The sequence below is a fragment of the Methanoculleus sp. UBA374 genome, from assembly GCA_002508705.1.
In the GTDB taxonomy this organism is placed as follows: Archaea; Halobacteriota; Methanomicrobia; order Methanomicrobiales; family Methanoculleaceae; genus Methanoculleus; species Methanoculleus palmolei.
On sequence record DAYL01000032.1, the window covers coordinates 99,746 to 199,739 of the forward strand.

Consider the following 99,994-nt stretch of genomic DNA (forward strand, 5'->3'; position numbering starts at 1 on the left):
GCCGGCGACAAACTCTTCCAGAAACTTGGCATCCTCGACGCCGTCGAAGCAAACGTCGTCCTCCGGGCGCCGACGATCAACGAAGTGGTGGTGGCGATGAACATGGGCACCGCCGATGCCGCGCTCCTCACGCTGGACCAGATAAACCCCGGGACGATGGACACCATCGACATCCCGCAGGAGAACGGTCTCACCCTCATCGTCCCGATAGGGGCGACTACCTTCACAGAACATCCCGACGCCGCCCAAAAATTCGTCGAGTTCGTCACCTCCGACGAAGGAAAGGCGATCTTTGCAAAGCACGGGTTCCCGACCTACCCCGACCCGGCGTATATGGGCATTGAGCCATGATCGGTACGGACTACACCTGTCGGGCTATCGGCGTCGTCCGGACGCCGTTCTCCGACCCGGCCGCCGCCCCTATCCAGGCGGCCTTCTCCACCGCCCGCGGGACAGTGGAGGTCTTCCCCGAGTTCCGGGACGGGCTCTCGGCACTTGCGGGGTTCTCCCACCTTATCCTCATCTACCGGTTCCACCGGGCCGCCGGTGAAGAACTCAGCGAACGTCCGCTCATCGACGGCGCGGAGCCGCACGGCATCTTCGCCACCCGGCACTTCAACCGCCCGAACCGGCTCGGACTCTCGGTCGTCAGGCTCGCCGGGATCGACGGCGCCGTGCTCGCCGTCGAGGGCGTCGACCTCCTGGACGGGACGCCGGTCCTCGACATCAAGCCCTATATCCCGGCGTTCGACAGCGTCCCCACTGCCGCCTCCGGGTGGGTGACCCCGCAGCACGTAGAGCAGATCCGGAGACGGAGCGCTTCCTTCAAGGTTGATTAGCCGTGCTTGCCGACCGGGGCGCCCGTCCCCGCCGAACCCCGTTTAAAATCCTCTTTCTCACCGTCCTCTTCGTCCTGATCGGCTACATGGCCGTCGTCCTCGCCGGCCTCGTGGCCTACCCGCCGCTGCCGGCCCTCATCGAGAGCCTGGCATCCCCGGAGATCATCGCTGCGGTCGAACTCTCCCTCGCCACCTCGGTGGTCTCCACCGCCCTCTGCACTCTCGTGGCCGTCCCGGCCGCTTACTCCCTCGCCCGGTTCTCGTTCCCCGGCAGGTGGATCGTAAACACCCTGGTGAACCTCCCGCTCGCCCTCCCGCCGCTCGTCGCCGGCGTGGCGCTGCTCATCTTCTACGGCCCGTCGACGTTCGGGAGGGTGCTCTCGTCCCTGGGGCTCGATATCGTCTACACCCCGCTCGGGATCATCGCCGCTCAGTTCTTCGTCAACGTGCCCTACATGATCCGGGTCGTGCGCTCAGCCTTCGAGACGATCAACCCGCGCTACGAGTACGTCGCCAGAACGCTCGGCTGTACCGAATGGGGCGCGTTCCGGGAGGTCGCCCTCCCCCTGGCCCGGAACGGCCTCGTCGCCGGTCTGGTCATCACCTGGTCCAAGTCCATCGGCGAGTTCGGTGCCGTTCTCATGCTCGCAGGGGCAACCCGGATGAAGACCGAGACCCTGCCCATCGCGCTCTTTCTGAACATGTCGACCGGAGACCTCGACCTCGCCATCGCTGCATCGGTCATCCTGATCGTGATCGCTGTGGCGTCGCTCCTCGTCTTCGAGCGCTACTCCGTCGGCAGCAGGGGGGCCTTCTGATGCTCGAGATCAGGGACCTCTCCCTCTCGCTCGGGGAATTTTCGCTCGACGGTGTGGACCTGACCGTCGCCGACGCCGAGTATTTCATCATCCTCGGCCCGACCGGCGCCGGAAAGACGATACTCCTTGAGACACTCGCGGGGATATACACCCCGAAGACAGGGACGATCACTCTCGACGGCCGCAACATCACCCGCACCGATCCCCGGGACCGGGAGATCGGCATGGTCTACCAGGACTACATGCTCTTCCCCCACCTCACCGTCGGGGAGAACGTCGGGTTCGGCCTCCGGCAGCGGGGGGACGACCCTGCCCGGATACGAGAGACGGTGCGGAAGACCGCAGACCTGCTCGGGATCGGCCGCCTTCTGGAGCGCACACCGGGGACGCTCTCCGGCGGAGAGCAGCAGCGGGCGGCAATCGCCCGGGCGCTCGTTCTCCGGCCCCGCGTCCTGCTCCTGGACGAGCCGCTCTCGGCGCTCGACGCCGTCACCCGGGACCGGCTCCGGAAGGAACTGAAAGCCGTCCACCGTACGACCAAAACAACGGTCGTCCACATCACCCACCACTTCGAAGACATATTTGCCCTCGCCGACCGGGTGGCGGTGATGCAGGGCGGCAGGATCGTGCAGACCGGCACGCCCGACGAGGTCTTTCGGAAACCGGCCACCGAGTTCGTCGCCGCTTTCACCGGCATGGAGAACGTCTACCGCGGTGTCTCACGGGTCCGGGACGGGGAGGCGGCCATCGACCTCGGGGCGATCACCGTCCGGACCGTCACGGCCGTCGAGGGCGACGTCTGCGTCGGCGTCCGGCCAGAAGAGGTGATCGTATCCCGGGAACCGTTCGAGTCGAGCGCCACAAACGTCTTCTCCGGGACGGTGACGGAGGTCCAGCAGAACGGCATGTTCTCGAAGGTCGTCGTGGATGCGGGCCGGCCCTTCGTCGCCGTCCTGACCCGGCAGAGCATCGCACGCCTGGGCCTCGCCGAAGGGGAGCCGGCCTACGTCACCTTCAAGGCTTCCGCAGTCCACGTCTTTGCCAGGTAGCAGGCACAGCATTTCCCCGGGTTCCGATCCACTGGGACACCTGACGGGGATCGGCGAGATCCGGGAGGAGATCGCCTTTGCCACCCGGTTCGGCATATCCACCGATGCGTTCGTCCCCCCTCTTCTCGTCCGGTACTGGGGCGACAGGAGTTGCGCTCCGGAAGAGACCACTGTGATATCGGCCGTGACGAGAACTTCGGCGCTGCCGCCCACGGAGTCTATGCAGTTTGTGTGAAACGGGATACCCGGTATTTTGCCGGTTGTCGCGTTAAAATTGCGGAACGCCCTTCCCTCTGAGCGCCTGCAGTCCCTCCGTCGGGTTGAGCAGGTGCAGCCCGTACCCATCTTGAAGGGCCTGTTTCGCCGAGCGGATGAGAGGGGTATCCAGAGTGACGAAACTATCCGCCCGATTCAGGATTGCAGTCGTCAGCAACGTTGCGTCCTGGGTCTTTGACTCCCGGATTAGAAAGAGAATCGAGGAGCATATGGACCAGTAGGTGCCGTCTTCCCAGGGTGAGGCCTCCGGGATAATAGTGATCCCATGGTTCTCGAAGAGTGTATCGAAGGAAGCAAGCGTCAATCCGTAGATATGCTCGTAGCACTCTTCTGGGATCTGCGGGTTATTTCGGGAGTCCCTCCACCGTGAAATCGGGATGCCGCCTTTGAACAGGAGGATACTGCGCACTTCATCTCGGATTGACGAAAAGAGTTCATTTGTCGCCAGTGCGGAGACATAGAATTCGTCCGGCAATCCGTTCCTTCGTTGCCGCACAATTTCGTCGATAAACATCAACGAAGTTTGATATCGTCCAAGGTAGACATTGAGAAAATCGCAAGGAAGTTTCAGCTGCTCACAAAAAAACTTCAGGACACCGCCCTCACCGAGCACCCAGTGCGCAAGAACGTTCGTATCGATGAACCAGATGTTCCCAGAAATGCTTGTGGCCTCCAAAATAGGTTACTTCGAAGATTTTTTCTTTTTTGAACTCCATAAACCCTGAATCTGTCCGGCAGTCCCGTATTTGCTTGAGTGTTGCCGGACCTCATAATATTTGCCGGTCACAGGGTTGTAGATCCTCTTTTTCCGGGCAGACGGCATCGTTGTATTACCTCCTCTCATACAACCGAGACATACACTACTTCAGAGCAGAAAATATATGAGTTTTCTTATATGGCTCACGTCATACCCGGAAGGCCCCTCATCTTCCGGAAAGTAAAAATAGATACAATTGAGGCCCGGGACCGAACCGTTGCTCTCTAAAGCTTCTTAAACCGGCTCTTCGCCGCGCCGCACCGGGGGCATCGCCAGGTGTCGGGCAGGTCTTCGAAGGCGGTTCCGGGCTTGATGCCGTGAGCGGAGTCCCCGATTGCGGGATTATAGACGTAGCCGCAGAGGGCGCATCGGTATGAATCCATCGCTTTTCACCTTCCGCCCCGACCGGCCGCACGGGGCCGATAGGGACACAGTGTCCCATTTATTTTCGGGCATCGATAAGCGCTTCGGTCAGGAGATCGGGAACGACACCTCCTTACCGGTGCAGCCGTCGAGGAGAATCGAGCGCTCCCCGCGCTCCGATGCAAACCGGACCAGATAGACCGGGTAGTAGATCGTATCGAACCCGACGATCTCCGCCGTCGGCTCAATTCCCTTCAGGATGGTCCGGAGAGAGGACTCCGTGACCTTCGCTTCGGGGGGCGGCCCCCGGAGCGGCTCCATCGGGAGGTCTGTACCCCGCCGGAGGGTGTGCAGGCCCGGAATCTCAGCGGCGAGCAGGGGCACGTAGACCACCGTATCGCCCACCGTCTTCACCTCCGTGATGAGTTTCGCCTCCACGAGGCTTTTTATCGCCTTCTTCACCACACCGGATGCGAGATGGGTGTCCGCCTCGATCTCGGTCATCGTCGAGCCGCCGTTCGCGAGTCCCGAGACGATCTTCACCGCGGCCTCATCGAGCCCCAGGAGGTCCGAAAACCCCGGCCTGACCTTCAGCCCCCGGTCGATCTCGACGACGCAGCCGGTGCAGCCATCGAGGACAAACGACGCCGTCTTCGTCGCTTTCCGGATGAGCCCGCCGATGTAGCGGACCTCCACCCGGTGGAGCGGCCGGTAGACACGTTCCCCCGAGACGATCCGTTCATCGGGCTCCAGGAAGAGGAACCGACGCTTTCGCTTCGTTTTTGCAAGATCGAGCGCCTCCTCACGGAGCAGAACCGGGACCACCGCATCCCCGGCGGCGCGGGGCGCCTCCGGTTCCCCACGTTCCTCCCGGGGCCCGGCGCACGGTTCGGCCGGAGGTGCGGGCACGAGGCGGGGGGTCAGCCCCCGGTGCGCCGTCACCCGCGCACCGAAACGCATCCGCACCTTCTCCCGGGAGAGACCGCCCATCACAAAGAACTCGCCGGGTTCGAGTTCCGCGAGTTCGCCGACCTCCTGCCGGGACGAGAAGAAGAGGCCGACCGCTTTCAGGTCGTTCTCAATCGAGAGTTTCCCGATGATCTGGCTGTTGCACTGCGAGAGGACGTTCTTTGCCACGAGCGACGGCCGCTGGGTCGCGACCAGCAGTCCGAGCCCGCGCTTGCGCCCCCGGCGGGAGATCTCCTCGATCTTCTTGATGGACTCGCCGGACTGGGGGATGAACTTGTCCGCCTCCTCCACAATCAGGAGGTACGGCTGCCTTAACCGGCTTTCGAGGTCGTAGAGGATGTCGGCGAGCGTCGCTACCTTCTCGCGCATATCGATCTCCGAGACGTCGAAGATCACCGCCGTCCGGGAGCAGATCGCGTCCTGCATCAGTTCCCGGATGTTCGTCCGCCCGATATCCGCATCGCAGCCGTCGCCGGAACCGACCCGGACGAGGGAGAACCGGTCTTTGAGCGAGGAGTACTCTCCTTCCGTATCGATGAGGCAGAACCCCACCCGCGCCTGCAGGAGCCGCTCGCAGAGAACCGCGATGCCCCAGCTCTTCCCGGCGCCCGACTGCGCGATGATACAGGTCCTTCCCGTGACCAGTTCCTGAGCATCGACGGCAATCTCCCGGTCGCCGGCCTTCCCGATTACGAGGTCCATGCGTTCAAGAGATCACACGACGGCAGGGATGTTAACGCTTCGCTTAGGTTTCAAGCGTGTCCGATTTTAAAAATCAACAATAATTATCGACCTTTATTCCTCCCGAGCGATAAGAAGACGCCTAAAACCGAGAGGACCGCAAAAGCGAGGAAGAGCAACTGCATGCTCAGGAGGAACTCCGGGAATATCACCGGCGTAACGGTGGTCGACCCCATAACGACCGCAAAGACCACGAGGACCGCTCCCATGCTCAGCATCATCCCGAACGACCGCATCATCGCCGTCATCGCGGATGCGCACCCGTACTCCCGCTTCGTGACAGAGCCCATGATGGCGGTGGTGTTCGGGGACGAGAAGAGCCCGACTCCCACACCCAGCAGGACCAGGAGGGCGAGGATCAGGGAGATCGGCGCCGACTCACCGAGCAGAGCGAAGCCGAAGAGAGCCACAGCCGAGATCCCCATCCCCACCGAGGCGACGAGCCCGGGCTGTATCCGGTCGGCGAGACGGCCGGAGACCGGGGCGACGAAGACCTGGATGATCGGCTGGACCAGGAGCAGTGTTCCTGCAGCGACGGGTTCGTAGCCCCGGATATACTGGAGGTAGAGGGAGAGGAGGAACCCGACCGCATACGTGGCGCTGTAGTTGATCAGGGCGGCACCGTTCGAGGCGGCGAAGACCCGGTTCTTCGCGATGAGGGAAACCGGGAGGAGAGGGCAGGGCTGCCGCCGCTCCACCCGGAATGCGGCAATTCCAAGCAGGAGGGCCGCGACAAGGAGCGCCGCGCCGGTCGGGGTGGTCGCCGAGGCCAGGCCCAGGAAGAGGCAGAGGATCAGAGCGGAAGAGAGGACCATGCCGGGGAAGTCGAAGTCTCCGTGCTGCCGCTCGTTCAGGAACGCCGGGAACTTTCCGGCGTAGAAGAGGGCCGGGACGGCGAGGAGCGCGGTCGCGATGAAGATGCTCCGCCAGCCGAAGTACTGGGTCAGGGCGCCCCCGAGGAACGGCCCGAGCGAGAGCCCGGCATAGACGGCGGTGACGTTGAGCCCGATCGCGGAACCGCGTTCGCCGGGCGGGTAGAGGTGTGTGATCAGGGCCACGCTGTTTGCGTAGATCAGGGCGCCGCCGGCCCCCTGCAGGAAGCGGAAGACGAGGAGCAGGTCGAGCGAAGGCGTGAAGATGGTGAGGACGGACCCGGCGGTGTAGACGACGACCCCGACCAGAAAGACGGTGACCCTGCCCCGGGTGTCGCCGAGCCTGCCTGCCGGGAGGAGGAAGATGACCGACGAGAGGAGGTAGGCGCTGGAGATCCAGGCGAGCATTGCGGCGTCGGCGGAGAACTCGGCCCCGATGGCAGGCAGGGCGAGGTTGATTGCGGAACCCGTGAACGGATTCAGGAACGTGACGACGGTGACCAGTAACAGGATAAATCTTCGTGAATACGCGTGCCCGTCCTCCTGCTTCACCGCAACTCCTCGTGCCCCGAATATAGGAATATTTGCGCTCGCCGCAAATAAGGGCACTGCCGGCCGTCCACGCCGGATCGATACCCTCCACTGAACGGCACCGGCACAAAACGCCCTTACCGGGGCCGAGAAGAGCCGGGGAAGGTCCCCCTCCCCGGTGTTTGCCGTCCGTTACCGCCGGATCGCCCCGGCAATGGCACCGCCGATCAGGGAGAGTATCCCCTGGTAGATGAACGCCACGACGATGAGGACTATCGACGTCCCGAGGCCTGCAATGAACCCGAATGCCCCGAGAATAACCGTGCCGCCGACGAGAAGCAGCACCGCGATGATGATGGCGCCGAGGATGCCGGCAAACAGCCCGGCCTTTGCACCGTTTCCAATCCCGCGCCCGGAGATCCAGCCGGCGACGAACCCGCCGACCAGCGGTCCGATGACCGGCAACAGGAAACCGAGAATGAGTCCCACGAGCCACCCGATGATGACACCAGTCCAGAAGTTATTAGCCATACCTTCCTTCACCGCCGGGACTTTGAAGATGTAGTATATAAGAGTAGTGGCCCGGCTTCAGTCAACGGCGGATCCGGGTCCCCGCCCGCCCGGCAAGGGCGGCAGCGGCAGAATCGAGCGAACCGATGGTCACCCGCTCCCCACCGGCCTCGAGGAACCCGATAGCCGCCTCGATCTTCGGCCCCATCGTCCCGGCCGGAAACTGCCCGGCCGCGAGGTGCCGCCTTGCCTCCGCAACCGTCATCTCGCGGAGGTCCCGCTGACCCGGCCGCCCGTAGTTTACGGCAACGCGTTCGACGTCGGTCAGGATAAGCAGGTCGCCGGCGCCGACAAGCCGGGCGAGGAGCGCCGCAGTGTAGTCCTTGTCCACCACCGCTTCGACTCCCCTGAGGGTGCCTCCGGGACCCGCGACTACCGGGACGCCACCGCCGCCCGCGGCGATCACGACCGCTCCGGCCGAACAGAGCCGGGCAATCGCCTCCCCCTCCACGAGGGCTATCGGACGCGGCGAGGGGACCACCCGACGGTAGCCCTGCCCCGGGATCTGCGTCATCCGCCAGCCCTTCTCGTTCTCGAGCCGTCTCGCCTGCATCGCGGTATAAAACGGGCCGATAGGTTTCTCGGGGGTTTGAAACGCCGGGTCGACAGCCGCGACGAGGGTCTGGGTGAGCACCGTCGCAACCGGGCAGTCCACTCCGGCCGCGAAAAGAGCCTCCTGCAGCGACTGCTGGAGCAAGTAACCGATCATCCCCTGGCTCTCCGCCCCGCAGACGTCGAGCGGCATCGGCGGGAGAGTATCCTTCGCGAGTTCGTTCTTGAGGAGGATGTCCCCCACCTGGGGGCCGTTCCCGTGGGTGACGGCGACGGCGTAGCCGTCTCCCGCAATCCCCGCGATGTGCCGCACGGTCCTCCGGACGTTCGCGAATTGCTCTTCGGCCGTCCCCGTCTCCCGGTGGCGGAGGATGGCGTTGCCGCCGAGCGCGATCACCACGGCCTTCCCGGGCATCACCCTACCCCCGCTCCAGGGTGCAGGTCATGCAGTGGGGGCCGCCGTAGCCTCCCGTCAGGTTTTCAAGACGGAGCGGGCAGACCTCGATATCGTGCCGGTAGAACTCCGCCTTGTGCGGGAAGACCTGCCCCTCGTTCCGGACCCGGCGGTGATCCTCCTTTGCCTGCAAAAAGAGCCGTCCGTAGCGCCGCGGATCGCGGGCGGCCTTCCGCTCCAGGTTCCGGAGCACCGTCCGCATCACGCGTTCCCCCTCCACTGCAAGGATGCTCCCGTCCCGGACGCAGAGGACGTTTGCGGCGTAGGCGAGCTGCTCCAGGATCGAGAGGTCGATCACGGAAAACCCCTTTGACCGGACGTAGTCGTAGAGGTTCGCGACCTCGCCCGACGGTTCGTAGCCGCCGCCCGCCCTCTGGTAGACATCGACCCGCGCCCGCCGGAGGAGGACCGCAGAGCCGATCACCACGCCGCTCCCCGCGACGTTGAAGTAGGTATCGAGGTGCATATCGACCATCGGGTCGGGCCGGTCGCCCGGGATGAGCGGGTGACCGGGCTGGCGGACGACGCCGATCTCGTCGAACCCCGGGGCGCAGCCGAGGAACTGACGTATCCCGTCCTGGTTTGTCCGGTCGCCGGTGCCGACGAGAGCGAACTCCCCCATCGGCATGAAGTCGCCGCCCTCAAACGTTCCCGGCTCCTGCACCGCCCCGACGACCGGGACGCCGAGGACCTCCCAGAGGAGCCGGGTGAACCCGGGTTCCCGGGTCCGCTGCCGTTTTGCCGGCCGGGCGACAACAAGACCGCAGTCGGTCACCGCCTGCTGGTCGCGCATGAAGTAGAGGTTTGCAAGCGGCTCCTGCCCCAGTACCCGGACATCCACCCCTCCCCGCCCCACCTCGATGACCGGGTTCAAGAGAAGGAGCGTGAAGAAGTGCTGAGAATCCAGGGCATCGGCGTTCTCCGCCATGCTCCGGCGGGCCTCCTCCACCTCCCGCTTCCCGCCCCGGAGGGTGACGGTCTCGTATGCCAGATCAACGAGTCGCCGGCGCACCGCCGGGTCGTGGTCGGCGGCATCGAGGATCGTCTCCTTGAACCGGAGCACCCGGACCCCGAACTCCTCCCGGAGGGTGCGTTCGAGGTGATCGTGCTCCCGGCGCGCTTCGTAGCGGCTGAACGCCCTCTCGTAAAGTGCCGCATACGGCTCCAGCAGCCCGAAAAACATCTCGATCCCCGGACGGTGGATGACAACCTTCCGGAGGGTGTCCCACTCCGCCCGCACTCCCGCTGCCATCCCGCTCACCGCCCGCGCCGGGGAGCGGCAAAGAAATACGCGATCATCACGCCGACGGCCGTCGCGACCGCGAGTTCCCAGTTCACCCTCCCGCCGACGGCGAAACTGATTCCGGCAAAGACGGCAAACGCAAGCACGCCATAGAGGAGGAGTTTAACGTATCGATGCATCCGGGGGACACCCTCACCCGAGGAGGGGATAAACCTGTCGCGGCCCGGGCACCGGGGTCGAGGGCGGCTCGCCTCCGGCTCCGCAGAGATAAAACCGTAAGAATTATTATTCGAGGGAACAACCGGGACGCAGGAAATATTATCCATCACGGAGGTGTTCACATGAGGATCCGACGCTACAAACCCCCGATCTCAACGACCGTAAAACCGTTCAGAATAGTGCGACGACTGCAGCGCAACCCGACCTACATCCCGCTCAGGATCGGCCCGGCGGTGAACGCCGCCGTTCTCGCGGCCCTTTCGGCGACATCGGCAATGTCGGGGATGATCCTCGGGTTCTGCATGCGCCTCGCGGGGCTTTGACGCCCCGGCCGGGAGCCTCTCTTTTCCGTCCGTCACAGACCGATAAGATCCATTACCCAGAACCCGAACCGGACCAGCCCCAGCCGCAACGTCCCGATGAAGGTCTCTCCCTTGATCGTGACGGTGCCGTTTTGCATCGCCGCCCGGAAGGCATCGAACGGCCGGTCGGACACCATGACCTCCTCCACCGTCTCCGGATCGGTGGTCACCGTGACGATCGGGTCCGGGCAGCCCTTTGCATCGAACTGGACGATCTTGCCGTCCTTGAAGGTGATCCCGATGACCAGCACGCCATCGGGGGACTCGACGTGGAGGTCGACTCTCTCGTTCTCGAACGGCCCGGTCACCCATCCCGGGAGACGGTCGGCATATTCGTTGTAAGTCAGGGTATACTCCCGCATCGCAAAGAGGAGGTTCACCTCTTCCGGGGTCAGATCGGCGTTGTCGACCACGAGTCCGCCTCCCGCCGTCACAAGCGCCAGCACCGCAAGGAAGGCAACAGCCGCCCGAAGGGACGAAGTCATCGCCGCTCACTCCCCCGTTCTTTCTCCGGGAGCATCCGCTCTTCCCGTTTCAGCACGCTGGCGCCGAGAGCGGCGCTATAGACCGGAGGGGCTCCCGGACCGCCGTTGTCGTGGAGAAGATCGCAGTCGCGCATACCATCTCTGAGAGGGGATGGGGAGGTTCTGGTATTTTTGAATTGCTGTTGGGACCGGCCGCAGGAGGGATGCCGAAACGGTAAAACCGTCCCGGACCCGCACCCTGAGGCGAGACGGAGCGAAGGCCCCGGAGACCGCGCAAACATCCCGGCGGTCCGGTGCATAGCGACAGGGAAAAGGAGATATGACGGCGCTGTGTATGTAGGAATACGGGAGCGGATGGTGGCCGATGGGAGAGGACAATATCATCGAAGTGCAGGACCTCGAACATACGTTCAACGGCTTTGCCGCGGTGCGCGGAATCAGTTTTGCCGTCAAAAAAGGCGAGATATTCTCCTTCCTCGGCCCCAACGGCGCGGGCAAGAGCACCACCATCAACATCCTGACGACGCTCCTTCCCCTCCAGAAAGGCACGGTGCGGGTGGCCGGCCATGACGTCGCACGAGCGCCCGAACAGGTCCGGAAATCCATCGGCATCGTCTTCCAGGAGAACGTGCTCGACCGCGACCTCACCGTCCGGGAGACGATGGAGTTTCACGGGCGGCTCTACGCCATCCCCCGCGACGAGCGGCGGCGGCGGATCGACGACCTGCTCCGGGTCGTGGAGCTCGAAACTAAACGGGACGAACTGACGAAGAATCTCTCCGGCGGGATGAAACGCCGGCTCCAGATCGCGCGCGGCCTCTTAACCCGGCCGACGGTCCTCTTCCTGGACGAACCGACGCAGGGGCTCGATCCCCAGACGCGGATGCGGATATGGGAGTACATCCGGCAGGTGAACGGGGCCGGGACGACGATCTTCCTGACGACACACTACATGGAGGAGGCCGATATGCTCTCCGACCGGATCAGCATCATCGACCACGGAGAGATCATCGTCTCCGGCACACCGGAGGAGCTTAAAAACACCCTCGGCGAGGATGTCGTCTACCTGGAGACCGGGGACGACCGAAAAGCGCGGGAAGCCCTCGGGGGGATCGGGGAGATCCGGTCGGTCACGAAGTCGCCCCGGGGCCTCTCAATCACAATCTCGACCGACGGGAGCCGCTGTCTCCCGCAGATCGTCGATGCGGTGCACGGCGCCGGGATCGCTATCAGGAGCATAAACCTCAAGAAACCGACGATGGACGACGTTTTCGTGTATTATACCGGCAGGGAACTGCGGGACACCGGGGTGTGAGCACCACGGCGTGGGAGTTCCTTACCATCTACCGGCGGGAGATGATCCGGTTCGTCCGGTTCAGGACGCAGCTCTTTACATCACTCCTGCAGCCGGCGCTCTGGATGGCGTTCTTCGGCGTCGCGATGTCCTCGAATTTCAACCAGTTCACTTCGGCCATCCCGGTCCCGGCGGGCGTCGTTCCGGTCGACTATCTCACCTTCATGGCCGCCGGAGTGATCGCGATGACGACCCTCTTTACGAGCCTCTTCGGCGGAATCAGCCTCCTTTTCGATAAAAATTGGGGGTTGATGCGGGAGATGCTCGCGAGCCCCATGCCCCGGACCCATATCATGATGGGGGTCAGCCTCTCGGGGATCACGAAATCGTTCATCCAGGTGGGCGTCATCATGGTGTTCGGGGCCCTCCTCGGGGTGCGGTTCTTCTCCGGGTTTTCGGCCGCCCGGCTCGCCCTCGCGGTCCTCGGGATATTCGCGTTCGTCGGCGTCTTTTCGCTCGGATTCCTGCTCTTCTCCTCCGCTCTCTCGATGCGCCTTGAAAGCCCCGAAGGGCTGCAGGGGGTAATAACGCTCCTCACCCTGCCGATCTTCTTCGTCTCGAACGCTCTCTACCCGGTCCAGGCGTTTCCGCCTCTCCTGGAGACCCTCTCGCTCTACAACCCGCTCACGCACCTGGTCAACGGGATCCGCTACTTCGCCCTCGGAGACGACTTCTTCGCCGTCGGCGCCCACTACGCCTACACCACGGCCGACGTCTTCGTATCGTTCGCTTACCTTGCGGTCTTTGCAGCGGTGATGTACCTCCTCGCCCGCTGGACGTTTCAACGGGCGGTGGTTACCTGACCGATGACGGAGAGAGGCTGTCACCGTCTCGAACAATCGGCCGTATCTTTCTTATCCCCTGCAGAAGAAAAATACACAAGAGAGGGGAGCAATGGCAGACGTCTACTTCGCGAATCTCAGGGCAAGGAGCCACCACGAGAGCAAGATTCAGAAGATCCGCCGCCTTTTCGATGCGGCCGGGCTCGGCGAGGTCGTCCGGCCGGGAGACCTTACGGCCGTCAAACTGCACGTCGGGGAGCGGGGGTGCGACACCTACCTGCACCCGGTCTTTGCCCGGCAGGTGGTCGATAAGGTGAAGGAACGGGGGGCGCGCCCGTTCATCACCGATACCGCCACCCTCTACGCGGGGAGCCGGGCCGATGCCGTCGGGCATACCGTCACCGCCATCGAGCACGGCTTCGCCTACGCGGTTGCCGGAGCCCCGGTGATCGTTGCCGACGGCCTTTCGGGCGGCTACTGGAGGGAGGTCGCGGTCGACGGGAAGCACTTCCGGAGCGTCCGGATCGCGGGCAGCATCCTCGACGCCGACAGCATGATCATCCTCTCGCACGTCAAGGGTCACGACACCGCCGGAGTCGGGGGCGCGATCAAGAACCTGGGAATGGGTTGCGCCCCGCCCTCGGGGAAGGCGGAGCAGCACGCCGCCCGGCCGTGCCTGGAGGGGGAGAACTGCATCGGATGCGGTCGGTGCACCCTGGTCTGTCCGCAGGCGGCTATGACGGTCGTTGAAGGAAAGGCGCTCTTCAACCCGGAGCACTGTGTCGGGTGCGGGGATTGCGTGCGCGCCTGTCCCGAGGGAGCGATCGATTTCGACTGGACGACGGAGATCCGGCCGTTCCTGGAGCGGCTCTGCGAGTACGCCCTCGGCGCCGTCCGCGGGAAACCCGGGAGGGTGGGCTACATCAACTTCCTCCTCAACATCACCCCGGACTGCGACTGCCTGCCCTGGAGCGACGCGGCAATCGTCCCGGACATCGGCATCCTTGCATCGACCGACCCGGTTGCGATCGACCGCGCGAGCATCGACCTCATCAACGGCCAGCAGGGGTTCGCCGGGACGCACCTTGCAGCGAACCTTGCGCCGGGAGAAGACAAGTTTAAGGGGGTCTGGGACTACACGGACGACGACTACCAGATCGCTTACGCGGCCGCTATCGGCCTCGGGGAAGCGGTCTACCGTCTGATTGAGGTGTGAGATGACGACCGGAACCGTGGTGCTGCTCTGCGGGAGCCCCCGGCGCGAGGGGAACACCGAACGGGTGCTTGGGGCGTGCGCAAAGGTCCTCGAACGCGAGGGGCTCAGAACCGAGACGGTGCTGCTTGCAGGGCGGCGCATCCTTTCCTGCACCGCCTGCGGGCTCTGCAGCGAGGGGGAGTGCGCCCTCGACGACGACGTAAACGAGATCATCACTATGATCCGGGAGGCGGACGGGTTTATCGTGGGGGCTCCGGTCTACTTCGGGACCGCACGGGGTGACGTTACGGCGGCGCTGCAGCGGATAGGGATGGTCTCGACGGCGTCGGACTCGTTCCTCTCGCGGAAGGTCGGCGGCCCGATCGTTGTGGCGCGACGCGGGGGGCATACCGCAACGCTCCAAGAACTACTGATGTTCTACCTCATGAACGACATGATCGTGCCGGGCTCGACCTACTGGAACATGGTCTTCGGGCTGGAGCCGGGGGAGGCCTTAAACGACGAAGAAGGGATGCGGACGATCCGGCGGTTCGCCGAGAACGTGGCGTTCCTGATCGAAAAACTGCGTTAGAGGTCGGCGCCGGAGAAGAACCTTTTTCATTCTTCCGGGAGAGGGATCACCATGGATCTTTCGTCCGAATCGATCAGCCCGGGTGTCGCGGATACGGCACCCCTGACCCGGCGGGAGATCGCCGACCTCCTGCCGGAAGTCCCGGCCTGGTCGCTCGAAGAGGGGCATCTCTGTGTCCGGTTCGCCTGCAAGGGGTTCAACGACGCCGTAACGCTCCTCCAGGAGATCGCTATGTTTGCCGCGCGGGAGAACCACGTCCCGGATATCGGCATCTGTCGGGGCCGGATCGTGGAGGTCGCCTGGTACACCTACGCCATCGGCGGGCTCTCCCGGAACGACTTTATCATGGCCGCACGGCTCTCCGAACGGCTCCGGGCCCGGCAGGGCGGGACCCTCTAACCGGTGCCGAAGGCCCGCATGACCCGTGCCTTGATGGCTTCTTTCGGGAGCGCACCGACCACCCGGTCGACGAGCATGCCGTTTGAGAAGAACAGGAGCGTCGGTATCGCCGTGACACTGAAACTCATCGCCATCCGTGGGTTTTCATCGACGTTGCACTTGGAAAAGGTCACCCTGCCAGCAAAGTCATGCGCAAGACCCTCGATCACCGGGGCCACCATCCGGCAGGGGCCGCACCATTCCGCCCAGACATCGACGACCAGGGAAGGGTGCTTTCGGAGGGTCTCCTGGAACGTATCGTCGGCGACCTCGATGACACCGCCCCTGTCGCCCCCGAGCCGCGCCTCCATCTCCCGGAGGCGCTCTTCCCGGAGCCGTTGCAGTTCGTCGTCCACCGGTCTTTTTTCATCCATACAGCGGAGGTATGGTCTACGCTCGTATTAAAGATTGGCTGCGAACCGGGGGTCCGTCCGGCACAAAGGGTTATATCCGAATACGTACAATATAGTATACCCGACAGATCGGAAGCGAGGTGGGGTAGTCAGGAAATCCCGGCGGGCTCATAACCCGTAGACCGATGGTTCAAATCCATCCCTCGCTATACTCACTTCTTCAATAATTTTCTGCAATCTTCGATTGATTTCATGTCCGGCGCGAATTCGCACGAGATCGCGCGCTGCTTTGCTGAAAAATCGGGCGGGAGCCAGGCGCGCGGGGCAACCGGGATGCCCGGTTCATCTCCGGGAAACGAAAATGGCGCTTCTTTATCCGGGAAAACAGGAAAAGAACCGTCTATGACTGTTCCTTTCCGGCCCTGAAGGTCGAGAGGTCGGACTGACGGGTTCCGGCCACGTAGTCCACGACGCAGTGGCAGCTCTTCTCTCCCGGGATATCCACCGGGTAGCACCCGGTCAGGCACCCGGTGCAGAGGTTCTGCTCGCCGCACCCGATCGCTTCCACCAGGTCTTCAAGCGGGATGTAGGTGAGCGACGTCGCACCGATGCTCTCCCGCACCGCCTCGGTATCCCTGCCGCTCGCGACGAGCTCCGCGCGGGTCGGCATATCCACCCCGAGGTAGCAGGGGGCGACGATCGGCGGGGAACCGACCCGAAGGTGGATCTCCGCTGCCCCCGCATCCCGGATCATGGTCACGATCCGGCGGGAGGTCGTCCCCCGGACGATGCTGTCGTCGACGAGGACCACCCGCTTGTCCTTCAGGTTCCCCCTGACGGTGTTGAGTTTGATCCGCACGGCCCGCTCCCGCTGCTGCTGCGTCGGCATGATGAACGTCCGGCCCATGTAGCGGTTCTTCATCAGCCCTTCGACAAACGGGACCCCGGACCGTTCGGCGTAGCCGGCGGCGTAGGCGATGCCGGAGTCGGGGACCGGACAGGCCGTATCGGCCTCTATGGGGTTCGCATCGTAGAGTTTCTGCCCGATCCGACGCCGCACGTCGTAGACCAGCGTCCCGTCGATGACCGAGTCGGCCCGGGCGAAGTAGATGTACTCGAAGATGCAGCGGGCCGTCCGGTTTGCGGTCGCGATCTGGATTGAAGAGAGCCCGGATTCATCGATACGGACAAGTTCTCCCGGCCGCACGTCCCGAATGAACGTGCCGTCCAGCGCGTCGACGGCCACGCTCTCCGAGGCGACGATGTAGCCCTGGTCGATGCCACCGATACAGAGCGGCTTGATGCCGAGCGGGTCGCGGAAGGCGTAGACGGTGTCGTTTAAGAGTGCGACGACGGAGTAGGAGCCCCGCAGGCGCCGCATGCAGAACCGGACGGCGTCCTCCATGCTCTTTGAAGTCCGGAGCGCATCGGCGATGATGTTTCCGATGATCTCGGTATCGGTCGTGGTACAGAAGATCTGGCCCCGGCGCTCGTACTCCTCCCGGAGTTCGGCCGTATTGACCAGGTTGCCGTTATGGGCGATCGAGAGGTTGAGTCCCTGATACCGGAAGTTGAACGGCTGAACGTTCTCCGGGACCTTCGACCCGGTCGTCGGGTAGCGGACGTGGCCGATTCCGACGGTTCCCCGCAGCTCCTGCAGGGTATGGCTGTTGAAGACCTCGGCAACGAGCCCCTGGGCCTTATGCGTGTACAGGGTCGCGCCTTCAAAAGTAGAAATCCCCGCGCTCTCCTGCCCCCGGTGCTGGAGAGCGTACAGGGCATAATACAGCGGAAACGAGACACCGCCAGCATCGACGATGCCAACGATACCACACATGGTCCAGCTCTAGTGCGTCGGTACCTTGGCCTTCTTCTCCGTCCAGCGGTAACTCCGGATCCTCCGGCTTCTGCCGAAGCCGCAGGCCGAACAGACCTTGTGCTGCGCGTGGAACGAGATCTTGCCGCACCGCCTGCAGGCGATGTGGGTACGCTTCTGCCGCTTGCCCATTGAAGGTGTGCCTTTTGACATAAACTCTCACCTGAAGTTATTCAACTGAAGGGGTAATGTAGATCACATTATCGCCGCGGACGATCAGCGTGCCCAGTCTCTGAACCGTGCCGTCCACTTCTTCTTCTGCCTTATCCAGTACCAGATTCATGTGAACGTCGTATCCCTGGAGGATTCCCCGGATCTCCCTTCCCCCTTTGAGGCTGATGATAACGGGCTGACGATTCAGTACCTGATCTAAAATATCCAACGGTCTTGGCGTCATATGATTACCCTTTGCCGTCCTTTTCTGGAGTAATATATTTGAGCGAGGAAGCTACTTAAATATAACCGCACGGTTACGCGAGAACCAATACTTTCGCGAGGTCACGAACACAATGTCGAAGATCACCGTAAAAAAACGTCACGTCATCCGGAAATCACAGATAGCCGATCTCATGGACCGGCTCGCCGACGAGATCGGTCCGTCGGCCGACCTTTTCCGATCCGACCGGATCGAGCGGATGGAGACGGACGCTCCGTTCGAACTGTATCTCGTCGACAAAAAGCCGCTCCTGATGTCCTCCGATGCCTGGGCCTTCCCCACCCTCCGCGGCCTCATCGAACACCCGATCCCCGAGCGGCGGGTGACGGTCGATGCCGGCGCGGTCAGGTTCGTCGCAAACGGCGCGGATGCCATGCGCCCCGGGATTGTCTCGATCTCGCCCGACGTCCGCGAGGGGCGTCCGGTGCAGGTCGTCGAGGAACGCTACGGCAAACCGCTCGCCGTCGGAATTGCCCTCTTTAATGCCGCCGATATGGAACGGCAGGAGAAGGGTAAATCGGTCAAAAGCATCCACTGCGTTGGGGACGATCTCTGGAATCTTGAGATCTGACGGCAAAAATAAAGATACTATTAAATAAAATTCTTCCCACAATTTGGTTATGGTTAAAAAGCTCTTTGACAGTATCCTCGGTAAGAACCCCGTAAAAAGCGAAGATGAATACATGGAACTCGATCTCGCTTCCTATGAGGGATCGACCAGCGAGGAGCCGGCGTCCATGTACGTCAAGATCGCCACCATCGCCGACCTCAAGGATACCCCCCGCGTCAAAGACGAGGTCTACAACGGCAACATCGTCATTATCGATATCGGGCGGCTGAAGATGGATAAGGTGACGTTCGAACGGGTCTTAAAGGACCTCCGCGACGTGGCGAAAGACGTGAACGGCGACATCGTCGGCCTCGGGGACCAGAAATACGTCGTCGTCACGCCGATGTCCGTTAAGGTCTCCCGTGAGAAGATCGGCGGTGGCGTGTAGTGCGGGAGTGCCACCCCGGGACCTGCCCGGCGTGCGGCGGCGTGATCCAGATCGTCCATCACCGCCTTGACATCCCCCATTTCCCGGACCTCCTGCTTGTCGCAATCGCCTGCGACGCCTGCGGCTACCGGCACACCGACACCATCATCCTTGGAGAGGGCGACCCGGTCCGGTGGACGATGCGGGTGGAAGAGCCCGACGACCTCTCAATCCGGGTGGCCCGGAGCACGACGGGAACGATCACGATCCCGGAGCTCGGTCTCGCAGTCGAGCCCGGGACCGCCTGCGAAGGGTTCGTCACCAACGTCGAGGGGGTCCTCGCCCGCTTCGAGCAGGCGGTGGAGACGGTGCTTGCGAATCCGGAGAGCGACGAGGAGCGGGCGGCCGCCCTCCGGATGCTCGCGAAGATCGGTTCCGCGCGGGAGGTGGCCTTCCCGTTCACGGTCATCCTCGAGGACCCTATGGGAAACAGCGCGCTTGTCGGGGAGAAAGCTGAGAAGATGCTTCTTGATCGGGACGAATCCTGAATATTTCTTTTTTGTACACTGGAGGGAACCTAAAAATAGGACCTCCTCCCATACGCGACGCCGTGAGGTGAAGAGATATGGCACAAACGATCTCGGTGCTGAAGTGGGAGAACGAAGCGGATGTCGAGAACGCCGTTCATGATATCCGGGCGGAGATGGACCGGCAGGGCGCGCTATCGAGGGAGACGGAGCAGGCTATGCAGCACTCGCTTCGGGTGGCCGACGCCCGCCTCACAAACCGCTTCCTGACACGGGTCAGGGAGCAGGCCCCCGACGCACTGCACTACTTCGAGGAGCAGGGCGGCGGGGGATGAGCGGTAAGGGAGGCAACGATCTGCAGGACCGCGAACCTGCAAAAGCACCGTACGGACACCCGGAACTAAGGCATCCCGATAGGCATCATGGGAGGAAAACATTCTTGTCACACTTGAACAATAGGGCCTATCCGGACCCACGGATCGGATGGCGCTTCCGACCGGCCGGACCCGTGGGGACGCTACGGGGATGAACGTCATGGCAGATATCGAAGAACTCGTGAGGGAACTCTCTCCCGAACACCGAAAAGAGGCGCTCGACTTTATCGCCTATCTCCTCCAGAAGCAGAAGCGCAAGCAGGGCGAACCGCTCCGGCAGACCTGGGCCGGGGCGCTTTCGCGGCACCGGGACACCTATACCGCTCTTGAACTGCAGAAAAAGTCGTTGTCGTGGCGCACCGGGTAAAACGATGTATCTTCTTGACACGAACGTCTGGCTGGAGCGTCTTCTCGATCGGGACCGGTCGGGAGAGGTCGAGGAATTCCTCTCCTCAGTTCCTTCAGAACGGCTGTTCATCACGGACTTCTCGCTCCATTCCATCGGCGTGATCCTCGGCCGTCTCGGGGGCACGCCGGCCTTCTGCGATTTTGTCGAGGACCTCTTCATCGACGGCGCGGTGACGGTGATCGCTCTCGATCCCGCCCGGCTGAGGCTCCTCGCCCGGACGATGGAGTTGTATCTTCTCGATTTCGATAACGCATACCAATACCTCGCAGCGGTTGAGCACAACCTCGTGCTCGTATCGTTCGACGGCGATTTTGAGAGAACGCCCGGCGGGAGGATCTCGCCCGCCGAGGTTCTCGGGCGCTGAGTTCAAAAAAACGAAGAGAGAGCGAGCCCTTCACCGGATCTCCACACCCTTGAACCGCACGCCTGGCTCCTCCGTCACCTCGCCGACCACCCGGGCATCGGGGACGACCGACCGGATCGCGGCGACGCTCTCCTCCGGGGCGACGAAGGCATAGCCCATGCCCATGTTGAAGGTGCGGTACATCTCGACGGTCCCGACGCCGCCGGTCTCCTGCAGCCAGCGGAAGACGGGAGGAGCCGTCAGGGGATGGGTGACGGAGAACCCGTATTTCGTGAGTCTCGTGAAGTTCAGGAGGCCGCCGCCGGTGATGTGGCACATCCCGTGGACGGGGCAGGCCGCCGTCACCCGGAGCGCCTCGTGGTAGATCCGGGTCGGGGTCAGGAGTTCCTCTCCGAGGGTCTTCCCGTTCGAAAGCCGGGTATTGTAGGAAGCACACTCTTCGACGATCCGGCGGGCGAGCGTCAGACCGTTGCTGTGGATGCCGCTTGAGGGGACGCCGATGATCCGGTCGCCCGGGACAATCGCCTCGCCGGTGACGATCTTCTCTTTCTTCTGGACCCCGAGGCAGGTCCCCGCAAGGTCGAGGCCGTTCACGAGGCCCCTGAGGGTCGCGGTCTCGCCGCCGACGACGTTCATGTTCGCAAGCCTCGCCCCTGCGTTTAAGCCCTCACCGATCTGGGCCATCTTCTCGGGCGAGAGGGCGTCGGTCGCTATGTAGTCGACGAACGCCACCGGTTCAAGGTTCATCACGTAGAGGTCGTTGACGTTCATCGCGATGCAGTCGATCCCGACGGTATGCCAGTCGCGGAGGGCGTCGGCGACGAGCATCTTGGTCCCTACGCCGTCGACCGCGAGCGCGAGAACATAGGGTCCGCAGTCGATCAGACCGGCAAAGTGCCCGACCTTCCCGAGCATCGAGAACGCGCCGGCCCTCCGATAAGTGAGGCGGTCGATCAGCGCCCGCACCGCCCGGCCCTCAAGGTCGATATCGACCCCGGCTTCACGATAGGTGTGTTCGGCACGGCACAACCCGGAGGGTTTCGCCCGGCAGGAAGATTCCTTTGTATCTTCCGCGTCGTCACAGTTCTCCGAGAGACGGAACTCGTCGTGCAGTACCTGCAGGGCCCGTTTCCCGTCGGCGGCCTTCACGACGAACGAGACGTTCACCTCGCTTGAGCCCTGCGAGATCATCATAGTGTTGATGGAGGCCCGGCCGAGGGCGGAGAAGATCCGGCCGCCCGTTCCCGGGGTGCCGGCCATTCCCGCACCCACGACGGCGACCGCAGCGACGTCCCGGTCGTAGGTGGCCTCGCGCACGATACCCTGCTTCACGATCGGAGTAAGGGCGGCGACCGCGGCCTCAAGGTGGGACTCGTCGATGATGAGCGAGATGTTTGCTTCGGAGGAGCCCTGCGAGATCATCATGACGTTCACCTCCCGCTCCGCAAGCGCGGAGAAGATCGTCTTCGCGACACCGGGGCGGCCGATCATCTGGGCACCGTTGACGTTGACCAGGGCCACTCTCTCGATCAGGGCGACGGCCTTGACAACCCGCTTCTCCTGGTGCTTATCGCGGAGGATGAGGGTCCCGGGGGCGTCGGGCCGAAAAGAGTTCTTGACCCGGATCGGGATATCCTTCTGCATCGCGGGTTCGACCGACCGCGGGTGAAGGACCTTCGCGCCGAAGAAGGAGAGTTCCATCACCTCAAGGTAGGAGATGTCGTCGAGGACCCGGGCGTCCTTGATGATCCGGGGGTCGGAGGTCATCACTCCGTCGACGTCGGTCCAGATCCAGATCTCGTCGGCATCGATCCCGGCACCGACGACGGCGGCCGAGTAGTCGGAGCCGCTCCGCCCGAGGGTGGTGACGACGCCCCGCTCGGTCGCTCCCATGAAGCCCATGATCACCGGGACGGAATCGGCGAGCAGCGGGGCGACCCGGTTCCGGATCTTCTCCTCGCTCGCCGGGAGGGCACGGGCGTCCCCGTAGTTGGCGGTCGTGACGATCCCGGCCTCGGCACCGTCGAGAGAGACCGAGGGGATGCCGCGCTGCCGGAGAGCGGCCGCGACGATCGGGGCGGAGAGCCGCTCGCCGAAGGAGATGATGTAATCGCGGGACCGGGGCGTCAGCTCCTTCAAGGTGTAGACTGCGGTGAGGAAGTTCTGCAGCCGGGTAAGCCGTTCGTCGATGACCGTCGTCACCTCATCGGTGTAATCGGGGGCCGTCTCCGCGAGGAGCCGGACGTGCCTGGCCCGCATCTCCAGGAGAAGCGCCCCGATCTCGGGCTGCTCTCTGCTCGATACGACCTCGTCGGCCACCGCGATGATCTGGTCGGTGACCTTCGAGCATGCCGATACGACTACCGCGACCTCGTCTCCTGCCCGCCGGTGCGATTCCACAATGTCTACGACCCGCCGGATACAGTCCGCTTCTCCGACGGAGGTGCCACCGAATTTCATTAAAAGCCTCATTCTGGCTCACACGTTCCCTGCAATTCTTTATGGTATTATACAACGCACCGGCTAATAAGATGCTTGTAGACGAGATTGTGGACGCGCATGTGCTGGTTATCGGGAGCGGCGGCGCCGGGGTGCGGGCAGCCATCGAGGCCTCCCGGAACGGCGACGTAGCCCTGGTCTCCAAGACCATCGCCGGGAAGGGCGGGTGTACGACGATGGCGGAAGGCGGGTTCAACGCCGTGATGCGGGACGGGGACTCCATCGAGGCCCACCGCGAGGACACGATGAAGGGCGGGGCGTACTTAAACGACCCCGCGCTCGTGGACGCACTGGTCCGTGAGGCCCCGGCGCGGATGGCGGACCTCATCCGGTGGGGTGCGGTCTTCGACGTCACGGACGACCGGCAGGTGGCGCAGCGGCCGTTCGGGGGGCAGCGGTTCCCCCGGACCTGTTACGCCGGGGACCGGACGGGCCACGAGATCATCATGACCCTCCTCGACCGCCTCGACGCGACGGACACACAACTCTACCAGGAAGTCTCGGTCGTCGACCTCGCAAAAGACGAGAGCGGTGCGGTCGCCGGGGCTATCGCTCTCGACCGGGACGGGAACCCCGTGCTCTTCCGGGCCGACGCGACGGTGCTGGCGACCGGCGGGGGGACGAAGGTCTACGATATCTCCACGAACTCCGCCGCCGGGACCGGGGACGGCTACGCTATGGGCTACCGGGCGGGGGCGGAACTGATCGATATGGAGATGGTCCAGTTCCACCCGACCGGTGCGGTCTACCCCTACGACGCCCGCGGCCGTCTGGTGACGGAGGCGGTCAGGGGGGAAGGGGGTATCCTCCTCAATGCGCGGCGTGAGCGGTTCATGGAGCGCTACGACCCCGAACGGATGGAACTCTCCACGCGGGACGTGGTGGCCCGGGCGATCGCGACCGAGGTGCTGGAGGGCCGGGGAACGAACCGCGGCGGGGTCTACCTGGACGTGACCCATCTCCCTGCGGAGAAGATCGAAACCCGGCTCCCGGTGATGCTCGAGCAGTTCCTCACCTACGGCGTGGATATCCGGCGGGAGCCGATGGAGGTGGCGCCCACCGCCCACCACATCATGGGGGGGCTCCGGATCACCCCGGAGTGCCGGACGACCATTCCCGGCCTTTTCGCCTGCGGAGAGGTTGCCGGCGGGGTGCAGGGCGCAAACCGCCTCGGCGGGAACGCGCTTGCGGAGACGCAGGTCTTCGGGAAGCGTGCCGGGGAGTTTTCCGGGAAGGCGCCGGCACGGAGCGGCCGAATCGACCGGACAGGGATCGACGGGGTGCTCGGGGTGCTTGACGCCTATTTCGAGGGCTCGGTCAGTCCCGCAACGGTCAGGAGAGACCTGAAACTCACGATGTGGAGCAAGGCCGGGATCTTCCGGAACGCCGCCGATCTTACCGCGGCGCTTGCGCAGATCCGCAGGCTCGCCGACCAGCCGCTCCGCGCCGCATCGACCGCAAACCTTCTCGAGTGCTGTACGGTCCGGAACATGTGCACCACGGCGTCCCTGATCGTCCGGTGCGCCCTCCTCCGACCCGAGAACCGGGGGGCCCACGTCCGGCGGGATGCAACGGTCATAACGGAGCCGGCAAAGTCGCCGTTCGGCCATACCTACATATCGCTTGCCCGGGAAGGGATCGAGCGGCGGGAGGTCGCGGCATGAAGACGATCACCCTCCGGGTCTCCCGCTACGACCCGGCCGCGGACGAGGGGCCGCACATCGAGGAGTACACGGTTCGGGTCAACGACGGGGCCCGGGTGCTCCACGCCCTCCACGCGGTCCACGACGAACACGACCCGACGCTCACCTACCGCTACTGCTGCGGGTCGGGGCAGTGCGGGAGCTGTGCCGTCCGGGTGGACGGGACGCCCGGTCTCGCCTGCATGGAAGAGGCCCGCGACGGAATGACGGTCGAGCCGCTGGACCTCCCGGTCGTGAAGGACCTCGCGGTGGATATGAGCCCGGTCATCGCAAAGATCGCCCGGATCTGCCCGGCGCCGGATGCAGGGCTCCCGGCACGGGAGGAGATCGAGGCGATCAAGCCGCTCCGGGACTGCATCGAGTGCCTCTCCTGCGTCTCGGCCTGTCCGGCCCTCCAGGTGACGGAGTTCGCCGGGCCGACGGTGCTCCGGCAGGAGATGCGCCTCGCCCTCGACCCCCGGGACTCCGGGGACAGGATCACCGACGCCATCGAGAAGGGGCTCTTCTACTGCACGACGTGCAAGCGCTGCCTGGAGGTCTGCCCGAAGGAGATCGATATACCGGGCAAGGCAATCGAGAAACTCAGGGAACTTGCAAACCGGCGCGGGCTGACCCTCCCCCACCACCGGGAGATAGCACGGCTGATAGAGGAAACGGGACGGAGCGTCGAGCGGACGAAGACGACGTTCCTCGAGCAGGTGCCGGAGGTGATCGAGCCCGACGGCCCGGTCCGCGGCGAGGTCGGGTTCTTCGTCGGGTGCATGTTCAACGGCCGGGTGCCGCAGACGGCCCTCGACGCGATGGAGGTCATGAAGCGCAACGGCATCCGGGTGATCGTCCCCCACGACCAGGTCTGCTGCGGCTCGCCGCTGATCCGGACGGGGCAGACGTCGTTTATAGAGGATCTGAAGCGCAAAAACATCGAGGCCTTCACCCGCCGGGGGGTTACGACCGTGATGACGATCTGCGCCGGGTGCGGGGCGACGCTGAAGAACGATTACGAGACGCCGTTCGAGGTCAAGGACGTCACGGAGGTCCTCACGGAGTACGGGATCGAGCCCCCGGCGAAACTCGACGTCCGGGCGACCTATCACGACCCCTGCCACCTTCTCCGGGGCCAGGGGATCCGGGAGCAGCCGCGGGCGCTTCTCCGCGAGGCCGTCAGGGAGTTCGTGGAGATGCCCGCACAGTGCTGCGGCGCCGGCGGCGGCGTCCGGTCCGGGGTGCCTGAGGAGGCGAAGGCGCTCGGCTCAATGCGCGGCGAGGCCGTGAAGGAGACCGGCGCCGACGTGATGGTGACGGTCTGCCCGTTCTGCGAGTTCCACATAGCCGACTGTACGGATGTCCCGGTGAAGAACCTGGTGACGGTTCTCCTCGACGGCTACAGAAAGAAGGATGCGGAGCGGCAGAAGCCTGCATAACCCCGGAAACCTTTTTTACCTGCCCGGAGAACGACGTCGCGGAAACGTTCTTTTCCGGCAGTAACGTGTGGGGTGTGACGTAGTCCGTGCGTGGAGCAACGAGCAAGGCGGAGGATTTTTGCGGGATGCTATTACCGGTCGAAATCTTCGATCCCTGAAGTCCGTACGCTCGAAACCGCCGCGGACACCGGTATTGTCCGCGAAGATGCCGGCTTCCGGACGGCGGTGAAGGGAACAGCGGCTTTAGTACCCGGAGGCAGAGCACCCAGCCCCGGAAGATGTCAGCCCTGCTCATCGCCGTGCTTTAAGAGCACCATGCTCGTGAAGATCCCGGAGAAGACTACCTGCATCCCGGCAAGAAAGAGGGCCAGCGCCCAGACGGCGTTTGCGACCTGGAAGAGCGATCCGAACCCGGACGCCGCCCATTCCCGGACGATCCCGAACCCGACGAGGCCGCCGGCAGCCATCAGCAGGATGCCGGCGAGGAGTTCCCACTCGAGGCTGTGGTAGTTCATGAGCCGGGAGATGAACGGCCCCACCTCACCGTAACCCTGGACGGCGGAGTAGACGGCGATGTTGACCCCTGCAAAGAGCGCCTGGAACCCACCGAGGAAGAAGAGGGCGGCGAGGATGAAGGAGTGGATGAACGAGGTCTCGACGTCGCCCCGGAAGAGGAAGAGCACCATCAGGACGAAGCCGAAGATCGCAAAGATCAGCCCCGGGACGATGACGAAGGGGATCGGCCGGTAGAGGAGCATAAACCGGACGTGCCGCCAGCCGTCGGAGAAACTCTCCAGTTTCGAGGGCGTGACCCGGGCGGAGTAGGTGATCGGGACCTCCTCGATCCGGAGATTGGCCTTCGCCGCCTCAATGATCATCTCGCTTGCAAACTCCATCCCCCCGGTCTTGAGGTTCAGCCGGTCGAATGCTTCGCGCCGGAACGCCCGAAAACCCGTGTGCGCATCGGAGATCCGGGTGGAAAAGACCCGGTTGAGGAGCCGGGTGAGGAGGGGGTTGCCGATGTATCGGTGGAGGGCGGGCATAGCCCCGGGTCGGATCTCGCCCCGGATCCGGGAACCGAGGACCATGTCGGCGCCGGCATCGAGCGGAGCGAGGAGGCGCGGGATCTCGAGGAAGTCGTAGGTGTTGTCCGCGTCCCCGATGACGATGTAGCGCCCCCGGGCGCAGGCGAGCCCGGCAAGGTAGGCGTTACCGTAGCCCTTCTCCTTCGGCCGGACGACCGTGGCCCCGAGGTCCCGGGCGATCGCCGCCGTCCGGTCGTCGGAAGAGTCGGCGATGATGATCTCGCCGTCGACGCCGAGGTCGGCAAAGACCCGCCGGATCTTTCTAATGCACTCGCCGATAGTGGCTTCCTCGTTGAGCGCGGGAAGGACGACGGAGAGGGCGGGGGTATCCATGAGAGTAGACTCTGGAATAGTATCGGGCTTTCGGTGTATAGAGTGTATCGATTGGAGTGCGGAGTTCCAGAGACCCGCATCCTTTGTCTCCGGGACCAGTTTCCGGGCACTTTCGACCGATGCTGGCGGCGTCAGATGTTGATGTGGGATTCTCTGGATGTAACGATCTGCGAAGAGCATTTGAGAGGACCGTGAGCGGGAGGTGGGTCACGTCCGTTCAGATAAAGGTTGTCGCTCGATACCTTTATCGCGCCCAACGGCGCGATCAGTAGTATGGCTGCCCCCGGCACCGCATGTGAGCACAAACTGCGACTCAAAAACGAGCTGGAGACGTTCGTCGACCGCTGGAGCCGGGACCCTTCGATCAGGAAGATCATTCTCTTCGGTTCGGCTGCCCGGGGCGATCTTCGTTGCGACAGCGACCTCGATCTCGTTGTTGTTCAGGAGACGGATAAGACGTTTCTATCACGTCTTGAGCCGTTTTATCGCGATGCCCATATCGCCATGGATATCCTGGTGTATACCCCGGATGAGTTCGCTGCCATGCAGAATGGAACCTTTCTTAAGAACGCGCTACAGGACGGTGTTGTATTATATGAGGCAGGATCCCGGAAGAGAGGGGACCAGAGGCTGAAACAGGCAGAACGTGACCTTGACGATGCACAGTACGCTTTTTCCGGCGAGAGGTACAACCTGACCTGCTTCCTCGCCCAGCAGGCTGCGGAGAAGGCCATCAAGGCATTTCTCTATCTCTCCGGAGAGGAGAGAGTACTCGGCCATTCCGTCGCGGATCTCCTTAGCCGGGCCTCCTCACTCAATAGTGCCTTCGACGCCGTCTCGCGGGCAAGGACCCTTGACCTCTACTATATCCCGACCCGCTATCCGAACGGTATCCCGGGAGGCCTGCCGTACGAGGCGTTTGACCGGGAGGAAGGTGAGAAAGCCCTGGCTCTCGCCGCCTCCGTCATCAACCTCGTCAAGGAGATGTTCATGGGCTAGTGCGGTGCAGGCGAGAACGTCTCAGTTCCAGGACGGGGATCGACCGCAGCCGGGAGCGTCACCCTGCAACGTAACGTCATGCCCCGGGCGAGGACAGCGACCTTCAACGACATCCAGTTTGTCATATCGCCCATCGAGCTGCAGATACCCTACAAACTCTATCCCGGGAGCGACAAGGACATCGAGGATGCGGTCTACCTCCGGGTGCTGTTCCGGGAGATGCTGGATACCGATCAGTTGCGATCATTCATGGAGAGCCCGTATGTCCGGGGGAAGCCGTATGGAATTGAGGTTTGATCGTGAGAGAAACCGGCAGGAGGGGCTGGCCTTCGTCCGGCGACATGCTCTATGGGCGAGGAAGGTTCCAAACGAGGTCTGGAGCCGCGAACAGGCCGATTTGATGACGCGTTCCTCGCGAACGCCGAAAATTACGCCCTCTCCCGTGCCCAATACCTCGATATGCATCGGGTCCTCGCGAACCGGCGACGCCCCGGAGCGGTGCGCGCGGGGAAGGGTAAGTCCCCAAACCTTTGAGGAGCGGTCCTTGAGCCGCCGGAGATCGCGAAATTTCGACGAATGCCTGAAACGATGAATGTTCCTCGGCATAACCCGGGAAAAGCGTTATCCCGATCGGCGGGTAGTAGAAGTATGGTGCGGGATGCCTACGATGGACAGCACCCTCGGAGCGCCGGCAGAACACCGAGAGCGGGTCAGGGATCCAGAGAGAGGACACTCCTTCGACGCAAATTGGGGCGAGGTCCCAAAACGCACATGAGGTCGCGCCGGCCACAGGCTCGACTGGTAAAAAACAGAATCTATTTCCTGAAGAAGATCCGCTTCGAAAGCAGACAACTTGAGGAGAGATGGTATCAGTGGTAGATTCTTGTCTTCCTTACCCACTACCGATCTGCGATTTTCACCCAGAAATTGCCGCAGCAGTTAATACCCGTCCTCACGGGTAACCTGCTTGATTTCGGTACTGGACGGCTTTGCCAAGAAAAGAGATGCAATAGACCCTGGGATCATCATTCTAGAAGAGAAACTCGCCAGATATTGAGATCTCGGCCAGCGATACATCAGATCGAGATCGGAAAACATATTAATATTGGATCTCCATCCATGCACGGGGAAAGAACATCACCGGAGGCACAAAGGGGGCCGGAGAACGGGGGGCACCTGGAGTAAGAAAGGAGTATGGTATCAAAAAATAATCACGAAATCCGGGATCCTATCTATGCGTTTATTCATATGGACTCGGATGAAAGGGAGATTCTGAACTCCATACCGGTCCAGCGTCTCCGTCATATTCATCAACTTGCATTGACGAATTTGGTCTACCCGGGCGCCACCCACAGGCGGTTCGAGCACTCTCTTGGCGTCATGGAACTGGCAACACGGATCTACAACACTCTGCTGGAGAACGATGACACAAATATTCTGGGTATCCGCGGGGAATATGAGAAGACATACTACCGGCGTGTCCTGAGAATGGCCGCCCTCGTCCATGACATCGGCCATGCACCCTTCTCTCATGCTTCAGAAGATCTCTTTCCTCCGGGCATAAATCACGAGATGATGACGCTTAGACTCATCGAGAGTGAAGAGATGGAAAGACTCTGGGAGAGATTGAAGATCCAGGCGGAGGATGTAGCGAAGCTCGCAGTAGGTCCGGAATACGATAAAAAGGAGATCTTCTCCAATACAGAAACAATACTCTCGGAAATCATTAAAGGTGATACTTTCGGCGCTGACCGGATGGACTATCTTCTACGGGATTCGCATCACACCGGAGTCGCATACGGCAGATTCGATCACTACCGCCTGATAGAGACCCTCCGGGTCCTTCCTAAAACATACGAAGGATCAGAGGAGCCTGCCCTCGGTGTAGAGGGGGGAGGACTTCAATCGGCAGAAGCGCTCCTGCTAGCACGATACTTTATGTTCAGTCAGTTATACTTTCACCCTGTCCGGCGGATCTATGATATACATTTGAAAGAGTACTTACAGGCATGGCTTGAGGGGGGCCGTTTTCCTGTTGACATCGAAGAACATCTTAACCTCACGGATAACGAGGTGATGTCTGCCATATGGAAAGCCAGCAGGGACCCGGATCTCCCCGGCCATGACGCTGCCCAGAGGATCGTGACGCGAACCCACTATCGGGTGCTGTATACGCGAAATCCAAACGACATCTCAAAGAACAGGGAGGCAGGATCGGCGATCTACATGGCCGCATGTGACAGGTTCGGCAAAGAGAATGTGCGCCACGACAAGCCGAAGACATCTGCAGGACAGACAGGGTTCCCCGTCTTCGAGCCGGATGAGCGGATTGTCTCCTCCCTCCTGAAATCCGATACGCTCCGGTACATCCCCGAAGTGGCGGCGGAGGCGGTGTACCTCCACCCTGGATTGCTGGATGATGGAAGGAGATGGCTGCATGAGAATCGCGAAAGTATTATTGAATCCGCATTGGAATCGGAGGATGAACAATGAAACCGACACAGAGAGATGGGTTGCTGTTCGAACTTATAGATGAACTCACGAGGTACGGGAGCTGGTGCGGCGAGACGCATATCCAGAAAGCTGCTTACTTTCTTGAAGAGATGATGGAGATACCCCTCGGATTCTCATACGTCCTGTACAAGCACGGCCCTTTCTCCTTCGATCTATCGGACGAACTGGCATTGATGCGGGCCGATGCCCTTCTGGAGTGGAAGATCCAGCCCGCACCGTATGGGAATTCCCTCAAAACGACGGAAGAGGGCGAGAAACTCAAAGCAAGAGTACCGAAGACGCTGGAGAAATACCACCCTGCAATCTCCTTTGTTTCCCGGAAGTTCGGGAACCAGGGGGTAAAAGACCTCGAGAAGATCTCCACGGCTCTCTACGTGACAAGAGAGTTGCAGAACCAGAACTGCGAGGCCAGGGCACGTCGGATCACCGAACTCAAGCCGCATGTTCCCTATAGTGAAGCAAAAGAAGCGGTCCGCTTCGTTGATGAGATGTTTCGGGAAGCAGGGCCGATAATCCGGAGGGGTGGGGGAGAGGACGCCTGATTCTCTTTTCCGCAGGCGTTATCGCAGGTAGAGGGGTTATCATGTACGGCCTGACGATAACGCCGCCGATTCTGTGCACCCCGTGAAAGAGATATCCGGGCGACGCCTCTCCTCGAATCATATGCCTTTTAACCGCAGAGGACCCAAACTCTCGCGAGAACCCGGAGGAAGATGAAAAGATGCGGATAGCTGTCGTCGGCGGGGGCTACGTCGGTCTGGTCACGGGGGCCTGCTTTGCCGAACTCGGGCATACCGTCGATATCGTCGAGATCGATGCAGGAAAAGCGGCGGCGATCAACGCCGGGCGCGCCCCGATCCACGAGCGGGGCCTTGACGCGCTCCTCGCGAAACACGCGGGCGTGCGGCTCCGTGCGGGGACGGATTACGGCCCGGTTGCACTCTCCGACCTCGCGTTCATCTGCGTCGGGACCCCGCCGGCGGCTGATGGAAGCGCCGACCTCTCGATGGTCGCGGCCGCGAGCCGGTCGATCGGGGAGGCGCTCCGCGAAGGGAAGGGCGCACACACCGTCGTCGTGAAGAGCACGGTGCCGCCGGGGACGACGGAGAACCTGGTCGCCCCCACCGTCGGCAACCACTCCCACAGGGCCGATACCGGGTTCGCGATGAATCCGGAGTTCCTCCGGGAGGGGCGTGCGGTTGAGGACTTCCTGCACCCGGACAGGATCGTGATCGGGAGCCGGGACGGCCGCTCCGGGGATACGGTCGCCGCCGCCTACACGGGGGTTTCGGCCCCGGTGGTGCGGTGCGGGCTCACCGCCGCGGAGATGATCAAGTACGCCTCGAACGCCCTCCTCGCGACGAAGATATCGTTTGCAAACGAGGTCGGGAACGTCTGCAAACGCCTCGGGATCGACGTATACGAGGTGATGCGGGGCGTCGGGATGGACCACCGGGTCTCGGCGCACTTCCTCTCCGCCGGCGCAGGGTTCGGTGGGAGCTGCTTCCCGAAGGACGTCGCCGCCCTCGTCCGCCTCGCGGAGGGGCTCGGCGAAGAACCCGCACTCCTCCGGTCGGTGCTGGACGTCAACGACCGCCAGCCCCTCCGCATGGTCCGGATGCTCGAAGAGAGGCTCGGCAATCTTTCAGGGAAGCGGATCGCCGTCCTCGGCCTCGCCTTCAAGGACAACACCGACGATATCCGGGAGGCAAGGGCGGTCCCGGTGATCGCAGGGCTCCTCCAGCGGGGGGCGGCGGTCGCCGCCTACGATCCCCTTGCGGCGGCTTCGATGCGGCGGGTCTTTCCCGGGATCGACTACGCCGCCTCGGCCGCGGACGCCCTCCGGGGTGCCGACGCCTGCCTGGTGATGACGGAGTGGCCGGAGTTCTCCACCCTCAACGGGGAGTTCGACCTGATGAACTCCCGGATCGTCATCGAGGGGCGCCGGATCCTCTCCTGCGACGGGAAAGAGGGGATCTGCTGGTGAGCGAGGGTGCGGGAAGATCACCGCAAATCATCCCAAAAATGCCTCGCAATTAAAGATCTACGTTGATTAGAACATACTTTCGACAAATGAGCGATATCCTGCGCCATATCAGGATGCGGTTTCCTACCAGAACCATCATGCATACTTTTTCTGCCACCCCTTCCGGGTGCTGACCGGGACGCGGACGGGAACTTCATCGGGTGAGGTGCCTGTCCGGCGAAACTATTTCTGTTCATCATACAGAGTGAAATTGAATGAAACGATTTGTGGCCGTCGCGCAAGGGCGTGTCCAGCGAGTCGGGTATCGAGAGCATGTATACAACGAGACGTTCGAACGGAATATCTCGGGATACGTGAAGAATCTCGATACCGGAGAGGTCGAGATCGTTGCAGAGGGGAGCGAAAGCGATCTCCGGGGTCTTATCAACGAGATCAATATCATACGTAGACCCATTGCAGTCAGATCGTTCACCGTCAGATGGGAAGAAGCAACGGGAGAGTATGCCGATTTTGAGATCATCCGGGGAGACATCCAGGAGGAAATATTTGAGAGGGCTGACTCTATTCTCCTGCGGTTCGCCGAAACTATGTACCGGAGCTGACAACCCGGAGTTGAGTCTGGACAAGCAGGACCAGATCGCGAGAGAGACGAAGGAAGAGATTGTCGGGCTCCGGAACGACACCAGAAAACATCTTGATGATGAGTTTGGGGATATCAGAAAGGAACTCGTCTCCATCAAGGATGCGCTTGCCCGGGCAGGCATCCAGGTCTAAGGCACCCTCTCCATCCCGCACCGCTTGCCCCCGGGCCATGAGCGCCGTCGCGCCCAACCCCTCCGCCGAGAAAAGAAGTTTGTTACAAACCGTGCCCGAGGACAGGGGCAGTTGACCCACCATAACCTACAACATCGATCCTGACGGCGATCACCCGCATCATGCAAGCAGATCGAAGGCATGGGCGCATCTGAACTGCCCGAACCAGACCCCAGAGTATACGACCACGAATACGGCGGGCGATGCTCCGGGGACCTGACGAAGCAGCCGGGACCGGAGCGCTACCGGTCCATCACCCTCGAAGACCTGAGGACCGACCGGGACAAGAGAAATTTATGGTAGATTCCATGTGTTTAATAGAATGGGGGATCAGAACAACCCATATTTGCTGTGCGCCTGATTAATTCCCATCACATCATCTATGAGGACGCGCTTGTTTTCGTCATCGATGCGATAGAATGCGGTGTGTGTCATCGATATGTGAAGGCGATACGTATGCTTCTTAGATCCCTTGAGGAGTTTCTTGTTGCATCGCTTAGTTGTCTTTTTCAGAAATTCTCCAAGGCATAAAGAGATGACCTCTTTTACATGTACCAGGTCTTTTTTCGGTATTTGTGATAGGTATTTGAGCGCTTCCTCGCTGAATATCAGTTCATACACCTTTGAAGACCTCTTCGAAGGAGTAAAACTTAGATTTCTTCTCGATTTTATCTAGATCGGCATCCAGTTTTTCAACATCCCAAGTTTCATCGTCGACCATCTGAGAGATTACATCATCGTATGTCATGTTCTCCTTCTTCAGCTTCTTCAGTTTCTTCTGGGTCGCGCGGCTGACACGGATACTCACCATATCAGAATCGTTTGGACTTGCGCTCTGAGTCATAGATAGTGATAATCGCTGCAATGGCATTATGTTTTTCCCGGTGACGATGTAGTCTGCATGATGCACGGCATATACGATCCGGTAGTCCCCTATGCGGGTCCGGTAGAGGTGCTCTTGCCGCCGTTTAACTTGCGGACACCAAACGGCAGGGGCGTTTCGGAGAGGTCTTCTATGTCTGGAGAATGCGTGGAGTGAGATCCCGCGATAGTGCTGCGATACCCTTCTCGACGCCTGCCTTGACACGGATCGCGTAACCGGCCATTACCGCTCGTACCGTTTTCTGAACTCGCCAAACTCCATGGTCGGCTCTTTCTGCCGTTCCGCTACCATGGCAAGGTCGTGAAGGTCTTCCCGGAGTTGTTCGTACTCCCGCAGGGGGAGGAACACCGCGATTCGGTCTCCGTGTTCATCAACGACGTATTGTTCTCCTGTTGCACCCATATGCCCGCAACCCCCCTCATCTCTCTACGGTTGCAGGAACTATCAATCTTCGTCTGCTCCGCCTAGGTGGAGGGGTCTTCATTCGCAGCCGGGAGATGGGCCTTGAGAGGAGAATCATGCGGCCTCGATCTGTTCAGCCGGACGACCAACCCGATGCGTCTCTTCGCCCCGGATCAGATCCCGAACTGGGCGGCGATGTTTGCATTGACTTCTGCCCGGGGATATGAATTACCGTTTTGAGGCCGATGTGAAGATTTTCATCTCGCTCCAGCATGAGGCCGTCAAGAGCGGTAGACCTGTATTCTTCCGCGACCGGGAGAGGAGAGTCCGGTACGGGGCAGGCGTGCTCTCCCTGTACCTCGGCTACAAAGATACGCTCGACTGGTTCGACCGGGTCCTGCTTACCTAGGGCATGATATGGCCCGGGATTCTCTTTTTGAACGACGATATTTTCTGTGACGGGTGTTACCCTCTACCGACCGCTACGTAGATGGCTGAAGACCGCGAGCGGGGAACCGGGAGCCCGTCCTCCCGGAGCCCCTCGATATGGAATTCGATTGCCTCGTGCATCCGCTCTTCCGCTTCCTCACGGGTCGCCCCGGTGGCCACGCACCCCGGGAGGTCCGGGGAGTATGCCGAGTAGTTGCCGTCGGTCTCGCTCACGATGACAAGAAATCGATACATTATTCGTTCCTCCCTTTAAGCCCTGCCTGTTTGAGCACACTGTTCAGCGTTCCCGGCGCAAGTTCGTCCGCCGGATGCCCGGCAATGGTGATCCGATCCGCTTTTGACGGATGCCGATGACCTCCAGGAGCCCCGGCGGCATGTCACGCTACTCCACCCTATCTATGCAGCGAAGCCATATCCTTTATGCCCCCAGTCCACCCCGCTCCAACGCACAAAAGGCGTTTCCATCTGGCTCCCAAAGAGTTCAACGGCAGAAGGCCATTTCGTCATCTGGTACGCCCTGCGTTCGCATTCATCCCACACACCTCTCATTTAGCAAGCCCTTCTCCTCCAGAGCGACATATGGCACACTCTTCCCTTCTCCACCACGACCAACCTCTCTTCCGCGACCCCGAAGTCCTTTGCGTTCACGGATCGTCTCCCGGAACAGCTCTACGACCGAGATCAGGCCTTGCTCTTCCAGCCGACACCGGGAGAACCACCATGGGACCAGATCCGCGAACCGGCATGCCCCGGGGATAGTTATACTAGAGAGGAGGGCACATACCCGATCAGGAATGGATGGAGTCACCTGCGAGGTCGGCGGAGAATGCGCGCGGATCATCGGCGTTCTCCGCGAGAAAAAAGAAGTACCTGGCAGAGACCTATCACGTTGAATCCATCGGCATCTTCGGCTCGTGCCGGCGTGGCGAGGAGCACGAAGGAAGCGACGTGGACATCCTGGTCGAGTTCTCCGAAGTACCGGGGATCTTCGGGTTCCTCAGGCTTGAGCAATATCTCTCCGAACTTCTCGGGCGAAAGGTGGACCTGGTCGAAAAGAGTGCGCTTAAACCCCGTATCGGCCGCCACATTCAGAATGAGGTTGTATACGTGTGAAGACCCCGCGAAGTACCCTTGACTACCTTGACAATATTCTTGACGCCGTCGACAAGATCGAGATCTTCACCCGGGGCATGTCCTATGAGGAATTTTCCGGGGACGACAAGACAGTCTATGCGGTCACACGAACACTGGAAGTGATCGGTGAGGCGACGAAGTGCATTCCGCGACAGGTCAGGAAAAGGTATCCCTCGCTTCCCTGGAGCGAAATGGCCGGGTATGCGTGACAAGTTGATCCATGCCTATTTCGGGATCAACAGGGCGATTCATCTGGAGAACGATCCGGGATGATATCCTTCCGCTCAGATCTGCGGTGCAGTGCCTTCTCGGCGATCTTGCCGTGGAGGAGACCGGGAATTGAACCGCCCAGGGCTAACCCCACGCTGTATCGCCCGTGGACAGCCGATCCGGGCGATGCCCCGGGACCGCCGCCTCCCGGAGTGACGGCCGGGACACCTTCCAACTGCGCGTTATCCGTCAGTCTCCTTCTTCCCCGGAATATCGCCTGAATTGCTGGATCCCCGGACAGCCAAAAGAGAACCGTTAATATCGCCAGATGTCAAGATTCATAGTGAGTAACCATGATCACGTCCCTGCCCGGCAGTCCGATCTCCTCTCTCTTCGGGGGCGGTCTATGCCGGTAAAGCAGGGGCTGATCCCCGCTGCGGGCTCGGGGCCGACATCATCGTCAACACGGACGCCGACTTCCAGTACAACGGAACGGAGATCCCGAAGCTCCTCCAGCCCATCTTCGATGGAAAGGCGGATATCGTCATCGGCGATCGCCAGATCGACACCCTCGACCACATGCCCCGCGGGAAGGTCTGGGGCAACAAACTCGCCACCAGGGTGACCAGGAGGGTGACCGGCTGGCCGGTCCGCGACGCTCAGGCGGGTTTTCGTGCCTTCACCCGCGACGCCGCCTGCAGGATGAACCTCACCGGCGACTACATCTACGTGCAGGAGACCCTCATCCAGGCGGCGAACAAGAACCTGACGCTCGTCCAGGTGCCGGTGGAGTTCCGGAGGCGGGACGGGTATTCACGGCTGATCGCGAGCCTGTTCGGGTATGCCACCTCGGCCGGGAAGACGAGCGCGCGAAGTTTCCGGGACTATCACCCGATCCAGGTCTTCACCGGGATCGGGATCATCCTGATATTAGCCGGTCTGGCCGTAGGTTTCAGAGTCCTGACGCATTAATGTCGGGGCATCCCTGACGATAACAATCTCGTCCCCGACCCGTGCAATGAATTCGGTCTTCCCTTCCTGCAGGGTCCCTCTACAGAACGTGCACCTCTCTGGAATCATTTATTTCCTCCTCGTTCGCGTATCGATCCAGTATTGGTCAGCCGGTATGTAGGCGGCGATTACGTCCCGATTCGTCTCGTAGACGAGTTCCCGGAGGGTCTTTTCTCCGATCATCCTGGAAACTCTCCTGGAGAATATGAGGGGGTCGAAGGGGGAAAAAGGCCGACCGTAAGGGGTGTATCGGGAAAAATTGTCATCTGCTCGTTTCAGAGCCAGCCGGGCGGGGTGTTTATCCGGGATCTTCAGTGCCAGAGAGGAGCGCCACGATCTCCCCCTTGAGCGCGGGGATATCGCGATCCACGACTGCCCAGATTTCATCGGAATCCACGCGGAAGTATGCGTGGACCAGAACGTTCCGAAGGCCGATTACCTGTTTCCAGGGAACGCCGGGAGAAGCGCTTCGCAGGTCCGGGGGAAGGCGTGCGGCTGCTTCCCCGATGACCTGGAGGTGGTGGAGCATCCAGACCTGCACCAGTTCATCCTGCAAAAAAGCATCCCTGCCCCTGACCGCATACCGCTCAATCTCATCGATTGCTTCCAGGATATCGAGGAGCCGCTCGTTTCCGTCCCTCATAACGGCACTGCCTCTTCGAGGACCCTCTTTTTGTATCGCTCCTTGAGCGCTGTCTCCGTCACCACGTCCACCCGGCACCCAAGGGCATCCTCCAGGTCCTGGATAAGTGCGATGTGGTCGAGGAGGCTCCTGCCCGGCTCCATCTCCACGAGGAGGTCGAGGTCACTCTCCGGACCCGTCTCGCCGCGGGCGACCGAGCCGAAGACCCGCAGGTTCCTGGCACCGTGTCGCCCGGCTATTGCGAGGATCCTGGACCGCTTCTTCCGGATTAGATCCTGTGTGACGGGCATGGCTGTTCACCAAGTTCTATCGGAAGTTGGAGATATAAATTTGCCCCCTGACGATCATACCGCAAAAAAGCGCCGATAAGACAGTCTTCGCTACGGAAACAGCAGGCCGATGCTTCCCGAAAAAGTCAGGCCGATCCCCTCCCAGGGCTACCTATAATCGTCGGTCATATTCCCGGGAGCCGGCGCACCGGTCATCCGCAACTGCGAACACTCCACCGCGAAGGTGAACTTAGTCGACGGGAACGGGAAAAGGGTCGGGATCGTCTCGCTCCAGTCCCCGCCGATCGCCGCGTTCGAGGCGAACGCCGTTGCGCTCATGAACAACACGGCCCTCGCGGCCGCGTTGCTCCCGGTAGGAACGAAGTTCCGTGGGAGCGGGAAAAGGGCTTCGACTCGCGACGGTTCATCAGAACCGGAGCGTGAGCACCGAAGGTGCGATTCGCGATGGGCGACGGAGCCATCCGGAACGGCCCCGCTGAGACCTACTACTGTCAGCCTCGGTGCCGCGACCCTTCGGGCGACGACTACGTCACCTTCACTGGAAAGACCGTCCTGATCCGGCCAGCGAGGGCGGCGCCTTCGCGTGCTTGGCTGAAGCAGTATCAGGACCAGATCCGGCTGTCGCTCCGGGGCCGCCTCCTCCCGGAGCAACGGGCGCGCGCAGTCCACCCGCCCCTTTTTCCGCTGAATATCACCCGAATCGCTCGATACCCGGACGGCCAAAAGAGAACCGTTAATATTGCCTGATGTCAAGATTCATAGTGAGTAACCATGATCACGTCCCCGTCCTGCGGTCCGATCCCCTCTCTCTTCGGGGGCGATCCATGCCGGTGAGGCAGGGGCTGATCCCCGCTGCGGGCGCAGGATCGCGCCTTGGGCCGTTCACGAACGCGATCCCCAAAGAGCTTCTCCCCGTTGGCGAGAAGGCGGTGATCGAGCACGTCGTCGAGGCGATGCACCTCGCCGGCATCACCGATATCGTCATCGTCGTCGCCCCGCACAAGCACGGCCTCTCCGACTACCTGGGTTCGGGCAAGCGCTTCGGCGTCGACTTCACCTACGTGGTCCAGGACGAGCGGCTGGGCCTCGCGAACGCCGTCGCCGCCGGGGAGCACGTCATCGACGGCACCTTTGCCGTCGTCCTCGGCGACAACTTCTTCTCCCCGAAGACGTTTCTTGCCGACCTCATCGACTACCACGTCGCCCACCGCCCCGAGACCACCGTCGGCGTCGCCCGGGTGGAGGACGTCACCCGCCACGGAATCATCCTCCCCGACGGCGACCGGGTCGTCGAGATGGTCGAAAAGCCCCAGCCGACGGCCGCCCCGAGCAGCCTCGGCGCCCTCGGCGCCTACGTCTTCGAGACGGGCGTCTTCGACGCCATCGCCCGGACCAAACCCGGCCACAAGGGCGAATACCAGCTCACCGACGCGATCCGGCTCGAGATCGCCGAGGGCCGGGATGTGCGTTACCGGGTCATCGACGGCATCCACATCGACGTCGGGACGCCCCGGGACCTGATGAGGGCGAACGAGTGGTACTTGAGGGAGAACGGGCACACGGGCGATATACCCTCAATCCCCGGCCGGAAAGTGGAAAGCAATCGGCGAGACGAGACGATCGGAGACAACCTCTAAAGAGCGTGCAACATGAAACTTATCGTAACGATCCCCGCATATAATGAAGAACGCTCCATTGGCGACGTTATCCGGGAGATCCCCCGCACAATAGATGAAATTGACCGGGTTGAGGTGCTCGTCATCGACGACGGCTCGACCGACAACACGGTGGAAGTCGCACGGAACGCCGGCGCCGACCACATCATCTTCCACAAGAGGAATCTCGGGCTCGCGAAGGCCTTCCGGGACGGCCTGAATGCCGCCATAGAACTCGGGGCCGACATCATCGTCAACACCGATGCCGACTTCCAGTACAACGGAACGGAGATACCGAAACTTCTTCAGCCCATCTTTGACGGAAAGGCGGATATCGTCATCGGCGACCGCCAGGTCGATACCCTCGACCACATGCCCCGCGGGAAGGTCTGGGGCAACAAACTCGCTACCTGGGTGACCCGGTGGGTGACCGGCTGGCCGGTCCGCGACGCTCAGACGGGTTTTCGTGCCTTCACCCGCGATGCCGCCTGCAGGATGAACCTCACCGGCGACTACACCTACGTGCAGGAGACCCTCATCCAGGCGGCGAACAAGAACCTGACCCTCGTCCAGGTGCCGGTGGAGTTCCGGAAGCGGGACGGGAATTCACGGTTGATCTCGAGCCTGTTCGGGTACGCCACCTCGGCCGGGAAGACAATAGCACGAAGTTTCCGGGACTACCACCCGATCCAGGTCTTCACCTGGATCGGGATCATCCTGATATTGGCCGGTCTGGCCGTAGGTTTCAGAGTCCTGACACATTATTTTGAGACCGGGATGGTAACGCCGTATCTCCCCTCAGCGGTCCTCACCACCGTGCTCGTCATCGTCGGGCTGCAGGCGATCGTCTTCGGTCTGCTCGCCGATATGATGAAGACGCAGAGGATGCTCACCGAGGAGATCCTGTACAGACTGAAGCGATGAAGAAAAATACGCTTATTAAACTTATATTAACAATAGGGCTATTTATAGCAATATTTTACAAAATAAATCCAGAGGAGATCATTGAAGTATTTTCGGAAATTGACCCTGGGTACGTCATAATAGCTATATCTTTTGTGCCGATACTCTATATCTTGAGAACATACCGATGGAAACTCTATCTGCGACACCTAGGAGTTGATACCCATTTTCCAAAATTATTAAAAACTCTAATGATCGGCCAATTTTATGGATTAATTACACCAGGGAAACTGGGCGAACTCGGCAGAGTGTATCACTTGCATGCGAGTAAAGCGGTGACGATTCCAACTGTTATTGCAGAAAAAATTGTTGACCTCTTTGTCCTTTCGGCCCTTGGCCTGACAACAGTCTTCATATTTTTTCCGAGTCAGGGGGTTATGATAAGCCTGCTCTTAGCGTTTCTGTGTATGCTCATTATTGGAGCGGGCATTTTGACAAACCGCAAATCTATTGGTTATGTTGTCAAACGTTTTGGGGTTACGGAGGAAGAGGTGGAGACCTATATTGCAAGCATCCTCTCTCTGTTTAAACATAAGCCTCTGGTGGGAGGGGTGTTGTTAACAACGGTCAGTTACTATGCAATAAATTATATTATTGGATATTTCGTATTACTCGCACTTGATGTGGATGTAATCGCAGTGATAACTATCCCGATCATCGTCCTTATTGGAAATATACCAATTACCATCTCCGGTTTAGGTCTAAGAGAGTCGGTTGGGACATTCTGTTTTGTCCTCCTAGGTATCGAGGGGATATACGGATTCTCGTTCTCACTCATCTTATTCGGAATAATCACTCTGATCCCCGGACTGATGGGGTACGTTTTATTCATGAGATCAGGCAGTTCAGATGCATGATATGTATGGACATTTAGATAAAATGCAGGCACATTATTGAGTTACAGATCCGAACGTGAGAACAATTACAGAGGAATAAGGTGATCAGAATGCCCAAGGAGTTTGATGGTGGGGGAAATTACTACAATAAGTATGAAAGTAATAATCCAGCCGTGCAGATGTTAATGCGGAAGTATTTCCAAGATTTGGATGGGCTCATCGTCCCAATAAAAGATAGAATTAACCTCGCACTCGAGATCGGATGTGGAGAGGGGTATGTTACTCAGCATATCCAGAACCTCGGTATCGCCATAGAAGGCACCGATATCTCAGAGAGAGTTATTAAAATCGCTCAACAAAGTCATCCTTCATTACGGTTCTCAGAATGCTCGGTTTACGACTTACAGTCGCTGGGTGGGACTTATGATCTCGTTCTGGCGAACGAAGTCTTAGAGCATCTGACCGATTACAACAGGGCCATTGAGGAAATGAAGAATGTTGCGAGAAAATATCTATTCTTTAGCGTACCAAATGAGCCATATTTCAGGTTTGGGAATATCCTGCGACTTAAATACCTGGAGAATTTCGGCAACACTCCAGGACATATCAACCATTGGTCATTACAGGACTTCGAAAAGCTCCTAATTAGTGCTGACCTAGATATAGTCGAGATTAAACCGTCGACTCTCTGGGTGATGGCGTTATGCGAGGTGGAGTGATCGACCGGAGGTTCGAATTTGAACATTATTATGAATGAAATCATAACCGAGTGCCGATACAGAGATGGTCTCCCAAACAGAAGAAAAGAATGGACATCTAAGCGGCAATGCGGGAGTATGATGCATATGGTAAAATCCGGAAGGATGGATATTCTACATCCACGGTCCTGAGGAGTTATGGTATGAAAAAATGTAAAGGTCAAATTACCGGCCTGCTCTCTCCGCTTCTTGAAAAACGGAGAATGAACGAGATCATGAAACATGTAGCAGGCAACATCATCCTTGATTATGGATGTGGTTACGGAAAACTTGCAGCGGCGTTCCCGGGAAAAACATACATTGGAATAGATATAGATAATTCAACCATAAAGTATGCTAGGAAACTGTACTCGGACAAGGAGAAGGTACAATTCCATGCTCTTGGTGATTTTAAATTCCAAGATCATAGATATGATTCCATAATTATGGCGGCCGTGATCGAACATCTAGATGAGCCTGCCCATACGTTGCAAAAACTGAAGAAGAATCTAACGGAGGGGGGGAGGATTATCATCACGACACCCACACCGCTAGCCAATGAGATCCTTAAATTGGGTTCAAAGTTCGGACTCTTCAGTAAGGAAGGGGTTGAGCAGCACCAAAGCCTGTTGAAGAAGCAGGATTTTGTCAATATCTCTCAGAAGACGGGTTTGACATTGAAATATTATGGTCAGTTTGAGATTGGCTTAAATCAAATTGTAGTGTATGAGAATATTACTGAAAACATCAAATTCTAAGAAAAGTCTCGAGCCCCGCTCGACTCACGGCGGGCTTCTGATTCTGGTAAAAGAGGGGAGGAGCGCTACCGAATTGTTCCGGAAGACGCGAGGGCGCTCATTTCGCCGACCGTCTGGTCCCGGTGACGTGCGAGCGAGTGTAGCGTGAAAGACGAATAGATTCTCACTACTCATCATCCATCACTTTGATTTTAACTTGCCGGGATGAAAGGATAGAGCGTTTTTTATTTAGCCAGAGGATCGTTTTCATTACGGAGATTTTACTGATGTTCCAGACTCGCAGTCATAATGGTCGTCGCCGTGAACGTGCTTCTGCCAGAGGAGCAGAGGTTAACGAAAGGAAGAAAATAGACGGCCGCGGGGTGACGAGAGGGAAGCTAAAGGTATTTTATGACTGAAAAAGAATGATCAAGCAGGAAGGTAGCGCTCAAACAATTGGGAGTGAACAGGAGATATCACCGTGAGATTCCAGCCGGAATACCTGAATTTAAGAACCAACAACGAGATCTACTACCTGATCGGGACCTTCTTCGCCCTTGTAGTGATCAAATCGATCCTCACAATGCCCATGCAAACGCCATGGATTTTTGCTGATGAGGCCGTGTATGACAATATTGCTCAGAATATCGTGCATGGCGAACTGTTCAGCGATCTCCTGTACTGTCAGACGTATCCGCCGGGATATTCGATACTTCTATCGACCGCCTACCTCTTCTCCGGTGATAAAACCGTAATATACCATATCATGCTGATCGTGAACAGCGTCCTCACCTCTTCGGTAATCTTCCCATCATATTACATCCTCAAAAAATACATCACGCAACAACAGGCCCTGCTTGGATCGCTGCTCATAGCGGTACTCCCTGCAGTAACGCTTTACACCTTCGTACTTATGAGTGAGAACCTCTTCATCCCGTTGACACTCTTCTCTATCTGGTTCCTGCATGAAGCCTTCGAACATAATTCGATAGGGTGGGGTTTTCTTGCAGGAATATCTATTTTCTATCTATATTTTACCAGGGAGACCGGCCTGGTCTTCTGCATTGCCTTGTTCGCGGCACTGGCGTTCTTCATCATCGGTATGGAGCGTGGAGAGAGACTCAAGGCGGTGAAGGATAAGACGGTGCTGCTCGGTTCTTTTGTGGTGCCGTTCCTCCTCTGGGGCATCTATAAGAGGGCTGTCGCAACCGGGCCATCCCTTTATAGCACGGGAGCTTATGTCAGCACACTTGTCGAAGCCATCTCGGATATCGAACTGTTCGTGACCATCTCCACCCTCGTGCTGCACGAGATCGAGTACCTGGCATTGTCCGGGTATATCTTCGTGTTTGTGATCGCGCTGGCCTTCATCGCTGGAGCCCTTAAACGTAGCATCCCGGGCCCCGGTGTCCATCTCCGGCAGTTCTGTCCGGAGAAGGCTCCGGCCTTGCGGGCGGTCATCGTGTATTGCCTGACCTTCAGTGCCGGGCTGCTGGTGATCACGGTTACGCATATGCAGATGATCTATACCACAGGCGACCAGTATTACGCCATCTTCGGGCGCTACCTGGACCCGGTCGTTCCGGTCCTATTTTTGTTCGGGATACTTGCCACCGGATATCTGCGTGCAAGCGGCTCTTCATTGTCGCACGAGAACCGGAAGGCAGGGAAGCTCTTTCTGGTTCCCGGTCTCGTGCTGGTATCGATCATGGCGGTTTCGCTGCCGCACACCTACTACAAGTTCCCGAATATGTTCGGGATCAACTACCTTCCCTATCTTCAGGAGTATGTGCCTTTTGCCGGCATCATGCTCCTCCTTGCGGTTGTCTGCGTCGTCGTACCATCCGCACTGCTGAACCACCCTCACGGTTTCCTCACCGTTATCGGGCTGTTCATCATCGGATCGGTCCTGTTGACCGTTCCCACGTACAGCGCAGAGGTAGCATTCTCCGACCACATAGAGAACGTGAACCAGATCGGACGCTACCTGCAGGAGCACGCGTCCCCGGGGAGTACCGTGATGGTGGACCCCGTGGCGTTCGACCGGGGGTGGTACCCCGTCGGGTGGTTCTCCACGACCTTCTGGTCTCCGGGAGAGTTAACCGTACTGCCGATCGAGGAGAGCTTTTTAGCGGAATCCGATTACCTTGTCTCAAACAGTTCCCTGGACTACCCTGTTGCGAGCCGGTCCCGCGACGGGTATACTCTCTACGCCACCGGCCGAGTGACCGGAACCTGAAGGAGAGAGCAGAAACCGTCGGGCAATTTTCCTGCCGGGCCGGACTTTTTCGTGAAGACAGAGGCCTCGCTGTCATCGCTTACGTTCGGATGCCGTTCGCCATCGCAACAACAGAGTCGCCGCAAAAAAACTCCTGTAAGGCCCGGGGGTTCCCCGGCGAACCATCGACAATCCGTTTCACATCCTGGTTCGCCCCGTAAACCGAACTCAAGGCAGGGCGCAATCCGGTGGAAACCCGTTCCAGGGGATGGACCGACCAGGACCCTGTCTCCCCTATAACGTTCACCGGCAACGAGGAAGATTTAGGCACATGAGACTTTCCCGGGAGGGACGATGCCGCCGCTACCGGGTTTCATCGCGAAGGACGAAACCGCATATTCTCGCCCGCGAACAGGAATAGGACAACGAATCCAGGGGTGTCGTCGTTAAAAAGAAGATCCCCGGGAGAGATGCTCCCCGGGGGATTTGGGGTTCTTCCTTCCCGTGGGAAGGGGGTGATTACTTCTCTCCTCTACACCCCTGAGGTGTTCACGGTTCCTCCGTCGGTTCCACTGTCGGTTCCACTGTCGGTTCTGCCGTGGGTTCCGTCACGGTGACGTTCGCCTCAACTTCCGGATCGTAGTCGCCCTCAGCGCCGGTCAACCCAACCAGTACAGTGGACAACACCGTGGACCCCGTAACCGTCACCGGTACCCCACACACCTTATCCGAGCCCTCGAATAGACGCAATTCGGTTCCTGTGACTTCTGTGGCGGAGAAATTGAGTGCGTCTCCCGTCGAATCGAAGACAAGGATCTTGCTGCTATCCTTATAAGTCAGGGAACCATCGTTTGCAGGTACAAACGTGAGCCGGCCGTACTGGTCTGTCGCCCAGATGTAGACAGACTCATTCTCCGTAATGTCAAGAGAGATGCTGTCGAGCCGGGTCTTACCTGCCCAATCTTCAGCAACGTAATAATCGGAGGTGGCAGTCGGATCTTCCGCGCTTATGCTGATGCTAAGCGTGTCGCTCACAACCGCGTCACCACCAGTCGGTGCGGTTACCTCGACGGTAAAGGGACCGAGATTCCCTGCGGAACTCGAAGCGTCAATGGTGACGATACCAGGGTTACCGTTTTTCTCAACCGTAACAATGCACTCAGACTGATTACCAGTGATTTCCCATATCAAATCGCTCCAGTCATACCCAACCTCGTTACCATCGGCACCATATGCTATTACATCAAGCGCGATCGTATTGTCGCTCGCGCCGAGGATAACCCATGCCGGCTTGTCGCCTGTCAGGTCTGCTCTGTAAGACTCGTTACCGCTCGGTGTTACATTTGCTGCCTGGCCCTGGATCTTGATACGGTCGATTACATTGCCAACAGTCAACGCAAAGTCGGTATTCGCAGTCGCAGTACCGGAGTTGACGGAGATCGTGGCCGTGCACGAGGCATTAGCCTGTAATGTGAAGGTCAGGTTTGAGCCGTCGGCGGCTATATCACCCATAGTGACATTGACGGTGGACGGGTCGGAGTTCACACTCACAGTCATACTGGAAATGTTGACAAGCGCATCGTACTGGTCGTATCCGCATACGGTGATGTCAGAAGTCTGTGCTCCCCTGGTAACGCTGGCGCTGGCCGGGGAGAGCGTGATGCTCGTCAGTTCTCTCGCCGGGTTGAGAACAAACGCCTTTTCGGCTAATGTCTCACCGCCCTTGACGATCTTGAGCGTGTAGTCTCCCGGGTCCGCAACGGTGCTGTTCAGCTGGATCGCCGCTATAACGTCGGTGCCTGAAGCACTGGTGTACTGCCCATACCCTTCCTTAGTCGCATCGGCTTTTGCCCAATCGACCGCGAAGTTGCCTGTCACATCGCCTGTGGTGTTGTAGACTTTAACCATGTCCGTTCCCGTAGTGGCTTCCAGGGACATCGTGTTGCCGTACTGGTCGATGAACTCTACCGGCATGTAAGCCACGGCATCTTCTTTAGCCCACTCATTGTGTTCGCTGACTAGGTCTCCCAGGGTGGCGTAGGTAATCGTTCCCGCAGGCTTCACCGTGAACGACACCGGGAGATTGGCACCCTCGCTCTCAACAATGCGGATTTCGGCCTTACCTTCGGCAACACCCGCGATATTGAGTGCGATAACATTGTTGACACCATCGGTGACGTTTCCAACGTTAATCCGCGCGTTGGACGTAGATACCTCTACCTTGCCCTCCGGGACCAGGAGCTCTTCCCCATGCATATTCCGGAAGGTAAGGTTCTTCGTGATCGTAGATCCGACAGTTACCTCGTTCTCCCCGATCTCTTCAAGTTCAATCGAGGTGACGGTGGTGTTAAGAGTGGTGTTCACGGTCACTGCAAGCGCTGAGACGGCATTCGCATAGTTTTCGCCGACATAGGCAATAAATGTGTAATTGCCTGCGACATACGTCTTGACGGTGACATAGATGCCGTCGTCAAGTGTAGCACCTTCAGGTCCGGCTTTGAGCCAGATGTCGTCCGATGTAGCCCCTTCAGGCCAGGCGGTCACATTGAACTTCAGATCGCCCTCGTTAAATGCTGCGCCCTTGTTCGCGGTAACCCTATCGGAGACGAACGGTTCCAAATTGGTGCCTGTAACGTTCGTTGAACCATTAAATGTAACATTGATGCTGGTCAACTCAGCAGCGCCGACAATCAGGGGCAGAGACTGCTGCAGATTCAGATTATCGCCGTATGCTGCCGTTATCTCGTAGGTGCCGGGCTCGTCAAGCGTAAGATTCAGGGTGTCGCTACCATCTATGGGGTAACCGCTGATGGAAGCCTTGTTTCTATCGACCATCCACCTGATATCATCAGCGCCGACCTTCATCGTGGTGTTGAACTGGTCCGTCACCCGGACGGTGAAGTTTGCGGTATCCTGTGCCGGCATCGAAGTCTTATCGGCGGTCAGTTCGAGTGCGGCAGCAACCCGCGTCTCTTTCGCCCCGACGGTATACTCAAGGTCGGTGTCAAGGACTGTTCCGTCCTTCTTGATCGTGACGTTCAGATTATAACCCTCGTTGAGGGGCAGATCTGGCCTGAGGGTAACGTTGTTGTAACCGACAGTATACGTGTATTCGCTATCCATCAGCGGACGGAGTTCCACGGTCCCGACCGCGACCGTTGCAGTTGTCTTCGCCATGGTGGTTGCATTGACTGCAATCGGGTCGCCATACTGGTCAAGCGCCTTGAACTCAATGACGGTTCGCTGCCCCGCCGGGACCGCTGGGACCCCCGTGGTCACCTTCACGATTTTTGTGAGGGTCGGGTCGGCAATCCTTGCCATGAAGGAAACTTCAGCAAAGGCCGCCCAGTCGGCAGATAAGTCGTAGGTCCGTGCATCCTCAAGAGTAAGACCTTCGTCAAGGGCAAACGCCGTCGTCAGTCCATCGAGACTTCCCGCGACATAGGTCGCATTCAGGGTGGCCGCAGCCGCGCTGAGATTGATGACCTTCTCTTCGAGGTCGGCTTCTTTGATCCCGGTGCCTTCCGCGAACGTCACGTTGATGTGCGTAGCATTGACCGCCGTAACATTGGCGACGATAAACGGCGCTTCTCCTACGGTGACGTTCACCCTGGCCGTCAGATTACCGGGGTTGGTGATGCCGATCGGGATGGTGAGGTTGCCTTCAAGTGTCTGGGTGCCCACCTCTGTTGCGCTGTAGACGCCTTCGGCCGCGGTCCAGTCGATTCCGACCTCCTCGACCTCACTGTTGCTCAGAGTAACGTTAACCCGGGCGGGGAGACCGATCTTGTCGAACGTCGTGTTAAAGGCAACAGATATGTCGGCGATCTCGTCAACTGCCGTAACGCTGGGCACTACGGGCGCGCCTGTAACCGGCACGAACACCGGTGTGTCACCCTTCGCAGTAAGCCCCCAGCAGAACGCGGGCGAACCCTTGATGAACCACTTGAGGTTGCTCCCGACTTCGCGGACAACGCCGGGCTCACCGTTTAAGACGACGGGTATGTCACCCTTCAGCCCCCAGTAGAACCGCTCAGTCGAACCGTCAGGGTTCTTGATGAACCACTCGAGGTTGCCTTTGAGGCCGCCTTCTTTGACTTCGCGGACAACGCCAGCCTGACCATTTAAGACGACGGGTGTGTCACCCTTCGCAGTAAGCCCCCAGCAGAACGCGGGCGAACCCTTGATGAACCACTTGAGGTTGCTCCCGACTTCGCGGACAACGCCGGCCTGACCGTTTAAGACGACGGGCGTGTCACCCTTCAGCCCCCAGTAGAACCGCTCAGTCGAACCGTCGGACTTCTTGATGATCCACTGGAGGTTGCCTTTGAGGCCGCCTTCTTTGACTTCGCGGACAACGCCAGCCTGACCGTTTAAGACGACGGGCGTGTCACCCGTCACCCCCCAGTTGAATTGGTCAACGGGTCTCGATTCACCGGGAATCCCGATGATCCATTCGATCTCTCCGTTCACGTCGCGGCAAACGACGGACTGGCCCTCTTCGATTTGTGCCGCCACTGCAGGCACAACAACGAGAAAAGCCAGTACCAGGGTTGCCAGGGTGAACTTATTCACGTTACGCTTCATCATCCATTTCACCTGAATACTCACTAAATCCCTTTTGCATCTCCATCATTCAGCAATGCGCGGCCCCCCCTCACCGGAACTCCCTCCTGTCGAGATGTAGTTGTATAGAGCGAGTACACACCGGTCTGGCCCCCCAGTGAGAGGTTGCGCAAGTATTGTCTATGCATTACCCAATTATAAATCATTCTATACCTTACAGCACTATAAAGATCTGTTTTAACCATAGATCCAATAAAAAACCGTATAATTCAAATTTAAATGCGTTTTATTTCTCAAATTGATTGGACGATCCAGAGATCATATAATGATCAACAGATCTTTCTGAAAGATCATAACATAAAAATAGGATCTCAAGATGATCAGAATTAATATAAAACACCGAATAATGGTTAAAACATCATTCTGATGTTTTTAATTGATTATTTAATCAATAAACGCTTAAAAAAACTCAAATATAAAAATAGACCCTTATTATTACCCAAATACTCCAATATTTCGGCACATGCCGGATAAAAAAATAAGAAATTGCCCGGACTGAAAATACAGGGTTATTCTAAAATCTTCTAACATGAGTGGAACACCCAATCGTACCCGGCGACGCTCATGCACCTGCCACCCTGCCGCCGGGTGCACCTCCCCGGCCCCCACTCGAAATTCTTCGAGTTTCTCAAACTCCTGCCGGACCGGCAATCGCTCCCCGCGAGGCGATACGCGCCGGGCCGGAGGGCAGGAGCATGGGAAAATGCGAAGAGTTTGCGAGTGCAACGGATAGAAAGCCCGGAACAGGAGCACCGCCGGGTGAGACGCGCGAGGGTTCGCTAGAACCGGAACGGAAGCACCGCAAGGTGCTTCTCAGGGTAAAAGTCGTTTCCACGTTCCGACCTCCTCTACGGCTCAAGGGTCGAACTATTGTACACGAGTATTCCGAGTAAGGTGTAACGGAAGTTCGTAGCCCATCGGAGGTGATCTCATCGAGATCCGTCTGCAGAGAGATCCTGAAACCTTCTTAGCAGTGAGAGGAACTTCTGCTCGATGCGATCCCATTGATAATTGCTTTCAACATACCTCTTCCCGTTTTCGCCCAGACGAACCCGGGTCCGATCGTTTTCAAGCAGATATCGGGTGCATTCTTTGAATTCGTCGTAATCCTGATACCACAAACCGGCATTACTCCTAACACAATGGCCCTTCAGTACACTGCACTCCCCGTTTACCAGGACAGGCGTCCCGCACCCCATTGCCTCAAGTGTAACCAGCGAGAGACTTTCGTACGGCGAAGGCATGATCAGGAATCTCGCACCGTGTAGAAGTGAAGCCTTCTCTTCTTCAGAAACAAACCCTAAATAGACAATCTTCTTGTGTCTGGGAACTCCAATCGCATCCTGGCCCGCAAGTACGAGATAAGGCACCGATCCCATTTCATTTGCCATTCGCCGGTAGAATTCAAACAGCGTGTAGCACCCTTTGGAACCCTCGATCCTTCCAAGATAGAGGATATATTCGGATGGCACCTTCACCGGCCGAAGGGCCCCGGGGGTCTCAATACCGGACCCGACGACATCCACAATTTTCCCGGTTTCATCAAAGCGCACCCTCTGCCGTATGAGGGTGCGCTCTTCGGGAGTACTGTAAACTACTCCCGCAGCATGGGAAAAGATCTCTTTGGTGGTTGCGAGATCCAGTGCAGGGTCATCCTCTGCAAACGGCACAATTATTGCTTTTTTCCCGACGCCGATTACGCCGTGATAACTCTGGTAATATCGAAATGTAAAGAAAATGACACAGTCGAATTCGTCTGCGTTTTTTTTGAGGTATGTAATGAGACCGGGACAAACCGGACCATTTTCCTCGATCCAGCGGAGTTCGTCGTCTCTAGAATGAGCATGGTAAAAAACTCGCTCTTGAAGTTGCAAAATTTTCGCCGGAGTTCTTATTGCAGTGTTCCTAAACCGCCTAACCGGAATTCCATTGACGATTTCGGTCCCTTCAGGGTACTCGTTCTCCCAGGTATGGTAACTTTTCGCGCAGGTAGTCAGAACCTCGATATCATGATAGCGTATCAGGTGCTCTGCAAAAAGCCGGGTTAAGTACTCCGCCCCCCCGACGATGTCCGCTCCGTACCGTTGAACGACAAAAGCAATCTTCATACTCAGTACTCTCGATCAAGCAATTCAGTATCGAGCAATTTCTGCAAACGCTCCTCCAGACGACGGGCGATAGAATCCCAGGAGAACCCATCCTCTACAAGACTTCGGGCATTATTCCGAAGATGCTCACGGAGCCGGCTATCGGAGATCAATTCCTGAATCTTCCCGGCCATCTGTTCAGGGGGACATACAATAGCATGCTCATAATTCGTTATGGGAATACCTCGCGCACCGATCGGTGTAGTTACAACAGGGATACCGGCACTCATGTAATCCAGCATCTTCAGGTTTGTACCGGAACCACCGAACATAGGATTGATGGCAATATCAGCCAGTTTATACAATTCACGCTTTTCATCCTCGTCCACTGTGCCGAACGCCAGTACATTCTTTGGCAACGTACCATACTCCTGATTGTAATAATCCTTTACACTGCCGATGATGAGGAAGAGGCAATTTTTACACTGAGTCAGGAGATCTTTGACAATAAACCGTAATGCTCTGAGATTAGGAGGGTGCCAGCTTCCAACAAACAATATTGTTGGAATTCCTGAAACTCCAACACCTTCTTTCAGCCGTTCTCTTTCTTCATCGCTACTTGCCCGGAACAGATGAGAATTAACCCCATTTGGCACAATGAAGATCTTATCGGGATCGGCGTCATATAACTTTACAAGAAGCTCCCTGTTCTCACTTGATATCGCAAAGATAACATCCGACGCCCCACAGGCAATCTTCTCAATTTCAAACACTTCCTCGAGATAATCGCCATTTTTGATATAATCTCTCTTTTGCTGATATTCAACATCAATCGCATCGTAGATAACTCTCTTCCCTTGCCCAAGAGGCTTATACAAAGAAAAGAGATATGGGTGGGCAAAAATAACGATATCGGACTGTTCCATCAACTCTTTTACAGCATCAACGTAATTGCACGATAATGCAACGTGATCGATCATCGCAACATCATAGAGATTGACCCCCGCCTTTCTCTCGGCTTTCCACTGTGCCCCGGCGTGTTCCGGGCTCTGAGGGAGGCAGATCTGCCGGAGCCCGTTTTTAAGCGTGAGGTCTTGATACGGTTTATTCGACTCGACAATGGAACAGATGGTTATATCATAGCGCGTTGCTAAACGCGAATACAGATTGTAGAGCCGGTGTTGACCGCCGCCCCTTGGAGGATAGCACGAATAAGTAGCCAGAACCAGGATCTTTTTCTTTTTCTGCTGCCAAACGCCGTCGTCACCAAGAAGCCGACGGGCAAAATTTTCCCAGGTAATATCCTGCACAGTCCTGTAGCCGTTTTCACCCATTCGCCTGGTCTCTTCGGGGTGTTCAATGCAGTAGTTTATCTTTTCAGCAATCTCCCGGGGATCAGGCTCCACCACAAATCCATTCTGCCCCTCTTGCACCAGTTCAAGTGGTCCACCGCTATCCGTTGTCGTAATCACAGGTTTCCTGCTTAGCATTGCCTCAAGCGTGATCAGACCATAGTCCTCAGCGCACGGAGTAAATACGACGGCCAACGCCCGCCCGTAGAGATCGAGGAGTTCGTGTTCATGCACAAAACCGACAAATTCAATCCTCTTATCGTCTTTCGCAATTCTCCTTAACTTCAGTTCATCGGGTCCCGTGCCGGCAATCTTCAACTTGAGGTCATGAGGAACGTATTTCATGGCGTTAATGATGAGATCTATCCGTTTCGGTTCGTCAAGGCGGCTCGCCGTAAAAAGATAATCACATCCAGTGTTAGTAAAGTAGTCCAACTTCGGTGGTGGATGGATGATATCGACGTTTACACCAACGGGGAAATAATCTTGCCGCTGGCGCACGGTCTCCGACATCGTGCAATACCGTTGAATTCTCTCAGGGGAGAGTGCGAACCTATCGAAAAAATGAATTATATCTCGAATAAAAGGCCCGGGAAACTGGAACGTCTCCGGACTATAATGTGCCTCATCTTCTTTCAGCAGCCGAAGGTTTTCGAAGACACCATTTACAGTATCCTGATGGAAGTGGTTCCCATGAATAACCTCAACGATCTCTTCAACCAGCCCGACACGCAGATGCCCGGGAGTCTCCCGGGGCAGGTTGCATAAGTGGTAGGTGTCGTATAGCCCTCGCAGGGGGTGAATCAGGTACACGACATGATTAACATGCTGAACCATCCAGGAAGGGTATTTGGTAGAGATGACCATGTCGAAATGCGAGAGATCGAGGGTGTAAAACGAGTAATACGACGCAATGAGGTTCCAGAAATTATCTTCTCTTGTGGGGATTTTAACGAGTTCGCACTGGTGAGGGGTATACTCATGTATTGCATCCTGCATGCCCCAAAAGAGTTGTTCTGCTCCACCTATGGTAAACGGCACGGGGCTTGGCGCAACAATCGCGATTTTCATATGCGTGTCCCTGCCAGAACAAACTTACAATAGACAGAAGGATCTATTTCTTCTAAATTTTCAAGTACATATACCACAAATTCCATATTTCTATTTGGCGCGATAAGCCTCTTGAAAAGAGACTCCGGAGAATAAAACCTCCCATGCCGATTGCCCCAGCCTTTGGTGCAATATATAGTCGCATCGTCATCGAAGGATACGTTTCCCGGGATCGAATATCGAGGATCGGTTTGACAACAACATTTAGAGTAGATATACAGCGGAGCAATGACAACTCTCCCACCTTTAACCAGTATTCGTTCCATTTCATTCATAAAGAGAACATCTGACTTGTTTTCAAAATGTTCTATACTGCATGTGGCAACGGCAGCGTTAAACGATTGATCTAGAACAGGAAGGTCTGAAGCATTACTGCCAATCTTATCCCCATGAATCCCCGGCTTATACATAATATCCTGGGAGTAAGCGACACAACCGGTAAGAGAACTAAAAATATCCTTGACGGGAGAATGTTCACTTGCAATATCTATGAATTTGTCATCATGCCTAAGATCTAGAAAACTGTAGCATAGGAAATGTTCCACCGTTTTTTCGTAGAAGTTATCTTTATAGTAGTCTGGATATTTGTTTTTATATCCTGCCTTAGATATAAACTCAAAATACCCCTTTTTATCAACTTTAAAATGTCTTACTGAAACCCCAATAGAAGATAGAGTATCAATAATTTCTGCTACACATTCGCTATTGGTATTATTGATGGCTCCTATCACTACCGGGTTTTTTACCCGCTCCTTCAATAACTCCACACCTTCTTCAAAACCTATGCCCTCACACTTTAATTGATACTCATATGCCATAGCCCCACCACAACCAAGATTACTTCTTCCCGATCACCGCATAGTCCTGCGCCCCGTATAGCGTACCATTCAGCAGGTCTACATTCATATTGTAGATCTCAGCCCGCTGTTTCTCCGCTTCGCCCATCCCTTCATCCACCGGCAACCTCCGCAGTCTCACTTCATCCGGCACCGGTGAAGAGAACTGAGCCTCGATCTCCCTGAAACCCGCAGCCCCGAACAGGAACTTCAGCGTCGCCGGATGGACCGGCCGAACATGGGTCATGTCGATGTAGAAGTTTGCAAGTGAGACAAACGAGAGCGGGTTCACCGTCTCCGCGACGAGATAATAGCCGAACTTCATCTTCCGGTGACAGAGCTCAAGCAGCCGGACAAGATAGGCAGGCTCGAGGTGCTCGACGACCTGGTCGATGAAAACCCCGTCGAGGCTCGAATCGTCGAGGTGCTCAAGGTACGAGACCGCATCGTTCAACTCGACCTCCAGACCCCGGGAGCGGCAGAACTCCGCCATCGTCTCGTCGAGGTCCACACCGCGGGCGTTGACGCCCGCATCGCGCATCAACTCCAGGAACTCCCCCCGGCCGCAGCCAATGTCGAGCACATTGCTGCAGCCTTCGAAGTAATGGACGAACGCCCGCTGCCGCTCCCTGATATCCTCCCGGGAGCCACGGAAGTGGTCCTCAAAGGCGAAGTAGTTCACCCCGGCATCGGTGGAGGGAGAGCCCGGAGATTCAACAGCCCCGGGTGCACTCCGGAGCGCTCTCTCCTCAAGAACCTTCGCCAGCCAGGTCCGGTTCTCGATATCGGTGTCCATGGCAAGGATCGCGGCCTGCACCTGCTCCCTGATTTCCCGGGTGATCTCGGCCTTCATCTCTGCGGCCAATGCCGCAACCTCAGACCGGACCTGCTCCCCAACCTCAGACAGGATCTCCTCCCGGAGGCTCTCGATCCCGGATACCTGCCGGGTCACGCCTTCGAGCACCCGACCAGTGGCCCGGTTGAACTCAGCCTGCTTCCAGATCACCGGGTCGACGTAGCGGCGCACCTCCCCGTGGATGAGTTCCCGACCCTTCACCAGGACCTTCCCGGCGACGGGCCGGTGTGAACTGATGAAGTAACTGTTGTTCTGGATGTTCCAGTTGCCGGAGAGGTAGGCAAGGTCCCGGGCGATCCCGGAGTCACCACCGGCCGGAGCCCGCGGAACTCCGGCGGGGTCCGGGTCCGCCGGGTAGACCCCCGCCGCCTTCCGCCGCCGGATGTTCTCCCGGATCTTCTGCATGATTTCTTCGACGTTGATCTCGTCGTCTTTGATCTCAAACGGAGTGCCACTCATAATACCTTCCTCACCGCCGCCATATACAGGGAATATCGAAGAGCCCGGCATCTCTCCCTGTGGGGATAACGTCGAACGAATACGCTTTATCCTGCCAGTCGTAACGCTCCCCGCTGTGGGTGTGAACCGCAACCGTCAGCAGGAAACGCCCGGCGAGCATCGGAATACGGTCTATCCGGAGATCGATATGTCCTTCACCGGAGATATACCCGATCGAAACGTCTTTCAACTCGGTATTCGTCCCGTAAAGGTGCTCCCCGCGTTCGGAGTAGAGAGCGATCCCGAAGACCGGGCCGGCGATCCGCTCCCGTGCCGAGTAGAAGATCCGAACAGTCATCGGGTCGAAGGCGTTAAACCGGGTGCTTTCTGCGCCGAACTTGTTGAAGAACGTCACCCCCGTGATCTCCACTTTCATGTTCCCCCGGGATGCCGCTTCGGCAGCAGGGGCCACCGGCTCCTCCGCCATCTTCCCGTAGACATAGCGGTCGATCACCACGTCCGTCTCGTCGAGGGCCACCTGCTCTCCGTGATTCAAGAGGAGCGTCCGGTCGCAGAACCGCCGGACTGAACCGAGGTCGTGGGAGACAAAGACGATCGTGACGCCCTCGTTGCGGTACCGGTTCAGCACATCCATGCATTTCTGCTGGAACTCCATGTCGCCGACGGCGAGCACCTCGTCCATCAGCAGAATCTCGGGGTCGGTCTGGATCGCAGTCGAGAACGCGAGCCGCACCTGCATGCCGGAAGAGAAGTTCTTCAGTTTCGCGTCACGGAATGTTTCAAGCCCGGCAAAGGCCAGGATCTCGTCGACTTTATCGTTGATCTCCCGCTTCGAGAGGCCCATGATCGTAGCGTAGGTCCGGATGTTTTCGACGGCCGTGAAGTCCGGGTTAAACCCGACACCGAGTTCGAGGAACGGCGTGAGCCGTCGGTTGACGGAGACTGTCCCCGACGTCGGCCGCATGATCCCGGCGAGGATCTTTAAGAGCGTGCTCTTCCCGCTCCCGTTCTCCCCGATGATCCCGAGCATCTCCCCTTCTTCGACCGAGAACGTCACGTCCCGCAGGGCGGGGAAGGTTTCGTAGTCCGTCGGCCTGAGAAGACCGGTCAGGGCCTCGAAGACCGTCGTCCGCTTCTCGTGGGGGATGCGGAAGACCTTCCCTACATGCTCGACGTCGATGACGCTCATTTACATCTCCTCCGCAAAACGGGGTTCGTAGTGGGCAAAGACGGCGTATCCGATCAGGAGGATGAGCACGGCCGCAACCCCCGCGTAGAGGAGCGACCCGGCTGCCGCAGGGGTGGAATAGATGATCGTGTCGCGTGCCGCCATGATGATGTGGGCCATGGGGTTAAGAAGGAAGATCCGTTGCAGTTCCTTGCCGAAGATTGTTACCGGGTAGAGGATCGGGGTCGCAAAGAACCCGGCCTGGAGGACGACCGCCCAGATGAACTGGACGTCGCGGTAAAAGACGTTCAGCGCGGCAAGGGCAAGAGAGAGCCCCAGGGCTACCAGGAAGAGGAGCACCAGGACCAGCGGCACGTAGATGAGGTTTGCCGAGAGAGGCACCCGAAAGGCCGCCATGAAGGCGACAAAGACCAGGGACTCAAAGATGCTCATCAGGAGCGCCGTGATGCAGGACGAGATCGCGAGGATATCGCGCGGGAAGTAGATCTTCTGCACCATACTTGGTTTTCCGAGAATTGCATTCAGCCCCATGGACGTCGCCCGGGAGAGGAAATTCCAGAGGATGATGCCGAGCAGCAGGAAGAGCTGGTAATACTCCACCTGGACGCGCATCAAGTTCGAGAAGACCACATAGAGGACCACGAGCATCAGGAGCGGCTCAAGAAGGGACCAGAAATACCCCAGGACCGAGTTTTTGTAGCGCTGCTTGAAATCTCCCCAGGCAAGAGTCCAGATGAGGTTCCGGTAATCATAGAGAGTCCGCAGATGTTCAAACGCCATCGTTCACCACACGCCGGATCCGCTCCGCGAAGACGGAACCATCAAACACGCTCGCCCGCGCCAGGCAGTTCTCCCGGTAACGCTCCGGGTCGGCCGAGACCGCACGGACCGCCGATGCAATCCTTCCGGGGTCGGCATCGACGAGCACCCCCGTATCCGCCGTCACCGTCTCGCGGAATCCCCCTTCGTCCACCGCGACCACCGGCTTGCCGGCAGCCATCGCCTCCACCGGCGTCAGACCGAAGTCCTCGTCCAGGGCCGTGCAGATGTGGCCCCTGCACCGGGCGTAGAGGTCGATCAGTTCCTCTTCGGAGACCTCACCCCGGATTTCGACGTTCTCCGGAAGGTCTTTCATAAGTCGGGCTGCATACCGGCCCGCATGGTCCCCGGCGGCATACCCGCCGACGATGACCAGACGCTCGTCCGGCATCGACCGGAAGGCTTCGATCTGCAGCTCGATCCTTTTTTCCGGATAAAGGCGGTTCACCGAGAGCCAGAAGTCGCCGTAACCTTCGCAGCGGTACCGGGAGACGTCGACGGGAGGATAGACGACCTCCGCATCGCGGCCGTAGCAGGTGCGGATTCTCTGCCGAACGTTCTCCGAGATCGTCACGATGGTATCCACCCGGCCCACGGAACGCCGGTCCGATCTCCGGGAGAGCGCCACCCATGCCCTGAACGCCTGCCGGGAGACAAAGCCCTGCCGCGACAGAAACGTCCCGTAGAGGTCGTAAAACGCCCTCACCGGCGTATAGCAGTACCAGAGGTTCGGGTGGTGGTGCCGGGCGGCATGGTGGCTCCAGTTCCCGGTGAAGATGAAGAAGTCGTAGTCGTCGGAGAAATCCCCTGCGGCGAACCTCCGGGCGGCGGAGATCTGCTTGAACGGGGGGAGTTTGACCGTACTTCCGAGACTCGTGACCCGGACGCCGTTGTCCAGTTTCGCGGCCGCATCCGTGTCGGTCGTAATGACGTCGGCGTTCAGGACCTTCGCGAGGGCGAGGACGACCCGTTCGCCGCCCCCGATCGCCCCGAAATAGTCATGGAAGATCGCGACTCTCATACCCGCTTCTTCTCGTCCATGTAGAAATTGAGCTGGTCCCGGATGATGTCCTCAACGCTGTAGGTGGTCGAAAACCCGAGATGCCGGATCTTCGTCGTATCGGAGAAGAGGATCGGGACCTCGGCAGGCCGGAACCGCTCCGGGTCGAAGAGCACCGAGATCTTCTTCTCGCCCGATTTAACGATGATGCCCTGGTCGCCGGCGGTAAACTCAATCTCTCCTTCGAGCAGCATCCGGTCGACTTTCGTCTTCTCGAACGGCACGCCGAAGATGGCCGACGCGTCCTTCTCGGTCGGCGCTTCGACGACCTTACCGTTTTTGACGCTCTCGATCCGGTCGACCGGCATCCCGGCGTTCTCAAGGGAGAGGAGGATGTAAGAGAGGACGGAGGTCGTCCGCATCGAGCCCTGGTTGTAGACGTCGCCGGGGTGACCCGCATCGGCGATCAGGCAGTAGCCGTGGATGGTGTCCATGACGTGCGACCAGTCGCGGAAGGCGTTGACGTTTCCGATGGTGATGTGGTCGAGATCCCCCGCCGCATACTTCGCCACCTGGTTCGTCACGACCGAGGTGACGAACATACTCCCGCGCCCGGCCCCCTCGTGGTTGAAGGCCCGGGAGACGATAGCCTTCGTGCCGTAGGTGTAGAAGTAGTTCCTCATCAGGTGGTCGCCGTAGACTTTGCTCACGGCGTACGGCGACATGGGGCGGAGGGGGTTCGTCTCCTTGATCGGCACTTCGGGGATCGAGGTCGGTGCGGGATAGATCGTCCCGTACTTCGCCCGCAACCGCTCGTACTGCTCCTCGGAACTGAAGACCAGCCCGTATTCCTCGGACGACCCGGCAAAGATGATCGTCGGGTCGCAGTCCTTCCGGCGCACCGCCTCAAGGAGGTTGTTCGTGCCGATGGAGTTGATCTGGGCGGTCTCGATGGGGTGTGAAAACGAGCGGGGAACGAAGGATTGAGCAGCAAGGTGGAAGATAGTATCCGGTCGGGCGACGTCGAGCGCCGTGGCAAGCCCGGAGATATCCTCCAGATTTCCCTCAAGGAAAGTGATGCCGCTTTCGATCTTCTTCAAGGCGATGTTCTGAGGGATGGCACCGTCCGCCCGCCGCCGGACAAGTCCATAGATGTGCGCACCCTCGTCGATCAGGTATCGGGCCAGGTACGACCCGACGAACCCGCTTATCCCGGTGATTAAAACGCTCCGATCTTTCCATGACATGCAATCTGTTCCCCGTAGAGGTCTTGAAAATCAAAAGGCGTAAACCTGATGTCAGGGTTGGTTAGATCTTTTGATAAACCTTTTCGAGCATATCGGTGATCCGCCCCCAGTCGTACGCTGCCGCCGCCGCCCGAAAGTCCGATGCCCGGCGCAGGTCGAGCCCCGCCAGGATCTTCTCCCCCATCTCCCCCGCCGAGAGCCCCGAGCGGAACCCGTTCACCCCGTCCCGCACGAGGTCCCTCGCTGCGTTCCCCGGGCGGTCCGCCGTCACCACAGGGAGGCCGCAGGCCATCGCCTCCAGCGCCGCGATCCCGAAGCCCTCGCGGGTCGAGGGGAGGACGAAGACCCTTGATGCCTTCATCGCGGCGATGACCGCGTCGTGATCGGGAAAGAAACCGGTAAAGGTCACCGCCCCGTCAAGCCCGAGGTCGCGCGCGAGGGCTTCGAGCGCCGGGCGTTCCGGGCCGTCGCCGACGATCAGCGCTCGAAGGTCGGGGACCTCATCCCGCACCGGCACGAGCGCCCGGAGGAGGGCGTCGACGTTTTTGTCCCGGATCAGCCTGCCGGCGAAGACGACGTCCGACTCCTCCGCCGCCGGGACAACCGCGGCGATCCGCGCGGTGTCGATACCGTTCGGGACGACCGGGATGGGGCCCGGAACCCCAAGACCCTCGAGGGCCCGGGCCGTCGAGGGCGAGACAGCGATGTGGTGATCCGTGAGCCCGGCGGTCAGCCGCTCGACGGTCTTCCCGAACGCCCCCCGCCAACCCAGGTAGTCATACCAGTAGTCGCCCCAGACCTCGTGCCAGGTGACCACGAGCGGGAACCCCCGCAGCGCCGACGCCGCCTTCGCCGAAAAACAGGAGAAGTAAGGGAAGTTCTGGCAGTCGACGACGTCGGCGCCGGAGGAGAGGAGCGGCCGGAGAACCGACCGGCCGAACCGGAGCGCCTGCGGGACCGTCCGCCGTCCGCCGGCATACAGAGCCTCGGCGGGAGCGACGCCGTGGATGGTCACCCCGTCCCGCTCTATCGTCGCCGGATCGCTCCAGCAGCGCATCCCGTAGACGTGGACCTCGTGGCCCCGGTCCGCGAGCCGAACCGAGACCTCGCGGATGCGCTTCTCGACCCCGCCCTTCACCCAGGGGTAGACGGCGTCGTAGACATAGGCGATCTTCAGGGGATACCCTCAGGGAATAGGTTGCGGGAGGAGGGGGATAAGGGTATTCGTTTTGGGGAACGACTGGCCGAAGGGCAGGAGTTCGAGAAGACCGAAGGTGCGACGTTTCGGCAGGATCGGAGCAGGCACCCCGGTACCTGTCCTGTCGGGGTGCCCATTAGGGCACATTTATTCACTGTGATAAATGTGCACACCAATAAATATCATGGCGATCCACGAAGATGCATGTCTTCCGCCACAAGCGATACCGGCAGCCAGATCAAGCGCATTCCCGTGAAAAAGCCTACCTGGAGGGACCTGCACGACCTCAAAGAGGCCGGAGAGAGCTATGATGAGCTGCTTGGCCGGATGATCCGGCGCGAGCGGGACTATCGCGACTGGAAGATGATCGTCGAGATAGAGGAGACCGGCGAGTTCGTAGCCTTCGACCCGGACGACCTCCTGCAGGACGACTGAGGCACCGGTGAGAGGAGAGCGTGTTCACCGTTCTGATCGAGAGGAAGGCACGGGAGTTCTTAAAGCGGCTCCCCCCAAAAACCCGGCGCATCGTCGTCGAAAAGATCCAGGAACTCGCGGAGGACCCGTTTCCGGGAGGGAACAAAGAGAAACTTGAGTATCCCCATCCCCCTGCAGTCTATCGCCTCCATATCAGCAGATCCTTCACCGTTTTTTATATCGTCGAGCATGAGGAGAGCATCGTCAAGATCGAGAAGATCGTGACGATCGAGAGGGCGCACAAGGAGTATTCTCGCCGGTGAGGCCCCGGCCGGGAGGGAGAGGCCGGGTGCTGGCCGCATCCCCATCCACACTGCACGGATGCATTTGTTCGGGAAAAGATCCCCCGGAGCGGCACCATCGTCACCGCTCCCGTACACCCCGGAAAGACCCTTGCGCCAAAGACGCTTCAGACAACTCTTTTTCAGGCCGGAACCTCGCCTGAAGGATTCCAGGCTTTCCTGTAGTTACCTCTTCATTTTCTGGCCCTGTTGAAACTGGTGAGATAGATAGCCCGGACCACAGATCTCACCCGCCCCCCTCCAGTCATACCCCTTAATTACCGGCAGCCGCCAAGATCAACCTACGACCTATGTCTCCTGCCGCACAAAAAGATCATACATCCACCCTCACCGCCGCTGCCCTGCTCCTCTTCATGATCGTGGCGGTCCTCCTCCGGGCAATCCCCAGTGCCGCGCTCGTCGACGGCTCGTTCACCAGCCTCATCGGCACCGACTCCTGGTACAACCTCCGCCAGATCGAGGCGATGGTGGCGAACTACCCCGGCTACGCCTGGTTCGATCCGATGACCGCCTACCCGACCGGTAAAGAAGTCGCATGGGGACCGCTCTTCCCGTTCATCACCGCCACCGCCTGCATCATCGCCGGGGCGGCATCGCGCCCCGAGATCGTCTACGTCGCCGCGTGGGTCCCCCCGCTCCTCGCGGCCGCCGTCGTCCCGGTAGTCTACCTCACCGGGAAGGCCGTCGCCGGAAGGAAGACCGGACTCATCGCCGCCGGGCTCATCCCGATCGTCTCGGCGTCGTTCTTCGCGCGGTCGATCTTCGGGTTCGTCGACCACCATGTCGCCGAAACCCTCTTTTCGACCCTCTTCTGCCTCGCCTACATCGCCGCGCTCGCGTATGCCGCCCGGCACCCCGTCTCGTTCCGGGATTACAGGACGGTTCTCCCCGTCGCGCTCCTCGCCCTCGGCGCCGGGATCGCATACCTCCTCGGCCTCCTCGTCATGCCGACGATCATCCTCTTTGTGCTCATCGCCGGCGTCTTCACGGCCCTCCAGGCCGTCCGGAACCACCTCGACGGCACCGGACCGGAGGGGCTCCTCGTCGTCAACGCCGTCGCCTTCGCCGTCCCGACGGTCTTTTTGCCCCTATCGGGGTTCATGGTCGACTCGATGTCGCTCTCGCTCTACTCCGTCGCCCACGTCTACGCCTACCTCCTCCTGATCGGAGCGACCGCCCTCCTTGCCGGGGTCTCCGTGGCCCTCCGGGGGAGGCGGCGCGAGTACCTGGCCGCGCTCGCGGCACTCGCCGTCGCCGCGGTCGCCTTCCTCAACCTCTCCGCCGTCGGGAGGACGATGACGAACGGGCTCGTGACGTTCTTCGGACAGGACATGACGGCCGCCGCCATCCGGGAGATGGGGGCCTGGGACCCCGCACTCGCGTGGCAGAGCTTCAACGTCGGTCTCCTCCTCATCCCGGCAGGACTTACGGTGCTCGCTCTCCGGGCCCGGCGCGAAAACCGCCCCGAACTCCTCTTTGCCATCGTCTGGTCGGTCGTCATCCTCGTCGCGACCATCCAGCACCTCCGGTTCGAGTATTACCTGGCCGTGAACCTTGCGCTCCTTGCGGCGGTCTTCATCGCGTGGGCGCTTCGATTTGGGCTCGGGAAGACGGTCGCATATCTCCGGGAGCCTGAAGGAAAGAAGAAGAGAAAGAAGACGGTCCCCGTCCCTGAGGTCGGCGCCGTCGCGCTCGCCGTCGCGCTCGCTGTCATCCTCGTCGGGGCCTCGGCCGCAGAAAACATCGGCTACGCGCAAAACGGCGTCTCCCGTACCATGCTTGCCGACGACTGGCGGGACGCCCTCGAGTGGATGAACGCGAACACCCCCGACCTCGGCGTGGACTACTACGCCACCTACAAGAAGGACAACTTCACCTACCCTGCGGACTCCTACAGCGTCATGTCCTGGTGGGACTACGGCCACTGGATCACCTTCATCGCGCAGAGGATACCGGCCACCAACCCCTTCCAGGACCACGTCGACGCCGCCACCAGGTTCTTCCTCGCCGGAACGGAAAGAGAGGCCGATGCGGCCCTTGCGGCGGCCGGTTCCCGTTACATCGTCACCGACGGCAGGATGGCCGTCGCAACGTTCCCGTCCATCGCCAGCTGGCATAACACGACGGCGGGGATCAACCCGTACGCAACGGCGCTCCTCGTGCCGGTGGGAGAGGATACCTACAGGATCGAGATGTTCTTCAAAGCACGCTACTACGAGACGATGGTCGCGCGGCTGCAGACCCTCGACGGGACACTCGTAGAGCCGTCAGAGGTTCTTTACGCCGAGTACGACACCGGATCGGTCCCGGAGACCGGCTACGCGGGGCTTACCGCCAGCCAGAGGATGGACCCCGCCGGGGCACGGGAGGCGGTCGAGGCGTACTCCGGATCGGGTGAGGCCGCAATCTTCGGGAGCGATATCGCAAGCCCGCCGGAGGCCATCCCGGCGCTCAAGCACTACCGGCTCATCTATGAGTCCTCCCCCGACAGAACGACGAGCGTGAAGGTCTTCGAGCGCGTCGAAGGCGCGGTGATCCCGGGCGAGGGGGTGATTGAGGTCACGGTCGTCACCAACACCGGGCGGGAGTTCGTCTACCGGCAGCAGAGCGAGAACGGGACCTTCGTCGTCCCCTACTCCACGACCGGCAACCCCTACGGCGTAAAGACGGTCGGGAACTTTTCGATCGCCGGCGCGACCGGGGAGTTCACGGTGACCGAGGAGGCCGTGACGGGGAGAGCGTAGCCCGCCGGACACGGAAGAGCCGCTCGACCGCGGTGGCGTTCGTAGCAACCGCGAGGATGACAAGAGCCGGGAGGACAAGGCCGGTGACGAGCCCGGCGATGATGACCGCGACCCGCTCCGGCCGGGCAAAGAATCCGGCCCGGCACTCGATCCCGAGCCCCTCTGCCCGGGCCCGGGCGTAACTGACCATCAGCGACCCGACCGTGGCGGCAAACGCGGCCTCGACGCCCCACGCCGTCTCCGCCCCGATGTAGTAAACGAGGAGTCCGCCGTAGACCGCCGCCTCCGCGTAGCGGTCCAGGAACGAGTCGAGGAACGCGCCGAAAGCCGAAGCGGCACCATTCGTGCGGGCGAGCGCACCGTCGAGGGCGTCGAAGATGCACGATGCGGCGACGACGATTCCGGCGGCGAAGAACGAACCGGCGGTGCAGAGCACCCCGGCACCCCCCATCCCGAGGAACCCGAGCACGGTGAGGAGGTCCGGGGTCGCCCCCGTCCGGGCGATGAGGTTCGCGGCCCGCGTGAGCACCCCGTTCGTCCGTGCCCGGAGAAAACCCTCGATCATCGACCCGTCTCCCGGGGGAGGACGGCTGCGGGCGCCACCGACCGTATCATGAGAGAAAATCTACCCTGCAGAGAGATAAGCGTGTCTCTCCCACGGCCAACAGGTGCTCCGTCAGTCGAGGTTATGCTTCCTGATACCGGGCGGCGGAATGATTATATCCATAATAATTATGGGTATAATCATTCCCTCTCCACCCAGGACCCGGGAATGAGAGAGGTCGTCGCAAAAGGGTCTCTCAAACCTCTGGTGCATCCTGCTCGGAGCATCTATTACAATAGCCGTCGGAATACTACGAACGGGAGGATGCCGAAGAATGCATCGCGTACGCGGATTCGATCTGCAGTGCCGCGAGGCGGTCGCTCTCCGGGTGATCGGGCAGGTCCGGGACCTCGCCCGCGGGGACTTCCACGAGGGAAGCGACGTCGACCTGATCGTCGTCGGGGACTTCCCCGAGCGGCACCACAAACGGGCAGCGGCCATCCTCGATCTCACCGACCTCCCGATCGAACCCCTCTGTTACACCGGCGAGGAGTTCGCCGGGATGGTCCGGAGCGGCAACCCCTCATCCGCCGGGCCCTCGCCGAAGGCATCCGGGTATAATTCACGCGCAGGTGGACTGCCCGCCCATGAGGCGCTCGAAGTACTCGTGCGCCTCGAGCGCCGCCTTCGCCCCGTCGCCGGCGGCGACGATGATCTGCTTGGCCTTGACGCAGGTCGCGTCCCCGGCCGCAAAGATCCCCGGGACGTTCGTATGGCCGTTCTCGTCGATGACGATCTCCCCCCGCTCGTTCAACGCCACCAGGCCCGCAAGGAACTTCGTGTTCGGCGCAAGCCCGATCGAGAGGAAAAGCCCCTCGACATCGAGGGCCTCCTCCTCCCCGGTATCCCGGTCCCGAACCGTGATCCCGGAGAGAGTCGCGTCCCCGTGAAGTTGCGTCACTTCGTGGTGGAGATAGGTCCGCACCCCCGCCTCCTCCGCCCGAAGGATGTAGACCTCGTCGCACCGGAGCGCTCTCCGGGCGATCAGGGCCACGGAACTTGCGATCTTCGTCATTTCGATAGCGGTCTGGAGGGCCGCGTTTCCGCCGCCGACGACGGCGACAGGTTTATCGTGGAAGAGCGGAGCGTCGCAGGTCGCACAGATGGAAACGCCCCTCCCCATCAACCGGGCCTCTCCCGGGAGGCCCAGGGTCCGGGGCTCTTTCCCGGGAGCAAGGATGAGCGTCCGGCAGCGATAGACGGCATCCGAGACCGTCCGGACGACGAAGGCCTCATCCTCCTTCTGGATGCTCTCGATACTGTCAAGCTCAAGGTCGACGTCGTGTCCACGGACCTGGTCCTCGAATTTTTTAAGGAGGTCCGCCCCCGTGATCGTCGGGAACCCCATGTAGTTCTCGATCGCCCAGCTCCAGGTCGCCTGCCCGCCGATGTTCTCCGATACAACGACGGTCTTCATGAGTTTCCGGGCGCAGTAGACCGCAGCCGTCAGCCCGGCCGGTCCGGCGCCCGCGATCACCACATCGCTGACCTCCTCCGCCTTCGACGTCCCGAAAACTTCCCGGAGTCTCTTCGCATCGAACCCGACGATCACCACATCGCCAAAGACCGTGACCGGCACCCCCCGCTGCCCCGAAACCCGGATCATCTCCCGGGCCGCTTCCCGATCCTTCCCGACATCGACGGTCTCGTAGGTAACCCCATACTTCCGGAGGAACGCCTGGACCATCCGACAGTATGGGCAGTTCTCTGTCGTGTAGACCGTTACACCTGCCATAGATGAGTATCGTCCGAACCCTATAAAACATAGAAGGTTGAACGAACGAGCCCGGATCAAAAAAAAGATTACTGAACCTCGCGGAACATCCGCTCCGGGACTCCACAGATCGGGCACTTTTCGGGAGCCTGCCCGATCTCGATGTTCCCGCAGACCGGACAGAGGTAGATCTTCTCCCCCTCGAGGTCCTGTCCTCCCCGGACGGACTCAAGCGCCTGAAGGTAGAGGTTCGCGTGCACCTCTTCGGCCTTCATCGCATGGGTAAAGACGATCGAGGCCTCGTTCTTCCGCTCCTTCTTCGCCTCTTCGACGTAGGGGGGATACATCTCCATAAACTCGTAGTTCTCTCCCTCCATCGCGCCTTTGAGGTTCTCCTCGGTGCTCCCGACGGCGGAGAGGACGAAGAGGAGGCGTTTTGCGTGGACAGCCTCCGCCTCGCTTGCCGCCCGGAAGAGTTTGGCTACCGTCGGATACCCCTCAGCGGCCGCTTTCTCGGCAAAGACCGCGTACTTTCTGTTCGCCTGGGACTCCCCGGCGTATGCGTGCCTAGCATTCTCGTCAGTCGACATAGAAGTACCATTTCGGGATGTTCATATTAACCTTTGCATCCGTCCCGCAAACCCTATGCCGCCGGAGCACTCCTACACGGGCGTATGCAGGATCCCCGGGTGCGGCGGGTCTTCATCACCGTCCTCATCCTAAACCTCGTCGTCGCACTTGCAAAAGCGGTATTCGGCCTCCTCGCCGGTTCGGTGAGCATGGTAGCGGACGCACTCCACTCGGGGTTCGACTCCTTCTCGAACGTCGTCGGGATAGTCGCCCTCTACTTCGCGGAAAAGCCCCCCGACCCGAAGCACCCCTACGGCCACGGCAAGATCGAGACGCTCGGGACCCTGGTCATCGGGGCGATGCTTCTCCTGACCGCCGCCGGTGTCCTCTTCGAAGGCTACCGGCGGCTCGTCGCCCCCGTCGCCCCCGTGATCACGTCAGTCACCGTCGGGGTCATGATCGGGACGCTCGCCGTCAACATCGCCATCTCCACCTACGAGAAGAGGAAAGGCGAAGAGTACCACAGTCAGATCCTCATCGCCGACTCCATGCACACCCGAAGCGATGTCTTCGTCTCCATCGCCGTCCTTGCGGGTTTCCTCGCGGTCAGGCTCGGCTATCCCACGGCCGACCCGGTCATCGCCTTCATTATCGGCATCCTCATCGCGAGGATGGGCGTCGAGGTCATTTACGAGGCTGCACAGGTCCTCACCGACACAATGGAACCTCCTTGCGACCCGGCGCTCATCCGGGCGGTGGTGACGAACACCCCCGGCGTGGTCGGGTGCCACGACTTCCGGTGCCGGGGAAGACGGGGGGAGATCTTTGCCGACATCCACATTACCGTCGATCCGGCTCTCCCCGTGGCCGCGGCCCACGCAATCTCCGACGAGGTAGAGCGGCGGCTCAAAGAGGCGGCGCCGGAGATCGTCGAGATCGTGGTCCATATCGAGCCAGAGAGTTCAGCCTAGGAGGTTTCCGAGTTCGTAGCCTTTCCGGTACGCCGCCTCCATCACCTCCGACCGCGTCGCGATATCCTGGACGGTGTCCATATCGTTCTGAAGCACCTCACCCCAGAGGGGGCAGTCGATGATCTCCCCGAACGCCCGGACGGTCAGCCTGACGCCCGAAAAGACGTCCGGGATGTTCATCCCTGCGATCGATATCAGGAGTGTTTTGCGCTTTTTCCGCCTCTCGGGGGAGATGAAAGACCGCCCCCGGTGGTACTTCGCCATGTAAAAGACCTGGAACCGGTCCATGAAGGACTTGAGCCTCCCGGGGACGCCCATTGTCATCACCGGGGTCGCGATGATCAGGCCGTCCATCTCCCGGAACTTCCGGTAGTAATCGGCCATCTCGTCCGGGATCAGGCAGGTGTCGCTCTCCTTGCACTGGAAATACTCCATGCAGGGCAGGATGTCCAGATGCGCGACCGCTATCCGCTCGACCTCGCACCCGGCCTCCTCCGCACCGCGGATGGCCTCGTCGAGGAGGCGGGCGGTGTTCCCGTCGAGGAGGGGGCTCCCGAGCAGGGCGATAACTTTCTTCGGCATGGTGCAAGGTTATGCACGGCTCTATTAAATAGATGCGACCTCCCCCGGCACGGGCCCGGATAGCCGGATAACCCGGTCGGACCGGTTCTTGTCAGGGTGACAACTGCTAAATACCTTGAAATGATATTACCAGTCTGGTGATTTTCTGTGGTTGAACAAGGAACAAGAACAACAGCAAAGGCAGGAGAGAAGCCGGGCCCGGGCCGCTACGTCTGTGTCGACTGCGGACGGGAGGTCCGGATCGAAAGCACCGATGCGGACCTCGTCAGGTGTCCGACCTGCGCCTGCGAAATGTATAACTGTTTCCCGATGACCCATATCAGGCCCGACATCAAGACGCCGGAAGACGTCATGAACCCCCCGAAGAGGAAGGAGTGACCGGGTCAGTTGAGGTGAGAGAAATGGTGAACGTATCAGCAAAAGGGCAGGTCTACCGCTGTGAGATCTGCGGAAACGTGGTCCAGGTTCTGGAAGCCGGCGGCGGCGAACTGGTCTGTTGCGGTGAGCCGATGGTGCTTGAGGAGTGATGGAGATGGAAGAGAAGAAACTGGAAGAGAAGATCGGGAAAGTGCCCGAGATCTTCAAAGAACTCAAGAAGACAGACCCCGACCTCTACGGCAGCGTCATGGGGCTCGACCAGTTGATCTGGGCCGACGGCGCCCTTTCGAAACAGACGAAGAAGATTATCGCTATCGCAATCGCCGCCGCGCTCCGGGACGGACACGCCGTCCGGGCACAGATGGCCGGTGCCGGGAGCCTCGGCGTATCGAAGGAGGAGATCGAGGAGGGACTCCGGGTCGCGTTCCTGCTTGCGGGGATGCCGGCCTACGTCCACGGCAAGACCGCCCTCGAGGAGTATCTGGGCAACCGCCCAAGGAAGTGAAAATTATGGAAACCGAAGAGATTGTGCCGCGCCTTCCGGTCATCGGGGAGGCGGCACCGGAATTTGACGCGCTGACCACCCACGGACGCCTGAAACTCTCCGACCTCCGGGGGAAGTGGGTCATCCTCTTCTCCCACCCGGCCGACTTCACGCCGGTCTGCACCACGGAGTTCATGGCGTTTGCCGGGATCGCCGACGAACTGGCGAAACTGAACGTCCAGCTCGTCGGTCTCTCCATCGACAGCGTCCACTCGCATCTTGCCTGGGTCCGAAGCATCAAGGAGAAGATGGGTGTGGAGATCCCGTTCCCGGTCATCGCCGACCTCGACATGAAGGTTGCGAAGAGTTACGGGATGATCCATCCCGGGCAGAGCAACACCGCCACCATCCGGACGGTCTTCTTCATCGACGATAAGGGGATCATGCGTGCCATGCTCTACTACCCGATGTCCAACGGCCGATCCATGCCCGAGATCCTCAGGCTCACGAAGGCCCTTCAGACCTCGGACGAGCACCATATCGCGACGCCGGCGAACTGGCAGCCGGGAGACAAGGTCCTCGTCCCGGCCCCGACGACCCCCGAGGGGATCGAGAAGAGGCTGAAGGAGGGGTACGAGTGCAAGGACTGGTACCTCTGCTTCAAGAAACTCTAAACCCGTATCTTTTTTGCTCCGCCCGGATACCATTCTGTATAATGACCATCGACGTCCTCGCGTTTGCTACCTCGCCCCGCCGCCACGGGAACTCGGAGACCCTCCTCGACTGGGTGCTCGCGGCAATGGAGGAGGAGGGGGCCGCGGTCGAGAAGATCGTCGTCGCAAAGGCCGATATCCGGCCCTGCCGCGGGTGCAACCTCTGTGAGACGCTCAACAGGTGCGTCCAGCGGGACGACATGGACTACCTCTACGACCGGATCGTCGCGGCCGACTGCATCGTCGTTGCGGCGCCGATCTACTGCATGGGCCTTCCCGCCCAGGCGAAGGCGCTGGTCGACCGGGCTCAGGTCTTCCGCTCCCGGAAGTACGTCCTCCATCTCCCGGTCGTCCCGCCGGAGCGGAAGGGGAAGCGGGCCGGGGTTTTCCTTGCGACCGCCGGGCAGACCTGGGATTACGTCTTCGATGCGGCGATCCCCTCGGTGAAGTGCTTTTTCCACGTCATCGACGTCCGGAACCGGGATATCCGGTACCTGATGGTGAACGGCGTCGATGAGAAGGGCGCAATCGAGCGTCACCCGACCGCGAAGTCCGACGCGCGGGCCCTGGCGGGAGAGGTCGTCGGGCACCTGCGGGAGGCGGGAGTGGCGTGAGCGAGCCCGTAACGGTCCTCGGACTCTCCGGCAGCCCCCGGCGGCACGGGAACACCGAGACCCTGCTCGACGCCGTTCTTGAGGGCGCCCGCGAGGCGGGGGCCGACGTGGAGAAGGTCGTCCTCCGGACGCTCGACTACGCCCCGTGCCGGGGATGCAACGCCTGCCACCGGACGGGGGTCTGCGTTCTCCGGGACGACCTGACGGCGGTCTTCGAGAAAATTGCCGCCGCCGACGTCCTCGTCCTCGCTTCCCCGATCTACTCGATGGGGATCACGGCGGAGACGAAGGGGCTGATCGACCGGGCCCAGTACCTCTGGGCGCGCAAGTTCATCCTGAAGGATCTCTACTTCACTGCCGGGCACATCCGGCGGCATAAAGGGCTCTTCGTCTCGACCGCGGGGCTCGGGTGGGACAACGTCTTCGACGCGGCGTTTCCGGCGGTCACCGCCTTCTTCAACACCACCGGGTTCGAGTACTGGGACAACGTCATCGCAAACGACATGGACCGTTACGGCGGGATCGCGGGGCATCCCACCGCGCTCGCGGAGGCCCGAGGGAAAGGGCGGAGCGTTGTCGCCCTCCTCCGGGAGATGCGGGCGCAGAACGATGCGGAGACTCGACCTTCACCGGGAGCGCCGTCGGACCCGGACGAGACGAAATAGGCCGAAAAACTCTTTTTTTGCGCGGAGCAGGAGCCGGGAGAGCGACAGGGCATTGAACCGTCCGAAAGGCGCTGCAATCGGCAAAAAGATGGAAGGACCGACCCCTCAGAGGAGGGACCAGACGAGGAGCCCGGCGGAGGCGGCCATGAGCACGGCAAAGACAGTCGGCTTCCAGGCAAGGACCTTCGCCCCGTCGAGGACGCTGATCGGGAGCATGTTAAAGGTGGCGATCATCGCGTTGACCCGGAGCCCGACGAGGCCCACGAGGGCAAGGAACCCGCCGCCGGAGAGGAGCATCAGGGCCGCGAAGGGTATGCAGAGCAGGAGGTTCGTGATCGGCCCCGCCGCCGATATCCGCCCGTTCTCGGTCTTTGTCACGTTTCCGTAGATGTAAGTCGCCCCCGGCGCTGCAAAGACGATCCCGACGAGCGCCGCCATCACCACGGCGACGAGGAGCATCTGGTTGTCCTTCTGGAACTCGGCCCAGTAGCCGTAGCGCATGGCGGCGAATTTATGCGCCAGTTCGTGGAGGACGAAGGCGACCCCCACCGTGACGAGGGACATCACAAAGAGGAGGATGAACTCGTCGAACGTCACCCCGCCCCTGACAAAGATCAGGGTGAAGGCTATCGAGATGGCAAGCCACGCGATCAGGAGGTCACGGCGTTCGCGAGCGGGTATTCGTTCCAGCATCCGGTATCAGGTTTGCATCGGGATCATAATATCCTTCGCTTCCCGCGGGACCGGCGTCAGATCCACAGGTTTATCCCCCAACAACGGCCAACCATGGAGTATGTCCCTGGATGCCGCGAGAGACGAGATCCGCAAGATCGACGAAGAGATCATCGATCTGGTTGCGGAGCGGCAGAGGCTGGCGGCGGAGATCGTCCGCCTCAAGCAGGAGAACGGTCTTTCCATCCGCGACGAAGCGCAGCGAAGGGCCGTCCTCGACCGGGCGTTCTCTTACGCCGCCGAGAGCCGGATCGACCCGGTCGCCGTCCGGAAGATCTTCGAGGTCCTGGTCGAGATGAACGAAGAGCGACAGCGGGAGTGCAGCGGGGACGGCAGCCTGCCGTGAAAAAAGAAGTTACGGGGTGAGCATCGTCCCGACGCCCTGGTCGGTGAAGAGCTCGAGGAGCAGATTGTGCTCCCGGTTGCCGTTCACGACGTGAGCGCTCGCGACGCCGTTCCTGACCGCCTTCATGCACCCTTCAAGTTTCGGGATCATCCCGCCGGCGATGACCCCTTCGCCGATCATCGCCTCCGCTTCGGCGAGCGCAAGCCGGTGGTAGACCATGCTCCGGTCGGCGTTCATCACCCCGTCGACGTCCGTGAGGTTGACCAGTTTGAAGGCCCCCAGAGCGATCGCGATCTCGGCCGCCGCGGTATCGGCATTGATGTTGAGGCTCCGGCCCTGCCGGTCGATGGCTATCGGTGCCACCACCGGGATGTAGCCCTGAGCGAGGAGGCAGTGGAGCACCTCGGGGTCGACCTCCTCGATCTCGCCGACCTGCCCGAGGTCCACCTCCTGCATGACCTCGCCCACCTTCACCCGCCGGGGCTCCATCTTCCGGGCGATGAGGAGGTTGCCGTCGTTGCCGGAGATTCCGACCCCACGGGTGCCGCAGTTCGCGATGAGGGAGACGATCCCGTCGTTGATCTTGCCGACGAGGACCATCTGGGCGATCTCCAGGGTCTCGGCGTCCGTGATCCGGAGCCCCCCGACAAACCGGGGCTCCTTTCCCATCGCCTGCATCTTTGCGGTGATCTCGGGGCCGCCGCCGTGGACCAGGACGACCTTCATCCCCACGTAGTGGAGGAGGACGGCGTCCCGGATCGCCGTCTCGAGGATGACCTGGTCGACCATCGCGTGGCCGCCGAGTTTGATCACGATCGTCTTGCCGTGAAACTTCTGGATGTAGGGGAGTGCCTCAATCAGCACGTCTTCTCGTTTCATGTCGTATACTTCCCGTTGATCTCCACGTATTTCTCGGTGAGGTCGCACCCCCACGCCGTCGCCTTTCCGTCGCCCGCGGCGAGGTCGAGGTCGAACGCGACGGTATCGCCGCGCATTGCAGCCTTCGCTCCTGCGAGGTCGGCGACGATCTCGCCGCGGAGGACGAGCGGCGTCCGCCCGGCGTCCTCCCCGACGGAGAGCGAGACCGCGTAGGGGTCGAACGCGACCCCGGCCCTGCCGGCGGCCGCGACCACGCGGCCCCAGTTCGGGTCTTCGCCGTAGACGGCCGTCTTGACGAGCGGGGAGGCGACGACCGTCCGCGCCACCTCAGCGGCGGCGTCTTCATCGGGAGCGCCGCGAACCGTGACCGCGAGGAGTTTCGTCGCCCCTTCGCCGTCGCGGGCGATCTGGACCGCGAGGTCGCGGCAGACGGTCTCGACCGCTCGCGCAAGTTCATCGCGGTCCACCCGGCCGGCGGCGCCGGTCGCGGTGCAGAGAGCGACGTCGTTCGTGCTCGTATCTCCGTCGACCACGACCCGGTTGAAGGACCTCCGGGCCGCCTGCCGGAGGATATCGTGGAGAACCGGGGCCGGGACCTCCGCGTCGGTGTAGAGGAAGGCGAGCATCGTTCCCATGTTCGGAGCGATCATCCCGCTCCCTTTGGTGATCCCGCCGACGGCAAACGACTCCGTCCTGACGAGCGCGTGTTTCGGGAAGGTGTCGGTGGTCATGATCGCCCGTGCCGCGGCGTCCTCGGCCCCGGCGCTCCGGGTAAGGAGCGGGGCTACCCGCCCGCACTGGTCCCGGATAAGGGAAAGGTCGAGGTATCTCCCGATAACCCCGGTGCTCGCGACGCCGACCGACGCCGGGTCGAGATCGAGTGCACCGGCCGCGATGCCGCACATCTCCACCGCGTCGCGGTATCCCCGTTCGCCGGTGTAGGCGTTCGCGCACCCGCTGTTCACGACGACGGCGTCGAGGGTCCCTCTCCGCATCCGGTCCATCATCACCTCGACCGGGGCCGCCCGCACCCTGTTCGACGTAAAGACCCCGGCCGCCGTACCGCCGGCCCGGATCAGGGCGAGCCCGAACTTTCCTTCCTTGATCCCGGCGGCGTCGACGCCCTCGACAGCACAGATGCTCTTCATGCCTCTTCCTCCCGGGGAGAGGCGCCGATGCCCCGGACAATGTCGGCCCGGGTGACGATCCCGACCAGTTTTCCATCGCGGAGCACCGGGAGGCGTGCGATCCCCTCGTGGAGCATCTGGCTTGCCGCATCGACGATATCGGCATCTTCGTCGATGGCGATCACCGGTCTGCTCATCACCCGCCGCACTTCCAGGTTGCCGATATCGGCGAGAGCCCGCCGTGTCTTTCCCCAGTTGATGAATTCCCTGACCGGGACCTCGATCACCTCGAGCGGCGACGGGAGCCAGAGGTCGTCGGAGAGGTCGCCGGTATCGAGGAGCGAGAGGATATCGGTCTCGGTGACGATGCCCGCCACCCGCTCCCCGTCCATTACGGGAAGCCCGCCGATATGGTACTTCCGGAGCAGCCCCGCGGCTTCGCTCACGGGCGAATCGACCCGGACGGTCACCGGGTCCGGGGTCATAACGTCCCTGACCAGCATCATCGCCACCTCAGGGGAGCATCCCGGCGCTGCGGAGACCGTCGTCTTCCGCAAACCCGCACATCAGGTTCATGTTCTGGATCGCCTGGCCGCTTGCGCCTTTGACCAGGTTGTCGATTGCCGAGACCGCGACGACCCGGTCGCCCTCGCTCTCCACGGCCACGTCGCAGAAGTTCGTTCCCCGCACGGCGGCGAGGGTCGGTCTCTGGTTGCGGATGAAGAATTCGCCCTCGTAGAACTTCCGGTAGAGCGCCTCGACCTCTTCCTGCTCCATCGGCTCCCGGAGGAGGATATGGGCCGTCGTGAGGATGCCCCGGTTCACCGGGAGAAGGTGCGGCGTGAAGTAGCACCGGGCGTCCGAGCCGAGCCGGGCGACCTCCTGCTTCATCTCCGCGAGGTGACGGTGGTTCGTCCACTTGTAGGCGCTGAAGTTGTCCCCGACGTTTCCGTAGTGGGTGGTCGCGGAGGGGGCGTTTCCGGCCCCGGAGACCCCGGTCTTCGAGTCGTAGATGATGGTGTGGGCGTATTTCGCAAGCGGTGCCGCCGCAAGCGTCGCCCCGGTCGGGAAGCACCCCGGGTTCGCGACGAAGGAGGCGCCGCGGACTTCGTCGCGGTGGAGTTCGGGGAGACCGTAAGGGGCCTTGAAGTAGGCCTCGTGGGGCACGCCGTAGGTCTTCTCGTAAACATCCTTCGCGAGCCGGTAGTCGGCCGAGAGGTCGACGGTCCTGATCCCCCGCTCTACAAGCGTCCCTGCAACCTTCATCGCCGCCGTGTGGGGTACGGCGAGGAAGACGAAATCGGCATCGATATCGCCGGCTCCGATGTTCCGGAAGGTGAGGTCGGTCAGTCCCCGGAGGTGGGGATGGACCGAGGCGACGGGGGTGCCGTCCAGTTTCCGGGATGTCGCCGTGACGACCTCGGCGGAGGAGTGGTTCAGCAGGAGCCGCATCAACTCGCCGCCGGTGTATCCGGATGCACCGATGATCGCAATATCCATAAGAGAGGGTGTCTTTTACAGAATCTTAAGGCTTTGCGGTGCATCGTTCGTAAAGCCGGGCGGCCGTAGACTCGATCTCGTCCCGTCCTTCGAGTCCGTCGAGAAGGTCACGCGGGAGAGCGGCCTTTCCGTAGATCGCGCCCGCGTAGGCACCGCAGATGAGCGCGATGGTGTCGGTATTTCCTCCGACGTGAGCGGCGGTGGTGAGGAGGTCGGCTATGTCGCGAATCCGGCTGATCAGGAAGAACGCGAGCGGGACGGTCTGGTAGACGGTGACGTCGTTTCCGATCACCGACAGAGCGCTATCGAGGCTGATCCCCTCGTTTGCGAGGCGGACGGCGGCGTGGATCTTGTTGCCGAGGGGGACGTCTTCAAGGCAGGCGTGCTTCTCGGCGAGGGGGAGAGCGTCGGGGCGGCCGCGGACGGCGTAGTGGACGAGCATCGCGACGGTGATCGCGCCCGCGTGCGCCGCCGGATGGGTGTGGGTGACGCTGCAGGCCCGGGCCACCCGCTCGGTGACGTCGACCGGCTCGCCGTAGGCGAGCCCGAACGGGACGGCGATGCTGATGCAGCCGGCGGTGTTGGAGGAGACTCCGCCAGGTTTGCCGCCGTCGGTGAGGAGGAGGTGACGGCACGCGGCGTCCACGGCGCCGTCGGGGAACCGCAGTTCCTCGTTCATGTACATCCGGACAAGGGCGGCCGTATACGCACTCTCCGAGTAGGTGCCGTCGGCAAGCATCCCGGCTACGAGGAGCATCAGCTGGGTGTCGTCGGTGAACTGCCCGGGTTTCAGCCCGGCGTTCGGGTGCCCCCGCCACGCCCGGCGGTAGCCGTCGTGGAGGCGCTGGAAGTCGGGCGGCGTGCTCTCCCGCGCCATGCCGAGCGCGTCCCCGATGGCGGCCCCGAGGAGACAGCCCTTGAACTGATCGAGCATTTGAGTAGTATCTCTCTTAAGATTCCTCTTAAGGGTTGTCATACGGTTGTCATACGGTGCGCGCCCCTCTGCCCCGAAACAGAAACGACAGCAGTTGAAGAGGAGAGTGCTCCGCAACCCGGCAGTTTTTCTCCGGAAGGGGATGTGGGCACCGTATTTCGGCGTCCGGCGCCTCATACCACCCGGGAGAACGCCGTGCCGGTTGCCGCTGTTCTCCGTTCGATCATACGGCGGGATCGACGGGAGGTTCCCGGGCCCGAGGGCCACGCAAGAAACGGGAATTGGTCCTGTCGTCACGGCACCGCACCCCTGCGACGAGGAGGCGGCCCGTATGCCGATTTTTCCTTCCGGCAGGTCCGACCCCCCGGATCGTTTCGGTACCGGAGGTGGAATACGGAATATTTAAATATTATTGATACGGAAGTAATGATTGCCTCCGGGTATGCGGGGCTCTCTCATCCGGCTGTCAACCGGGGATGGGGGGACCCCCGCGCATCTCGGTAACGATTCTCTCCTTCCACAATGAAGATATCTGTGTTTCTATGGGCTTTTTCTGTGCCGAAAAGTTAAACGTCGAGTCCATCTGACCGACTTTCGATCCTGAAACCGCCGCAACGGGCCGGGACCGCGCCGGTCCGTTCCTGCAGCCAAAATCTCTTATATCGCGAAGTTGAATCCTTCAATCGGGAGACCGGCGCGGTCCCGGGTACTCCGCAGCCGGGAAGACTTGAAGATGCAGCGAAGATCGATATGGGCGGTCGGGGCCATGCTCCTGATCGTGCTTGCCGGGACCACGCCGACGGCCGCCCTTGAGGGCTCTGCGGCCGACCCCGCAGGGATCGAGGAGACGACCCGGGACCTCTGCACCTTCGAGCGGGCGTTAGGGTCGGAAGAGCGAACTGCAGCGGCGACATATATCGCCGGGGCGATGGAGGAACTCGGGCTCTCCGTCGGCACGGGGCGGTTCGCGTATATAAACTGCTACTTCGATCCGCCTCTTGCCCTCTCTTCGAACATCATCGGCGTCAGGGAAGGGGCGACCGACCGGATCGTCGTCGTCTCCGCGCACTACGACACCGCCATCCCGGAGACGCCCGGCGCCGACGACAACGCCGCGGGCGTGGCGACGATGCTCGAGGTCGCAAGGGTCCTCGGCGACACTCCCCTGAACCGGACGGTCTACTTCGTCGCCTTCGGCGGCGAGGAGACCGGGCTTGACGGGAGTACACGGTGGCTTGCCGACAACCCGGACCTCCGCGACCGGATAGAGGTCGCGGTGAACCTCGACTGCGTGGCCTCCGGGGACCGGCTCCTGGTCTCGGTGCTCCCCCAGCACCGGTGGGTCCTCGAAGCGCTCCCGCCGTCGGCTTGCATCGGGGAGGAGCCTGAACTGCCGTTTGATATTGCACGGGACGACGGGCACGCCTTCCGGGCCGCGGGGATACCGGTGCTCCGGGTCTACGAGCAGGATAGTCGTTCGGTTGTCCATACACCCGACGACCGGCCGGAGAGGCTCAACTACACCCTCGCCGCGGAGTGCGCGCGGATCGTCACCGGGGCGATTGTCGGGATCGACGCGGCCGACGAAGGGCCGGAGATAGCCATCCGGGTCGAGAACGGGACGGTTGTCCTGACGCCCCCGGGTAATGCGCCGGTCGAGACGATCGTGGACGGCATCAACCTCGGGGCGCTCCCGCCGGGGTCGGTCACCCTTCCGGAGGGCCAGCACGTCGTGCAGGCGGTCGCTTACGGCCCCGGCGGGGCGAAAACCGTTGCGACGGCCACGGGGGAGGGGGCGGAGATCGCGCCGCCGGCCGTATCGGGCGGTGGAATTACCATCCCCTGGGGGCCCGAACCGGACGACGATCTCCGGGGCGACTTCACCGTTGTGACCGTCCCCCTCTCTTACCGCCTCGACCGGCCGGAAGAGGTTGCCCGGGTCGACGGCTACCTCGACGGGATACGTATCCGGGACCTCGAAGACGGTTGGCCGGTGCTCCCGGGATGGGGGCCGCACTCCTTCACGATCGCGGCCTACGGGACCGACGGAGCGGTCCTCGGGGTCGACCGGGCCGACTTCTCGCTGCGGAACGCCCGGACGGTCGATCTCGACGGCGGACTCCTGCAGATCGACGAGACCGGCGGTATTGCCTGTTCTGCGTCGGCCCGCAACTACACCCGCAACTACAGCCCCGGCGAGGTCTACGGGATCACGGTGGGGTGCGACTACCGGGACACCGGGGATGCGTTCCTGCAGACGGTGGAGTTCCGCATGAACGGTCCCGGCGACCGGAACCTGGATCGTCGGTTCTTCGACGTTCCGCTCCTCAACGACACCCGGAGGGAGGAGATCGGGCTCTGGCTGGAACCGGACGGACCGGGGCTCTACCGCTGGAGCATCTCCTGCAGCGCGGGTGACGGAGAGGCCGCGGGGACCGGGGCTCTCGTCCTCCGCTGACCCGACAGCGGTTATACTCCCCTCTTCACCCGGACCGCGCAGGGGGACCGCCCGCCGACCGGAATCCTGATACGGAAGACTCTCCAATATCCTGAATATATGCCTAAAAAATTGGACATTCGAGAGGACCACCTCAGGATCCTCTCTCTCTTCACCCAGGGCTACGATCGCGAGATATACGTCCGGGAGGTCTGCAAATACCTCCCCATCAGCCGGGGAACGGTCCAGCTGGACCTCGAGTACCTTGAGGCGAAGCAGGTCCTTCACTCCGCCATCAAGGGCAAGACGCGGTTGTTCTCCCTGCAGCAGGGCGATCACGCACGGGACTTCTGCATCCTTGCAGAGGTCTACCGGAGGATCTGCTTCGAGGAGGAGAAACCCTTCGTCGCCGGGGTTCTCAACCGGATCGTCCCCCTGATCGAGGGGAGCGGTGCGGTCTTCGGGAGCCACGCTGAGGGGACCGCAGACGAGGGAGCCGATCTCGACCTATTCGTTGCCGGAAAATTCCGGGTGGAGGAGGTTGAGAAGATCGGGAAGACCTACGGCCTCGAGATCCACCTCACCGTCTACCCGCCGGAGGTCTTTGACCGCGATATCCATAAGGACCCCTTCCTCCGGGAAGTGCTCCGGAACCATGTGCTGATCAAAGGCGTCGAACACTTCGTCGAGAAGGCGGTGGAACGATAACCCGGTTTCTCCCGATTATTTCACTCCTATAGAGGGCAAGACGGGCGCGGGAGATCCCGGTTCGGGCCCCGGTTTCCGGTGAAGGGCACGGGCAGCCGTCACCGGAATACGTAGGAAGAATACCGGAACCCTGAGGGAGCGCTGGCGGAGGCGTTACAAAAAAGAGAGAACGACGGGCTCGCGACCGTTCCGGTCATCTCCCGACGACCACCGATGCGGCAATCTTCATTATTTCTTCTGCGGGGAGGCTGCCCGTCATGCAGAAGGAGGCGTTGTTCCAGTCCCACCGGAGCCGCCAGAGGGAGCCTTCCGAGCGGTCGTCGTTCTCGTAGACCAACCTGCCGACGATCCCGTTGCCCTGGGAGGTCCACTCTTTGTTTCCGGAGACCGTCGGGTCGGGGCACGGGGCGTCTGCAGACGAGAGCCTTGTGACCCGGAGGTCGCCGGCGGTGCCGTTGTAGATGAGCGTGACGCTGCCGTCGGGGTATCGGACGGCGTTTTCAAAGGTGTAGCCTTCGGGGAGGTAAGACGGTTCGGGGATATCGGGGCCGAAGACCTCGCGGGCTTCATCGAGCGTGCCCGCAGACTCCGGCGTGGCCGCCTCGGGTTCCGTGCCGGTGCACCCGGCAGCGATGATGAGGCAGAGAGCCAGAAAGAGGAGAGTATACTTCATAGCAGTTCCTCGGGAATCCTGTGCGGAGTTGTACGGCCGGACGCAGAGGAAAGTTGCTCCCCTGCGGGGGGCCGATGCCGGTATCCGCACGGAGGAGGATTTCGCCCGGGCCCATATATCTTTTCTGTGCCAAAAAGCTAATTCTCGGGCCGGTCAGGAGAGGCCGTGCTCATGGAAGCAGCCGGTGTAGCGCATGTCCGACCCCCGGATGTGGGTCGCCACCCACCCGCGGAGGAAGTTCATCACCTGGATCGAGAGGCCGAGCCTGCCTTCCTCAAACCCCTTCGCGAACTCGCCGACCTTCGCGACGAAGGCCTGGTGCTCGCGCCGGTGCGCGGCATAGTCGCCGTAGCCGAACTTCTGCATATACTGCTCTTCGGCCGAGAAGTGATACTGGGTGTAGGCGGCAAGGTCCGCGAGCACCTTCCCGAGGACTTCCTTTCCTCTCTTTTCCAGCATCGCGTCGTGAAGGGCGTTGATGAGCGATACGAGCCGCTGGTGCTGACCGTCAATCTCGCCGACGCCGACGGAGAGGTCGTCGGACCACTTCATGAATGCCATACAAAGGGATGGTGATTCCTTACGTATAATTAATTCGGTTTGTTACGAACATTGCCGGCGGAGAAGGAACCTGGCGGGTTCACGCCCGAAATCAGAGAGCGGAACATTTCCGGGTCACTCCCTCGTTCTACGATGCATTCAAAGGGGGACGTGGACTCCTTCCCTGCCGTCGCGGTGGGTTTTCACCGCACCTGTTGCAGGCACCGGCTTATCCGCGGAGCGGTACGGCACTCCCCGGGGGTCAACGGTATCGATCCCGGGTCCGATGTGCGGAATTCCGCGCTTCGTCCCGATCCGTTACCCGGAAAGGATATATTGTAAATTGTCAAAGTATATAGTGTCGCGCAAATAGGGCCGGGGACCATATGAAAGAGGACAGATATATAATTTTACTCGTCTTCATCCTGCTTGCTGCAGGAGTCGTCACGTCCGTTTCCGCGTTCCATGTAGAAGGCTACAGGGAACGGATCTCCGTGAACCCGGATTCGCTCACGACGCAGGAAGACGTGACCCTATCCACCGTCATCCGGTTCGAGTACCTGAACGGCTCGACGTTCCCGAAAGACCATACCGTTCGCTGCCGGAGCGATCTGGAAAAAGTACGGTGGACGTATGAAGTCATTGTTGACGGCGATATACGGCTCAGAGAGACGGCCAAGGACCCTTCTTTCATCATCCCCGGTTTTTCGCTCTCGTACAGTGAGTATGCGGGCCAGTCGATGAAGATCAACCTGACCGTCGAAGGGAAGGTGCCGGAAAAACCGGTCGGCACAGAGATCACGCTGCTCAAGGTCTGGCAGGTGGACCCGACGGGCTCTCCTCTTCCCGAAAGCCACTACACCCACCTGAAAGAAGGTACGATTACAAAGAAGTACGTGCCGCCGACACCGGAGCCCACGTTCACGCCCACGCCCGCCCCTACAATCCTCTCCATATCGTCGGTGCCGGAAGGGGCACTCGTGATTGTAGACGACAGGGTGGAGGGGACCACCCCGTACACCCTCAGGGATATCGCGGCGGGCGAGCATATCGTCGCCGTCAACCTTACCGGCTACCACACCTGGTCGTCGAGCATCGACGTGGAGGGGAGCAAAACGACCAGGATCTCGGCCATCCTCCAGCCGGTCCCGAAAGAAGAGGGAATCCCGGTCATCGGCGGGATCATCGAGGGGGTCTCCGGCTTCTTCGGCGGCATCGCCGAGTTCATCACCGGGTTCTTCTCCGGAGGGGGTGAACACACGGAGGGGGATATGGATGAGAGGCTTGCGAAGCTTGCGGAACTCGAAGCCGAGGACGATTAGGGCTGATACGCAGGGGACGCCCGGTGCGTCGTGAGACGCAGGCGTCCCATGCTTCCTCCGTCCGGGACCCGGCGGCACGCAAGATATAATCCCTTGAGATCTTATATAACTCTATAGTGTGTTTTCGAAATTTCTATATTCTTGAAACGCCCATAATCTCATATGGCTGCGGTTCGCCTGCGAGAGAACGAAGAGGGGGTGTCGGTCATCGTCGGCACGCTCCTGCTCATCCTGATCACCGTCACTGCAGCGGTCGGCCTCGCCATCATGATCTCGGAGTTCCAGAAGGAGGATATGGAGCGGCAGAGCCATATCCGGAGCGTAGAGAACGAGAACCTGAGCCTGCCGTATATCGATCCTACGAACAACAAGACGTTCTGGAAGGACTACAATACTACCATGGACTATTCCGGGAACTGGAGCACGCTCAACCTTACCATCCAGAATATGAATATCGTGGACTCGTACGTGACCGCCATCAGCGTAAACGGCAGGTACGTTAAGAACTACACCTACAACGAGACGCCGTACGACCTGAACCAGTCCAAGCGGCTCCTGATCCCGGCGAGGAAGAGCAGAGAGGTGCAGGTCAACTTTACTTCGAACTTTGACGAACCTTTCTTCGTCGGCACCGGCGAAGCCCTCAATATTCGGGTGATGACATCGCTCTACAATACCTTCGAGCGGACATTCCAGCAGCCGACGCCGGTCGTACACCTCGCCATCGAGACCGAGAACCTCGGGTTCGTCGACCGCGACCTTTTAGTGCTTGATGGGTCCGATTCCTTCGACGACGGGGCCATTACGAAGTGGAACTGGACAATTGAAGACGGATCAAGGACCGTGCCTGTCGGGAGCTGGTCGGATTCGACCAACATCAGTACATCGTTCCTGGAAGGCCGGAAGGCGACCGCCCGGCTCAATTCCTCGGGGCCGTTCCGGGTCAATCTCACCGTGACCGACGATACGGGCATGACCGGACCGTCGGGTTACGTCTTTGTTCCCGCCAACCCGATGTTCAACCCGGCGGTCAACCTGCAGGTGACAAAGGTTCCGACGGCTCCCGCTGGAGAGATGAACGCAACGGTGCGCGACATCAACGGGGCGCCGGTGGAGGGCGTCGTGGTTAACTTCGTCAGGATCGACGGCGATCTGAACATGACGCGCTGGGCGAATACGACCGATGAATACGGCAACGCACGTTCTACGTGGGAGAGCGGGAACGGAACGATACGCGTCGTCGCGGCGAAGATCCCGCCCGTGGATAAGCTGCTGCAACTGTGAACTGCCCCGCCCTTCAGGGCGGGGTCTTCCCGCTCCGCCCCCTTCACCTCCGCAAAATAAAGCGGGAGGGACGGAGCCATCCTCAACTTCTTCCCGCTCAGTCCCGGCCTTTGAGGGGCTCCAGAAGCGCACCGATCAGGAGGTCCCGCCCGTACACCGAGACGACGACCCGACACTTTGTCCCTGGGTGATGGAAGAAGTGGCGAACCCGCACCCTGCGGTACTCGAACTCCTTTCTTTCAGGTTTCTCGTCTCATCGAACCCTAACTCGTGAGAATACATTACCCAATGAGTATCTGTGGGGGTTTCCCATCCCTGAACTGGATGCACTTCCGTCGGGGGAAAGTTCCCGGACGATCGAATCGGGAACCCGGTGTCAAACGAGGGGAGGTACCGCCGGTTCCTGGAAGGGTTATCTATAGCACCCAACCTCAGCCCGGGCGAGGTCGGCTTGGGTGATGGCTGCTCTGGTGAAACGGTTGGAAAGGGCATCTTGAAGTTATCGTCCGCGCTCCCGTTCGAGGATACGGCAGAGTTCCCGCCGGAGCTCCGGAACGCGGTTGACGACGGTTCGCCAGACAAGCAGCGTGTCGACGCCGAAATACGTATGGATTAGTTTATCCCGCATTCCGGCCATTTCACGCCAGGGAATGCCGGGATACTCTGTCCGGACGGACAAAGGGATACGTTTTGCCGCCTCACCGATGATCTCGAACTTCCTGATGACGGCGCTCCGGGTCCTGTCGTCGTGAAGGAATTCATCGTAGGTCATGACAGCGGTGAATTCCTCGATCTTCTCAAGGGCAGCAGAGAGATCCAGGAGGTAGAGGATCTGCGATCTCATGCGACAAGGAGGTCTCTGGTAACCTGTCCGCGGATCTCCGGCCGAAGTGCCGCCTCCGGCACGACATCCACGCCGGACCCGAGTTTTTCTTCGAGGTATTGTGATAGTCCGACGAAATCAAAGAGATCTGCACCGGAACCGAACTCTACGAGTACATCAATATCGCTGTCCTCACCTTGTTCTTCGCGGGCATACGATCCGAAGAGGGCGATGCGCTCGACATGATACCGCTCCTTGAGCTCGCCTTTCAAAGATCGGAGGATGTCGAGGACTTCGTTACGGGTTTTCATGTGCGTTACACCCCTGCTGTACGTTCCATTTCGCTGCTGGATCGCTTTAATCTATTGTTCACTACGGGGACTGCCCGGACCTCGACGTCCACATGATCCCGACGGCACTTCCTGAAGATCGGTGCCGCACCCGAAGACCATAGGTCTTCCCATGCCCGGGTTCTTCGTACCCGGACAAGGGCTTACACTCCCGCATCCCGGCCGGCAGGGAAAGCCGCATCACATTCCGGCGCCTAGAACCATTCTTTTTACAACAAAGAAGGTTCCGGATGAACCATGGAGAGAAATAGAATCGGCACGTTCATATAATGGAACATGATACCAGCATAACAGTCGCATACTTACCGTACCCTATAAATAGGGTACCTACGATTATGCCGTAAACCCACCGGAGGCCCTGACGTATGGATGAATTTGACGGAGTTCTTGTAATGCTGATGGCGGCAGGGGGTCGAATCGCGGGCCGGACGACGATCCAGAAACTGGGATATTTTTCGACGATCCCGGAGGTCATCCAGGCACACTACCGCCCGCACTACTACGGCCCCTACAGTGCAGACATCGCCGGCGCGATCCAGGCCCTCGTCTCCTACGGCTTCATTGAGGAGAGAGTGGAGATGCCCGACGCCCCCGGGTCTGCATCGACGCCCGACTGGAAGCGCTACACCTACAGTCTCACGGGTGACGGCGAGAAGCTGGTTCGACGATTGAAAGAAGAGCACCCCTCAGAAGCCCTGGAGATAGAAGAGATCGTCGGCGTATGCAGGGATACCGCGAACCTCGACTCCAGGGTGCTCTCCTGGGCTGCGAAGGTCCACTATATCCGGACGCGGGAGAAGCGGGATATGCCTCACGACGAGATCCGGGAGATTGCCAGAACCCTGAACTGGGACCTCACGGAGGAGCAGATCGGGAGGGGGGTGGCCCTCCTCAAAAACCTTCATTTTGCGTGACCGGGTGAGTTTGCACGCTTACCTATAAGGCTCATATCCGGGACCCGCTTTACGGGTATATCGGGCTGACCGGGGATGAACTGCGTCTTCTGGATACCCGGCCGCTCCAGAGGCTGCGGCGGATCAAGCAACTTGCCAACGCACACCTGGTCTATCCGGCCGCATGCCACACCCGCTTCGAGCACTCCCTCGGCGTCCTGCAGACCGCCACTCTCATGGCACGGCACCTACAGATCGAGGGCAACGACCTTACGGCCCTTCGTTATGCCGCCCTGCTCCATGACGTCGGCCACGGGCCGTTTTCTCACGTCTTCGAGGCACCCCTTCAGGAGATCAACGAAAAAGATGCTACGCATGAGGAGATCACGTGCCGTATCATCAGGGAGGATGAAGAGGTCAACGCAGTCCTCGGTGAAGCGACCGATGACGTCGCCGCCATCCTCTCTCTGGACCGAAACGGTATCCTTCACCAGATCATCTCGGGAAACATTGACGCCGACAAGATGGACTACCTCCGGCGGGACTCCTACCATACCGGCGTGGCCTACGGGAACTTCGACCTCGAACGTGTTCTCCACACCCTCAGGAAGACCCGGAAGACCCGGGAGAGGCAACGCGAGGATCTCGTCATTCATGAAAAGGGTATAGATGCTATCGAAAGTTTCAGGCTGGCCCGGTTCCTGATGCACGCCCAGGTCTATTATCATCACACCAACGTCGTGGCAAACGGGATGCTCCAGCGGGCGATCAAGGTTGCCATCCGCGACCATGTCGTGGATGCGGAGAAGATCCGGATAGGAAGGGATGACTTCCTTGAGAACTACCTCGCTCTTGACGATGCGCGGCTGCTTGCACGGATACTCAGGCAACCGGAAAGCACCGCAGCGGACCTCGTCACGAGACTGGAGAGGAGGGACCTCTTCAAACGGGGGTATGAGTCCAACGTCCCGCAGGAGGAGGATTACCTCCTCCGATACCACCTCGGGACAAAGTTCACCCCGGAACGGGCGCAGGCGATTGAAGAGGCGGTGGCCGGGGAATGCGGGTGCAGTCCCGACTGTATCATCGCCGACCTGGTGAAGATCGAGAATTCACTCTTCAAGTCGGCTTCCACTCTCCTTGAGGAGGACAAATTCCCGTTCCTGATCGAGAGGAGGGACGGGACGGTCAAAGAGATCGACTCGTTCTCCACCCTCACCTATACCGGCGAGCCCCGGACGACCTTCTACCTCTTCTGCCCGGAGGAGTACCGGCAGACCGTGCAGGGGTGTGCCGGGGAGATCATCGCCGGGATGAACGAGTAGAAAGCGTGAACCGGAACGCTACCCGGCTATTCCGGTCATGGTTACGCGCTCGATAGTTTTGAGGCAACGTCTCAGATTCTCTGTAATCTGCCCGATCGTTCCTTTTGCACGGCCAAATACCTTCCACCGACGGACGGGGGCGCCCGCAGGTTCTACGTCGAGTGCATGCCGACGAGAAACGCGAGGAAGAAGATCGTGAGCACGGCGTTCATCGCCAGCGTCATGACGATCGTCGTTATTGAGACGCGGGCCGGGACCCTGCGTTCTCTCCTCCGGAAGAGGTAGTAGAAGGAGACGAGGGAGGCGGTTATGAGGGCCGTTACGGCGGTCCCCAGCCCCACGCCGACCATGCTTCCTATGATCTCACCCCCCGCCCCGGGTGCGCCGAGCCCGGCGATGAACCCGGTGGCGGACGCTTCGAGCACCGGCAGGAAGAAGAGCAGCGGGCAGAGGGAGGCGTTCACGACGAAGAGGTAACTCCCGCCCATGAGGATCGACCCGATATTTAAAGGGGGCGCTAAATTACCGATCTTCATCAGCGGGGTCCGTGGCCGGGACCGTCGCACGGGGGTATCCCCGATGCCAGTGATCACTGAAGTTTTTCATTCAAAATACGCTTCGTGCGCCGGAAAGCCGCCAGATGAGTTTCAAGCGTTGCGGGGTCGAGTTTGCCCAACACTTCAAAGGAACGCTTGCCCTTCCGATAGGCGTTCTGACATCTGCGCGTCGCACGTTTCAGGCTCTCCTGAACCTCCTGCCGACTGCGTTGCTCAAGGTTATCAAGCGGCGGCAAAGCGGATTCTTGAAGATTGTGACCATAATGTTGCCGGAGGGTGTCACGGTCGCTTACAATCCACGTCTCCATGCACGTTGCCATGAACAACACCTGCCGGTCATCGCTACCGTCCGGCTGTTCCCGGTTGTCACGTCTCCTGAGATGATCCCAGGTCCTTTCCTGGTCGTCAAGCGGATCTTCACTATCAATCAGCATAGCGACGTAATCGGCATTGCTTTGTTCGTGTGCTGTTTTGAAGTCGTCATACACCGCATCGCGGCCGCCACATGAAACGAATCGCGGCATCCTCCCTGAAAAACCCGCCGATTCCATCAACTGCCTGAACCCCTGACGACACAGAATGTGCAGGTCCTTCGAATCACCCCCTCCTTCCAGGTATATTTTTGCCGTCATCAACGGGTTCCTCCAATCTCTCCTTTGAGCCAGAGTTCCCCCAGACGGTACTTCTTCAACCATCCGGCAAGCTCCTTGCTGCTAAGCCGTTGCATCTCGGTTTGATTATTCTTCTTTTCACAGACGATAACGGATTCGGGAACCTCCGTCAGAGCACTCACCAGGATATCCGAATGCGTCGTCACAATGAGCTGGCAGCGTTCCGATGCCGATATCATCAGTTTTACAAGATACGGCAGGACGTCGGGATGCAAGCCCAACTCCGGCTCCTCTATGCAGACCAGCGGCGGCGGGTTCGGGTGGCAGAGGATTGCCAGCATACACAGGTATCGTAATGTGCCGTCGGAGAGTCGGGTTGCCGGGATTGTGAACGTTCCTTCTTTCAGGAAAAGTTGAACTCCGCCCCCTTCTACCTGTTCATAAAAGCCGTTAATCTCTGGATAGAGGTAATTCAGCGCCTCGAGGATATCGTGCTCGGCAGAGGGACGGAGTGAGTTTAAGACGAGGGGTAGATTTTCGCATGTCTCCAGCAGGTAGTCATTCGGGAGATCGGCCTTCTGCGATTTTCGCGGAGCAGTATAACGTCCGAAGGACCATTCCCGGTAAAGACGAAATTTTCCGTAAGTTTCTGTTAAGTAGGCAAGTACAGGATAGCGCTCAGGGTCCTTGACCTGCGAAAGGATAGATTCTTCAGGATCTATCCTATCTCTCGGCAGTTGTCGTTCTTCACCATCTCCCGGTCCCGAATTTCTCGCTTCATAATTTGATGTATCCTTCAACAAAATATGCCCCTTCTCATTCCGATAATAGTAGTATGGCTCGGCAAAACCCGGGTATGGTTCCGCGTTTCCAATCTGCTCGGTCTTTACCTCAAATCGCCGGCCATGCTCGACAAAAGAAAACTTATGCCGGAGCGGCATGCCGGGGCTAACCGGGTTATGGATGATGACTTCGATGGAAGCCGTGGGGTTCTTCGTACCTTTCCACAACCAGTCGCTCACACCCCCGGCCTCTTTAACCGGTGCGGACAGATCTTTTGGTGCCGCCCGTAACAGACTTATCGCTTCGAGGAGGTTGGATTTTCCGGAACCGTTGGGACCGATCAGCACATTCAGGGGCCCGAGCGGAAGCGGTTTGGTATCCGGTCCGAACGATAGTATGTTCTTTAGATGAATTTTTTCCAGTATGGGCTTATTCATGATCGAGACCTTCCTTCTCTTGAATCATCATTCTTACGTATCTTCGGCGTATTTGCATTCGCCGGTTCCTTTCATTCCGTTATCGAGGAGCTCGATATCCCCCGTTAATTTTCCGGGGCACCTTCAACTTCCATTCTGGTATAGAATTTACCTTCCCTTATTTCGTCTATTTCTTGTAGCGCTTTGCTCTTCTTCCCCGGCCTATCCTGTTTAAACGTACGCTCTATTCCTTTACTGATCGACTCATCTCCCCGCCGATGCGCAAGAATCTCCTTATACAGGTTATCGGATACTTCTATCGTTTGCATGTACATGGTGTCTACCATCCGCGGGATATACCTTGTGCAGGAGGTGTGAACAGGAACATGACCCGAATGTTTAGGTCATGGTTACGCGCTCGATTGTTTCGGGGAACGTCCCGGACCTCGCCGCCCCTACGTCGAGTGCATGCCGACGAGAAACGCGAGGAAGAAGATCGTGAGCACGGCGTTCATCGCCAGCGTCATGGCGACCGTAACTATCGCGACGCGGGCCGGGACCCTGCGTTCTCTCCCCTGGAAGAGATAGTAGAAGGAGACGAGGGAGGCGGTTATGAGGGCTGTTACGGCGGTCCCCAGCCCCACGCCGACCATGCTTCCTATGATCTCACCCCCCGCCCCGGGTGCGTTGAACCCGGAGATGTATCCGGTGGCGGTCGCTTCGAGCACCAGCAGAAAGAAGAGCAGCGGGCAGAGGGAGGCGTTCACGGCGATGTTCGCGGCAACGAAGACGGGGAGGGAGAGAGGCTTCATGCCTCCTGTCCGTTGCCGTTTTCGGGTGCTGCATGGGCGACCAGCGCCGCAATGTCGTCGTCGGTGATCTCGGCGCCGCTCCTGACCTGGGCCATGATCTCGTCTTTATCTTTATAATATGCCCGGATGAAGCCGAGCACCGTTTTATATTCCCGGATATGCTGCTCCTGCATCCAGAGGAGGAGGGCGGTGCGGTCGTCCATCTCCTGCCTGAGGGCTTCGAGGGAGATGCCGAACAGGTCGCGGATCTTGTCGAAGAGGTAACTTCGGCCCATGAACCGGAACTCGTCCGAGGCGGGCTGCCACCGGAAGACGGTGTTGGTGACGAGGTCGCCCTTCTCGCGGTCGATCTCGAGGATCTCGACGATAGCGGTGATCCTCCTGACGTTCCGCTCGCCCTTCCGGATCTGCATGGGGAAGATGACGGCGTCGAGGTTGGCGAGGAGGCTTCTCGGGAGGTTCATCGGGCTTGATTCTACACGGGCGAGGAGTTCGTCCATCGAGCCTGCGTGGATGGTGCCCATCGCCGCGTGGCCGACGGCGATCGCCTGGAAGAGAGTGAAGGCTTCTTCGCCGCGGACCTCGCCGACGATGATGAACTCCGGCCGCTGCCGGAGTGCCGCGATGAGGAGGTCATAGAGCGAGATGTCGCCCGGAGCCTTGCGGCCGCCGCCGCCGACGCCGGACGGCGCGCCCCCGGTGTCGCCGGTGCCGAACCCCGCCCGCGTGACCGATTGCAGCCAGTTGGGGTGCATCAGGTTCAGTTCGGTGGTGTCTTCAATGGAGACGATCTTGTACTCCGTCGGGATGAACCCGCAGAGGGCGTTTAAGAAGGTGGTCTTGCCGCTCGCGGTTCCTCCGGAGATGAGGAGGGAGCGCTTGTACTCCATCAGTATCCAGAGATAGGCGAGCTGCCGGGCGTCGACGGTCCCGTAGTCCATCATCTCGACAGGCGAGATCGGGTTCGACCGGAACTTCCGGATGGTGAAGGTCGACCCTTTGCGGGTGACCTCGCCGCCGAGTGTGAGGTTGCCCCGGCTCCCGTCGGGGAGGGTGATGTCGCGGATGGGCTGGAGGAGGGAGATGTGCCGCCCGCTGATCTGGGCGAGTTTGAGGACGAAGTTGTTCAGTTCGAGGTCGCCGAACCGGACGTTGGTCTGGATCGGCCCGTAGGTCCGGTGCTGGACGTAGAGGTCCAGGTTCGCGCCGTTGCAGCTGATATCTTCGATGTAGCGGTCCTTCATCATGGTGTCGATCTTGCTGTAGCCGATGTACTCCTTCTTGAGATGGAAGTAGATCCGGTCGCGCTGTTCGTCGGTGAACTTGAAACCGAGGATGGTGATGATCGAGAGGAAGCGCTCTTTCAAGTACTCTTCGCGGCGCTCCGCCGAGAGGAGGCCGATGTCGGTGCCGATCATCTTCTCGAACGCCTTCTTGATGAGGCCGAGGTAGTGCTCTTCGCCCTCGGAGAGGGACGGTTCGACGACGCGGTAGGAGAGCGCTCGCGCCTCCCGGTCGTATTCGATGTGGACGTACTGGTAGGGGGGGTCAACGGGGTAGGTGATGCGGACGTCCTTGAGGGAGCCGGTGAGGGAAGGTTCGCCGGTATCCCCGACGAAGAAGTCGGGGGACGTGAGCTCCGGCTCCTTCTCGGGAGCGAAGAGGGCGAGGACTTTTTCAAGGGCGGGGTAGCGGGCGGCGAGGGGGGCGAGCCGGGACTGGAGAGCAGCGAAGAGGTCGCCGGGCTCGGGGAAGCGGGAGAGGAGTTTTGCAAGGCCGGGGATGCGGGCGAGCCGGGAGGGGGCGCTGCCGGTCTCCGGGCGGCGGGAAAGGATGTCCTCCATGGAGGCGAGGCGGACGGGTTTTTCGGGACGGTCCGGGAGGCCGGGGCCCTCTTCCTCCGGGGGGAGGGCGGCAGGATCGCCGCTATCCCGGGGGTGCGGGCGGGGTTCCGCCGGGAAAGGATAGGAGAGACCGCCGGCGGAGATATCACGGACGCCGGAAGGACGCAGGAGGTCTTCGTCGTCAGGGTCGTCCGTCTCCGGGGGGAGGGCGTAGGAGAGGCCGCCGGCGGAGATATCACGGACGCCGGGACGACGCAGGAGGTCGTCGTCGCCGGGATCGTCCGTCTCCGGGGGGAGGGCGGCGGGATCGCCGCTATCCCGGGGGTGCGGGCCGGTCTCCGGGAGAGGGGGTTCAGGGTCTTCGGGAGGGCGCAGCAGGGCGTCCAGGGGGCTGTCGCCGTTACCGGGGCTTCTCCCGGACGCCGCGCGGAGGTCGGGCTCCCGGATGCCGTGAGCTCGCCGGAGGGTGTCGCCGGGGCCGTCGTCCACGATCTCCGGTTCTTTCTTCGTTCTCAGGGGGGGTTCGGCGGGTCCTTTCAGATCAACCATGGTGATATCTCCGGAGCAGGACTCGCGCCGTAGGATTGAACTGAAAAATAATTCCTATGAGAATGAAGGCTGCGGCGAGTCCATCCGATATTTTGAGAGTGCCGGAGTTCCCGTAAGCACGGTGCGCCGGGCAGGGGAGCGGGGATGCGAGGCCCCGCGGGGGATGTGGTCGGGTGCCGGATATATGATTTTCGCCGCTCCCGACCGCCCGCTCCGGGAAAAACTGTGCGGAGCCTGCGGTCGGGACGGCCACGGCCGATTTTTCCGTTGTCCTGCCGGGGATGATCCGTCCCCGGAGGGAGGGTGACGGGAACGCCGTGCAGGCCGGGAGCGATTTGCGGCTCCGTTCCTTTCGTCCATACCAGAAGCGTCCTGACAGGTCCTTTCAGGTCAACCATAGCGATACCTCCGGAGAAGAATCCGCGCCGTCAGATTGATCAGGAAAACAACCCCGATGAGAATGAAGGCTGCAGCGAATCCGTCCGATAGTTTGACGACGTTGGAGTTCTCGTAAGCATGGTACACCGCGTAGGGGAGCGTGCCCACGAGGTCCTGTAAGGGGTATAGTTTGATGCCGAATATGAGATTTTCATTGCTCCTGATCGCCAGCTCCGGGAAGAACTGTGTGTAGCCCGCGGTCAGGATGACCACGGCCGATTCTTCCGCCGCCCTGCCGAAACCGAGGATGATCCCGGTCAAAATGCCGGAGATCACTGTGGGGATGGTGACGTTCCGGATAGTCTGCCATTTCGTTGCCCCGAGAGCGTAACTCCCTTCCTCCAGGCTCTTTGGCACTGTCGCGATTGCATCCTCGATAGCACGTTCGATGACCGGAAGAATAAGTATCGCGAGCGCGATTGAACCGGAGATCAACGAGAAGCCCCCGGTGTATGCACGCATGTAGTAGACCAGGATCATCAGACCAACGATACCCAGTACGATGGAAGGGGTGCCGGAGAGCACCTCGATCAGGAACCGCAACAGCCGCGTGAACCTGTTGTCCGGGGCGTATCGCTGCAGATAGATCGCCGTCCCGAGAGCAAGGGGAGTTGCGATCAGGGTTGAGCAGACGGAGATGATGAGCGTCCCGACGACTGCATTCCCTATCGCGCCGCCGAGACCGGGAGATGCGGATTCAGGGGTGATGAGGAAGTACAGGCTGAGCGAAGGGAGCGCCTCGATGGTAACGGTGCCGAGGATCAGGAAGAGCACGAGCACCGAGAGCACTGTTGCCGCCGTGCAAAACAGCTTGAAAAACAGTTCTTCTGCTTTTCGCATCGTTCTTGTTGCCACTACATCATCTCCTGCTCTGCCTCAATCTTTTTTCGACGAACCGGATCAGCCCGACGAAGACAATCTCAAGACAGAAGAGCACGGCCGCTATCCCGAACAACGCGCTTCGCGCTTCGTCCACCGACACCCAGTAGCCGATATCGTTGAGGATCTTCGACGTCATTGCATACCCTGTGTCCAGGATGGAGACGGGGAACCGGGACGTATTGCCGATCAGCATGACCACGGCCATCGTCTCCCCCATCGCACGCATCAGCCCGAGGATGATGCCGGTCAGTATCCCCGGGGCCGCGATGGGGATGACCACCATCCGGGTGGTCTCCCACCGGGTGGCGCCCAACGCGAGCGATCCTTCCCGGTACTCGCGCGGGACGGAGCGCATCGCTTCCTGTGCAAGCGCCGTGACGGTCGGCAGGATCATGACGGCAAGCACGGACGCGGCAAGCAGGATACCGGTCCCGCTCCCGGGGTTCGGGTCGCGGAAGATGGGGATGAAGCCGAGGGTTGCATCGATGAACGGGTCTATGTGGTAGCGAAAAATATTCTCAAGAACAAAATAGCCGAATATGCCGTAGACGACCGAGGGGATGCCGACGAGCAGCTCGATGAGCGGCCGTATCGTCTTCTCCAGCCATACCGGTGCCCATTCTGCAAGGAAGATCGCGGTGAATATGCCCAGGGGACAGGCGATGACCATCGTCACTGCGGTCAACACGATGGTGCCGACAAGGAAGACCAGGATACCGTACTCGCCGGTAGAGTAGTTCCAGGTCGTGCCGGTAAGAAATCCGACACCTTCTTTTTCGAATACAGGGGCAGCGGTGAGGAAGATAAATCCGAAGATCAGGAAAACAACGAGAGCGCTTACTGCTGCCGAAGACAGGAAGAACAATCGTGGAATGTCGTATGTCTGGCTCATAAAAAAGGTGGGTTTGGTGGTTCCGTCCCTCTATGCTTACACGAACTCAATGATGCTGAACATGCCAACTTCGTGGATCGAGTCGACCGCACCGGGGGACTGGGCGAAGTTGATGTAGTCCTTCACGATGGCGGACGGGTTGCCGTTGACGATGTAGTTGAGCGGGCGGGCGAGAGCCGAGACATATGAGTCATCATTGTCGTTGCCCTTCAGGCTCTCAAGGATGCTGTCTTTGGTGCACTCTTTGCCGTCGACATCCAGAGCCTTGTGGTTGCTGGTGACGTAGCCGTAGTCGATGAAGCCGAGGCGGATGTGATCCTTGTCACCGCCGGCGATGGCGGCTGCAACACCTGCGTTGCCGTTCACACCCTCTGCCCCGGTGTTGTCGAAGCTGTCACCGGGGTACTTCAGGTACTCCTTGGCAACAGTCTCCTCGGTTCCGGAGGCCTCAGAGCGCTGGTAGATGGTGACATCAACAGTTCCCGCACCAGCAGCAGCAGCGCCGGTTATGTTGCCGTCCGTAACAACTGCACCAACCGTTGCACTGTCATCGGTGATGGTCTGGTCATAGAGGGCCTTCAGACCTTCTTTGGTCACCCCTGTGAAGTCGTCGACATCGTCAGGTACAACGATTGCCACACCGGAGCCGCCGATCTGGTAGGTCTGGAGGTCGGGGTACTTTCCAAGTTCAGCGTCCTTAACAGCACGGGAAGCCGAGCCGATGTCGACAATGTTCATGCCGACGGAGGTGACCCCGGCGCCGGAGCCGCCGCCCTGGACGGTGATCTTCACGCCGGGCTTCTGGGCCATGAAGGCCTTGGCGAGGAGCTCGGAGGCGGGCTGGACGGTGGTCGAGCCTGCAATCAGCACCTCGGCGGAGGCGGAGCCACCGACGTCTCCAACGTTCGTCTGTTCGGCAACATCGGAACTGAAGGTACCCATGATGGTACCGACGGCGACCGCACCGACGACAGCGACGACGATCAGGACGAGGGTCGCGACGATCGGAGAGACCGCGTTCTCATTCATGTTCAGGAATTTCATGTTCCATCTCACCTTTGTTTTTGTAACACGCGGTGAAGCCTGCGAATGGTTCCAGGAAAATCTTCACCATCCATCCTGTTGGATCTGGTACTATATATTTCTGACGAATTTGATATAGCAAGAGCACAATAATATATATTTTTATATAGTGTCAATAAAAATGTCAGATAAAAATTCCCGGCGCCCCGGGAAGCGTTCCGGCGGCGGCGCCAGACCGTCCGGAGAGAAGGCGGCCGGGCAGCGTTCCGTCCCGAAAAAGAGGGTCATCTTCCGCGTTTCAGTCTGACCGAGGCAAAATAGAGGACGACGGCGATCCCCGCCGCCGGTGCCGCCGCGAAGGAGAGCGCGGAGGCCCCGTACCAGGGGACCGATCCCGCGGTGATGAGCGCGAGCGCGGAAAACGCGGCAAACGCCAGGAGGGGCCGACCATGGCCCCCGCGCGCTGGTAGGACGTTCGAGAGTACAGGAGGTTCGACGGGGGCGTGCCGGGACTCCGGGCTTGTTTGAAGAGACATGGGATCGGGGCATCATCTCTTTCGAGAGGGATATGCCTTTCCTCAGGGATCTCTATAGGGGTATAGAGTCTCCCGGGGGAGGTCAGGACGATTCGCGGAAGATCCTGCCCCGGGACGCGGCAAGCAGCGTGAGGAGGTGCGCCGGGTCCACTCCCTCGACGACGACCTCCTCTTCGGTGGAGGAGGGGGCGGGGGCCTTCTCTTCTAAACCGGACAATTTTAAAAGATATATTCCCAATCGGATGAACCAAATGCGATTTAAGAGGTTAATTGGAGAACATTTGCAGGACCTTGAGCAGAGTGAGAAAATAATCGCAGAAAAAATTGGTATATGCCGAAGCGATCTGATCATCGCGGTGGCGGAATATAAACCATTTGTACCATACATGATGAAACAAAGTCAGCTAAAAACAAATCCAGTATATATAATCGTTAATAATGATGCTGTGCCTTTCGAACAAATATTTGAAAGAAGTATTTACCACGATAGAGATCCGGAATTACCATTTGTTTTTATCAGGGGAAAGGAACAAAGGGAGAAGTTCCTCGCAGAATATAACCGAGTGCTCTGTTGAGCGAGCACGGTGAACGCGGCAAACGCCAGGAACGGCCGGCCAGGGCCCCCGGCGCGGGCAGGATGTTCGAGGGTGCGGGAGATTCGACGGGGGTGTCCCGGGACTCCGGGCTGGTTCGGGGAGGCATCGGGATCGGGGTATCAGATCCCCCGAGGGGTGATAGACCGCCCCGCTGGATCCCCCATAGGCCTATGGAGTTTTCGGGCGGCTGCCAGGTCCAGTTCACCGGCCGTCAGCTCCGGGAGGGAGGCGGGCCAATCATGAACCCCGCGGACCGGACGGAGGTCCCTCCATGATCTCCTCTGATAT

General features: G+C 60.0%; 115 protein-coding genes, 1 tRNA gene and 2 pseudogenes. 56 read left to right on the forward strand and 62 right to left on the reverse strand.

Annotated elements, in window-relative coordinates; all coding sequences use genetic code 11:
- The 4 genes from BRA42_RS10865 to BRA42_RS10880 all read left to right on the forward strand — a co-directional run.
- Window positions 1-351 (forward strand): substrate-binding domain-containing protein (locus BRA42_RS10865; RefSeq protein ID WP_342770855.1); only part of this gene is annotated, 351 nt, incomplete at its 5' end.
- The gene (gene tsaA / locus BRA42_RS10870) at window positions 348-839 is read left to right on the forward strand and encodes a tRNA (N6-threonylcarbamoyladenosine(37)-N6)-methyltransferase TrmO (protein WP_342770854.1); all 492 of its coding nucleotides are present in this window, start codon (window positions 348-350) and stop codon (window positions 837-839) included. The genes BRA42_RS10865 and tsaA, both read left to right, overlap by 4 nt.
- An 86-nt stretch (window positions 840-925) precedes the next feature.
- On the forward strand, window positions 926-1,657 hold the full coding sequence (locus tag BRA42_RS10875) for an ABC transporter permease (protein WP_394339224.1): 732 nt from the start codon (window positions 926-928) through the stop codon (window positions 1,655-1,657).
- Complete coding sequence (locus tag BRA42_RS10880; protein ID WP_342770853.1) at window positions 1,657-2,706, forward strand: ATP-binding cassette domain-containing protein; 1,050 nt, start codon at window positions 1,657-1,659, stop codon at window positions 2,704-2,706. Before BRA42_RS10875 ends, BRA42_RS10880 begins: the two co-directional genes overlap by 1 nt.
- Before the next feature lie 268 nt (window positions 2,707-2,974).
- Here BRA42_RS10880 and BRA42_RS10885 read toward each other — a convergent pair whose 3' ends face one another.
- The 8 genes from BRA42_RS10885 to BRA42_RS10920 all read right to left on the reverse strand — a co-directional run bounded on the left by BRA42_RS10885 (window position 2,975) and on the right by BRA42_RS10920 (window position 10,213).
- On the reverse strand, window positions 2,975-3,658 hold the full coding sequence (locus BRA42_RS10885; protein ID WP_342770852.1) for a hypothetical protein: 684 nt from the start codon (window positions 3,656-3,658) through the stop codon (window positions 2,975-2,977).
- A 305-nt stretch (window positions 3,659-3,963) separates the two neighbouring features.
- Entirely contained in the window at window positions 3,964-4,122 is a 159-nt protein-coding gene (locus tag BRA42_RS10890) for a rubredoxin (protein ID WP_292406766.1), read from the reverse strand.
- Window positions 4,123-4,210: 88 nt separating this feature from the next.
- Window positions 4,211-5,773 carry an ATP-binding protein gene (locus tag BRA42_RS10895; protein WP_292406763.1) on the reverse strand — a complete coding sequence of 521 codons (1,563 nt, stop codon included), beginning with the start codon at window positions 5,771-5,773 and terminating at the stop codon, window positions 4,211-4,213.
- Window positions 5,774-5,856: 83 nt separating this feature from the next.
- A complete protein-coding gene (locus tag BRA42_RS10900; protein ID WP_292406760.1) occupies window positions 5,857-7,236 on the reverse strand; it encodes an MFS transporter in 1,380 nt (459 codons plus the stop codon).
- 171 nt (window positions 7,237-7,407) lie between these two features.
- The gene (locus BRA42_RS10905; RefSeq protein ID WP_342686159.1) at window positions 7,408-7,746 is read right to left on the reverse strand and encodes a DUF5518 domain-containing protein; all 339 of its coding nucleotides are present in this window, start codon (window positions 7,744-7,746) and stop codon (window positions 7,408-7,410) included.
- A 61-nt stretch (window positions 7,747-7,807) separates the two neighbouring features.
- The gene (arcC, locus tag BRA42_RS10910) at window positions 7,808-8,752 is read right to left on the reverse strand and encodes a carbamate kinase (RefSeq protein ID WP_342770851.1); all 945 of its coding nucleotides are present in this window, start codon (window positions 8,750-8,752) and stop codon (window positions 7,808-7,810) included.
- Between the two features lie 4 nt (window positions 8,753-8,756).
- Window positions 8,757-10,043 carry an arginine deiminase family protein gene (locus BRA42_RS10915; protein WP_292406751.1) on the reverse strand — a complete coding sequence of 429 codons (1,287 nt, stop codon included), beginning with the start codon at window positions 10,041-10,043 and terminating at the stop codon, window positions 8,757-8,759.
- 5 nt (window positions 10,044-10,048) lie between these two features.
- Entirely contained in the window at window positions 10,049-10,213 is a 165-nt protein-coding gene (locus BRA42_RS10920) for a hypothetical protein (RefSeq protein ID WP_292406749.1), read from the reverse strand.
- Window positions 10,214-10,375: 162 nt separating this feature from the next.
- Between BRA42_RS10920 and BRA42_RS10925 the strand changes: the two genes are divergently transcribed.
- Window positions 10,376-10,576: a hypothetical protein gene (locus tag BRA42_RS10925; RefSeq protein ID WP_292406746.1), complete on the forward strand. Its 201-nt coding sequence runs from the start codon at window positions 10,376-10,378 to the stop codon at window positions 10,574-10,576.
- A 32-nt stretch (window positions 10,577-10,608) separates the two neighbouring features.
- Here the strand turns inward: BRA42_RS10925 and BRA42_RS10930 are convergent, their stop codons facing one another.
- Window positions 10,609-11,100, reverse strand: a complete 492-nt coding sequence (locus BRA42_RS10930; RefSeq protein ID WP_292406743.1) for a hypothetical protein — start codon at window positions 11,098-11,100, stop codon at window positions 10,609-10,611.
- Window positions 11,097-11,234: a hypothetical protein gene (locus BRA42_RS10935; protein WP_292406740.1), complete on the reverse strand. Its 138-nt coding sequence runs from the start codon at window positions 11,232-11,234 to the stop codon at window positions 11,097-11,099. The genes BRA42_RS10930 and BRA42_RS10935 overlap by 4 nt, the downstream gene beginning before the upstream one ends.
- 230 nt (window positions 11,235-11,464) lie before the next feature.
- Between BRA42_RS10935 and BRA42_RS10940 the strand changes: the two genes are divergently transcribed.
- The 5 genes from BRA42_RS10940 to BRA42_RS10960 all read left to right on the forward strand — a co-directional run bounded on the left by BRA42_RS10940 (window position 11,465) and on the right by BRA42_RS10960 (window position 15,422).
- Window positions 11,465-12,415 carry an ATP-binding cassette domain-containing protein gene (locus tag BRA42_RS10940; protein ID WP_292406737.1) on the forward strand — a complete coding sequence of 317 codons (951 nt, stop codon included), beginning with the start codon at window positions 11,465-11,467 and terminating at the stop codon, window positions 12,413-12,415.
- Window positions 12,412-13,257, forward strand: a complete 846-nt coding sequence (locus BRA42_RS10945) for an ABC transporter permease (protein ID WP_292406734.1) — start codon at window positions 12,412-12,414, stop codon at window positions 13,255-13,257. The genes BRA42_RS10940 and BRA42_RS10945 overlap by 4 nt, the downstream gene beginning before the upstream one ends.
- Window positions 13,258-13,348: 91 nt before the next feature.
- Entirely contained in the window at window positions 13,349-14,452 is a 1,104-nt protein-coding gene (locus tag BRA42_RS10950; protein ID WP_292406731.1) for a DUF362 domain-containing protein, read from the forward strand.
- Between the two features lies 1 nt (window position 14,453).
- Window positions 14,454-15,023, forward strand: a complete 570-nt coding sequence (locus BRA42_RS10955; protein ID WP_292406729.1) for a flavodoxin family protein — start codon at window positions 14,454-14,456, stop codon at window positions 15,021-15,023.
- A 51-nt stretch (window positions 15,024-15,074) separates the two neighbouring features.
- On the forward strand, window positions 15,075-15,422 hold the full coding sequence (locus BRA42_RS10960; RefSeq protein WP_292406726.1) for a 4a-hydroxytetrahydrobiopterin dehydratase: 348 nt from the start codon (window positions 15,075-15,077) through the stop codon (window positions 15,420-15,422).
- On the opposite strand, the gene trxA is transcribed toward BRA42_RS10960, so the two are convergent.
- Window positions 15,419-15,835 (reverse strand): thioredoxin, encoded by a 417-nt coding sequence (gene trxA, locus BRA42_RS10965; protein ID WP_292406723.1) that lies wholly within the window; start codon window positions 15,833-15,835, stop codon window positions 15,419-15,421. The two genes, BRA42_RS10960 and trxA, sit on opposite strands and share 4 nt — an antisense overlap.
- A 113-nt stretch (window positions 15,836-15,948) precedes the next feature.
- Between trxA and BRA42_RS10970 the strand changes: the two genes are divergently transcribed.
- Window positions 15,949-16,023, forward strand: a tRNA-Met gene (locus BRA42_RS10970).
- A 191-nt stretch (window positions 16,024-16,214) separates the two neighbouring features.
- Here BRA42_RS10970 and purF read toward each other — a convergent pair.
- Genes purF through BRA42_RS10985 form a run of 3 tightly spaced genes read right to left on the reverse strand, consistent with a single transcriptional unit; the run spans window position 16,215 to window position 18,087 of the window.
- Entirely contained in the window at window positions 16,215-17,651 is a 1,437-nt protein-coding gene (purF, locus tag BRA42_RS10975; RefSeq protein WP_292406721.1) for an amidophosphoribosyltransferase, read from the reverse strand.
- 9 nt (window positions 17,652-17,660) lie between these two features.
- Window positions 17,661-17,843: a 50S ribosomal protein L37e gene (locus tag BRA42_RS10980; protein WP_083524834.1), complete on the reverse strand. Its 183-nt coding sequence runs from the start codon at window positions 17,841-17,843 to the stop codon at window positions 17,661-17,663.
- Between the two features lie 16 nt (window positions 17,844-17,859).
- Complete coding sequence (locus BRA42_RS10985; RefSeq protein ID WP_292406714.1) at window positions 17,860-18,087, reverse strand: LSM domain-containing protein; 228 nt, start codon at window positions 18,085-18,087, stop codon at window positions 17,860-17,862.
- A 112-nt stretch (window positions 18,088-18,199) separates the two neighbouring features.
- Between BRA42_RS10985 and BRA42_RS10990 the strand changes: the two genes are divergently transcribed.
- The 6 genes from BRA42_RS10990 (at window position 18,200) to BRA42_RS11015 (ending at window position 20,777) form a co-directional block, all read left to right on the forward strand.
- Entirely contained in the window at window positions 18,200-18,697 is a 498-nt protein-coding gene (locus BRA42_RS10990) for an RNA-binding protein (RefSeq protein WP_292406711.1), read from the forward strand.
- Between the two features lie 49 nt (window positions 18,698-18,746).
- Window positions 18,747-19,124 (forward strand): cell division protein SepF, encoded by a 378-nt coding sequence (locus BRA42_RS10995; RefSeq protein WP_292406708.1) that lies wholly within the window; start codon window positions 18,747-18,749, stop codon window positions 19,122-19,124.
- Entirely contained in the window at window positions 19,124-19,651 is a 528-nt protein-coding gene (locus BRA42_RS11000) for a ZPR1 zinc finger domain-containing protein (protein ID WP_292406704.1), read from the forward strand. The genes BRA42_RS10995 and BRA42_RS11000 overlap by 1 nt, the downstream gene beginning before the upstream one ends.
- 77 nt (window positions 19,652-19,728) lie before the next feature.
- Window positions 19,729-19,965 (forward strand): hypothetical protein, encoded by a 237-nt coding sequence (locus BRA42_RS11005; RefSeq protein WP_292406701.1) that lies wholly within the window; start codon window positions 19,729-19,731, stop codon window positions 19,963-19,965.
- Window positions 19,966-20,164: 199 nt separating this feature from the next.
- Entirely contained in the window at window positions 20,165-20,371 is a 207-nt protein-coding gene (locus BRA42_RS11010; RefSeq protein ID WP_292406698.1) for a DUF2281 domain-containing protein, read from the forward strand.
- A gap of 4 nt (window positions 20,372-20,375) precedes the next feature.
- Entirely contained in the window at window positions 20,376-20,777 is a 402-nt protein-coding gene (locus BRA42_RS11015) for a type II toxin-antitoxin system VapC family toxin (RefSeq protein WP_292406695.1), read from the forward strand.
- Window positions 20,778-20,807: 30 nt separating this feature from the next.
- Here BRA42_RS11015 and purM read toward each other — a convergent pair whose 3' ends face one another.
- Together purM and BRA42_RS11025 are read right to left on the reverse strand one after the other, a co-directional pair.
- Window positions 20,808-21,806 (reverse strand): phosphoribosylformylglycinamidine cyclo-ligase, encoded by a 999-nt coding sequence (purM, locus tag BRA42_RS11020; protein ID WP_292406830.1) that lies wholly within the window; start codon window positions 21,804-21,806, stop codon window positions 20,808-20,810.
- 45 nt (window positions 21,807-21,851) lie between these two features.
- A pseudogene (locus tag BRA42_RS11025) lies at window positions 21,852-23,237 on the reverse strand (aspartate kinase); the annotation flags it as partial.
- A 71-nt stretch (window positions 23,238-23,308) separates the two neighbouring features.
- Between BRA42_RS11025 and tfrA the strand changes: the two are divergent.
- Window positions 23,309-24,940, forward strand: coding sequence for a fumarate reductase (CoM/CoB) subunit TfrA (tfrA, locus tag BRA42_RS11030; protein ID WP_292406692.1), 1,632 nt, complete (start codon window positions 23,309-23,311; stop codon window positions 24,938-24,940).
- Entirely contained in the window at window positions 24,937-26,400 is a 1,464-nt protein-coding gene (gene tfrB / locus BRA42_RS11035; protein WP_342770850.1) for a fumarate reductase (CoM/CoB) subunit TfrB, read from the forward strand. Before tfrA ends, tfrB begins: the two co-directional genes overlap by 4 nt.
- A gap of 281 nt (window positions 26,401-26,681) precedes the next feature.
- Here tfrB and BRA42_RS11040 read toward each other — a convergent pair whose 3' ends face one another.
- Window positions 26,682-27,818, reverse strand: coding sequence for a glycosyltransferase family 2 protein (locus BRA42_RS11040; protein ID WP_292406686.1), 1,137 nt, complete (start codon window positions 27,816-27,818; stop codon window positions 26,682-26,684).
- Between the two features lie 273 nt (window positions 27,819-28,091).
- Between BRA42_RS11040 and BRA42_RS11045 the strand changes: the two genes are divergently transcribed.
- The 8 genes from BRA42_RS11045 (at window position 28,092) to BRA42_RS11080 (ending at window position 34,434) form a co-directional block, all read left to right on the forward strand.
- A complete protein-coding gene (locus tag BRA42_RS11045) occupies window positions 28,092-28,817 on the forward strand; it encodes a HEPN domain-containing protein (protein ID WP_292406683.1) in 726 nt (241 codons plus the stop codon).
- 78 nt (window positions 28,818-28,895) lie between these two features.
- Window positions 28,896-29,114, forward strand: a complete 219-nt coding sequence (locus BRA42_RS11050) for a hypothetical protein (RefSeq protein ID WP_292406680.1) — start codon at window positions 28,896-28,898, stop codon at window positions 29,112-29,114.
- Window positions 29,115-30,065: 951 nt separating this feature from the next.
- Window positions 30,066-31,310 carry an HD domain-containing protein gene (locus tag BRA42_RS11055; protein ID WP_292406678.1) on the forward strand — a complete coding sequence of 415 codons (1,245 nt, stop codon included), beginning with the start codon at window positions 30,066-30,068 and terminating at the stop codon, window positions 31,308-31,310.
- Window positions 31,307-31,873: a hypothetical protein gene (locus BRA42_RS11060; RefSeq protein WP_292406676.1), complete on the forward strand. Its 567-nt coding sequence runs from the start codon at window positions 31,307-31,309 to the stop codon at window positions 31,871-31,873. The genes BRA42_RS11055 and BRA42_RS11060 overlap by 4 nt, the downstream gene beginning before the upstream one ends.
- 179 nt (window positions 31,874-32,052) lie before the next feature.
- Complete coding sequence (locus BRA42_RS11065) at window positions 32,053-33,318, forward strand: UDP-glucose/GDP-mannose dehydrogenase family protein (RefSeq protein WP_342771217.1); 1,266 nt, start codon at window positions 32,053-32,055, stop codon at window positions 33,316-33,318.
- A gap of 254 nt (window positions 33,319-33,572) precedes the next feature.
- Window positions 33,573-33,920, forward strand: a complete 348-nt coding sequence (locus tag BRA42_RS11070; RefSeq protein ID WP_292406670.1) for an acylphosphatase — start codon at window positions 33,573-33,575, stop codon at window positions 33,918-33,920.
- A 10-nt stretch (window positions 33,921-33,930) separates the two neighbouring features.
- Entirely contained in the window at window positions 33,931-34,092 is a 162-nt protein-coding gene (locus BRA42_RS11075) for a hypothetical protein (RefSeq protein WP_292406667.1), read from the forward strand.
- A 180-nt stretch (window positions 34,093-34,272) separates the two neighbouring features.
- Complete coding sequence (locus BRA42_RS11080) at window positions 34,273-34,434, forward strand: hypothetical protein (protein ID WP_292406664.1); 162 nt, start codon at window positions 34,273-34,275, stop codon at window positions 34,432-34,434.
- 27 nt (window positions 34,435-34,461) lie between these two features.
- Here the strand turns inward: BRA42_RS11080 and BRA42_RS11085 are convergent, their stop codons facing one another.
- The 3 genes from BRA42_RS11085 to BRA42_RS11095 form a co-directional block, all read right to left on the reverse strand.
- Window positions 34,462-34,752 (reverse strand): type II toxin-antitoxin system RelE family toxin, encoded by a 291-nt coding sequence (locus BRA42_RS11085; RefSeq protein ID WP_292406661.1) that lies wholly within the window; start codon window positions 34,750-34,752, stop codon window positions 34,462-34,464.
- Window positions 34,745-34,975, reverse strand: coding sequence for a hypothetical protein (locus BRA42_RS11090; protein WP_342686160.1), 231 nt, complete (start codon window positions 34,973-34,975; stop codon window positions 34,745-34,747). The genes BRA42_RS11085 and BRA42_RS11090 overlap by 8 nt, the downstream gene beginning before the upstream one ends.
- Window positions 34,976-35,236: 261 nt before the next feature.
- Window positions 35,237-35,416: a type II toxin-antitoxin system Phd/YefM family antitoxin gene (locus tag BRA42_RS11095; protein WP_292407124.1), complete on the reverse strand. Its 180-nt coding sequence runs from the start codon at window positions 35,414-35,416 to the stop codon at window positions 35,237-35,239.
- Between the two features lie 247 nt (window positions 35,417-35,663).
- Between BRA42_RS11095 and BRA42_RS11100 the strand changes: the two genes are divergently transcribed.
- Window positions 35,664-35,825: a hypothetical protein gene (locus BRA42_RS11100; RefSeq protein WP_292407121.1), complete on the forward strand. Its 162-nt coding sequence runs from the start codon at window positions 35,664-35,666 to the stop codon at window positions 35,823-35,825.
- 56 nt (window positions 35,826-35,881) lie between these two features.
- Here BRA42_RS11100 and BRA42_RS11105 read toward each other — a convergent pair whose 3' ends face one another.
- Both BRA42_RS11105 and BRA42_RS11110 read right to left on the reverse strand, forming a co-directional pair.
- A complete protein-coding gene (locus BRA42_RS11105; protein WP_292407119.1) occupies window positions 35,882-36,100 on the reverse strand; it encodes a type II toxin-antitoxin system HicB family antitoxin in 219 nt (72 codons plus the stop codon).
- Window positions 36,100-36,204, reverse strand: a pseudogene (locus tag BRA42_RS11110) (type II toxin-antitoxin system HicA family toxin); the annotation flags it as partial. The gene BRA42_RS11105 and the pseudogene BRA42_RS11110, both read right to left, overlap by 1 nt.
- A gap of 460 nt (window positions 36,205-36,664) precedes the next feature.
- On the opposite strand from BRA42_RS11110, the gene BRA42_RS11115 reads away from it, so the two are divergent.
- On the forward strand, window positions 36,665-36,979 hold the full coding sequence (locus BRA42_RS11115) for a nucleotidyltransferase family protein (protein ID WP_292407117.1): 315 nt from the start codon (window positions 36,665-36,667) through the stop codon (window positions 36,977-36,979).
- The gene (locus tag BRA42_RS11120) at window positions 36,976-37,209 is read left to right on the forward strand and encodes a DUF86 domain-containing protein (RefSeq protein ID WP_342771218.1); all 234 of its coding nucleotides are present in this window, start codon (window positions 36,976-36,978) and stop codon (window positions 37,207-37,209) included. Before BRA42_RS11115 ends, BRA42_RS11120 begins: the two co-directional genes overlap by 4 nt.
- 358 nt (window positions 37,210-37,567) lie before the next feature.
- Here the strand turns inward: BRA42_RS11120 and BRA42_RS11125 are convergent, their stop codons facing one another.
- On the reverse strand, window positions 37,568-37,789 hold the full coding sequence (locus tag BRA42_RS11125) for a hypothetical protein (RefSeq protein ID WP_342771219.1): 222 nt from the start codon (window positions 37,787-37,789) through the stop codon (window positions 37,568-37,570).
- Here BRA42_RS11125 and BRA42_RS11130 point away from each other — a divergent pair.
- Window positions 37,709-38,182: a hypothetical protein gene (locus tag BRA42_RS11130; protein WP_342771240.1), complete on the forward strand. Its 474-nt coding sequence runs from the start codon at window positions 37,709-37,711 to the stop codon at window positions 38,180-38,182. The genes BRA42_RS11125 and BRA42_RS11130 overlap by 81 nt on opposite strands.
- A gap of 337 nt (window positions 38,183-38,519) precedes the next feature.
- On the opposite strand, the gene BRA42_RS11135 is transcribed toward BRA42_RS11130, so the two are convergent.
- The 3 genes from BRA42_RS11135 to BRA42_RS11145 all read right to left on the reverse strand — a co-directional run bounded on the left by BRA42_RS11135 (window position 38,520) and on the right by BRA42_RS11145 (window position 39,472).
- Window positions 38,520-38,864 carry a DUF86 domain-containing protein gene (locus tag BRA42_RS11135; RefSeq protein WP_342771220.1) on the reverse strand — a complete coding sequence of 115 codons (345 nt, stop codon included), beginning with the start codon at window positions 38,862-38,864 and terminating at the stop codon, window positions 38,520-38,522.
- Window positions 38,861-39,154 carry a nucleotidyltransferase family protein gene (locus BRA42_RS11140; RefSeq protein WP_292407101.1) on the reverse strand — a complete coding sequence of 98 codons (294 nt, stop codon included), beginning with the start codon at window positions 39,152-39,154 and terminating at the stop codon, window positions 38,861-38,863. Before BRA42_RS11140 ends, BRA42_RS11135 begins: the two co-directional genes overlap by 4 nt.
- A 147-nt stretch (window positions 39,155-39,301) precedes the next feature.
- The gene (locus BRA42_RS11145; protein ID WP_342771221.1) at window positions 39,302-39,472 is read right to left on the reverse strand and encodes a hypothetical protein; all 171 of its coding nucleotides are present in this window, start codon (window positions 39,470-39,472) and stop codon (window positions 39,302-39,304) included.
- Between the two features lie 114 nt (window positions 39,473-39,586).
- Here BRA42_RS11145 and BRA42_RS11150 point away from each other — a divergent pair, with 114 nt between their 5' ends.
- The 7 genes from BRA42_RS11150 (at window position 39,587) to BRA42_RS11180 (ending at window position 46,321) form a co-directional block, all read left to right on the forward strand.
- Window positions 39,587-39,901: a hypothetical protein gene (locus BRA42_RS11150; protein WP_342772152.1), complete on the forward strand. Its 315-nt coding sequence runs from the start codon at window positions 39,587-39,589 to the stop codon at window positions 39,899-39,901.
- A gap of 77 nt (window positions 39,902-39,978) precedes the next feature.
- On the forward strand, window positions 39,979-40,791 hold the full coding sequence (locus BRA42_RS11155; RefSeq protein WP_292407095.1) for a sugar phosphate nucleotidyltransferase: 813 nt from the start codon (window positions 39,979-39,981) through the stop codon (window positions 40,789-40,791).
- A 12-nt stretch (window positions 40,792-40,803) separates the two neighbouring features.
- Entirely contained in the window at window positions 40,804-41,733 is a 930-nt protein-coding gene (locus BRA42_RS11160) for a glycosyltransferase family 2 protein (RefSeq protein WP_292407093.1), read from the forward strand.
- Entirely contained in the window at window positions 41,730-42,629 is a 900-nt protein-coding gene (locus BRA42_RS11165; protein ID WP_292407090.1) for a lysylphosphatidylglycerol synthase transmembrane domain-containing protein, read from the forward strand. The genes BRA42_RS11160 and BRA42_RS11165 overlap by 4 nt, the downstream gene beginning before the upstream one ends.
- 89 nt (window positions 42,630-42,718) lie before the next feature.
- Window positions 42,719-43,327: a class I SAM-dependent methyltransferase gene (locus BRA42_RS11170; protein WP_292407086.1), complete on the forward strand. Its 609-nt coding sequence runs from the start codon at window positions 42,719-42,721 to the stop codon at window positions 43,325-43,327.
- A 107-nt stretch (window positions 43,328-43,434) separates the two neighbouring features.
- On the forward strand, window positions 43,435-44,103 hold the full coding sequence (locus BRA42_RS11175) for a class I SAM-dependent methyltransferase (RefSeq protein WP_292407082.1): 669 nt from the start codon (window positions 43,435-43,437) through the stop codon (window positions 44,101-44,103).
- 460 nt (window positions 44,104-44,563) lie between these two features.
- Complete coding sequence (locus BRA42_RS11180) at window positions 44,564-46,321, forward strand: glycosyltransferase family 39 protein (protein ID WP_292407079.1); 1,758 nt, start codon at window positions 44,564-44,566, stop codon at window positions 46,319-46,321.
- Window positions 46,322-46,849: 528 nt separating this feature from the next.
- Here the strand turns inward: BRA42_RS11180 and BRA42_RS11185 are convergent.
- The 10 genes from BRA42_RS11185 to BRA42_RS11230 form a co-directional block, all read right to left on the reverse strand.
- Entirely contained in the window at window positions 46,850-50,890 is a 4,041-nt protein-coding gene (locus BRA42_RS11185; RefSeq protein ID WP_342771223.1) for an Ig-like domain-containing protein, read from the reverse strand.
- A gap of 965 nt (window positions 50,891-51,855) precedes the next feature.
- Window positions 51,856-53,034, reverse strand: a complete 1,179-nt coding sequence (locus BRA42_RS11190; RefSeq protein ID WP_292406133.1) for a glycosyltransferase family 4 protein — start codon at window positions 53,032-53,034, stop codon at window positions 51,856-51,858.
- Window positions 53,035-53,036: 2 nt separating this feature from the next.
- Complete coding sequence (locus tag BRA42_RS11195; RefSeq protein ID WP_292406136.1) at window positions 53,037-55,436, reverse strand: glycosyltransferase family 4 protein; 2,400 nt, start codon at window positions 55,434-55,436, stop codon at window positions 53,037-53,039.
- Window positions 55,433-56,293 (reverse strand): class I SAM-dependent methyltransferase, encoded by an 861-nt coding sequence (locus BRA42_RS11200; RefSeq protein ID WP_292406139.1) that lies wholly within the window; start codon window positions 56,291-56,293, stop codon window positions 55,433-55,435. Before BRA42_RS11200 ends, BRA42_RS11195 begins: the two co-directional genes overlap by 4 nt.
- Before the next feature lie 19 nt (window positions 56,294-56,312).
- Window positions 56,313-57,626, reverse strand: coding sequence for a class I SAM-dependent methyltransferase (locus BRA42_RS11205; protein ID WP_292406142.1), 1,314 nt, complete (start codon window positions 57,624-57,626; stop codon window positions 56,313-56,315).
- Window positions 57,627-57,636: 10 nt separating this feature from the next.
- On the reverse strand, window positions 57,637-58,815 hold the full coding sequence (locus tag BRA42_RS11210) for an ABC transporter ATP-binding protein (RefSeq protein ID WP_292406145.1): 1,179 nt from the start codon (window positions 58,813-58,815) through the stop codon (window positions 57,637-57,639).
- The gene (locus BRA42_RS11215) at window positions 58,816-59,595 is read right to left on the reverse strand and encodes an ABC transporter permease (protein WP_342771224.1); all 780 of its coding nucleotides are present in this window, start codon (window positions 59,593-59,595) and stop codon (window positions 58,816-58,818) included.
- Entirely contained in the window at window positions 59,585-60,655 is a 1,071-nt protein-coding gene (locus BRA42_RS11220; protein ID WP_292406150.1) for a glycosyltransferase, read from the reverse strand. Before BRA42_RS11220 ends, BRA42_RS11215 begins: the two co-directional genes overlap by 11 nt.
- Window positions 60,652-61,881, reverse strand: a complete 1,230-nt coding sequence (locus BRA42_RS11225) for a GDP-mannose 4,6-dehydratase (protein ID WP_292406153.1) — start codon at window positions 61,879-61,881, stop codon at window positions 60,652-60,654. Before BRA42_RS11225 ends, BRA42_RS11220 begins: the two co-directional genes overlap by 4 nt.
- Before the next feature lie 61 nt (window positions 61,882-61,942).
- Window positions 61,943-63,019: a glycosyltransferase gene (locus BRA42_RS11230; protein WP_342771225.1), complete on the reverse strand. Its 1,077-nt coding sequence runs from the start codon at window positions 63,017-63,019 to the stop codon at window positions 61,943-61,945.
- Window positions 63,020-63,283: 264 nt separating this feature from the next.
- On the opposite strand from BRA42_RS11230, the gene BRA42_RS11235 reads away from it, so the two are divergent.
- From BRA42_RS11235 to BRA42_RS11245, 3 genes are all read left to right on the forward strand, one after another.
- Complete coding sequence (locus tag BRA42_RS11235) at window positions 63,284-63,514, forward strand: hypothetical protein (RefSeq protein ID WP_342771226.1); 231 nt, start codon at window positions 63,284-63,286, stop codon at window positions 63,512-63,514.
- 20 nt (window positions 63,515-63,534) lie between these two features.
- Window positions 63,535-63,816, forward strand: a complete 282-nt coding sequence (locus BRA42_RS11240) for a type II toxin-antitoxin system RelE family toxin (RefSeq protein ID WP_292406160.1) — start codon at window positions 63,535-63,537, stop codon at window positions 63,814-63,816.
- A gap of 329 nt (window positions 63,817-64,145) precedes the next feature.
- A complete protein-coding gene (locus BRA42_RS11245; RefSeq protein ID WP_342770619.1) occupies window positions 64,146-66,599 on the forward strand; it encodes an oligosaccharyl transferase, archaeosortase A system-associated in 2,454 nt (817 codons plus the stop codon).
- Here BRA42_RS11245 and BRA42_RS11250 read toward each other — a convergent pair.
- The 4 genes from BRA42_RS11250 to BRA42_RS11265 all read right to left on the reverse strand — a co-directional run bounded on the left by BRA42_RS11250 (window position 66,562) and on the right by BRA42_RS11265 (window position 69,507).
- Entirely contained in the window at window positions 66,562-67,164 is a 603-nt protein-coding gene (locus tag BRA42_RS11250) for a CDP-alcohol phosphatidyltransferase family protein (protein ID WP_342770620.1), read from the reverse strand. The two genes, BRA42_RS11245 and BRA42_RS11250, sit on opposite strands and share 38 nt — an antisense overlap.
- A 289-nt stretch (window positions 67,165-67,453) precedes the next feature.
- Window positions 67,454-67,627 (reverse strand): hypothetical protein, encoded by a 174-nt coding sequence (locus tag BRA42_RS11255; protein WP_342770621.1) that lies wholly within the window; start codon window positions 67,625-67,627, stop codon window positions 67,454-67,456.
- A gap of 138 nt (window positions 67,628-67,765) precedes the next feature.
- Window positions 67,766-68,938, reverse strand: a complete 1,173-nt coding sequence (locus BRA42_RS11260; protein ID WP_342770622.1) for an FAD-dependent oxidoreductase — start codon at window positions 68,936-68,938, stop codon at window positions 67,766-67,768.
- Between the two features lie 68 nt (window positions 68,939-69,006).
- Window positions 69,007-69,507 (reverse strand): rubrerythrin family protein, encoded by a 501-nt coding sequence (locus tag BRA42_RS11265; protein ID WP_292406173.1) that lies wholly within the window; start codon window positions 69,505-69,507, stop codon window positions 69,007-69,009.
- A gap of 84 nt (window positions 69,508-69,591) precedes the next feature.
- Here BRA42_RS11265 and BRA42_RS11270 point away from each other — a divergent pair, with 84 nt between their 5' ends.
- Complete coding sequence (locus tag BRA42_RS11270) at window positions 69,592-70,458, forward strand: cation diffusion facilitator family transporter (protein WP_342770623.1); 867 nt, start codon at window positions 69,592-69,594, stop codon at window positions 70,456-70,458.
- On the opposite strand, the gene BRA42_RS11275 is transcribed toward BRA42_RS11270, so the two are convergent.
- Window positions 70,450-71,040: a flavodoxin family protein gene (locus BRA42_RS11275; RefSeq protein WP_342771227.1), complete on the reverse strand. Its 591-nt coding sequence runs from the start codon at window positions 71,038-71,040 to the stop codon at window positions 70,450-70,452. The two genes, BRA42_RS11270 and BRA42_RS11275, sit on opposite strands and share 9 nt — an antisense overlap.
- A 147-nt stretch (window positions 71,041-71,187) precedes the next feature.
- On the opposite strand from BRA42_RS11275, the gene BRA42_RS11280 reads away from it, so the two are divergent.
- The 6 genes from BRA42_RS11280 to BRA42_RS11305 are packed head-to-tail and all read left to right on the forward strand — an operon-like array spanning window position 71,188 to window position 73,894.
- Window positions 71,188-71,418 carry a zinc ribbon-containing protein gene (locus tag BRA42_RS11280; RefSeq protein WP_292410411.1) on the forward strand — a complete coding sequence of 77 codons (231 nt, stop codon included), beginning with the start codon at window positions 71,188-71,190 and terminating at the stop codon, window positions 71,416-71,418.
- A gap of 23 nt (window positions 71,419-71,441) precedes the next feature.
- Window positions 71,442-71,567: a desulfoferrodoxin FeS4 iron-binding domain-containing protein gene (locus tag BRA42_RS11285; RefSeq protein ID WP_292410413.1), complete on the forward strand. Its 126-nt coding sequence runs from the start codon at window positions 71,442-71,444 to the stop codon at window positions 71,565-71,567.
- A gap of 5 nt (window positions 71,568-71,572) precedes the next feature.
- Window positions 71,573-71,923: a carboxymuconolactone decarboxylase family protein gene (locus BRA42_RS11290; RefSeq protein WP_394339229.1), complete on the forward strand. Its 351-nt coding sequence runs from the start codon at window positions 71,573-71,575 to the stop codon at window positions 71,921-71,923.
- Between the two features lie 5 nt (window positions 71,924-71,928).
- Window positions 71,929-72,576, forward strand: a complete 648-nt coding sequence (locus BRA42_RS11295; protein WP_292410417.1) for a peroxiredoxin — start codon at window positions 71,929-71,931, stop codon at window positions 72,574-72,576.
- 41 nt (window positions 72,577-72,617) lie between these two features.
- On the forward strand, window positions 72,618-73,229 hold the full coding sequence (locus BRA42_RS11300; protein ID WP_292410419.1) for a flavodoxin family protein: 612 nt from the start codon (window positions 72,618-72,620) through the stop codon (window positions 73,227-73,229).
- Window positions 73,226-73,894 carry a flavodoxin family protein gene (locus BRA42_RS11305; protein ID WP_292410421.1) on the forward strand — a complete coding sequence of 223 codons (669 nt, stop codon included), beginning with the start codon at window positions 73,226-73,228 and terminating at the stop codon, window positions 73,892-73,894. The genes BRA42_RS11300 and BRA42_RS11305 overlap by 4 nt, the downstream gene beginning before the upstream one ends.
- A gap of 105 nt (window positions 73,895-73,999) precedes the next feature.
- Here the strand turns inward: BRA42_RS11305 and BRA42_RS11310 are convergent, their stop codons facing one another.
- Complete coding sequence (locus BRA42_RS11310) at window positions 74,000-74,587, reverse strand: peptidase M50 (RefSeq protein ID WP_292410423.1); 588 nt, start codon at window positions 74,585-74,587, stop codon at window positions 74,000-74,002.
- 100 nt (window positions 74,588-74,687) lie between these two features.
- Between BRA42_RS11310 and BRA42_RS11315 the strand changes: the two genes are divergently transcribed.
- Window positions 74,688-74,972 (forward strand): chorismate mutase, encoded by a 285-nt coding sequence (locus tag BRA42_RS11315; RefSeq protein ID WP_292410425.1) that lies wholly within the window; start codon window positions 74,688-74,690, stop codon window positions 74,970-74,972.
- 9 nt (window positions 74,973-74,981) lie between these two features.
- Here BRA42_RS11315 and argB read toward each other — a convergent pair whose 3' ends face one another.
- The 5 genes from argB to BRA42_RS11340 are packed head-to-tail and all read right to left on the reverse strand — an operon-like array spanning window position 74,982 to window position 79,412.
- Window positions 74,982-75,851, reverse strand: a complete 870-nt coding sequence (gene argB, locus BRA42_RS11320; protein ID WP_292410426.1) for an acetylglutamate kinase — start codon at window positions 75,849-75,851, stop codon at window positions 74,982-74,984.
- A complete protein-coding gene (gene argJ, locus BRA42_RS11325) occupies window positions 75,848-76,999 on the reverse strand; it encodes a bifunctional ornithine acetyltransferase/N-acetylglutamate synthase (RefSeq protein WP_292410428.1) in 1,152 nt (383 codons plus the stop codon). The genes argB and argJ overlap by 4 nt, the downstream gene beginning before the upstream one ends.
- Complete coding sequence (locus BRA42_RS11330) at window positions 76,996-77,481, reverse strand: CBS domain-containing protein (protein WP_292410503.1); 486 nt, start codon at window positions 77,479-77,481, stop codon at window positions 76,996-76,998. The genes argJ and BRA42_RS11330 overlap by 4 nt, the downstream gene beginning before the upstream one ends.
- A 10-nt stretch (window positions 77,482-77,491) precedes the next feature.
- The gene (argC, locus tag BRA42_RS11335; protein WP_292410430.1) at window positions 77,492-78,478 is read right to left on the reverse strand and encodes an N-acetyl-gamma-glutamyl-phosphate reductase; all 987 of its coding nucleotides are present in this window, start codon (window positions 78,476-78,478) and stop codon (window positions 77,492-77,494) included.
- 25 nt (window positions 78,479-78,503) lie between these two features.
- Window positions 78,504-79,412 carry an ADP-ribosylglycohydrolase family protein gene (locus BRA42_RS11340; RefSeq protein WP_292410433.1) on the reverse strand — a complete coding sequence of 303 codons (909 nt, stop codon included), beginning with the start codon at window positions 79,410-79,412 and terminating at the stop codon, window positions 78,504-78,506.
- Between the two features lie 733 nt (window positions 79,413-80,145).
- Between BRA42_RS11340 and BRA42_RS11345 the strand changes: the two genes are divergently transcribed.
- Window positions 80,146-81,870, forward strand: a complete 1,725-nt coding sequence (locus BRA42_RS11345) for a M28 family metallopeptidase (RefSeq protein WP_292410435.1) — start codon at window positions 80,146-80,148, stop codon at window positions 81,868-81,870.
- A 99-nt stretch (window positions 81,871-81,969) separates the two neighbouring features.
- Window positions 81,970-82,557 carry a nucleotidyltransferase domain-containing protein gene (locus BRA42_RS11350; RefSeq protein ID WP_292410437.1) on the forward strand — a complete coding sequence of 196 codons (588 nt, stop codon included), beginning with the start codon at window positions 81,970-81,972 and terminating at the stop codon, window positions 82,555-82,557.
- Between the two features lie 193 nt (window positions 82,558-82,750).
- Here BRA42_RS11350 and BRA42_RS11355 read toward each other — a convergent pair whose 3' ends face one another.
- Window positions 82,751-83,230 carry a DUF4367 domain-containing protein gene (locus BRA42_RS11355; RefSeq protein WP_292410439.1) on the reverse strand — a complete coding sequence of 160 codons (480 nt, stop codon included), beginning with the start codon at window positions 83,228-83,230 and terminating at the stop codon, window positions 82,751-82,753.
- 153 nt (window positions 83,231-83,383) lie between these two features.
- Window positions 83,384-83,791, reverse strand: a complete 408-nt coding sequence (locus BRA42_RS11360) for a bacteriohemerythrin (protein WP_292410441.1) — start codon at window positions 83,789-83,791, stop codon at window positions 83,384-83,386.
- Window positions 83,792-84,156: 365 nt separating this feature from the next.
- Between BRA42_RS11360 and BRA42_RS11365 the strand changes: the two genes are divergently transcribed.
- Both BRA42_RS11365 and BRA42_RS11370 read left to right on the forward strand, forming a co-directional pair.
- The gene (locus tag BRA42_RS11365; protein WP_292410443.1) at window positions 84,157-85,092 is read left to right on the forward strand and encodes a PEGA domain-containing protein; all 936 of its coding nucleotides are present in this window, start codon (window positions 84,157-84,159) and stop codon (window positions 85,090-85,092) included.
- A 162-nt stretch (window positions 85,093-85,254) separates the two neighbouring features.
- On the forward strand, window positions 85,255-86,376 hold the full coding sequence (locus BRA42_RS11370; protein WP_292410445.1) for an archaellin/type IV pilin N-terminal domain-containing protein: 1,122 nt from the start codon (window positions 85,255-85,257) through the stop codon (window positions 86,374-86,376).
- 499 nt (window positions 86,377-86,875) lie between these two features.
- Here the strand turns inward: BRA42_RS11370 and BRA42_RS11375 are convergent, their stop codons facing one another.
- Window positions 86,876-87,220 carry a DUF86 domain-containing protein gene (locus BRA42_RS11375; RefSeq protein WP_292410447.1) on the reverse strand — a complete coding sequence of 115 codons (345 nt, stop codon included), beginning with the start codon at window positions 87,218-87,220 and terminating at the stop codon, window positions 86,876-86,878.
- The gene (locus BRA42_RS11380; RefSeq protein ID WP_292410449.1) at window positions 87,217-87,510 is read right to left on the reverse strand and encodes a nucleotidyltransferase family protein; all 294 of its coding nucleotides are present in this window, start codon (window positions 87,508-87,510) and stop codon (window positions 87,217-87,219) included. Before BRA42_RS11380 ends, BRA42_RS11375 begins: the two co-directional genes overlap by 4 nt.
- A 404-nt stretch (window positions 87,511-87,914) precedes the next feature.
- Between BRA42_RS11380 and BRA42_RS11385 the strand changes: the two genes are divergently transcribed.
- Window positions 87,915-88,463: a hypothetical protein gene (locus BRA42_RS11385; RefSeq protein WP_292410450.1), complete on the forward strand. Its 549-nt coding sequence runs from the start codon at window positions 87,915-87,917 to the stop codon at window positions 88,461-88,463.
- A gap of 146 nt (window positions 88,464-88,609) precedes the next feature.
- Window positions 88,610-89,767, forward strand: coding sequence for an HD domain-containing protein (locus BRA42_RS11390; protein ID WP_292410505.1), 1,158 nt, complete (start codon window positions 88,610-88,612; stop codon window positions 89,765-89,767).
- A 152-nt stretch (window positions 89,768-89,919) separates the two neighbouring features.
- On the opposite strand, the gene BRA42_RS11395 is transcribed toward BRA42_RS11390, so the two are convergent.
- The 11 genes from BRA42_RS11395 to BRA42_RS11445 form a co-directional block, all read right to left on the reverse strand.
- Window positions 89,920-90,303 (reverse strand): hypothetical protein, encoded by a 384-nt coding sequence (locus BRA42_RS11395; protein WP_342685953.1) that lies wholly within the window; start codon window positions 90,301-90,303, stop codon window positions 89,920-89,922.
- A gap of 53 nt (window positions 90,304-90,356) precedes the next feature.
- The gene (locus tag BRA42_RS11400) at window positions 90,357-90,956 is read right to left on the reverse strand and encodes a DUF4276 family protein (RefSeq protein WP_292410452.1); all 600 of its coding nucleotides are present in this window, start codon (window positions 90,954-90,956) and stop codon (window positions 90,357-90,359) included.
- Window positions 90,956-92,155: an AAA family ATPase gene (locus BRA42_RS11405; protein WP_292410454.1), complete on the reverse strand. Its 1,200-nt coding sequence runs from the start codon at window positions 92,153-92,155 to the stop codon at window positions 90,956-90,958. The genes BRA42_RS11400 and BRA42_RS11405 overlap by 1 nt, the downstream gene beginning before the upstream one ends.
- Before the next feature lie 104 nt (window positions 92,156-92,259).
- Complete coding sequence (locus BRA42_RS11410) at window positions 92,260-92,463, reverse strand: hypothetical protein (protein WP_292410456.1); 204 nt, start codon at window positions 92,461-92,463, stop codon at window positions 92,260-92,262.
- Between the two features lie 126 nt (window positions 92,464-92,589).
- Complete coding sequence (locus tag BRA42_RS11415; RefSeq protein ID WP_292410458.1) at window positions 92,590-92,946, reverse strand: hypothetical protein; 357 nt, start codon at window positions 92,944-92,946, stop codon at window positions 92,590-92,592.
- Window positions 92,943-95,339, reverse strand: a complete 2,397-nt coding sequence (locus BRA42_RS11420; protein WP_342771228.1) for a type II/IV secretion system ATPase subunit — start codon at window positions 95,337-95,339, stop codon at window positions 92,943-92,945. Before BRA42_RS11420 ends, BRA42_RS11415 begins: the two co-directional genes overlap by 4 nt.
- 390 nt (window positions 95,340-95,729) lie before the next feature.
- Window positions 95,730-96,632 (reverse strand): phosphate ABC transporter permease PstA, encoded by a 903-nt coding sequence (pstA, locus tag BRA42_RS11425; protein WP_342771229.1) that lies wholly within the window; start codon window positions 96,630-96,632, stop codon window positions 95,730-95,732.
- 4 nt (window positions 96,633-96,636) lie between these two features.
- Window positions 96,637-97,551 carry a phosphate ABC transporter permease subunit PstC gene (gene pstC / locus BRA42_RS11430; RefSeq protein WP_292410464.1) on the reverse strand — a complete coding sequence of 305 codons (915 nt, stop codon included), beginning with the start codon at window positions 97,549-97,551 and terminating at the stop codon, window positions 96,637-96,639.
- Between the two features lie 36 nt (window positions 97,552-97,587).
- Window positions 97,588-98,595: a substrate-binding domain-containing protein gene (locus tag BRA42_RS11435; protein ID WP_292410466.1), complete on the reverse strand. Its 1,008-nt coding sequence runs from the start codon at window positions 98,593-98,595 to the stop codon at window positions 97,588-97,590.
- A 263-nt stretch (window positions 98,596-98,858) separates the two neighbouring features.
- On the reverse strand, window positions 98,859-99,110 hold the full coding sequence (locus BRA42_RS11440) for a hypothetical protein (RefSeq protein ID WP_292410468.1): 252 nt from the start codon (window positions 99,108-99,110) through the stop codon (window positions 98,859-98,861).
- 82 nt (window positions 99,111-99,192) lie between these two features.
- Entirely contained in the window at window positions 99,193-99,327 is a 135-nt protein-coding gene (locus BRA42_RS11445; protein WP_292410470.1) for a hypothetical protein, read from the reverse strand.
- Window positions 99,328-99,361: 34 nt separating this feature from the next.
- Here BRA42_RS11445 and BRA42_RS11450 point away from each other — a divergent pair, with 34 nt between their 5' ends.
- Window positions 99,362-99,685 (forward strand): hypothetical protein, encoded by a 324-nt coding sequence (locus BRA42_RS11450; protein ID WP_292410472.1) that lies wholly within the window; start codon window positions 99,362-99,364, stop codon window positions 99,683-99,685.
- Window positions 99,686-99,994 lie beyond the last annotated feature (309 nt).

Excerpts from the sequence above, each read along its gene's own strand:
- tsaA (WP_342770854.1), top strand. The coding sequence starts at position 348 with ATGATCGGTACGGACTACACCTGTCGGGCTATCGGCGTCGTCCGGACG.
- BRA42_RS10875 (WP_394339224.1), top strand. The coding sequence starts at position 926 with ATGGCCGTCGTCCTCGCCGGCCTCGTGGCCTACCCGCCGCTGCCGGCC.
- BRA42_RS10880 (WP_342770853.1), top strand. The coding sequence starts at position 1,657 with ATGCTCGAGATCAGGGACCTCTCCCTCTCGCTCGGGGAATTTTCGCTC.
- BRA42_RS10890 (WP_292406766.1), bottom strand. The coding sequence starts at position 4,122 with ATGGATTCATACCGATGCGCCCTCTGCGGCTACGTCTATAATCCCGCA.
- BRA42_RS10895 (WP_292406763.1), bottom strand. The coding sequence starts at position 5,773 with ATGGACCTCGTAATCGGGAAGGCCGGCGACCGGGAGATTGCCGTCGAT.
- BRA42_RS10905 (WP_342686159.1), bottom strand. The coding sequence starts at position 7,746 with ATGGCTAATAACTTCTGGACTGGTGTCATCATCGGGTGGCTCGTGGGA.
- arcC (WP_342770851.1), bottom strand. The coding sequence starts at position 8,752 with ATGCCCGGGAAGGCCGTGGTGATCGCGCTCGGCGGCAACGCCATCCTC.
- BRA42_RS10915 (WP_292406751.1), bottom strand. The coding sequence starts at position 10,043 with ATGGCAGCGGGAGTGCGGGCGGAGTGGGACACCCTCCGGAAGGTTGTC.
- BRA42_RS10920 (WP_292406749.1), bottom strand. The coding sequence starts at position 10,213 with ATGCATCGATACGTTAAACTCCTCCTCTATGGCGTGCTTGCGTTTGCC.
- BRA42_RS10925 (WP_292406746.1), top strand. The coding sequence starts at position 10,376 with ATGAGGATCCGACGCTACAAACCCCCGATCTCAACGACCGTAAAACCG.
- BRA42_RS10930 (WP_292406743.1), bottom strand. The coding sequence starts at position 11,100 with ATGACTTCGTCCCTTCGGGCGGCTGTTGCCTTCCTTGCGGTGCTGGCG.
- BRA42_RS10935 (WP_292406740.1), bottom strand. The coding sequence starts at position 11,234 with ATGCGCGACTGCGATCTTCTCCACGACAACGGCGGTCCGGGAGCCCCT.
- BRA42_RS10940 (WP_292406737.1), top strand. The coding sequence starts at position 11,465 with ATGGGAGAGGACAATATCATCGAAGTGCAGGACCTCGAACATACGTTC.
- BRA42_RS10950 (WP_292406731.1), top strand. The coding sequence starts at position 13,349 with ATGGCAGACGTCTACTTCGCGAATCTCAGGGCAAGGAGCCACCACGAG.
- BRA42_RS10955 (WP_292406729.1), top strand. The coding sequence starts at position 14,454 with ATGACGACCGGAACCGTGGTGCTGCTCTGCGGGAGCCCCCGGCGCGAG.
- BRA42_RS10960 (WP_292406726.1), top strand. The coding sequence starts at position 15,075 with ATGGATCTTTCGTCCGAATCGATCAGCCCGGGTGTCGCGGATACGGCA.
- trxA (WP_292406723.1), bottom strand. The coding sequence starts at position 15,835 with ATGGATGAAAAAAGACCGGTGGACGACGAACTGCAACGGCTCCGGGAA.
- purF (WP_292406721.1), bottom strand. The coding sequence starts at position 17,651 with ATGTGTGGTATCGTTGGCATCGTCGATGCTGGCGGTGTCTCGTTTCCG.
- BRA42_RS10980 (WP_083524834.1), bottom strand. The coding sequence starts at position 17,843 with ATGTCAAAAGGCACACCTTCAATGGGCAAGCGGCAGAAGCGTACCCAC.
- BRA42_RS10985 (WP_292406714.1), bottom strand. The coding sequence starts at position 18,087 with ATGACGCCAAGACCGTTGGATATTTTAGATCAGGTACTGAATCGTCAG.
- BRA42_RS10990 (WP_292406711.1), top strand. The coding sequence starts at position 18,200 with ATGTCGAAGATCACCGTAAAAAAACGTCACGTCATCCGGAAATCACAG.
- BRA42_RS10995 (WP_292406708.1), top strand. The coding sequence starts at position 18,747 with ATGGTTAAAAAGCTCTTTGACAGTATCCTCGGTAAGAACCCCGTAAAA.
- BRA42_RS11005 (WP_292406701.1), top strand. The coding sequence starts at position 19,729 with ATGGCACAAACGATCTCGGTGCTGAAGTGGGAGAACGAAGCGGATGTC.
- BRA42_RS11010 (WP_292406698.1), top strand. The coding sequence starts at position 20,165 with ATGGCAGATATCGAAGAACTCGTGAGGGAACTCTCTCCCGAACACCGA.
- BRA42_RS11015 (WP_292406695.1), top strand. The coding sequence starts at position 20,376 with ATGTATCTTCTTGACACGAACGTCTGGCTGGAGCGTCTTCTCGATCGG.
- tfrA (WP_292406692.1), top strand. The coding sequence starts at position 23,309 with ATGCTTGTAGACGAGATTGTGGACGCGCATGTGCTGGTTATCGGGAGC.
- tfrB (WP_342770850.1), top strand. The coding sequence starts at position 24,937 with ATGAAGACGATCACCCTCCGGGTCTCCCGCTACGACCCGGCCGCGGAC.
- BRA42_RS11040 (WP_292406686.1), bottom strand. The coding sequence starts at position 27,818 with ATGGATACCCCCGCCCTCTCCGTCGTCCTTCCCGCGCTCAACGAGGAA.
- BRA42_RS11045 (WP_292406683.1), top strand. The coding sequence starts at position 28,092 with ATGGCTGCCCCCGGCACCGCATGTGAGCACAAACTGCGACTCAAAAAC.
- BRA42_RS11050 (WP_292406680.1), top strand. The coding sequence starts at position 28,896 with ATGCCCCGGGCGAGGACAGCGACCTTCAACGACATCCAGTTTGTCATA.
- BRA42_RS11055 (WP_292406678.1), top strand. The coding sequence starts at position 30,066 with ATGGACTCGGATGAAAGGGAGATTCTGAACTCCATACCGGTCCAGCGT.
- BRA42_RS11060 (WP_292406676.1), top strand. The coding sequence starts at position 31,307 with ATGAAACCGACACAGAGAGATGGGTTGCTGTTCGAACTTATAGATGAA.
- BRA42_RS11065 (WP_342771217.1), top strand. The coding sequence starts at position 32,053 with ATGCGGATAGCTGTCGTCGGCGGGGGCTACGTCGGTCTGGTCACGGGG.
- BRA42_RS11070 (WP_292406670.1), top strand. The coding sequence starts at position 33,573 with ATGAAACGATTTGTGGCCGTCGCGCAAGGGCGTGTCCAGCGAGTCGGG.
- BRA42_RS11080 (WP_292406664.1), top strand. The coding sequence starts at position 34,273 with ATGGGCGCATCTGAACTGCCCGAACCAGACCCCAGAGTATACGACCAC.
- BRA42_RS11090 (WP_342686160.1), bottom strand. The coding sequence starts at position 34,975 with ATGACTCAGAGCGCAAGTCCAAACGATTCTGATATGGTGAGTATCCGT.
- BRA42_RS11095 (WP_292407124.1), bottom strand. The coding sequence starts at position 35,416 with ATGGGTGCAACAGGAGAACAATACGTCGTTGATGAACACGGAGACCGA.
- BRA42_RS11105 (WP_292407119.1), bottom strand. The coding sequence starts at position 36,100 with ATGTATCGATTTCTTGTCATCGTGAGCGAGACCGACGGCAACTACTCG.
- BRA42_RS11115 (WP_292407117.1), top strand. The coding sequence starts at position 36,665 with ATGGAGTCACCTGCGAGGTCGGCGGAGAATGCGCGCGGATCATCGGCG.
- BRA42_RS11135 (WP_342771220.1), bottom strand. The coding sequence starts at position 38,864 with ATGAGGGACGGAAACGAGCGGCTCCTCGATATCCTGGAAGCAATCGAT.
- BRA42_RS11140 (WP_292407101.1), bottom strand. The coding sequence starts at position 39,154 with ATGCCCGTCACACAGGATCTAATCCGGAAGAAGCGGTCCAGGATCCTC.
- BRA42_RS11145 (WP_342771221.1), bottom strand. The coding sequence starts at position 39,472 with ATGAGCGCAACGGCGTTCGCCTCGAACGCGGCGATCGGCGGGGACTGG.
- BRA42_RS11155 (WP_292407095.1), top strand. The coding sequence starts at position 39,979 with ATGCCGGTGAGGCAGGGGCTGATCCCCGCTGCGGGCGCAGGATCGCGC.
- BRA42_RS11160 (WP_292407093.1), top strand. The coding sequence starts at position 40,804 with ATGAAACTTATCGTAACGATCCCCGCATATAATGAAGAACGCTCCATT.
- BRA42_RS11165 (WP_292407090.1), top strand. The coding sequence starts at position 41,730 with ATGAAGAAAAATACGCTTATTAAACTTATATTAACAATAGGGCTATTT.
- BRA42_RS11170 (WP_292407086.1), top strand. The coding sequence starts at position 42,719 with ATGCCCAAGGAGTTTGATGGTGGGGGAAATTACTACAATAAGTATGAA.
- BRA42_RS11175 (WP_292407082.1), top strand. The coding sequence starts at position 43,435 with ATGCGGGAGTATGATGCATATGGTAAAATCCGGAAGGATGGATATTCT.
- BRA42_RS11185 (WP_342771223.1), bottom strand. The coding sequence starts at position 50,890 with ATGATGAAGCGTAACGTGAATAAGTTCACCCTGGCAACCCTGGTACTG.
- BRA42_RS11190 (WP_292406133.1), bottom strand. The coding sequence starts at position 53,034 with ATGAAGATTGCTTTTGTCGTTCAACGGTACGGAGCGGACATCGTCGGG.
- BRA42_RS11195 (WP_292406136.1), bottom strand. The coding sequence starts at position 55,436 with ATGAAAATCGCGATTGTTGCGCCAAGCCCCGTGCCGTTTACCATAGGT.
- BRA42_RS11200 (WP_292406139.1), bottom strand. The coding sequence starts at position 56,293 with ATGGCATATGAGTATCAATTAAAGTGTGAGGGCATAGGTTTTGAAGAA.
- BRA42_RS11205 (WP_292406142.1), bottom strand. The coding sequence starts at position 57,626 with ATGAGTGGCACTCCGTTTGAGATCAAAGACGACGAGATCAACGTCGAA.
- BRA42_RS11210 (WP_292406145.1), bottom strand. The coding sequence starts at position 58,815 with ATGAGCGTCATCGACGTCGAGCATGTAGGGAAGGTCTTCCGCATCCCC.
- BRA42_RS11215 (WP_342771224.1), bottom strand. The coding sequence starts at position 59,595 with ATGGCGTTTGAACATCTGCGGACTCTCTATGATTACCGGAACCTCATC.
- BRA42_RS11220 (WP_292406150.1), bottom strand. The coding sequence starts at position 60,655 with ATGAGAGTCGCGATCTTCCATGACTATTTCGGGGCGATCGGGGGCGGC.
- BRA42_RS11225 (WP_292406153.1), bottom strand. The coding sequence starts at position 61,881 with ATGTCATGGAAAGATCGGAGCGTTTTAATCACCGGGATAAGCGGGTTC.
- BRA42_RS11235 (WP_342771226.1), top strand. The coding sequence starts at position 63,284 with ATGTCTTCCGCCACAAGCGATACCGGCAGCCAGATCAAGCGCATTCCC.
- BRA42_RS11245 (WP_342770619.1), top strand. The coding sequence starts at position 64,146 with ATGTCTCCTGCCGCACAAAAAGATCATACATCCACCCTCACCGCCGCT.
- BRA42_RS11250 (WP_342770620.1), bottom strand. The coding sequence starts at position 67,164 with ATGATCGAGGGTTTTCTCCGGGCACGGACGAACGGGGTGCTCACGCGG.
- BRA42_RS11260 (WP_342770622.1), bottom strand. The coding sequence starts at position 68,938 with ATGGCAGGTGTAACGGTCTACACGACAGAGAACTGCCCATACTGTCGG.
- BRA42_RS11265 (WP_292406173.1), bottom strand. The coding sequence starts at position 69,507 with ATGTCGACTGACGAGAATGCTAGGCACGCATACGCCGGGGAGTCCCAG.
- BRA42_RS11270 (WP_342770623.1), top strand. The coding sequence starts at position 69,592 with ATGCAGGATCCCCGGGTGCGGCGGGTCTTCATCACCGTCCTCATCCTA.
- BRA42_RS11275 (WP_342771227.1), bottom strand. The coding sequence starts at position 71,040 with ATGCCGAAGAAAGTTATCGCCCTGCTCGGGAGCCCCCTCCTCGACGGG.
- BRA42_RS11285 (WP_292410413.1), top strand. The coding sequence starts at position 71,442 with ATGGTGAACGTATCAGCAAAAGGGCAGGTCTACCGCTGTGAGATCTGC.
- BRA42_RS11290 (WP_394339229.1), top strand. The coding sequence starts at position 71,573 with ATGGAAGAGAAGAAACTGGAAGAGAAGATCGGGAAAGTGCCCGAGATC.
- BRA42_RS11295 (WP_292410417.1), top strand. The coding sequence starts at position 71,929 with ATGGAAACCGAAGAGATTGTGCCGCGCCTTCCGGTCATCGGGGAGGCG.
- BRA42_RS11300 (WP_292410419.1), top strand. The coding sequence starts at position 72,618 with ATGACCATCGACGTCCTCGCGTTTGCTACCTCGCCCCGCCGCCACGGG.
- BRA42_RS11310 (WP_292410423.1), bottom strand. The coding sequence starts at position 74,587 with ATGCTGGAACGAATACCCGCTCGCGAACGCCGTGACCTCCTGATCGCG.
- BRA42_RS11315 (WP_292410425.1), top strand. The coding sequence starts at position 74,688 with ATGTCCCTGGATGCCGCGAGAGACGAGATCCGCAAGATCGACGAAGAG.
- argB (WP_292410426.1), bottom strand. The coding sequence starts at position 75,851 with ATGAAACGAGAAGACGTGCTGATTGAGGCACTCCCCTACATCCAGAAG.
- argJ (WP_292410428.1), bottom strand. The coding sequence starts at position 76,999 with ATGAAGAGCATCTGTGCTGTCGAGGGCGTCGACGCCGCCGGGATCAAG.
- BRA42_RS11330 (WP_292410503.1), bottom strand. The coding sequence starts at position 77,481 with ATGCTGGTCAGGGACGTTATGACCCCGGACCCGGTGACCGTCCGGGTC.
- argC (WP_292410430.1), bottom strand. The coding sequence starts at position 78,478 with ATGGATATTGCGATCATCGGTGCATCCGGATACACCGGCGGCGAGTTG.
- BRA42_RS11340 (WP_292410433.1), bottom strand. The coding sequence starts at position 79,412 with ATGCTCGATCAGTTCAAGGGCTGTCTCCTCGGGGCCGCCATCGGGGAC.
- BRA42_RS11345 (WP_292410435.1), top strand. The coding sequence starts at position 80,146 with ATGCAGCGAAGATCGATATGGGCGGTCGGGGCCATGCTCCTGATCGTG.
- BRA42_RS11350 (WP_292410437.1), top strand. The coding sequence starts at position 81,970 with ATGCCTAAAAAATTGGACATTCGAGAGGACCACCTCAGGATCCTCTCT.
- BRA42_RS11355 (WP_292410439.1), bottom strand. The coding sequence starts at position 83,230 with ATGAAGTATACTCTCCTCTTTCTGGCTCTCTGCCTCATCATCGCTGCC.
- BRA42_RS11360 (WP_292410441.1), bottom strand. The coding sequence starts at position 83,791 with ATGGCATTCATGAAGTGGTCCGACGACCTCTCCGTCGGCGTCGGCGAG.
- BRA42_RS11365 (WP_292410443.1), top strand. The coding sequence starts at position 84,157 with ATGAAAGAGGACAGATATATAATTTTACTCGTCTTCATCCTGCTTGCT.
- BRA42_RS11370 (WP_292410445.1), top strand. The coding sequence starts at position 85,255 with ATGGCTGCGGTTCGCCTGCGAGAGAACGAAGAGGGGGTGTCGGTCATC.
- BRA42_RS11375 (WP_292410447.1), bottom strand. The coding sequence starts at position 87,220 with ATGAGATCGCAGATCCTCTACCTCCTGGATCTCTCTGCTGCCCTTGAG.
- BRA42_RS11380 (WP_292410449.1), bottom strand. The coding sequence starts at position 87,510 with ATGAAAACCCGTAACGAAGTCCTCGACATCCTCCGATCTTTGAAAGGC.
- BRA42_RS11385 (WP_292410450.1), top strand. The coding sequence starts at position 87,915 with ATGGATGAATTTGACGGAGTTCTTGTAATGCTGATGGCGGCAGGGGGT.
- BRA42_RS11395 (WP_342685953.1), bottom strand. The coding sequence starts at position 90,303 with ATGAAGATCGGTAATTTAGCGCCCCCTTTAAATATCGGGTCGATCCTC.
- BRA42_RS11400 (WP_292410452.1), bottom strand. The coding sequence starts at position 90,956 with ATGACGGCAAAAATATACCTGGAAGGAGGGGGTGATTCGAAGGACCTG.
- BRA42_RS11405 (WP_292410454.1), bottom strand. The coding sequence starts at position 92,155 with ATGAATAAGCCCATACTGGAAAAAATTCATCTAAAGAACATACTATCG.
- BRA42_RS11410 (WP_292410456.1), bottom strand. The coding sequence starts at position 92,463 with ATGCAAACGATAGAAGTATCCGATAACCTGTATAAGGAGATTCTTGCG.
- BRA42_RS11415 (WP_292410458.1), bottom strand. The coding sequence starts at position 92,946 with ATGAAGCCTCTCTCCCTCCCCGTCTTCGTTGCCGCGAACATCGCCGTG.
- BRA42_RS11420 (WP_342771228.1), bottom strand. The coding sequence starts at position 95,339 with ATGGTTGATCTGAAAGGACCCGCCGAACCCCCCCTGAGAACGAAGAAA.
- pstC (WP_292410464.1), bottom strand. The coding sequence starts at position 97,551 with ATGAGCCAGACATACGACATTCCACGATTGTTCTTCCTGTCTTCGGCA.
- BRA42_RS11435 (WP_292410466.1), bottom strand. The coding sequence starts at position 98,595 with ATGAAATTCCTGAACATGAATGAGAACGCGGTCTCTCCGATCGTCGCG.
- BRA42_RS11440 (WP_292410468.1), bottom strand. The coding sequence starts at position 99,110 with ATGTCTCTTCAAACAAGCCCGGAGTCCCGGCACGCCCCCGTCGAACCT.
- BRA42_RS11450 (WP_292410472.1), top strand. The coding sequence starts at position 99,362 with ATGCGATTTAAGAGGTTAATTGGAGAACATTTGCAGGACCTTGAGCAG.